The sequence below is a fragment of the Micromonospora sp. NPDC047730 genome (genome assembly GCF_043204765.1).
In the GTDB taxonomy this organism is placed as follows: domain Bacteria; phylum Actinomycetota; class Actinomycetes; order Mycobacteriales; family Micromonosporaceae; genus Micromonospora.
Genome location: NZ_JBIDCU010000001.1, coordinates 958424 through 1069094, shown reverse-complemented (window position 1 = coordinate 1069094; position 110671 = coordinate 958424). Strand labels below are relative to the sequence as shown.

Annotated in this window: 108 protein-coding genes and 1 tRNA gene (2 of these 109 cut by a window edge); 44 read left to right on the top strand and 65 right to left on the bottom strand. The window is 73.8% G+C overall.

Annotated features, from left to right (window positions below):
• The 3 genes in view from cbiQ to ACGF5G_RS05275 are tightly spaced (at most 6 nt apart) and all read right to left on the bottom strand, a layout consistent with a single transcriptional unit that may run on beyond the window.
• Positions 1–330: the start of a cobalt ECF transporter T component CbiQ gene (gene cbiQ / locus ACGF5G_RS05285; protein ID WP_393259118.1), read on the bottom strand. 441 nt of this gene lie to the left of the window's left edge; only the first 330 of its 771 coding nucleotides appear in the window; the start codon lies at positions 328–330; the stop codon falls past the left edge of the window.
• 6 nt (positions 331–336) lie between these two features.
• Positions 337–744 carry a PDGLE domain-containing protein gene (locus ACGF5G_RS05280; protein ID WP_393259117.1) on the bottom strand — a complete coding sequence of 136 codons (408 nt, stop codon included), beginning with the start codon at positions 742–744 and terminating at the stop codon, positions 337–339.
• Positions 741–1457, bottom strand: a complete 717-nt coding sequence (locus ACGF5G_RS05275; protein ID WP_393259115.1) for an energy-coupling factor ABC transporter permease — start codon at positions 1455–1457, stop codon at positions 741–743. Before ACGF5G_RS05275 ends, ACGF5G_RS05280 begins: the two co-directional genes overlap by 4 nt.
• A 213-nt stretch (positions 1458–1670) precedes the next feature.
• Here ACGF5G_RS05275 and bcp point away from each other — a divergent pair, with 213 nt between their 5' ends.
• The 3 genes from bcp to ACGF5G_RS05260 all read left to right on the top strand — a co-directional run bounded on the left by bcp (position 1671) and on the right by ACGF5G_RS05260 (position 2964).
• Complete coding sequence (gene bcp, locus ACGF5G_RS05270) at positions 1671–2147, top strand: thioredoxin-dependent thiol peroxidase (RefSeq protein WP_350676747.1); 477 nt, start codon at positions 1671–1673, stop codon at positions 2145–2147.
• A 100-nt stretch (positions 2148–2247) separates the two neighbouring features.
• Positions 2248–2330, top strand: a tRNA-Leu gene (locus ACGF5G_RS05265).
• Between the two features lie 94 nt (positions 2331–2424).
• Positions 2425–2964 (top strand): GNAT family N-acetyltransferase, encoded by a 540-nt coding sequence (locus ACGF5G_RS05260; protein WP_393259113.1) that lies wholly within the window; start codon positions 2425–2427, stop codon positions 2962–2964.
• A gap of 43 nt (positions 2965–3007) precedes the next feature.
• Here ACGF5G_RS05260 and ACGF5G_RS05255 read toward each other — a convergent pair whose 3' ends face one another.
• Entirely contained in the window at positions 3008–3841 is an 834-nt protein-coding gene (locus tag ACGF5G_RS05255; protein WP_393259111.1) for a class I SAM-dependent methyltransferase, read from the bottom strand.
• A 267-nt stretch (positions 3842–4108) separates the two neighbouring features.
• On the opposite strand from ACGF5G_RS05255, the gene ACGF5G_RS05250 reads away from it, so the two are divergent.
• Positions 4109–5056, top strand: a complete 948-nt coding sequence (locus ACGF5G_RS05250; protein ID WP_393259236.1) for an LCP family protein — start codon at positions 4109–4111, stop codon at positions 5054–5056.
• A gap of 60 nt (positions 5057–5116) precedes the next feature.
• On the opposite strand, the gene ACGF5G_RS05245 is transcribed toward ACGF5G_RS05250, so the two are convergent.
• From ACGF5G_RS05245 to ACGF5G_RS05220, 6 genes are all read right to left on the bottom strand, one after another.
• A complete protein-coding gene (locus ACGF5G_RS05245) occupies positions 5117–6580 on the bottom strand; it encodes a sugar transferase (protein ID WP_393259234.1) in 1464 nt (487 codons plus the stop codon).
• Positions 6581–6758: 178 nt separating this feature from the next.
• Entirely contained in the window at positions 6759–8006 is a 1248-nt protein-coding gene (locus tag ACGF5G_RS05240; protein ID WP_393259109.1) for an endo-1,4-beta-xylanase, read from the bottom strand.
• The gene (locus ACGF5G_RS05235; RefSeq protein ID WP_393259107.1) at positions 8003–9178 is read right to left on the bottom strand and encodes a polysaccharide pyruvyl transferase family protein; all 1176 of its coding nucleotides are present in this window, start codon (positions 9176–9178) and stop codon (positions 8003–8005) included. The genes ACGF5G_RS05240 and ACGF5G_RS05235 overlap by 4 nt, the downstream gene beginning before the upstream one ends.
• Positions 9168–10589, bottom strand: coding sequence for a lipopolysaccharide biosynthesis protein (locus ACGF5G_RS05230; protein WP_393259105.1), 1422 nt, complete (start codon positions 10587–10589; stop codon positions 9168–9170). Before ACGF5G_RS05230 ends, ACGF5G_RS05235 begins: the two co-directional genes overlap by 11 nt.
• Entirely contained in the window at positions 10570–11457 is an 888-nt protein-coding gene (locus ACGF5G_RS05225) for a glycosyltransferase family 2 protein (protein WP_393259104.1), read from the bottom strand. Before ACGF5G_RS05225 ends, ACGF5G_RS05230 begins: the two co-directional genes overlap by 20 nt.
• Positions 11454–12875, bottom strand: a complete 1422-nt coding sequence (locus tag ACGF5G_RS05220) for a hypothetical protein (protein ID WP_393259102.1) — start codon at positions 12873–12875, stop codon at positions 11454–11456. The genes ACGF5G_RS05225 and ACGF5G_RS05220 overlap by 4 nt, the downstream gene beginning before the upstream one ends.
• Positions 12876–13289: 414 nt before the next feature.
• On the opposite strand from ACGF5G_RS05220, the gene ACGF5G_RS05215 reads away from it, so the two are divergent.
• Positions 13290–14108, top strand: a complete 819-nt coding sequence (locus tag ACGF5G_RS05215) for a glycosyltransferase (protein WP_393259101.1) — start codon at positions 13290–13292, stop codon at positions 14106–14108.
• A 59-nt stretch (positions 14109–14167) separates the two neighbouring features.
• Here ACGF5G_RS05215 and ACGF5G_RS05210 read toward each other — a convergent pair whose 3' ends face one another.
• Positions 14168–16129 carry a trypsin-like peptidase domain-containing protein gene (locus ACGF5G_RS05210; protein ID WP_393259100.1) on the bottom strand — a complete coding sequence of 654 codons (1962 nt, stop codon included), beginning with the start codon at positions 16127–16129 and terminating at the stop codon, positions 14168–14170.
• Positions 16130–16326: 197 nt separating this feature from the next.
• Here ACGF5G_RS05210 and ACGF5G_RS05205 point away from each other — a divergent pair, with 197 nt between their 5' ends.
• The 6 genes from ACGF5G_RS05205 (at position 16327) to hutH (ending at position 24272) form a co-directional block, all read left to right on the top strand.
• Entirely contained in the window at positions 16327–17178 is an 852-nt protein-coding gene (locus tag ACGF5G_RS05205) for a MurR/RpiR family transcriptional regulator (RefSeq protein WP_393259099.1), read from the top strand.
• Between the two features lie 13 nt (positions 17179–17191).
• Positions 17192–18841 (top strand): urocanate hydratase, encoded by a 1650-nt coding sequence (hutU, locus tag ACGF5G_RS05200; RefSeq protein ID WP_393259098.1) that lies wholly within the window; start codon positions 17192–17194, stop codon positions 18839–18841.
• Positions 18842–18852: 11 nt separating this feature from the next.
• On the top strand, positions 18853–20073 hold the full coding sequence (locus tag ACGF5G_RS05195; RefSeq protein ID WP_393259097.1) for an allantoate amidohydrolase: 1221 nt from the start codon (positions 18853–18855) through the stop codon (positions 20071–20073).
• A gap of 106 nt (positions 20074–20179) precedes the next feature.
• Entirely contained in the window at positions 20180–21538 is a 1359-nt protein-coding gene (locus ACGF5G_RS05190; protein WP_393259095.1) for a formimidoylglutamate deiminase, read from the top strand.
• A complete protein-coding gene (gene hutI, locus ACGF5G_RS05185; protein ID WP_393259093.1) occupies positions 21535–22737 on the top strand; it encodes an imidazolonepropionase in 1203 nt (400 codons plus the stop codon). The genes ACGF5G_RS05190 and hutI overlap by 4 nt, the downstream gene beginning before the upstream one ends.
• Complete coding sequence (gene hutH / locus ACGF5G_RS05180) at positions 22734–24272, top strand: histidine ammonia-lyase (RefSeq protein WP_393259092.1); 1539 nt, start codon at positions 22734–22736, stop codon at positions 24270–24272. Before hutI ends, hutH begins: the two co-directional genes overlap by 4 nt.
• A gap of 47 nt (positions 24273–24319) precedes the next feature.
• Here hutH and rdgB read toward each other — a convergent pair whose 3' ends face one another.
• The 10 genes from rdgB to ACGF5G_RS05130 all read right to left on the bottom strand — a co-directional run bounded on the left by rdgB (position 24320) and on the right by ACGF5G_RS05130 (position 32139).
• Positions 24320–24940 carry an RdgB/HAM1 family non-canonical purine NTP pyrophosphatase gene (gene rdgB, locus ACGF5G_RS05175; RefSeq protein ID WP_393259091.1) on the bottom strand — a complete coding sequence of 207 codons (621 nt, stop codon included), beginning with the start codon at positions 24938–24940 and terminating at the stop codon, positions 24320–24322.
• 108 nt (positions 24941–25048) lie between these two features.
• Positions 25049–25777: a ribonuclease PH gene (gene rph, locus ACGF5G_RS05170; RefSeq protein WP_357698474.1), complete on the bottom strand. Its 729-nt coding sequence runs from the start codon at positions 25775–25777 to the stop codon at positions 25049–25051.
• A 72-nt stretch (positions 25778–25849) separates the two neighbouring features.
• On the bottom strand, positions 25850–26626 hold the full coding sequence (locus tag ACGF5G_RS05165; protein WP_393259089.1) for a hypothetical protein: 777 nt from the start codon (positions 26624–26626) through the stop codon (positions 25850–25852).
• A gap of 57 nt (positions 26627–26683) precedes the next feature.
• On the bottom strand, positions 26684–27430 hold the full coding sequence (locus tag ACGF5G_RS05160; RefSeq protein WP_393259087.1) for an MBL fold metallo-hydrolase: 747 nt from the start codon (positions 27428–27430) through the stop codon (positions 26684–26686).
• Positions 27431–27722: 292 nt separating this feature from the next.
• Entirely contained in the window at positions 27723–28688 is a 966-nt protein-coding gene (locus ACGF5G_RS05155; protein WP_357698468.1) for a pyridoxal-phosphate dependent enzyme, read from the bottom strand.
• 10 nt (positions 28689–28698) lie between these two features.
• Entirely contained in the window at positions 28699–29034 is a 336-nt protein-coding gene (locus ACGF5G_RS05150; RefSeq protein ID WP_393259086.1) for a MoaD family protein, read from the bottom strand.
• A 73-nt stretch (positions 29035–29107) separates the two neighbouring features.
• The gene (locus tag ACGF5G_RS05145) at positions 29108–29596 is read right to left on the bottom strand and encodes a M67 family metallopeptidase (RefSeq protein ID WP_350676806.1); all 489 of its coding nucleotides are present in this window, start codon (positions 29594–29596) and stop codon (positions 29108–29110) included.
• Between the two features lie 53 nt (positions 29597–29649).
• Positions 29650–30144 (bottom strand): DUF2017 domain-containing protein, encoded by a 495-nt coding sequence (locus ACGF5G_RS05140; protein WP_393259232.1) that lies wholly within the window; start codon positions 30142–30144, stop codon positions 29650–29652.
• A gap of 2 nt (positions 30145–30146) precedes the next feature.
• Positions 30147–30437, bottom strand: a complete 291-nt coding sequence (gene clpS / locus ACGF5G_RS05135) for an ATP-dependent Clp protease adapter ClpS (RefSeq protein ID WP_350702872.1) — start codon at positions 30435–30437, stop codon at positions 30147–30149.
• Positions 30438–30585: 148 nt separating this feature from the next.
• Positions 30586–32139: a hypothetical protein gene (locus ACGF5G_RS05130; RefSeq protein ID WP_393259084.1), complete on the bottom strand. Its 1554-nt coding sequence runs from the start codon at positions 32137–32139 to the stop codon at positions 30586–30588.
• 205 nt (positions 32140–32344) lie between these two features.
• On the opposite strand from ACGF5G_RS05130, the gene ACGF5G_RS05125 reads away from it, so the two are divergent.
• The 4 genes from ACGF5G_RS05125 (at position 32345) to ACGF5G_RS05110 (ending at position 38213) form a co-directional block, all read left to right on the top strand.
• Positions 32345–35020, top strand: coding sequence for a LuxR C-terminal-related transcriptional regulator (locus ACGF5G_RS05125; RefSeq protein WP_393259082.1), 2676 nt, complete (start codon positions 32345–32347; stop codon positions 35018–35020).
• Positions 35021–35036: 16 nt separating this feature from the next.
• Complete coding sequence (locus ACGF5G_RS05120; RefSeq protein WP_393259081.1) at positions 35037–36323, top strand: nicotinate phosphoribosyltransferase; 1287 nt, start codon at positions 35037–35039, stop codon at positions 36321–36323.
• Between the two features lie 13 nt (positions 36324–36336).
• Positions 36337–36918: an isochorismatase family protein gene (locus ACGF5G_RS05115; RefSeq protein ID WP_393259079.1), complete on the top strand. Its 582-nt coding sequence runs from the start codon at positions 36337–36339 to the stop codon at positions 36916–36918.
• A gap of 65 nt (positions 36919–36983) precedes the next feature.
• Entirely contained in the window at positions 36984–38213 is a 1230-nt protein-coding gene (locus tag ACGF5G_RS05110; RefSeq protein ID WP_393259077.1) for an MFS transporter, read from the top strand.
• A gap of 554 nt (positions 38214–38767) precedes the next feature.
• Here the strand turns inward: ACGF5G_RS05110 and ctaD are convergent.
• The 5 genes from ctaD to ACGF5G_RS05085 all read right to left on the bottom strand — a co-directional run bounded on the left by ctaD (position 38768) and on the right by ACGF5G_RS05085 (position 44204).
• Entirely contained in the window at positions 38768–40525 is a 1758-nt protein-coding gene (ctaD, locus tag ACGF5G_RS05105) for a cytochrome c oxidase subunit I (protein ID WP_393259076.1), read from the bottom strand.
• 153 nt (positions 40526–40678) lie between these two features.
• Positions 40679–41785: an FAD-dependent monooxygenase gene (locus ACGF5G_RS05100; protein WP_393259075.1), complete on the bottom strand. Its 1107-nt coding sequence runs from the start codon at positions 41783–41785 to the stop codon at positions 40679–40681.
• A 317-nt stretch (positions 41786–42102) separates the two neighbouring features.
• The gene (locus tag ACGF5G_RS05095; protein ID WP_393259073.1) at positions 42103–43065 is read right to left on the bottom strand and encodes an N-acetylmuramoyl-L-alanine amidase; all 963 of its coding nucleotides are present in this window, start codon (positions 43063–43065) and stop codon (positions 42103–42105) included.
• Positions 43065–43229: a hypothetical protein gene (locus ACGF5G_RS05090; RefSeq protein WP_357459210.1), complete on the bottom strand. Its 165-nt coding sequence runs from the start codon at positions 43227–43229 to the stop codon at positions 43065–43067. The genes ACGF5G_RS05095 and ACGF5G_RS05090 overlap by 1 nt, the downstream gene beginning before the upstream one ends.
• Positions 43230–43415: 186 nt before the next feature.
• Entirely contained in the window at positions 43416–44204 is a 789-nt protein-coding gene (locus ACGF5G_RS05085) for an aldo/keto reductase (RefSeq protein WP_393259071.1), read from the bottom strand.
• A gap of 96 nt (positions 44205–44300) precedes the next feature.
• Here ACGF5G_RS05085 and ACGF5G_RS05080 point away from each other — a divergent pair, with 96 nt between their 5' ends.
• The gene (locus ACGF5G_RS05080; protein WP_393259069.1) at positions 44301–45350 is read left to right on the top strand and encodes a DNA polymerase ligase N-terminal domain-containing protein; all 1050 of its coding nucleotides are present in this window, start codon (positions 44301–44303) and stop codon (positions 45348–45350) included.
• Between the two features lie 75 nt (positions 45351–45425).
• Positions 45426–46628, top strand: a complete 1203-nt coding sequence (locus ACGF5G_RS05075) for a threonine synthase (RefSeq protein WP_393259067.1) — start codon at positions 45426–45428, stop codon at positions 46626–46628.
• Positions 46629–46693: 65 nt separating this feature from the next.
• Here the strand turns inward: ACGF5G_RS05075 and ACGF5G_RS05070 are convergent, their stop codons facing one another.
• From ACGF5G_RS05070 to ACGF5G_RS05060, 3 genes are all read right to left on the bottom strand, one after another.
• Positions 46694–48490, bottom strand: coding sequence for a glycoside hydrolase family 15 protein (locus tag ACGF5G_RS05070; RefSeq protein WP_393259066.1), 1797 nt, complete (start codon positions 48488–48490; stop codon positions 46694–46696).
• Between the two features lie 165 nt (positions 48491–48655).
• Positions 48656–49060, bottom strand: a complete 405-nt coding sequence (locus ACGF5G_RS05065) for a cupin domain-containing protein (protein WP_387038605.1) — start codon at positions 49058–49060, stop codon at positions 48656–48658.
• A 286-nt stretch (positions 49061–49346) separates the two neighbouring features.
• Positions 49347–49799 (bottom strand): septum formation initiator, encoded by a 453-nt coding sequence (locus tag ACGF5G_RS05060; protein WP_393259065.1) that lies wholly within the window; start codon positions 49797–49799, stop codon positions 49347–49349.
• A gap of 103 nt (positions 49800–49902) precedes the next feature.
• On the opposite strand from ACGF5G_RS05060, the gene ACGF5G_RS05055 reads away from it, so the two are divergent.
• From ACGF5G_RS05055 to ACGF5G_RS05040, 4 genes are all read left to right on the top strand, one after another.
• The gene (locus ACGF5G_RS05055) at positions 49903–50595 is read left to right on the top strand and encodes a response regulator transcription factor (protein ID WP_350676845.1); all 693 of its coding nucleotides are present in this window, start codon (positions 49903–49905) and stop codon (positions 50593–50595) included.
• Entirely contained in the window at positions 50592–51866 is a 1275-nt protein-coding gene (locus ACGF5G_RS05050) for an ATP-binding protein (protein ID WP_393259063.1), read from the top strand. The genes ACGF5G_RS05055 and ACGF5G_RS05050 overlap by 4 nt, the downstream gene beginning before the upstream one ends.
• 188 nt (positions 51867–52054) lie before the next feature.
• The gene (locus ACGF5G_RS05045; protein ID WP_393259061.1) at positions 52055–52531 is read left to right on the top strand and encodes a PepSY domain-containing protein; all 477 of its coding nucleotides are present in this window, start codon (positions 52055–52057) and stop codon (positions 52529–52531) included.
• A gap of 102 nt (positions 52532–52633) precedes the next feature.
• The gene (locus tag ACGF5G_RS05040) at positions 52634–53737 is read left to right on the top strand and encodes a hypothetical protein (protein ID WP_393259230.1); all 1104 of its coding nucleotides are present in this window, start codon (positions 52634–52636) and stop codon (positions 53735–53737) included.
• 48 nt (positions 53738–53785) lie between these two features.
• Here ACGF5G_RS05040 and ACGF5G_RS05035 read toward each other — a convergent pair whose 3' ends face one another.
• Together ACGF5G_RS05035 and ACGF5G_RS05030 are read right to left on the bottom strand one after the other, a co-directional pair.
• A complete protein-coding gene (locus tag ACGF5G_RS05035; RefSeq protein WP_393259059.1) occupies positions 53786–54067 on the bottom strand; it encodes an adhesin in 282 nt (93 codons plus the stop codon).
• 180 nt (positions 54068–54247) lie between these two features.
• The gene (locus tag ACGF5G_RS05030) at positions 54248–55321 is read right to left on the bottom strand and encodes an NAD(P)-binding domain-containing protein (RefSeq protein WP_393259057.1); all 1074 of its coding nucleotides are present in this window, start codon (positions 55319–55321) and stop codon (positions 54248–54250) included.
• A gap of 167 nt (positions 55322–55488) precedes the next feature.
• Between ACGF5G_RS05030 and ACGF5G_RS05025 the strand changes: the two genes are divergently transcribed.
• Positions 55489–55920 (top strand): hypothetical protein, encoded by a 432-nt coding sequence (locus ACGF5G_RS05025; protein WP_393259055.1) that lies wholly within the window; start codon positions 55489–55491, stop codon positions 55918–55920.
• A gap of 62 nt (positions 55921–55982) precedes the next feature.
• Positions 55983–57566 (top strand): D-alanyl-D-alanine carboxypeptidase/D-alanyl-D-alanine-endopeptidase, encoded by a 1584-nt coding sequence (gene dacB, locus ACGF5G_RS05020; RefSeq protein WP_393259054.1) that lies wholly within the window; start codon positions 55983–55985, stop codon positions 57564–57566.
• A gap of 64 nt (positions 57567–57630) precedes the next feature.
• Here dacB and ACGF5G_RS05015 read toward each other — a convergent pair whose 3' ends face one another.
• From ACGF5G_RS05015 to ACGF5G_RS04990, 6 genes are all read right to left on the bottom strand, one after another.
• Positions 57631–57957: a hypothetical protein gene (locus tag ACGF5G_RS05015; RefSeq protein ID WP_393259053.1), complete on the bottom strand. Its 327-nt coding sequence runs from the start codon at positions 57955–57957 to the stop codon at positions 57631–57633.
• A gap of 89 nt (positions 57958–58046) precedes the next feature.
• The gene (locus ACGF5G_RS05010; RefSeq protein ID WP_393259051.1) at positions 58047–59033 is read right to left on the bottom strand and encodes a hypothetical protein; all 987 of its coding nucleotides are present in this window, start codon (positions 59031–59033) and stop codon (positions 58047–58049) included.
• A gap of 72 nt (positions 59034–59105) precedes the next feature.
• Positions 59106–59450, bottom strand: a complete 345-nt coding sequence (locus ACGF5G_RS05005; RefSeq protein WP_393259050.1) for a DUF1330 domain-containing protein — start codon at positions 59448–59450, stop codon at positions 59106–59108.
• Between the two features lie 119 nt (positions 59451–59569).
• Positions 59570–59698 carry a nitroreductase/quinone reductase family protein gene (locus tag ACGF5G_RS05000; protein ID WP_393259228.1) on the bottom strand — a complete coding sequence of 43 codons (129 nt, stop codon included), beginning with the start codon at positions 59696–59698 and terminating at the stop codon, positions 59570–59572.
• Positions 59695–60144, bottom strand: a complete 450-nt coding sequence (locus ACGF5G_RS04995) for a pyridoxamine 5'-phosphate oxidase family protein (protein ID WP_350676872.1) — start codon at positions 60142–60144, stop codon at positions 59695–59697. The genes ACGF5G_RS05000 and ACGF5G_RS04995 overlap by 4 nt, the downstream gene beginning before the upstream one ends.
• Before the next feature lie 46 nt (positions 60145–60190).
• The gene (locus ACGF5G_RS04990) at positions 60191–60784 is read right to left on the bottom strand and encodes a pentapeptide repeat-containing protein (protein ID WP_393259049.1); all 594 of its coding nucleotides are present in this window, start codon (positions 60782–60784) and stop codon (positions 60191–60193) included.
• A gap of 79 nt (positions 60785–60863) precedes the next feature.
• Here ACGF5G_RS04990 and ACGF5G_RS04985 point away from each other — a divergent pair, with 79 nt between their 5' ends.
• Both ACGF5G_RS04985 and ACGF5G_RS04980 read left to right on the top strand, forming a co-directional pair.
• Positions 60864–62096, top strand: coding sequence for a serine hydrolase domain-containing protein (locus ACGF5G_RS04985; RefSeq protein WP_393259048.1), 1233 nt, complete (start codon positions 60864–60866; stop codon positions 62094–62096).
• A gap of 138 nt (positions 62097–62234) precedes the next feature.
• Positions 62235–62876 carry an NAD(P)-dependent oxidoreductase gene (locus ACGF5G_RS04980; protein ID WP_393259047.1) on the top strand — a complete coding sequence of 214 codons (642 nt, stop codon included), beginning with the start codon at positions 62235–62237 and terminating at the stop codon, positions 62874–62876.
• A 72-nt stretch (positions 62877–62948) separates the two neighbouring features.
• Here the strand turns inward: ACGF5G_RS04980 and ACGF5G_RS04975 are convergent, their stop codons facing one another.
• The gene (locus ACGF5G_RS04975) at positions 62949–63590 is read right to left on the bottom strand and encodes a DUF6642 family protein (RefSeq protein ID WP_357698404.1); all 642 of its coding nucleotides are present in this window, start codon (positions 63588–63590) and stop codon (positions 62949–62951) included.
• A gap of 304 nt (positions 63591–63894) precedes the next feature.
• Here ACGF5G_RS04975 and ACGF5G_RS04970 point away from each other — a divergent pair, with 304 nt between their 5' ends.
• Entirely contained in the window at positions 63895–64710 is an 816-nt protein-coding gene (locus ACGF5G_RS04970) for a D-Ala-D-Ala carboxypeptidase family metallohydrolase (protein ID WP_393259046.1), read from the top strand.
• 181 nt (positions 64711–64891) lie between these two features.
• On the opposite strand, the gene ACGF5G_RS04965 is transcribed toward ACGF5G_RS04970, so the two are convergent.
• Positions 64892–66316, bottom strand: a complete 1425-nt coding sequence (locus ACGF5G_RS04965) for an ATP-binding protein (protein ID WP_393259045.1) — start codon at positions 66314–66316, stop codon at positions 64892–64894.
• 258 nt (positions 66317–66574) lie between these two features.
• On the opposite strand from ACGF5G_RS04965, the gene ACGF5G_RS04960 reads away from it, so the two are divergent.
• The 3 genes from ACGF5G_RS04960 to ACGF5G_RS04950 all read left to right on the top strand — a co-directional run bounded on the left by ACGF5G_RS04960 (position 66575) and on the right by ACGF5G_RS04950 (position 68936).
• Positions 66575–66787 carry a hypothetical protein gene (locus ACGF5G_RS04960; protein WP_393259044.1) on the top strand — a complete coding sequence of 71 codons (213 nt, stop codon included), beginning with the start codon at positions 66575–66577 and terminating at the stop codon, positions 66785–66787.
• A gap of 61 nt (positions 66788–66848) precedes the next feature.
• Positions 66849–67400 carry an SOUL family heme-binding protein gene (locus tag ACGF5G_RS04955; protein ID WP_393259043.1) on the top strand — a complete coding sequence of 184 codons (552 nt, stop codon included), beginning with the start codon at positions 66849–66851 and terminating at the stop codon, positions 67398–67400.
• 114 nt (positions 67401–67514) lie between these two features.
• Entirely contained in the window at positions 67515–68936 is a 1422-nt protein-coding gene (locus tag ACGF5G_RS04950) for an amino acid permease (RefSeq protein ID WP_393259042.1), read from the top strand.
• Here the strand turns inward: ACGF5G_RS04950 and ACGF5G_RS04945 are convergent.
• From ACGF5G_RS04945 to ACGF5G_RS04925, 5 genes are read right to left on the bottom strand one after another with little or no spacing between them, the layout of a single operon-like run.
• Entirely contained in the window at positions 68903–69619 is a 717-nt protein-coding gene (locus ACGF5G_RS04945) for a 4Fe-4S single cluster domain-containing protein (RefSeq protein ID WP_393259041.1), read from the bottom strand. The genes ACGF5G_RS04950 and ACGF5G_RS04945 overlap by 34 nt on opposite strands.
• Positions 69612–70622, bottom strand: a complete 1011-nt coding sequence (locus ACGF5G_RS04940; protein ID WP_393259040.1) for a ComEA family DNA-binding protein — start codon at positions 70620–70622, stop codon at positions 69612–69614. The genes ACGF5G_RS04945 and ACGF5G_RS04940 overlap by 8 nt, the downstream gene beginning before the upstream one ends.
• A complete protein-coding gene (locus ACGF5G_RS04935; protein ID WP_393259039.1) occupies positions 70606–70818 on the bottom strand; it encodes a DUF2997 domain-containing protein in 213 nt (70 codons plus the stop codon). The genes ACGF5G_RS04940 and ACGF5G_RS04935 overlap by 17 nt, the downstream gene beginning before the upstream one ends.
• The gene (locus ACGF5G_RS04930) at positions 70818–71270 is read right to left on the bottom strand and encodes a hypothetical protein (protein ID WP_393259038.1); all 453 of its coding nucleotides are present in this window, start codon (positions 71268–71270) and stop codon (positions 70818–70820) included. Before ACGF5G_RS04930 ends, ACGF5G_RS04935 begins: the two co-directional genes overlap by 1 nt.
• Positions 71271–71301: 31 nt before the next feature.
• Positions 71302–72957 carry an AAA family ATPase gene (locus ACGF5G_RS04925; RefSeq protein ID WP_393259037.1) on the bottom strand — a complete coding sequence of 552 codons (1656 nt, stop codon included), beginning with the start codon at positions 72955–72957 and terminating at the stop codon, positions 71302–71304.
• Between the two features lie 166 nt (positions 72958–73123).
• Between ACGF5G_RS04925 and ACGF5G_RS04920 the strand changes: the two genes are divergently transcribed.
• Both ACGF5G_RS04920 and ACGF5G_RS04915 read left to right on the top strand, forming a co-directional pair.
• Entirely contained in the window at positions 73124–73585 is a 462-nt protein-coding gene (locus ACGF5G_RS04920) for a hypothetical protein (RefSeq protein WP_393259035.1), read from the top strand.
• A gap of 146 nt (positions 73586–73731) precedes the next feature.
• Positions 73732–74271 carry a DUF1697 domain-containing protein gene (locus ACGF5G_RS04915; protein ID WP_393259033.1) on the top strand — a complete coding sequence of 180 codons (540 nt, stop codon included), beginning with the start codon at positions 73732–73734 and terminating at the stop codon, positions 74269–74271.
• Positions 74272–74341: 70 nt separating this feature from the next.
• Here the strand turns inward: ACGF5G_RS04915 and ACGF5G_RS04910 are convergent, their stop codons facing one another.
• Together ACGF5G_RS04910 and ACGF5G_RS04905 are read right to left on the bottom strand one after the other, a co-directional pair.
• Positions 74342–75331, bottom strand: coding sequence for an MBL fold metallo-hydrolase (locus ACGF5G_RS04910; protein ID WP_393259031.1), 990 nt, complete (start codon positions 75329–75331; stop codon positions 74342–74344).
• Positions 75332–75484: 153 nt separating this feature from the next.
• Positions 75485–76393 (bottom strand): serine hydrolase, encoded by a 909-nt coding sequence (locus tag ACGF5G_RS04905; RefSeq protein ID WP_393259029.1) that lies wholly within the window; start codon positions 76391–76393, stop codon positions 75485–75487.
• A 52-nt stretch (positions 76394–76445) separates the two neighbouring features.
• On the opposite strand from ACGF5G_RS04905, the gene ACGF5G_RS04900 reads away from it, so the two are divergent.
• Positions 76446–77402, top strand: a complete 957-nt coding sequence (locus ACGF5G_RS04900) for a LysR family transcriptional regulator (protein ID WP_393259028.1) — start codon at positions 76446–76448, stop codon at positions 77400–77402.
• 114 nt (positions 77403–77516) lie between these two features.
• Complete coding sequence (locus tag ACGF5G_RS04895; protein ID WP_393259025.1) at positions 77517–78368, top strand: aldo/keto reductase; 852 nt, start codon at positions 77517–77519, stop codon at positions 78366–78368.
• Between the two features lie 125 nt (positions 78369–78493).
• Here ACGF5G_RS04895 and ACGF5G_RS04890 read toward each other — a convergent pair whose 3' ends face one another.
• Complete coding sequence (locus ACGF5G_RS04890; RefSeq protein ID WP_393259024.1) at positions 78494–79021, bottom strand: nuclear transport factor 2 family protein; 528 nt, start codon at positions 79019–79021, stop codon at positions 78494–78496.
• Between the two features lie 130 nt (positions 79022–79151).
• On the opposite strand from ACGF5G_RS04890, the gene ACGF5G_RS04885 reads away from it, so the two are divergent.
• A complete protein-coding gene (locus ACGF5G_RS04885; protein ID WP_393259022.1) occupies positions 79152–80180 on the top strand; it encodes a DUF5937 family protein in 1029 nt (342 codons plus the stop codon).
• Between the two features lie 202 nt (positions 80181–80382).
• On the opposite strand, the gene ACGF5G_RS04880 is transcribed toward ACGF5G_RS04885, so the two are convergent.
• Together ACGF5G_RS04880 and ACGF5G_RS04875 are read right to left on the bottom strand one after the other, a co-directional pair.
• Positions 80383–80763, bottom strand: coding sequence for a hypothetical protein (locus tag ACGF5G_RS04880; protein WP_393259021.1), 381 nt, complete (start codon positions 80761–80763; stop codon positions 80383–80385).
• Between the two features lie 614 nt (positions 80764–81377).
• The gene (locus tag ACGF5G_RS04875; protein WP_393259019.1) at positions 81378–81878 is read right to left on the bottom strand and encodes a GNAT family N-acetyltransferase; all 501 of its coding nucleotides are present in this window, start codon (positions 81876–81878) and stop codon (positions 81378–81380) included.
• Between the two features lie 219 nt (positions 81879–82097).
• On the opposite strand from ACGF5G_RS04875, the gene ACGF5G_RS04870 reads away from it, so the two are divergent.
• Genes ACGF5G_RS04870 through ACGF5G_RS04860 form a run of 3 tightly spaced genes read left to right on the top strand, consistent with a single transcriptional unit; the run spans position 82098 to position 84536 of the window.
• On the top strand, positions 82098–82643 hold the full coding sequence (locus tag ACGF5G_RS04870; RefSeq protein WP_393259227.1) for an NADPH-dependent FMN reductase: 546 nt from the start codon (positions 82098–82100) through the stop codon (positions 82641–82643).
• Between the two features lie 25 nt (positions 82644–82668).
• On the top strand, positions 82669–83682 hold the full coding sequence (locus tag ACGF5G_RS04865) for an ATP-binding cassette domain-containing protein (RefSeq protein ID WP_393259018.1): 1014 nt from the start codon (positions 82669–82671) through the stop codon (positions 83680–83682).
• The gene (locus ACGF5G_RS04860; protein ID WP_393259016.1) at positions 83679–84536 is read left to right on the top strand and encodes an ABC transporter permease; all 858 of its coding nucleotides are present in this window, start codon (positions 83679–83681) and stop codon (positions 84534–84536) included. Before ACGF5G_RS04865 ends, ACGF5G_RS04860 begins: the two co-directional genes overlap by 4 nt.
• Positions 84537–84597: 61 nt before the next feature.
• Here ACGF5G_RS04860 and ACGF5G_RS04855 read toward each other — a convergent pair whose 3' ends face one another.
• From ACGF5G_RS04855 to ACGF5G_RS04845, 3 genes are all read right to left on the bottom strand, one after another.
• The gene (locus ACGF5G_RS04855) at positions 84598–85911 is read right to left on the bottom strand and encodes a hypothetical protein (protein ID WP_393259014.1); all 1314 of its coding nucleotides are present in this window, start codon (positions 85909–85911) and stop codon (positions 84598–84600) included.
• Positions 85908–86432 (bottom strand): SigE family RNA polymerase sigma factor, encoded by a 525-nt coding sequence (locus ACGF5G_RS04850; RefSeq protein WP_393259013.1) that lies wholly within the window; start codon positions 86430–86432, stop codon positions 85908–85910. The genes ACGF5G_RS04855 and ACGF5G_RS04850 overlap by 4 nt, the downstream gene beginning before the upstream one ends.
• Positions 86433–86524: 92 nt before the next feature.
• The gene (locus ACGF5G_RS04845; RefSeq protein ID WP_393259011.1) at positions 86525–89878 is read right to left on the bottom strand and encodes an ATP-binding protein; all 3354 of its coding nucleotides are present in this window, start codon (positions 89876–89878) and stop codon (positions 86525–86527) included.
• A 286-nt stretch (positions 89879–90164) separates the two neighbouring features.
• Between ACGF5G_RS04845 and ACGF5G_RS04840 the strand changes: the two genes are divergently transcribed.
• Entirely contained in the window at positions 90165–90893 is a 729-nt protein-coding gene (locus ACGF5G_RS04840; RefSeq protein WP_393259010.1) for a DUF981 domain-containing protein, read from the top strand.
• A 64-nt stretch (positions 90894–90957) separates the two neighbouring features.
• On the opposite strand, the gene ACGF5G_RS04835 is transcribed toward ACGF5G_RS04840, so the two are convergent.
• The 3 genes from ACGF5G_RS04835 to ACGF5G_RS04825 all read right to left on the bottom strand — a co-directional run bounded on the left by ACGF5G_RS04835 (position 90958) and on the right by ACGF5G_RS04825 (position 92319).
• Complete coding sequence (locus ACGF5G_RS04835) at positions 90958–91275, bottom strand: hypothetical protein (protein WP_393259009.1); 318 nt, start codon at positions 91273–91275, stop codon at positions 90958–90960.
• A 79-nt stretch (positions 91276–91354) separates the two neighbouring features.
• Positions 91355–91615, bottom strand: a complete 261-nt coding sequence (locus ACGF5G_RS04830) for a hypothetical protein (protein ID WP_357703133.1) — start codon at positions 91613–91615, stop codon at positions 91355–91357.
• 17 nt (positions 91616–91632) lie between these two features.
• Positions 91633–92319 carry a hypothetical protein gene (locus ACGF5G_RS04825; protein ID WP_393259008.1) on the bottom strand — a complete coding sequence of 229 codons (687 nt, stop codon included), beginning with the start codon at positions 92317–92319 and terminating at the stop codon, positions 91633–91635.
• Between the two features lie 324 nt (positions 92320–92643).
• On the opposite strand from ACGF5G_RS04825, the gene ACGF5G_RS04820 reads away from it, so the two are divergent.
• Both ACGF5G_RS04820 and ACGF5G_RS04815 read left to right on the top strand, forming a co-directional pair.
• On the top strand, positions 92644–92865 hold the full coding sequence (locus tag ACGF5G_RS04820) for a hypothetical protein (RefSeq protein ID WP_393259006.1): 222 nt from the start codon (positions 92644–92646) through the stop codon (positions 92863–92865).
• Positions 92866–92898: 33 nt separating this feature from the next.
• On the top strand, positions 92899–93219 hold the full coding sequence (locus ACGF5G_RS04815) for a GYD domain-containing protein (protein WP_393259005.1): 321 nt from the start codon (positions 92899–92901) through the stop codon (positions 93217–93219).
• A gap of 21 nt (positions 93220–93240) precedes the next feature.
• Here the strand turns inward: ACGF5G_RS04815 and ACGF5G_RS04810 are convergent, their stop codons facing one another.
• The gene (locus tag ACGF5G_RS04810; protein WP_393259004.1) at positions 93241–93879 is read right to left on the bottom strand and encodes a TetR family transcriptional regulator; all 639 of its coding nucleotides are present in this window, start codon (positions 93877–93879) and stop codon (positions 93241–93243) included.
• 81 nt (positions 93880–93960) lie between these two features.
• Here ACGF5G_RS04810 and ACGF5G_RS04805 point away from each other — a divergent pair, with 81 nt between their 5' ends.
• Entirely contained in the window at positions 93961–94896 is a 936-nt protein-coding gene (locus ACGF5G_RS04805; RefSeq protein ID WP_393259003.1) for an oxidoreductase, read from the top strand.
• 123 nt (positions 94897–95019) lie between these two features.
• On the opposite strand, the gene ACGF5G_RS04800 is transcribed toward ACGF5G_RS04805, so the two are convergent.
• Positions 95020–95946, bottom strand: a complete 927-nt coding sequence (locus tag ACGF5G_RS04800) for an S-4TM family putative pore-forming effector (protein ID WP_393259002.1) — start codon at positions 95944–95946, stop codon at positions 95020–95022.
• Positions 95947–96198: 252 nt separating this feature from the next.
• Between ACGF5G_RS04800 and ACGF5G_RS04795 the strand changes: the two genes are divergently transcribed.
• The gene (locus ACGF5G_RS04795) at positions 96199–98721 is read left to right on the top strand and encodes a hypothetical protein (RefSeq protein ID WP_393259001.1); all 2523 of its coding nucleotides are present in this window, start codon (positions 96199–96201) and stop codon (positions 98719–98721) included.
• A gap of 25 nt (positions 98722–98746) precedes the next feature.
• Here ACGF5G_RS04795 and ACGF5G_RS04790 read toward each other — a convergent pair whose 3' ends face one another.
• Both ACGF5G_RS04790 and ACGF5G_RS04785 read right to left on the bottom strand, forming a co-directional pair.
• Entirely contained in the window at positions 98747–99256 is a 510-nt protein-coding gene (locus ACGF5G_RS04790) for a peptidase inhibitor family I36 protein (protein WP_393259000.1), read from the bottom strand.
• Between the two features lie 270 nt (positions 99257–99526).
• Positions 99527–100888, bottom strand: coding sequence for an AAA domain-containing protein (locus ACGF5G_RS04785; protein WP_393258999.1), 1362 nt, complete (start codon positions 100886–100888; stop codon positions 99527–99529).
• A 182-nt stretch (positions 100889–101070) separates the two neighbouring features.
• On the opposite strand from ACGF5G_RS04785, the gene ACGF5G_RS04780 reads away from it, so the two are divergent.
• Positions 101071–104364, top strand: a complete 3294-nt coding sequence (locus ACGF5G_RS04780; protein WP_393258998.1) for an NACHT domain-containing protein — start codon at positions 101071–101073, stop codon at positions 104362–104364.
• A gap of 57 nt (positions 104365–104421) precedes the next feature.
• Here the strand turns inward: ACGF5G_RS04780 and ACGF5G_RS04775 are convergent, their stop codons facing one another.
• Positions 104422–104664: a hypothetical protein gene (locus tag ACGF5G_RS04775; RefSeq protein WP_393258997.1), complete on the bottom strand. Its 243-nt coding sequence runs from the start codon at positions 104662–104664 to the stop codon at positions 104422–104424.
• A gap of 141 nt (positions 104665–104805) precedes the next feature.
• Here ACGF5G_RS04775 and ACGF5G_RS04770 point away from each other — a divergent pair, with 141 nt between their 5' ends.
• Complete coding sequence (locus ACGF5G_RS04770) at positions 104806–105261, top strand: hypothetical protein (RefSeq protein WP_393258995.1); 456 nt, start codon at positions 104806–104808, stop codon at positions 105259–105261.
• Between the two features lie 84 nt (positions 105262–105345).
• On the opposite strand, the gene ACGF5G_RS04765 is transcribed toward ACGF5G_RS04770, so the two are convergent.
• The 5 genes from ACGF5G_RS04765 to ACGF5G_RS04745 form a co-directional block, all read right to left on the bottom strand.
• The gene (locus ACGF5G_RS04765) at positions 105346–106854 is read right to left on the bottom strand and encodes a hypothetical protein (RefSeq protein ID WP_393258994.1); all 1509 of its coding nucleotides are present in this window, start codon (positions 106852–106854) and stop codon (positions 105346–105348) included.
• 267 nt (positions 106855–107121) lie between these two features.
• Positions 107122–107955: a peptidase gene (locus tag ACGF5G_RS04760; protein ID WP_393258993.1), complete on the bottom strand. Its 834-nt coding sequence runs from the start codon at positions 107953–107955 to the stop codon at positions 107122–107124.
• Positions 107952–109262: a VWA domain-containing protein gene (locus ACGF5G_RS04755; RefSeq protein ID WP_393259226.1), complete on the bottom strand. Its 1311-nt coding sequence runs from the start codon at positions 109260–109262 to the stop codon at positions 107952–107954. The genes ACGF5G_RS04760 and ACGF5G_RS04755 overlap by 4 nt, the downstream gene beginning before the upstream one ends.
• 154 nt (positions 109263–109416) lie before the next feature.
• Positions 109417–109689: a DivIVA domain-containing protein gene (locus ACGF5G_RS04750; protein ID WP_393258992.1), complete on the bottom strand. Its 273-nt coding sequence runs from the start codon at positions 109687–109689 to the stop codon at positions 109417–109419.
• Positions 109689–110671: the 3' portion of an FAD-binding oxidoreductase gene (locus ACGF5G_RS04745; protein ID WP_393258991.1), read on the bottom strand. It continues 88 nt past the right edge of the window; the window shows 983 of its 1071 coding nt (coding positions 89–1071); its start codon lies off the right edge, out of view; its stop codon occupies positions 109689–109691. Before ACGF5G_RS04745 ends, ACGF5G_RS04750 begins: the two co-directional genes overlap by 1 nt.

The window sequence follows — 110671 nt, the reverse complement described above, 5'->3', positions numbered from 1 at the left end:
CCAGGCCCCGAGCAGTCCGTCGGACGACAGGCTGAGGCCGAGCACGTCGACGCGCTCGCCGGCGCCGAGGAACGGCAGGGCGACGGCGAAGAGCACGAACGGCAGCTCGATCAATGACCGGCCGAGCAGCCAGCCCGGGCCGACCCGGGCCAGCGCGGCGACCACCGCGACCAGCAGGGCGTACCCACCGAAGGCCCAGAACGCCTCGCGCGGGGTGGCCACCACGGCGAGGGTGAAGACCACCATCGCCGCGATCTTGACCTCGGGCGGGAGCCGGTGCACCGGCGAGGTGCCCTCCCGGTACAGCACGTGCGCATGCCCGGCGCCCATCCCCGGCTAGCCCCGGCCCGTCGCGCCGGTGCTGGCGCGCTCGCCGTCGACCGCCTCGCGGTCGGCCGCCTGGCCGTCTCGCGGGCCTCGGCGGCGGACCAGCCAGAAGGCCCCGCCGGCCACGGCGAAGGTGAGCAGCACGCCGAGGACGCCGGACAGGCCGGTGGAGAGGAAGTCGTTGTCGATCCCCGCGATGCCGTAGTCGGCCAGCGGGCCGCCGATCTCGTGCTCCTTCTCCTGCTGCGCCGGGCAACTGCCGCCGGTGATGTTGTCGTCGGCGTCGAACGTGCAGCCCTCGCGCAGCGACGAGTCCAGCCCGTCGGGGTGCGACGAGGCGAAGTTGCTCACCACCCCGGCGAGCAGCAGGGCCACCAGCAGCCCGCCGACGAGGAACCCCCAGGAACGCTTCCTCACCGGACACCTCCGACGGCCGGGACGGTGGGCGCGGACGCGGGCCGCAGCCCGCGCAGCGCGTAGACGAGGTCGGGCCGGACCTTGGCGACGGTGACCACCGTGGTCGCGGTGATCAGGCCCTCGCCGATGCCGATCAGCAGGTGGGCGCCGGCCATCGTGCCGGCCAGGCCGCCCAGGTTGCCGCCCAGGTCGGTGGTGCCGCCGAGCCAGTACTGGAACACGAAGCCCATCGACGCGACCACCACGCTGACCAGGGCGGAGACGAAGGCGGTCACGCCGAGGCCGGTCGGGGTGCGGGGCAGCACCCGCAGCAGCAGCGCGATCAGCAGGTACGCGGCGGCGGTGCCGATCACCGCCATGTTGGTGATGTTGAGCCCGAGCATCGCGACGCCCCCGTCACCGAAGACGAGCGCCTGCACGACGAGCACCACGGCCACGCAGAGCGCGCCGACCCACGGGCCGACCAGCATCGCGGCGAGCGCGCCGCCGAGCAGGTGGCCGCTGACGCCGGCGGTGAAGATCGGGAAGTTGAGCATCTGCACGGCGAAGATGAAGGCCGCGACGAGACCCGCCATCGGCGCCAGCCGGTCGTCCAGGTCGCGCCGGCCGCGCAGGACGCCGAGGGTCATCGCGGCCACCGCGACGGCCGCGAAGACCGCGGCGACGGGACCGTCGATGATCCCGTTCGAGATGTGCATCGCCAGCGTTTCCACACGACCTCCCACGCGTCGGCGGTCCGTCCGCGCCCCGCGGGGGTCAGCGTATTTCCCGTACATCGCTGTTGCCAATATCTGGCAACAGCGCATGGCATCGATCACCGTCCGCCGCACGGACGCCGGGCCGGCGCGCACCGGACGCCGGGCCGGTGCCGATGCCGGCGCGTCGCCCGGGGCCGGCAGGCCGGCGCCGGCGGTAGGGTCGTGGCCATGACCGCGCCCGACCGCCTCTCCCCCGGTGACCCCGCGCCCGACTTCCGCCTGCCCACCGACACCGGCGAGACGCTCTCGCTGGCCGACCTGCGCGGCCGCAAGGTCGTGCTGTACGCCTACCCGGCGGCCATGACGCCCGGCTGCACCAAGCAGGCCTGCGACTTCCGCGACTCGCTCGCCTCGCTCCAGGCGGCCGGCTACGAGGTCGTCGGCATCTCGCCGGACAAACCGGAGAAGCTGGCGAAGTTCCGCGAGCGCGACGCCATCACCTTCCCGCTGGTCGCCGACACCGACAAGTCGGTGCTGACCGCGTACGGCGCGTACGGCGAGAAGCAGTCGTACGGCCGGACGGTGACCGGCGTGATCCGCTCGACCTTCGTGATCGACGCCGACGGGAAGATCGAGCGCGCGCTCTACAACGTCAAGGCGACGGGCCACGTCGCCAAGCTGCGCCGCGACCTCGGGCTCGACTGAGGCCGGCCGCCCTCGACCGGTCGCGGGACCCGTCTCGCCGCCCGGCCGGCGAGACGGGCTCGGCACCGTCGTGACCCGACGCTCTAGACTCAGCGGGTCGGCGGGAGTGGCGTAACGGCAGCCGCGGTAGGTTTAGGTCCTATTGTCCGAAAGGACGTGGGGGTTCGAATCCCCCCTCCCGCACCTTCGGGGTCCACCCTGCCCGTGCCACCGGCTGCGCTGTCGGACGCGTCACGATCGCGGGTCGGCGCGGACCCCGCGCGGTCAGGATTGGCCGGTGACCCTGCGCTTCGTCCTCGACCCCGAACTGACCCCCGAGTTGCGCGAGGCGATCGTCGCGCTCTGGGTCGACGTCACCAACGCCGGCGGGGCGGTCGGCTTCGTGCCGCCGGTCACCGCCGCCGACGTCCGGCGCACCGCGGACCCGACGTTCACCGGCATCGCCGAGGGCCCGGACCGCCTCCTGCTCGGGTACGCGGGCGACCGCCTCGTCGCGGCGCTGATCTTCTGCGACAACCGGTTCAACCTGAAGGCGCACTGGTGCGTACTGAAGCGGGTGATGGTCCACCCGGACACCCAGGGCCACGGGTACGGCCTGACGCTGATGCGCGAGGCCGAGCGCCTCGGCCGCGAGCTGGGCCGGGAGGCGCTGCACGTGACGGTCCGGGACGGGCTGGGGCTGGACCGCTTCTACCGGCGGCTCGGTTACCGGGAGGTCGGGCGCCTGCCCGGCGCTCTGCGGGTCGCGCCCGGCGACGACCGCGACGAGATCCTCATGTGGCTCGACCTGACCGCCCCGCACGCGCCCGCGCGCTGACCGACCGCCCCGCGCGCCGAGCCGACGGCTCAGCCGCGCCCGGTCACCATGCCACGCCGATGCCGTCCCCCGGGTACCAGTGGTTGGCCGGGGTCTCCCGGTAGGCGAGGAACTTCCGGCCGGTGCGCTCGGCGTGCTCGGCGAGGACGTTGGTGGCGGTCACGTTGTCGGTGAGCAGGACCGCGCCCGGCGCGAGCTTGCCCTCGACCGCCTCGAACTCGCGCTTCTCGTGGGCCCGGCTGTGGTCGCTGTCGTGCAGGAAGAGGTCGACCGGCCGGTCCAGCGCGGCGATGGAGGCGATGGAGTCGCCGATCACCAGGTCGACCACCTCGGACCAGGGCGCGGTCCGGGCGAGGTAGCCGGCCTCGGGGTTGATGTCCAGCGAGGTGACCCGGCCGGGGTGCCCGTCGGCGGCGTTGCGCAGCAGCGCGGCGGCCAGGACGCAACTGCCGAGCCCCTTGTCGACGCCGGTCTCCACGACGTGCTGCGGTCGTGTGGCGCGGACGATCGCGTACCAGCCGATCCGGCGGGCATAGCGGACGTGCCGGTCGGCGAGGCCCCGGCGGGCCGCGCCGGCGGTGGCGGACTCGATGTGCCGGCGCAGCACGTCGTCCGACTCGATCTCGCCGAAGTACGCGCGGACCTGCTTGACGGGCACGTCGCAGACCACGCTGACGAACCAGGCGAGGTGGTGCCGGCTCAGCTTGGTCAGGTCGTACGTGTAGTTGTGGTGCTCCCGGGAGGTGACCAGCCACCGGGCCGACGTGCGCAGCACCTTGGCGTCGTGGCGGGCGACCCGGGCCAGGCGCTTGGGGAAGGCGGCGACGGGGGCGAAGGGAGTGCGGGCGATGGCTCGCCGGAGCTTCGTTGCGTCCACGAGAGGGTTCTACCAGGCGAAGGGAAACAGATGTGAGAAAAGTTTCCCCGCAACCGGGCCGCGCGGGCCGGAACCTCAGGCGAAACGGGACGAGCGGCGCGTCACCGCCGACCGGACGAGGGTACGCGGGCGCACCGCCGGGTCAGTAGCATCGCCGCCATGCCAACTCCGCAGCAGTCCGTCGAGCCGGAGCCGACGACCGACACCCCCGCGCCCGGGGAACAGGGGACGATCGCCCGGCCCCGTCGCCGCTGGCGGCGGATCGTCCTGGTCAGCATCCTGGTGGTGGCGTTGCTCGGGGTGGGCGGCGTGGTGGCCGGTGGGCTCTATCTGCGCTCGGTGGAGTCGGACATCGAACGGGTCGACGCCTTCACCGACGTGCCGGAGGAGAGCCGACCGCAGCCGGCGACCGCGGGCGCGATGAACATCCTGATCCTGGGCAGCGACACCCGTGACCCGGAGAGCACGTCGGGCTCGCGCACCGACACCATCATCCTGGCCCACCTGCCGAAGGACCGGTCGAGCGCCCAGCTCATCTCGATCCCCCGGGACACCTGGGTGGCGGTGCCACGGTCCAGGGACGGCAACCACGGCGGCCGGGACGCCAAGGTCAACGCCGCCTACGCGTGGGGCGGCGTGCCGCTGATGGTGCAGACCGTGGAGAAGTTCACCGGGGTTCGCATCGACCACGTGGCGATGGTCGACTTCGCCGGGTTCAAGGAGATCATCGACGCGCTGGGCGGCATCGAGATCGACTCGGAGAAGTCCTTCACCTCCATCCACCCGCCGTTCCGGACCTTCCCTCAGGGCCCCCAGAAGATGGACGGGGAGGCGGCGCTCGACTACGCCCGCCAGCGCAAGCAGTTCGCGGACGGGGACTTCGCCCGGATCCGCCACCAGCAGCAGGTGATCAAGGCGATCCTGGACAAGGTCTCGTCGGGCGGCATCCTGACCAATCCCGGGAAGCTGAACTCGTTCCTCCAGGCGACGTCGGACTCGGTCGCGGTGGACAAGAACCTGTCCCTGCTGGACATGGCGACGGAGATGCGGGGCCTGCGCAGCGGCAACCTCTTCTTCCTCACCAGCCCGACGAAGGGCACCGGGCGGGTCGGCAGCGAGAGCGTCGTCTTCGCCGACACCGACCGGGCGCGGTCGTTCTACGACTCCGTACGCCGGGATGCGGTCAAGGAGATCCTCAGCCGCGGCAGGACGTAGGCGCCGTACCCGGACGGGCGGTGCGCCGGTCGGCACCGCCCGTCCGGTCCGGGGCAGGGATCAGTACGCGCCCCGCCGGGCGAGCACCACGCTGACCGTGCGCCACAGGATGCCCAGGTCGTAGACGAGCGACCAGTTGTCCACGTAGTGCAGGTCGAGCCGGACCGCGTCGTCCCAGGTCAGGTCGGAGCGGCCGGAGATCTGCCAGAGCCCGGTGATGCCGGGACGCACGAGCAGGCGGCGCCGGACGTCGCCGCGGTAGTCGTCGTCCTCGGTGGGCAGCGGGCGCGGGCCGACCAGCGACATCTGCCCCATCAGCACGTTGATCAGCTGGGGCAGCTCGTCCAGCGAGAGCGCGCGCAGATGCCGGCCGATCGGCGTGACCCGGGGGTCGTCCTTGATCTTGAACAGCAGGCCGTCGCTCTCGTTCCGGTCCCGCAACGCCTCCAGCCGCTGCTCGGCGTCGGTGTACATGGTGCGGAACTTCCAGACCTTGAACGCCCGCCCCTGGTGGCCGATCCGGGTCTGCCGGAACATGACCGGCCCACGGTCCGTCAGCTTGATGGCCAGCGCGATACCGGCCAGCAGCGGGCTCAGCAGCACCAGCCCGACCAGTGCGGTGACCCGGTCGAGCACGCTCTTGACCAGCAGCGAGAGGCCGGAGATGGTCGGCTCCTCGACGTTGAGCAGGGGCAGGCCCTCGATCGGACGGACGTGGATGCGCGGACCGGTGACGTCGGTGACCTGCGGCACCACCACGAGGTCCAAGCCCGTCCCCTCCAGTTGCCAGGCCAGCTTGCGCAGCTCGTACGACTCCAGGCTGGCCGGGCCGCAGACGGCGATGGTGTCGGCGCCGAGCTGCTGGACCAGGGGCACCAGGTCCCAGCCGACGTAGACCGGCACCGGCGCGGTGACCCGCTCCCCCGGCCTGGGGTGGTGCGGCAGGTGGATGGCGATCGGACGCAGGCCGGCCCCCGGGTTCCGGGTCACCACCTCGTGCACGGCCAGCGCGTCGGAGAGCCGCCCGACGAGCAGCACCTTCTGCGACGCCCGCTGGCTGACCCGGCGGATCCGACGGAGCACGACCCGGGCGACGAACCGCGTCACCAGGGTGTAGAACAGCAGCGCCAGGATGATGGCCGCGACCGTCGCGCGGGACAGGTCCTTCTTGAAGCCGAGCGCCAGGAACGACACGGTGGCGGCCATCGCGACGTTGGCCCGCACCACCCGCTTGAGCTCCTCCGTGCCGCGCCCGAGGGCACGCCGGTCGTACGCGCCAGCGCCGACGAGAATCGTCATCCACATCAGGGGCACCACGACGTTGGCCACCAGGGCGAAGGCGCTGACCGTCCCGCCGAGCACCCGCTGGTCCCAGAAGCCGGCGTCGGCCTCGTCGAGCAGGGCCACCACGCTCCGGCTGGCCGCCAGGGCGGCGACGAAGTCGATGACCACGAGGCAGGCCAGGTAGCGCCGACGCCATCGCGCCCGCGGGGCGACCGGCCGGCCGAAGACCGACCGCGGCATGCCGTTGGACGGGGGTGTGATCACCCCGAGATCGGGATCGAACCTCGGCAACTGTTGCGACGCGACAGCCGAGAGGAACTGAGTCTGCCCGGACACGGCCTTCCTTTCACCTGTGCTACTCGTCGTCACCGGAGGACGGATAGCGGGTCCCGAGAGATGCCCGCGCCGTCGCCGGTGTTCAGCCGGGGCTCGGCGTGACCCCGCGGGTCGGTCGTCGACGCAACTCGTCCAGCAGCGCGGCGTGCGCCGGCTTGGGAGCCAGGCTGCTGTCGAAGAGGCAGGCCGCCCCGTAACCGCGGTGGTAGCCCGGGATCCAGCTACGTGCGTCCGTGAAGCCCCAGACGGTGAACGACACGCAGGCGGGCAGGCCGAGGCAGGCCTGGAGCACCTGCCGGTAGAGCGTGGCCTGCCGCGCCAACCTCTCGGGCGTGGCCGGCAGCGGGACCCGCACGTCCAGTTCGGTGATGGCCACCGAGACGCCCAGTTGCGCGAACCGGCCCAGGTTCCCGGTGAGGTCCCGGGGCGGCTGGTCCCACCGCAGGTGGCTCTGGAAGCCGACGCCGTCCACCGGGACACCGGCCCGGCGCAGGTCCCGGACGAGCCTCCACAGCGCGTCGGCCTTCCGGGTCCGGCCCTCCACGCCGTAGTCGTTGATGAACAGCCGCGCGCCCGGGTCGGCCGCGTGGGCCCAACGGAAGGCGTCGGCGACATAGCCCGGGCCGAGCTTGCGCAGCCAGAGGGTGTCGCGCAGCGTCCCGTCCTCGTCCAGCACCTCGTTGACCACGTCCCAGGCCCAGACACGTCCCCGGTACCGGGAGACCACCGTGGTCACGTGCTCCTGGAGCACGGCACGGACGCGTTCCGCCGGCCAGTCCGGGGAGACCCACTTCGGCACGTCGCTGTGCCACACCAGGGTGTGGCCGTACACCTCCTGGCCGTGCTGCTGCGCGAAGTCGACGATCTGGTCGGCGCCGGTCCAGGCGTACACCCCGGGCAGCGGTTCGAGGTTCCGCCACTTCATGGCGTTCTCGGCCGTCATCGCGTTGAACTCGCTGCCGAGGAGGGCGCGGTAGGCAGGATCCAGGCTCAGCCCCCGGCCGTCCACGGCCGATCCGATCCGCACCCCCGGCGGCATCAGGTCGCGCAGGGTCTCCCGCCCCGGCGTGGCGGAAGCCGACAACGCGGGAGCCGGCCCGGCGTGGCCGCCCGCGGGCGGAGACTCGGGGGTGGACCGGACCAGCGCCATGCCGGCGGCGAGCAACGCCGCGACGACCAGCGCGACCGACACCAGCAGCGCCGGCGGACTGAGCCGACCGAAGCGGGCGCGCGGGGTGGCGTGCCACGCGGCGGCGCCGCTCCCGGCCGGGCCGGAGGCTTGCGGCAGCGACGGCGCGTCACTGTCCCGGCTGGGCAAGTCGACGATCACCGCGCCGGCTGGCCCGGTCCGTCCCGCAGCGCCCACGGCGCCCGGGTGAAGTTCCACCGGGCACGCTCGGCGAACTCCTCGCGCGGCAGCCGTGGCACCGCCTCGTCGGTGAGCAGGCCGGCGAGCGCCCGGGTCACCTCCGCCGGGTCCTCCGGGACCCGGCCGAGTCGCGAAGACTCCGGCTGGCCGATTTCGGCGAGGAAGTCGTCGCACTTCTTCTGGTACGGCACCAGCGCGAACGGGACACCCGCCAGATACGCGAAGATCGCGCCGTGCAGCCGCATGTGCAGGCCGATGTCGCAGCGCTTCATCTCGTCCCAGCACGCTCGCACGCCGTCGCGCGCGGTCACCACGCGGATGTCGCAGAGCCCGTCCAGGGAGGCCCGGAGACGGTCGCTGACCCGTTCGTCGCCGTGCACGGGGTGGGTGTTGAACACGAAGACGGTGACGTCCACCGGCTCCTTCAGGACCAGACGGCGGACGCCCTCGATCAGGGCCTCCTCCCGTTGCCGCATCTGTGGGGCCGCCGCCTCGTGGTCGACGCCGAGCAGGGTCACGCCGAGCCGGGCCCGCCCCCCGCCGGGCCGGGGCCGACGCTCCGGGACCGGTTCGCCGAGCGCCTCGGGGAGCAGCCCGGCGAGGTCGCCGGCGCGGACGAGCACCCCGGGATAGCCGGCACGTTCCAGGATCTCGGCGGAGGCGAGGTCGCGTACGCCGATGAAGTCGATCCGCCGGAGCACCTCGACGAGCCGCCGCTCGGCCGCCGGGGAGAGGAACGGGCCGACGGAGACGCCGACGGCGGCCATGGGGTGCCCGGATGCCCGGGAGAAGAGCGAGAAGAGCTTCTTCTCGCTCACCGGGCCCATGTCGCGGAAGACCGAGCCGCCGCCGAAGACGAGCATCGAGGAGCGGCCCAGCAACGCCGCCTTGTTCAGCACCCAGCCGACCCGGTCGGGCACGCTGCGCGAACGGTACCAGCGGGGATTCATGCCGGTGCTCTCCACCGGAAGGTCGACGATGGGCGGCGCGGCGAAGACGGGTTCCTGGGCACCCCAGTAGGTACGGGCGGCCCAGTCCATGACGACGCAGAAGGCGTTGTCCCCGACGTTCTCCATGCCGTAGTAGCCCACCACCAGTGGGCGGCGGGCGGCGGGACTCGGTTCAGGATGCACGCGGGGTCTCCCTCGTCAGGCGCCGACGCAGATCGTGCCACGACGGCAGGGGCGCGTCCCCGACCACCCGCCTGCGCACCGCGGTCCAGAACAGCGTGCACAGGATGACCTCGGCGACGACGGTGGCCACGGCGGTGCCCCTGACGCCCCACAGCGGGGTGGCCACCGCCAGGGCCACGAGGAACACCAGGGCTCCCACGCCCTGGTACGCCACCTTCCGGCGCAGCAGGCCGCCGCTGGTGAGCAGCGAGGCGACGGCCGCGCCCGCGAAGCGGAACGGGATGGCCAGCGCCAGCAGGGCCATGACGGTGGCGGATTCGCGGTATTCGGGGCCGAGCAGGAAGGGGAGCACCGGGAGACCGCCCAGCGCGACCAGCGCCGCCAGGACGGTGCCGAGCGCCAGCATCCCGAGACCGCCCCAACGGTACGCGATCAGGACGGCGTCGCGGTCGGTACCGGACCACCGGTGCAACCGTGCCAGGAAGTACTGCTGGTAGACGACCCGGGGGACGAGGTAGACGGCGGTCAGCACGGACATCGGGACGGCCAGGACGGCCGCCGCCGACGGGCTGAGGAACTCGGCGGCAACCACCGTGCCCAGGTACATGCCGAGCAGATAGAAGAGGTTGCCCAGCACGAACGGCGTGGCGGCACCCGTCACCCGCGCCGCCCCGACCCGGGACGGGGATCCCGGCGGCAGGTCACGGGGATGGCCTTCGAGGGGCGCCTCACCCCGGAGGAAGGGCAGCATCACCGGCACGCAGGCAAGCACGGTCAGGACCGCCACGACGGCGTAGCCGGCCGCCGCCGCCAGCACGGACGCCCCGAACGCCCACACGGCGAGCACCACGAGCACCCGGGCCAGGTGCGGCGCGACCTGGAGCGCGGAGAGGCCCTGGTAGTCGCCGCGCAGCTGCTGCACCGTGCCGACCAGTGCCAGTGCGGCCTGCGCGACGACGACGGTCGCCAACAGCGCCCGTACGCCGGCTGCCACCGGGTCGGACCACTCGACGAGGCTCCAGGCCAGGATGCCGGCGACGGTCAGGCCGCTGCCGGCCGCCGCAACCCGCAGCGACGGGCCCACCCACCGACGCGCCCGCTCGCCCTCCCGGCCGAACCGTTGCAGCCACAGCTCGGGTACGCCGAAGACCGCCAGCGGCGCGGTCAGCGACACCACCGCCAGTGCGGCGGTGAAGGTGCCGAACGCCTCCTGGGGAAGGCTGCGGGCGAGGAGGATCTGCGTCCCGAACGCGGCCAGGGTGACTCCGACCTGGCTCAGGCCCAACATGCCGAGGTGCACCAGGACCGTGGCGACCCGCCCTCTGGCCGCCCTCGGCCGGGCCGCGCCGCCGTTACCGGCATCCCGGCCGGCACCGTTGCCGGTGTCGAGATCAGCGACCGAGGGTGACAAGCCACTTACCCGTCTCGCTCAGGGTCCGCAGTGCCTTGATGGCCGTGGCCACCCCCGGCCACCTCGAGGGCCGGTACATGTCGATCAGCCGGAACCAGAAGACCAGCCCACCGAGCCGGCCCCGGGTGACGTTCCCGTCGTGTCGTTGGAACAGCACGATCGGGTGGGCCAGATGGCACGGGTGGACGCCGGCGCGCAGGGCACGCAGCATCAACTCCACGTCCTCGAAGAGGCGGAAACTCTCGTCGTACCCCCCGAGCCGGTCGAGCAGCGTGCGGTCGATCGTGGTGCCGGAGTGCTTGAAGGGCAGGCGCGGGCGGGTCAGCACCCCGAGCAGCATGCGCCGCGCCGAGGCGTACTCGGGCAGCCGGATGATGGTGGAGGCCCCCCGGCGGATCTCCGTGTAGTCGGCGTACACCCACGATCCACCGGTGGTGGTCAGCAGGTGGTGCAGCCGGGCGAGCGCGTCAACGGTGAGTTCGTCGTCGGAGTCCAGCACGGTGACGTAGCTGCCCATGGCGGACCGCAGGCCCCGGTTGCGCGCCTCGGCGATGCCGGTCGGCGGTTGGGCGAGCACCCGCACCCGACGGTCCGCCGAGAGATGCGCATCCGCCATCACCTGAGCGACCGGTACCCGCGACCCGTCGTCGACGATGACCACCTCGAAGTCCTCGAAGGTGTTCGCCAGGACGCTGCGCACCGCGTTGACGAGCAGGACGGGACGGTCGCGCACCACGATGCAGACCGAGAAGGTCGGCCGGACGACCGGCATCGTGGGCGCGTCGCTGGCGGCGCTCGCGGTCGGGCCGGAGGACCCGTCGGCCTGCGCGGGCAGGCCGTGCAGCGACGCGGGGAACGACGAGTTCACGGTGTCGACCTGCTCTCCACGGACGGGGCCTCACCCGGGTTCTTCCCGTCGACGGCGAGGACCACCATCTGGCCGAAGAAGAAGAGCCAGAGGAAGTACGGGTAGGCCAGTGGCTTCTGCGTGAGACCGAAGACGACGAGGGTCACGAAGAGCAGCGCCAGGGCGACCCGACCCGACCGGTCGATCCGTCCCCTCACGGTCCGGTAGAGGCCCACGATGACGGCGCCGGTCACGACGACGCCGACGATCCCCCAGATGACCAGCACCCGGAGCAGGTCGTTGTGCATGTCCCAGGGCTCGTAGCCGAACCCGAAGAGCCAGACGTCCACCGGGGAACGACCGAGGATCTCCGCCACGTCGTTCCAGATGGCGCCCCGACCGTGCATGAAGGTGTCGGACCGCACGTCCAGCGACCCCACCTCGGTGAGGGTGACCTCGGCCCGCCTCCAGATGGCGCCGCCCCAGAGCACCCCGACGACCGTGCCGACGACCGCCAGCGCGCCGCCGACCGCCACCGCCGCCCGGCGGTTCGTTCCGCCGGAGCGCCGCGCCGCCACCATCCCGAAGAGCCGCCGCGTCTCGAACGCGGCCACGATCAGGCCCAGGCAGAGGATCGTGAAGCGGTGCAGGGAGACCACGCCCGTGGCGACGAAGAGACCGATCAGCGCGTACCGGACGAGAGTGGGCACCCGCAGCCGGTCGCCCAGGGCATAGACCAGGAACACCGAGAACATCAGCAGCCGGCCCAGCGACATCGGGTGGTAGTAGCCACCGGAGGCCCGCCCGATCTTCTCCCAGTTGGCCAGCTCGAAGTAGAACGAGTACGGGAACAACCCGGCGACCTGGAGCCACGCCAGCAGACAGTGCACGACCGCGCCGGCCACCACCGCCCCGGCGACGAGGCCGAGCACGCGCACCGGGAACCAGTCGCGGCGCATCAGCATCAGCCCGAGCAGGGCGATCGGGGCGAAACCCACGACGAGCCGCATCGCCTCCGCCGGGATGGCGCTGGTCGCCTCCTGCGGCGGACCGTAGATCGAGTAGCGACGGACGTCGAACAGGTTCAACAGGTCCTCGCGGGCCGGGACGGCGAGGTAGCTGACCGCGGAGAGCACGAGCAGCAGCGTCAGCCCACCCGCCACAAGGAGGATGGATCGGGGCGGCAGCCGCCGGGCGCCGATCGCCACGACACCGAGCGCGACGACCATGCACGCCGCACCGAGCGCGGTGAGCAGCACCCCCAGGTCGAATCCGCCGCCGGCGTCCTTCTCACCGATGTCGAGCAGCGGCTTCACCGCGACCAGCACCAGCGCGGCGGTGGCCAGGAAGCGCGCCACCTGCTCGTGACGGGCCGGTGGCGCGGCCCGGTGCCCTCGCCGGAGGGGCGGTCGCCGCTCCGGTGTGGTCAAGGTCTCCATCGCGGGTGCGTCTCTCCCATCAGTGTCCGCCGCGGCAGCAGCCGACAACGCGGGCAGGTCGGCCGGCCGACGGCCCCCACTGCCATTTCCTCGCCGATCCACGGGTCGGCTGTCGTGCCTGTGGCGACCGGCGGGTTGCGGAATGTCCACAGGCGCTGCCCGGCCCCGCCCCAGAAACATGAGGACGATACCAGCGGCGCAGGCCACGCCGGTGTCCGGTTTCCGCACGACAGGAACGACCGGAGCGGGTGTTGCGGCAGGACGTGCGGTCCGGCAAGCTGTACCGCCGTACCCGGGCCCGGTCCGAGGCGGGGTGCTGCGTGAGGTGAACCGTCCGGTCGGCCGCGGTGGGAGACACGATCCCGACCACCGCGCGGAAGTGTGGAACTGGTGTGACTGCCCCGTGAACTACCGATGATCAGCGTGGTGATGGCCGCGCACAACGAGGCCCGCGTCATCGGTGACTGCCTCGACGCGCTGCTCGCCGACGCCGCCCCCGGCGAGCTCGACATCGTGGTGGTCGCCAACGGCTGCACCGACGACACCGCCCGGATCGCCGCCGCCCGGCCCGGCGTCCGGGTCATCGAGGTGGCGCAGGCCGGCAAGTCCAACGCCCTGAACGTGGGCGACGCGGCAGCCCGCGGCTTTCCCAGGGTCTACCTGGACGCGGACGTGGTGTTGAGCCGCGGCGCGCTGCGCGCGATGGCCGCGGCGCTCGGGGCCGAGGGTGGGCCGCTGGCCGTGATGCCTCGCCGGCACATGGTGACGACGGGCCGGTCCCTGGCGGTTCGGGCCTACTACACGATCAACACCCGACTGCCGATCTTCGCGGACGCGCTCTTCGGCCGTGGCGCGATGGGCATCTCCGCGGCAGGGCGGGAACGGTTCGACCGTTTCCCGGAGCAGATCGCCGACGACCTCTTCCTGGACTCGATGTTCTCGTCGGACGAGAAGCAGGAGGTGGCCGACGCCACGTCCTACGTGCAGGCCCCTCGACGCACCCGGGACCTGGTCCGGACCTTGGCGCGGGTGCGTGCGGGCAACACCATGCTGCGGGCCAGCCACGCCGGTATTCGCGCCTCGGCGCCGTCCTCCTGGTTGCGGGACGTGGTCCTGCCCCGACCGTGGCTCGCGCCGACGGCGGCGGTGTACGTGGCCATCACCGTGGCGGCCGCGCTCAAGGCCCGCCGTCACCCGCGCGACGCCTGGGGACGGGACCACTCCACCCGTTGACCGCCCGGCGGCACGCCGAGCAGGGCACCGCCGGGCCCGTCACCTGCCGGCGCCGACCTTCAGTAGCTTCTGCGGCGCCGCCGCATCAGCAGCACCACGGCGACGACGAGCCCGACCACCAGGGCGACCCCCGCGCCGGCGAACAGCGCGACCGGCAGCCGCGAGGACTCCGTCGAATCCCCTTCCAGCCTGGCCCGGTCCATGGCGTTCTGCCGGTAGGCCTGGGCGAGCAGGTTGGTGGGCGACGCCGTCGCCACGGTGTCGAACAGGCTGATGGCCTCCGCGTTCCGGCCGGCGAAGAAGGCGTCGAGACCGTCACGGTACGTCCGGTCCGATTCGGCCAGACCGGCCTGGACGCCACCCTCGCCGAGCAGCCCGGCGACCACCGACACCGGCACGAGGGCACGGTTGGCCCCGCCGTTGGCGGCCCGGTCGTTGTCCACCACGCCGACGACCCGACCGCTGGTGTCGATGGCGATCCCGCCGTGCGAGTAGATGCCGACATCGCCGTTGACCCGCGCGACGGTCACCGCACCCTGGTTCGCCGTGCCGGACACCTGCACCGGCTTCGCGTTCAGGGTGTAGGTGGCGGCGCGGAAGTCGGCGTCGGTCGTGCCGTAGCCGATCACGAGCAGCGACGTGCCGGAGGCGAGCGCAGCCTCCGCGTTCAACTCGACCGTGGCGAGGTTCGTCTGGGCAAGCTTCACCAACGCCAGGTTGCCGTTGTCGGCGGGGAGGACACGCACCACCTCGACCGGCACGGCCGGGCTGGCGGTCAGGTCACCGCGCGCGACGTTGAACTGCCCGAACACCTGGTTGGTGGGTGCCGAGCCGGGCTCGCTGCCGGTGAAGCTCGTGGTGGCCATCTTCGTCCGGACGTACTGGTCGAGGGCCGACGAGCTGAGCTTCTTCTGCTCGATGAGGATCCGGCCCAGGGTGTAGAGGGCCCGCTCGCGGGCGGCCTCGGCCTCCGGCCGTACGCACTGGCCGTTGGTGAGCACGTGGCCGTCCGCGTTGACCACGAACCCGCTGCACCGCCGCTTGAAGGTGATCGGGGTGGCGCTGAGCGGGACGTTGGACTTCGTCTCCCGCAGCACGCCGGTGAAGACCGCCTCGATGAAGACCACGGAGGGCGCGGCGATGGCCAGCGCACGCTCCTCGGGGCTGTACGGAGCCGCCTGCGCCCACGGCTTGAGGCCCGGGTTCACCGGGGCCGCGCTGGGGAACGCGGAGGGTGCCACGGTCGGCGTCGCCGTGGGTTCGGCGGGCTCACCCGGGGCGAGCACCCAGACGGCGGCGCCGACGCCCAGGGCGACCACCAGGACGAGGGCGGCGAGACCCACCCACAGACCGGTCCGGCCCTTGGACGGCTTCGAGGGCTTGATCCGGGGCGCCGACGGCGCGAACGGGTCGTACGCCGGGGCGGCGCTTGTCTGGGCGGCCGGCGACAGGGGCGCGGCCGGCTGTGTGGGCGTCATGGTGGTCGGCGCGTCCCAGGACGGCGCGGGCGTGGCGGAGACCGGGTGCGGCGCCGATGCCTCGGGCTGGGTGGGCATCGGTCCGGCCTGCGCCGCCCACGGCGTGTGTGGCGGCGCCGACGTGGGCACCGGCCCGCCCGAGACCGGATACGGGGGCGCGGAAGCGGCCTGGGGCGGGGCGGACACCTGCTGGGGCGGCGCGGACACGGGTGGCGTCGCCGCCGGCCCCGCCGCCACCGGCTGGTACTCGACGCCGAGCGCGCGCAGGAGCTTCTCCGCGCCCGGACCGGCCTCCGCCGGGTACGCGACCCAGGGAGAGGGCGCGGAGAAGTCGGCGTACGTGTAGGCCTGGCCGTCCGGCGCCTGGGCGAGCGCGTCCGCCATCGCCGAGTATGCCTCCCGCCAGCGCGGATCGTTCGCCACGATCGCGTCCAGCACGGCCACTGTCACGAACCGGCCCTGCGCGTCGATGGCCGCCCATGCCTTCCCGACCGGGCAGGTGCCCAGGATGTGGGTGAACCTGTACGGGCCATCCGGCTGCATGCCAACTCCTCCGCTCAACCGCCCTGCGGATCCTACAGAGGGCACGCTCACGCGGCCGTCGGCCGGTCGGCGGACGGGCCGCGGCCCACACCGGTCGGCCCCGGCTCCGGGTGCCCGGGTCGGCGACCGGTTTGTCCAGGTTGGAGGCGGCGACGTGGGTGTTGCTTTGTGAAAGTTTTCATGCATAGAGTCAGCGTGTGAATGACGGAGCTGTCGCGGAACCCACCGAGCAGGTGCTGGACCTGTTCCAGGGGGTCCGGCTCACACCGACCCAGCGCCGGATCGCGCACTGCCTGGTGCAGCACGCGCCGACGGCGGCGTACCTGTCGGCGGCCGAGGTGGCCGAGCTGGCGGGGGTCAGCCAGCCGTCGGTGACCCGCTTCGCGGTGGCGCTCGGCCACGACGGCTACCCCGCGCTGCGCCGCCGGCTCCGCGAGCTGACCGCCGGCACGCCGGGCGGCCCCGCCGACGCGGGCAACGAACTCCAGCAGGCCGTACGCGCCGAGATCGGCAACCTCGACCGGCTCGCCGGGCAGCTCGCCGACCGGGACCGGCTCGCCGAGACCGGGAGGCTGCTGGCCGCCAGCCGCCCCCTGCCGGTGCTCGGCCTGCGGGCCGCCGCGCCGCTGGCCGCGTACTTCGCCTACTTCGCGGCCAAGGTGCACCCCGACGTGCGGGTGCTCGACGACGGCGGCAGCCTGCTCACCGACCGCCTCGAACAGGCCGCCGCGGCCGGGGCGGGCGCCCTGCTCGCCTTCGTGCTCCCCCGCTACCCCCGGGAGACCATGGACGCGCTGCGCGAGGCGCGCGCCGCCGGCCTGCGTGTGGTGGCCATCACCGACTCGCCGGTCAGCCCGGCCACCGAGCACGCCGACGTGGTGCTGCCCGCCGCGGTCGGCGCTCAGCTCGTCTTCGACCTGCACACCGCCCCGATGACCCTGGCCATGGTGCTGCTCCAGGCCATCTGTGACGCCGACCCCGCCGACACCCAACGCCGGCTGGAGGCCTTCGAGGCGTCCGCCGCCCGCCGCCAGTTGTTCCTCGGCTGAGAGGAGACCCGAGATGTCCCAGCCCGTCCGCGCCGCGCGCGGCACCGAACGCACCGCCCGTGGTTGGCCGCAGGAGGCCGCACTGCGGATGCTGATGAACAACCTCGACCCGGAGGTGGCCGAGCGCCCCGAGGACCTGGTGGTCTACGGCGGCACCGGGAAGGCCGCGCGGGACTGGCCGTCGTACCACGCGCTGGTGCGCACCCTGACCGACCTGCGCGACGACGAGACCATGCTGGTGCAGTCCGGCCGGCCGGTGGGCGTCATGCGCACCCACGAGTGGGCGCCCCGGGTGCTGCTGGCCAACTCCAACCTGGTGGGCGACTGGGCCACCTGGCCGGAGTTCCGCCGCCTGGAGCAGCTCGGCCTGACCATGTACGGGCAGATGACCGCCGGCTCGTGGATCTACATCGGCACCCAGGGCATCCTCCAGGGCACCTACGAGACGTTCGCCGCCGTCGCCGCCAAGAGGTTCGGCGGCACCCTGGCGGGCACGCTGACGCTGACCGCCGGATGCGGCGGGATGGGCGGGGCGCAGCCCCTCGCGGTCACCATGAACGGGGGCGCCTGCCTGATCGTCGACGTGGACCGGAGCCGGCTGGACCGGCGGGTGCACGACCGCTACCTCGACGAGGTCGCCGACTCCCTCGACGACGCCGTCGAGCGGGCGCTCGCCGCGAGGCGGGACCGCCGCGCGCTGAGCGTCGGCGTGGTCGGCAACGCGGCCACGGTCTTCCCGGAGCTGCTGCGCCGGGGTGTCGCCATCGACATCGTCACCGACCAGACCAGCGCGCACGACCCCCTGTCGTACCTGCCCGAGGGGGTGGAGCTGGCCGACGCCCGGGACTACGCGGCGGCGAAGCCGGCCGAGTTCACCGACCGGGCGCGGGCGTCGATGGCGAAGCACGTCGAGGCGATGGTCGGGTTCCTCGACGCCGGGGCGGAGGTCTTCGACTACGGCAACTCGATCCGGGGCGAGGCGAAGCTCGGCGGGTTCGAGCGGGCCTTCGACTTCCCCGGCTTCGTGCCCGCGTACATCCGGCCGCTGTTCTGCGAGGGCAAGGGCCCGTTCCGGTGGGCGGCGCTCTCCGGCGACCCGGCCGACATCGCCGCGACCGACCGGGCCATCCTCGAGCTGTTCCCCGAGAACGAGTCGCTGGCCCGGTGGATCCGGATGGCCGGCGAGCGGGTCGCGTTCCAGGGTCTGCCGGCGCGGATCTGCTGGCTCGGCTACGGCGAGCGCGACAAGGCCGGCGTGCGGTTCAACGAGATGGTCGCCTCCGGTGAGCTGAGCGCGCCCGTGGTGATCGGCCGGGACCACCTGGACTGCGGCAGCGTGGCCAGCCCCTACCGGGAGACCGAGGCGATGGCCGACGGCTCCGACGCGATCGCCGACTGGCCGCTGCTCAACGCGCTGGTCAACACCGCCAGCGGGGCGTCCTGGGTGTCGATCCACCACGGGGGCGGGGTCGGCATCGGGCGGTCGATCCACGCCGGGCAGGTCTGCGTCGCCGACGGCACCGCCCTGGCCGGGCAGAAGATCGAGCGGGTGCTCACCAACGACCCGGCGATGGGCGTGATCCGGCACGTCGACGCCGGCTACGACGCCGCCCGCGAGGTCGCCGCGCGCACCGGCGTCCGCACCCCCATGGCCGAGGCGTGAGGCGGGGCACCTTGTTAACGGATTTGGTAGAGGAAGGGTCCCTTCCTTACAGGTTCCGGGCGCTGTGGGACGAGATCGCGCCGATCGGGCGGGACGACCGCAGCGGCGGCTACCTGCGGTACGCGCTGACCGAGCCGGAGCTGCGGCTGCGGGAGTGGTTCCGCGACCAGGCCGGCCAACGCGGCATGCCGGTCACCGAGGACGGCAACGGCAACCTGTTCGCCTGGTGGGGTGAGCCGGCGGCCGGCGGCGCGGTGCTGACCGGCAGCCACTTCGACTCGGTGCCGCACGGCGGGGCGTACGACGGGCCGCTCGGCATCGTCAGCGCGTTCCTCGCCGTGGACGAGCTGCGCGCGGCCGGTGTCGCGCCGGCCCGCCCGCTGGTGGTCGGCGCGTTCGTCGAGGAGGAGGGGGCGCGGTTCGGCGTACCGTGCCTCGGGTCGCGGCTGCTCACCGGGGAGATCGCGGTGGACCGCGCGGCCGGGTTGCGCGACGCCGCCGGGGTGAGCTTCGCCGAGGCGCTGGGCGAGCGGCCGGCGGGCGCCCAGCCGGAGCTGGTCGGCAGCTTCGCCGCCTTCGTGGAGCTGCACGTCGAGCAGGGCCGCGCGCTGGTCGAGGGCGACGCGCCCGTCGCGGTCGCCAGCGCGATCTGGCCGCACGGCCGTTGGCGCTTCGAGTTCAGCGGCGAGGGCAACCACGCGGGTACGACCCGGATGGTCGACCGCCGCGACCCCATGCTGACGTACGCCTTCACGGTGCTGGCGGCGAACAAGGAGGCCCGGCTGCGCGGCGCCCACGCCACCGTCGGCCGGGTGTCGGTGGAGCCGAACGCGACCAACGCGATCCCGTCGAAGGTGACCGGGTGGCTGGACGCCCGCGCCGCCGAGCCGGACACGCTGACCGGGCTGGTCGACGCGGTGCACGCCAAGGCCGCCGAGCGGGCCCGCCGGGACGGTACGGAGGTGGCGCTGACCGAGGAGTCGGCCACCCCGCTGGTCGCCTTCGACGGCGGCCTGGCCGGCCGGCTCGCGGCCCTGCTCGACGCGCCGGTGCTGCCGACCGGGGCGGGCCACGACGCCGGGGTGCTCGCCGCGCACGTGCCCACGGCGATGCTCTTCGTGCGCAACCCGACCGGGGTCTCGCACTCCCCGGCGGAGTCGGCCACCGACGCCGACTGCGCCGCCGGGGTGACCGCCCTGGCCCGGGTGCTGGAGGAGCTGACATGCCGCTGAACATCCTGCCGGCGGCGGTGCGGCCCCGCCGGGACGCGCGATGGACGGCCGGGACGCCGGGGCTGGTGGTCTCATGGACGGGGCAGCTCGACAGGGGGCGAACGAGATGACCGCGACCCGCTGGCTGGCCGAGTACGCCTGGCTGCCCGACCACGCCGAACCGACCGCCGACGTGCTGATCGAGACGGCCGACGGGCGGATCACGGGCGTCACGCCGTTGACTGCCGGGAGCGACCCACCCGTCGGCGTGGAGGTGCTCGGCGACGCCGAGCGGCTGCCCGGGCTGACCCTGCCCGGGCTCGCGAACGCGCACTCGCACGCCTTCCACCGGGCGCTGCGCGGGCGTACCCACGGCGGGCGCGGCGACTTCTGGACCTGGCGCGACCGGATGTACGCGGTCGCCGCCCGCCTGGACCCGGACTCGTACCTGGCCCTGGCCCGGGCGGTCTACGCCGAGATGGCGCTGGCCGGCATCACCTGCGTGGGCGAGTTCCACTACCTGCACCACAACCCGGACGGCACCCCGTACGCCGACCCGAACGCGATGGGCGGGGCGCTGGTCGAGGCCGCCGCGCACGCCGGGATCCGGATCACCCTGCTGGACACCTGCTACCTCACCGCCACCGTCGACGGGCAGCCGCTCACCGGGCCGCAGCGGAGGTTCGGCGACGGCGACGCGCTGCGCTGGGCGGAGCGGGTCGCCGCGTTCACGCCCACCGGCGACCACGCCCGGGTGGGCGCCGCGATCCACTCGGTGCGCGCCGTGCCGGCCGGGCAGCTCGCCACCGTGGCCGGGTGGGCGGACCGGCGGGGCGCGCCCCTGCACGTGCACCTGTCCGAGCAGCCCGCCGAGAACGACGCCTGCCGGGCCGTGCACGGCCGCACCCCGACCCGGCTGCTCGCCGACCACGGGGCGCTCGGCCCGCACACCACGGCCGTGCACGCCACCCACCTGACCAGCGGCGACCTCACGCTGCTCGGCGACGCCGGCACCGGCGTCTGCCTCTGCCCGACCACGGAGCGGGACCTGGCCGACGGGATCGGCCCGGCCCGGCGGATGGCCGACGTCGGGCTGCCGCTCAGCCTGGGCAGCGACAGCCACGCCGTGGTCGACCTCTTCGAGGAGGCCCGCGCGGTGGAACTGGACGAGCGGCTGCGTACCCGCCAGCGTGGCCACTTCAGCCCCGCCGAGCTGCGCGACGCGGCCACCGTGGGCGGTCATGCCGCGCTGGGCTGGCGCGACGCCGGGCGGATCGCCGTGGGAGCCCGCGCCGACCTGGTGACGGTACGGCTGGACAGCCCGCGCACGGCCGGCGTACCGCCGGTGGGGGCCTGGTTCGCGGCGGGCGCCGCGGACGTCGCGCAGGTCGTGGTGGACGGCCGGGTGGTGGTACGCGACGGCCGCCACCTGACGGTCGACGTGCCGGCCGAGCTGGCCGCGGTCATCGAGGAGGTGACGTCTTGAGCAGTCTGCTGGTCGACGACATCGGCGAGCTGGTGACCAACGACGGCGGCGGCGAGGGCGGCCCGCTGGGCATCCGCCGCGACGTCGCCCTTTTGGTCGAGGAGGGGCGGGTGGCCTGGATCGGGCCGGCCCGCGACGCGCCGGCCGCCGACCGGCGCGTCGACGCCGGGGGCGCCGCGGTGCTCCCCGGCTTCGTGGACAGCCACGCCCACCTGGTCTTCGCCGGTGACCGGGCCGCCGAGTTCGCGGCCCGGATGGCCGGGCAGCCGTACACCGGCGGCGGCATCCGGACCACGGTCGGCGCCACCCGGGCCGCCTCCGACGACGAACTGCGGGCCACCGTGCGCCGGCTGCGCGACGAGGCGATGCGGCAGGGCACCACCACCATCGAGATCAAGAGCGGGTACGGGCTCACCGTCGCCGACGAGGCCCGCTCCCTGGCAATCGCCGCCGAGGTCAGCGAGGAGACCACCTTCCTCGGCGCCCACGTGGTCCCCGCCGAGTACGCCGACCGTCCCGACGACTACGTGGGCCTGGTCTGCGGGCCGATGCTGGCCGCCGCCGCCCCGCACGCGCGCTGGATCGACGTGTTCTGCGAGCGGGGCGCCTTCGACGCCGACCACACCCGGGCGATCCTGACCTGCGGCCAGGCCGTCGGGCTGGGTGTACGGGTGCACGCCAACCAGCTCGGCCCGGGGCCGGGCGTCCAGCTCGGCGTCGAGCTGGGCGCGGCGAGCGTCGACCACTGCACCCACCTGACCGACGCCGACGTCGACGCGCTGGCCTCCAGCCGGGTCGACTGCATGTGCGCCGAGGGCGGGCACACCGCCACCGTGGCGACCCTGCTGCCGGGCGCCGAGTTCTCCACCCGCTCGCCGTACCCGGACGCCCGCCGGCTGCTCGACGCCGGCGTCACCGTGGCGCTGGCGACCGACTGCAACCCCGGCTCGTCGTACACCTCGTCGATGCCGTTCTGCGTGGCGCTCGCCGTACGCGAGATGCGGATGACCCCGGCGGAGGCCGTCTGGGCCGCGACCGCCGGCGGCGCGCGAGCGCTGCGCCGCGACGACGTCGGGGTGCTCAGGCCCGGGGCCCGGGCCGACCTGATGATCCTCGACGCCCCGTCCCACCTGCACCTGGCCTACCGGCCCGGTGTGCCACTGATCCGCCAGGTCCTGCACAACGGAGTGCCGCAATGACGTCTGTTTCCATTCTGCCCACCGGGATCTCCCCCGCCGACGTGCTCGCCGTGGCGCGCGGCACCGCCAAGGTCGTGCTCGACCCGGCCGCCGTGGACGCGATGACCGCCAGCCGGTCCATCGTGGACGGCATCGAGGCCGCCGGCCGGCCGGTCTACGGCGTCTCCACCGGCTTCGGGGCCCTCGCCAACACGTTCGTCGCGCCAGAACGGCGGGCCGAACTGCAGCACGCGCTGATCCGCTCGCACGCCGCCGGGGTGGGCGCGCCGATGCCGCGCGAGGTGGTGCGGGCGATGATGCTGCTGCGGGTCCGCTCGCTGGCGCTCGGCCGCTCCGGGGTCCGGCCGCTGGTCGCCGAGGCGCTGGTCGACCTGCTCAACCACGACGTGACGCCGTGGGTGCCGGAGCACGGCTCGCTGGGCGCCTCCGGCGACCTGGCGCCGCTGGCGCACTGCGCGCTGGTGCTGCTCGGCGAGGGCTGGGTGCTGGGCCCCGCCGGCGAGCGGATCCCCGCCGCCGACGCGCTGCGCCGGGCCGGTCTGCAGCCGGTCGAGCTGGCCGCCAAGGAGGGGCTGGCGCTGATCAACGGCACCGACGGCATGCTCGGCATGCTGCTGCTGGCGATCCACGACGCCGCGCACCTGTTCACCATGGCCGACGTCACCGCCGCCCTCGCGATCGAGGCGATGCTCGGCTCGGAGCGGCCGTTCCTGCCGGAGTTGCACGCCATCCGGCCGCACCCCGGGCAGTCGGCCTCGGCGGCGAACATCCACCGGCTGCTCCAGGACTCCCGGGTGATGGACTCGCACCGCGACGACCTGGCCCACGCCGTGCAGGACGCGTACTCGATGCGCTGCGCCCCCCAGGTGGCCGGGGCGGCCCGGGACACGCTGGACTTCGTCCGCACGGTGGCCGACCGGGAACTGGTCTCGGTGGTCGACAATCCGGTGGTGCTGCCGGACGGCCGCGTCGAGTCGACCGGCAACTTCCACGGCGCGCCCCTCGGCTTCGGCGCGGACTTCCTGGCCATCGCCGCCGCCGAGGTCGGCGCGATCGCCGAGCGTCGGGTCGACCGGCTGCTCGACGTCACCCGGTCCCGGGAGCTGCCGGCGTTCCTCTCCCCCGACGCCGGGGTCAACTCCGGGCTGATGATCGCCCAGTACACGGCGGCCGGGATCGTCGCGGAGAACCGTCGGCTCGCCGCGCCCGCCTCGGTGGACTCGCTGCCCACCAGCGGCATGCAGGAGGACCACGTCTCGATGGGCTGGGCGGCGGCCAAGAAGCTGCGCACCGTGCTGGACAACCTGACCAGCCTGCTCGCGGTCGAGCTGCTCGCCGCCGTACGCGGTCTCCAGCTGCGCGCCCCGCTCGACCCGTCGCCGGCCGGTCGGGCGGCCGTCGCGGCCCTCGGCGGGATCGCCGGGGAGCCGGGGCCGGACGTGTTCCTCGCCCCGCTGATGGAGGCCGCCCGGGCCGTGGTGGCCGGGCCCGAGCTGCGCGCCGCCATCGAGCGCGAGACCGGCCCCCTCGCCTGAACCGGGGAACGGACGGACGGGCGGGCCGGTGGCCCGCCCGTCGGCGTTCAGGCGGTGGCCGGGGGCAGCACCTTCGCCACCAGCTTGGCCAGCTCGCGCAGCGCCTTGCCGCGGTGGCTGACCGCGTCCTTCTCCTGCGGCGTCAGCTCGGCGTTGGTCCGCTCCTGCCCGTCGCCGAGGAAGATCGGGTCGTAGCCGAAGCCGCCGTCGCCCCGCGGCGAGCGCAGCAGCCGACCGGTCTGCCGGCCGTCGACCAGGTGCTCCTTGCCGCCGGGCAGCACCAGCGCCACCGTGCAGACGAAGGAGGCCCCCCGGTGCTCGTCGCCGAGGTCCGCGATCTGGTCCAGCACCAGCTGGAGGTTGGCCTGGTCATCGCCGTGCCGGCCGGCCCAGCGGGCGCTGAACACCCCCGGCATGCCGTTCAACGCGTCGACGGCGAGGCCGGAGTCGTCGGCGATCGTCGGCATGCCGGTGCGCCGGCAGCCCTCCCGCGCCTTGATCAGGGCGTTCTCGCCGAAGGTGAGGCCGGTCTCCGGCAGCTCCGGATATGCCTCGACGTCGTCCAGGCCGACCAGGGCGACGCGGTGCGCGCCGAGCGCGCCGTCGAGGATGCGCTGCAGCTCGATGAGCTTCTTGCGGTTACGGGTGGCGAGCAGCACCTTGTTCATGAGACCTCACCTCTGTTCGCGACTGCGGGGCTCGCAAGCTCACTCCTCGCGCTCACCGGACCTCACCTCTGTTCGCGACTGCGGGGCTCGCAAGCTCACTCCTCGCGCTCACGACCCGAGAGCCTTCCGCTGGGCTTCGGCCAGTTCCACGCAGCCGGCGACGGCCAGGTCGAGCAGGGCGTCGAGCTGCTCGCGGGCGAACACGCCCGCCTCCCCGGTGCCCTGCACCTCGACGAACTCCCCGGCACCGGTGCAGACCACGTTCATGTCGACCTCGGCGGTCACGTCCTCGGCGTAGTTGAGGTCCAGCCGAGGCTCGCCGGCGATGACCCCGACGCTGACGGCCGCCACCGAGCGGTGCATCACCTTCTCCGGCTTGCCGGCCAGCGCCTTGCGCCCCGCCAGCCAGGTCACCGCGTCGTGCAGCGCCACGTACGCGCCGGTGATCGCCGCGGTCCGGGTGCCGCCGTCGGCCTGGAGCACGTCGCAGTCGAGCACGATGGAGTTCTCGCCGAGCGCCTTCAGGTCGATCGACGCCCGCAGGCTCCGGCCGATCAGCCGGGAGATCTCGTGCGTACGCCCGCCGACGCGCCCCTTCACGCTCTCCCGGTCGGAGCGGGTGTTGGTGGCGCGGGGCAGCATCGCGTACTCGGCGGTGACCCAGCCGAGCCCGGAGCCCTTGCGCCAGCGGGGCACCCCCTCGGTCACGCTGGCGGTGCAGAGCACCCGGGTGTCGCCGAACTCCACGAGCACCGAGCCCTCCGGATGGGTGCTCCAGCCCCGGGTCAGCGTCACAGGTCGGAGTTCGTCGGGTCGCCGCCCGTCAGGTCGTGCCATGCCTGCACCCTATGCGGTGCGATGGCCGGCCCGTTGCGGGGTGCCCGGTGCCCGCCGTGAGCGCGTCCCTCCTCAGTCGCACTCACGGATGCGGACGTTGAGCACGAGCGGCCGGTCCCAGCCGACCGGCACCTTGTCCAGCCCGGTCGTCGTCGCCGTCGCCCGGCACGCCTTCACCCGCCACGTCCAGGTGCAGGTGGGGCCGCCGTACTGGAAGCCGTTCGCCACGCAGCGCGTCACGTCCTCGATCTTCGCGTCCTGCGCGCCGGCCGCGACGAGCCACTCGTGCACCCGTTCGCCGAGGTCCACCGGGCACCGCCCCTGCGGGCAGGTGAACCGGTACACCTGCAGCGTCGCGTCGTCGCCCTCGACGAGCCCGTCGGAGGTGAAGCTGTGCGGCCGACCCCAGTCCGCGAAGATCGCCCGCCGCTCGGCCATGTCCTGCCGGGGCGCCCACCAGCCCACGTACCCCGCGATGCCGCCGCCGGCGCAGAGGCCCATCGCGAGCAGCCCGGCGAGCACCACGAAGAACACCCGCAGCCCGGTGGAGCGGCGCGGCGGCGCCGGGGCGGGCGCGGCCGGCGGGAAGGTGGTCGCCGCCGGGTATGCGACGGGCTGACCGGCCGGCGGGTACGGTCCGGCGGCGAACGGCGCGGGCCCGGGAACCGGACCGGCGGCGGGCGACGGCGCGCCTTGCGGGAACGGGCCGGGCGGGTACGGCGCGCCTTGCGGGAACGGCGCTCCTTGCGGGTGCGGCGGGCCGGGCGGGTACGGCGCGCCAGGCGGACCCGTCGGAGGGGTCGGCGGGTGGGGCTGCCAGCCGGCCGGCTGGACGGGGGAGTTGCTCACCGGCGAGATCCTAGGCGGACGGTCCCGTTTCCGAGGCCCCCGGTACGCCGGCGCGGCTCAGACGTCGTACGTCGCGCCGGCGCGGACCACCTCGACCGGCCCTGCGTACGCCGCCCCGGCCGCCTCCACGGTCATCGCCTCGCTGCCCCAGGCGGCCACGAGGTGGGTCAGCAGCAGCCGGCCGACGCCCGCCTTGGTCGCCGCCTCGCCGGCCTCCCGGCCGGTCAGGTGCAGGTCCGGCGGGTTGTCCACGCCGTCGAGGTAGCTCGCCTCGCAGAGGAAGACGTCGGCGTCCTGGGCGAGCCGGAGCAGCGCGTCGCAGGGCGCGGTGTCCGAGGAGTAGCAGAGCACCCGGCCGCCGTGCTCCAGCCGGACGCCGTACGTCTCGACGGGGTGGTTGACCCGGTCGACGGTGACGCTGAACGGGCCGATGGGGAAGGTGCCGGGCTGGAGGGCGTAGAACTGGTAGACGTCCTCGACCGTGCTGTCCTCCTGCCCGTACGCGGCCGCCAGCCGGTCGGGCGCGCCGGACGGCGCGTAGACCGGCAGCGGCGGGTAGGGGCCGTCCGGGGCGTAGCGGCGGACCACCACGTAGGACGCGGCGTCGAGGATGTGGTCGCAGTGCAGGTGGGTCAGCAGGATGGCGTCGGGGGCGTGCAGCCCGGCGTAGCGCTGGAGGTTGGACAGCGACCCGGAGCCGAAGTCGACCAGGAGTCGGAAGCCGTCCGCCTCGACCAGGTAGGCAGAGCAGGGGGACTCGGGGCCGGGAAAACTGCCGGCACAGCCCAGCACGGTCAGGCGCATCGAGTGGTCTCGCTGTCACGCTGCGTAGCGATCGCGCCGACGGTCGCTCTCTCGATGATCTTTACCGACGCGTGCGCCACGCTGCGCAGCCTACGCCGGCACGCGGGGCGGCAAGAATCATCCACAGGAAGTTGTCACCAACGTGACACCCGCCCCGGGCCCGCCGCGCCACCCGCGACCGATGCGTGACGAGCCGAGACCCGACGGTAGCGCTGAGTGAGCAGGGCGCCCACCGCGGCCGGCAGCCGCCCGCAGGGCCACCGCGCCTGACGGTGACCCTGCGGCGACGTCCTCAGGCCCAGAGCTGACCCTCCAGCGCCGCCTCGGCGTCGGCGAGGGTGCCGCCGTACGCGCCGGTGGAGAGGTATTTCCAGCCGCCGTCGGCGACCACGAACGCCACGTCGGCGCGGCGGCCGTCGCGGACCGCCTCGTGCGCCACCGCCAGGGCGGCGTGCAGGATCGCGCCGGTGGAGAAGCCCGCGAAGACACCCTCGACCTCCACCAGCTGCCGGGTCCGCAGCACGGCGTCCCGCGTGCCGACGGAGAAGCGCCGGGACAGCACGGTGGCGTCGTAGAGCTCCGGGACGTACCCCTCGTCGATGTTGCGCAGCCCGTAGACCAGCTCGCCGTACCGTGGCTCGGCCGCGACGACCTGGATCCCGTCGACCTTCTCGCGCAGGTAGCGCCCGGTGCCCATCAGCGTCCCGGTGGTGCCGAGGCCGGCCACGAAGTGCGTGATGGTGGGCAGGTCGTGCAGCAGCTCGGGGCCGGTGGTCTCGTAGTGCGCCCGGGCGTTCGCCTCGTTGCCGTACTGGAAGAGCATCACCCAGTCGGGGTGCTCGGCCGCGATCTGCTTCGCCGTGGCCACCGCCTGGTTCGAGCCGCCCGCGGCCGGCGAGAAGATGATCTCCGCGCCGTACATCCGGAGCAGCTGCACCCGCTCGGTCGAGACGTTCTCCGGCATCACGCAGACCAGCCGGTAGCCGCGCAGCTTCGCCACCATGGCCAGCGAGATGCCGGTGTTGCCGCTGGTCGGTTCGAGGATGGTGTCGCCCGGGCGGAGCCGGCCGGCCTCCTCGGCCGCACGGACCATGAACAGGGCCGCCCGGTCCTTGATGCTGCCGGTCGGGTTGCGGTCCTCGAGCTTGGCCCAGAGCCGCACCGGCGGCGCCCCCGCGGGCACCGTCGGAGAGAGCCGGGGCAGGCCCACCAGGGGCGTGCCCCCACAGGCGTCGAGGAGGCTGTCGTACCGCGTCATCGCGGCCGCCTCAGCCGCCGGCGACGGACGCGCGGTGGCCGGCGATCGCCGCGGCGGCGGCGAAGCCGAACGCGCCGCCGGCGACGGCCGGCAGGATGGTCACGCTGTCGCCGTCGTTGAGCTTGGCGTCGAGCGCGCCGAGGAAGCGGACGTCCTCGTCGTTGACGTAGACGTTGACGAAGCGGTGCAGCGCCCCGGTGTCGGTGACCAGCCGGGCCCGGAGGCCGGCGTGCCGGGAGTCCAGGTCGGCGAGCAGGTCGCCGAGCGTGTCGCCGGCGCCCTCGACGACCTTCGCGCCGCCGGTGTAGCTGCGCAGGATGGTGGGGATGCGAACCTCGATGGCCATGATGTCGTGCTCCTCGGTGATGATCGGGTGTGCCGGAAGGTGACGGGACGTGGACGGGTGGTGCGGCGCTGGGTCAGCGGCCGGAACACTCGTAGTCGACCGTCGCCGGGCTCTGCCCGAACATGTAGGACTGCACGGCGTGCGGGTCCACCCCCGCGTCGAGGATGCGCACCGGCTCCTCGGTCACCACGCCGTCGACGATCCGGAACGAGCGGATCTCCTCCGTGTCGGGCTCCCGGGTGGAGACCAGCAGGTAGTGCGCGCCCGGCTCGCCGGCGAAGGAGATGTCCGTCCGGGACGGATAGGCCTCCGTGGCGGTGTGCGAGTGGTAGATGACGACGGGCTCCTCGTCCCGGTCGTCCATCTCGCGCCACACCCGCAACTGCTCCATCGAGTCGAACTCGTAGAACGTCATGGAGCGGGCGGCGTTGTCCATCGGGATGTGCCGGGTGGGGGTGTCGCTGCCGGCGGGACCGGCGACCACGCCGCACGCCTCGTCGGGGTGGTCCCGACGCGCGTGGGCGACGATCGCGTCGACGATCGACCGGTCGATGCTCAGCACGTGCTCCAGCCTAACGCGTACGGGGCACCAGCTTAAGGTGGTGCCGGTCACCCCTAGTCGATCAAGGCGTTGAGCAGGGACTCCTGGAGATACCCGAGGTATGCGTAGACCGACAGTTGGAACACCCGGCTGGAGGTCGGATCCTCGGCGACGGCGTCGTCGAGCTCCTCGCCGAGATCCGTGCCGTCCTTGATCTCCAGCCGCACGCCCATCGCCAACCGGGCGTCGTTGAGCGCCCGCAGCCACGCCTCGGCCGCCTCCGCGTCGAGGCGCACCTCGCCGCCGGCGGAGTCGGGCAGCGCGGCGAGGATCGCGCCGGCCTGGTCGATCTTGCCGGTCTTGAGGTCGCCCTCGGTGTAGCGGCGGAACTCGGCGGTGCCGGACGGGTCCTCCGGGTAGACGTCGGGGAAGAGCCGGCCGACCACCGGGTCGGAGTGGTCGAAGCCGTCGGTGAGCAGGCCGACCACCTCGGAGGCGACCTTGCGCAGCACCCGGACCTCGTCGACGGCGAAGGTGGCGACGTAGCAGTCGCCCTGGCGACGGAACATGCTCACGACCGGTCCACCGTCGCCCACAGCCCGTACGCGTGCAGCTGCGACGCGTCGTGCTCCATCCGCTCCCGGGCACCGCTGGAGACGACGGCGCGCCCCTTGTGGTGCACGTCGAGCATGAGCTGCTCGGCCCTCTCCCGGCTGTAGCCGAAGAGCTTCTGGAACACCCAGGTCACGTAGGTCATGAGGTTGACCGGGTCGTCCCACACGATCGTCACCCACGGCCGGTCGGACGCCGGCACCTCATCGGTGTCCGGCGTCTCGACCGGTGCAACCTGCGGAGCCGCCATGCCCCCCATCGTGCCACCGGATCCGGCGAACCGAGGAACCGGAACGCCGGCCCGTCGTGGAACACCGCGTCCGGCCTGGCCGGGCGCGTCGGAGGCAGCCCGCGGCGGCCCCGGCGCGGGGCCGGCGGCGCGGACGACGCGGTCGCCGTCAGGCGAGCAGGATGCCGTGGTCGACAGCATCGGAGAGCACCCCGTCCAGCGAGAGGCGGACCACCTCGATCCGCCGGGACACCTCCCGGGACAGCTCCAGCTCGATCTCGCGCAGTGCGCGCTGTGCCCAGGCGCGGGCGGCGTTGGGATCGTGGTTGCCGGGGCTGCGCCAGTGCTGCCAGCAGGCGCCCGAGAGGGCCACCGCGACGGGCGGGAGCACCTCCTCGCGCTCGGCGCCCGGGCAGCTCGCCAGCGCGTCGGTGGCGCCGGCACCGGTCAGCCCGGCCACGCCGCCGGTGCTGGTCACCAGCAGCACGCGGTCCAGCTCGTGGCCGGCCCGGTGGTCGGCCAGCCCCCAGCGCACCGCGAAGAAGAGGCGCCGGCGCACGCCCGCGGACAGCGGCGCGCCGAGGACACGGCCGGCAGCCTCCTCGACGAGCCGGCGGACCGCGTGGTCGCACTGGGCGGTGGCCAGCAGCGACAGCGCCTCCATCTCCCGGTCGAGCAGCTGCGGCAGGCCGGCGCAGCCGACGCCGAAGACGATCTCCTGCACCACGCGCAGGTGGGCGTTGGCCAACTCCAGGGCGAGGTGCTGGCGGATGCGCCGGGCCCAGGAGCGGGCCTGGCCGTCGAGCCGCTCGGACCAGTCGCCCGGGTCGGCGGCCACCGGCACCCGGCCCTGTGCCCCGGGCAGCACCGGCGGGTCGGCGCTGGCCCGCCGCAGCCCCTCGTCGGCGGCCCAGCCCACCAGGGCCCGGCGCAGGTCCGCCCCGTCGCCGTCGGCGACCGCGAACCAGCGGGCGCGGGCGAGCCCCGGAACGGCGGCGAGCAGGGCTGCCCGGTGCGCCTCGACGGTGACCGCGACCGGGTCCACCGGGGCCGGCGCGGAAGCCGACCCGACCGGCGCGACGGACGCCCCCGTGCCCTCCGTCGCCGCCGGGACCTCGGGCACCGGCGCCCAGCCGGCCGCGCCCGGGGTGACCGCGAAGAAGACCTCCACGCGGGCACGGGCCACCTCGGCGAGCAGGTTCAGCTCGACGGCGGTGAAGGCCTGGTCGGCGGCGGTGACGAAGAGCACCGCCCCGGCCCGGCCCGCGGCGTCGAACAGCAGCCGGGTGCCGGCCGCCCCGAGGGCGCCCGTGTCCGGCGTGTCGACGAGGCTGAAGTGCCGCAGCAGCGGCTCGGGCACGCTCAGCTCGACGCGGCGCGGCGGACGGGCCAGCGCCGGGCCGGCGGCCAGCAGGTCGGCGCCGTACGCGTGCGGCTGGCGGTAGCCGGGCACGTAGGCGGCCCGGGTCGGCACCCGGGAGTGCCGGACCACCAGCCAGCTCCCGGCCGGCACGGCCAGCATTCCGGGATCCAGCCGGAGCACGCCGGCGAGCACCTCGGGCCGACCCGCGCCGGCCGGGCCGACGGCGACGACGGCCAGCGGTTCCTCCGGCCCCGGCTCGGTCACCCCGAGCCTGGTGGGCAGGGGACCACGGTGGGGCAGCTTCGCGGCGCCGGCCGTGTCGTCGGGCACGTCGACCGCGGGGAGAGGACCGGGCTTCATTCGAGGGCGGCCTCCCGTGGCAGGCGACCGGCGGTGGCAGGCCGCGTGGAATCGTCCGGGTCACACCCCCCGGATGTCGAAAAGACTACGGGCGACCAGGGCCCCTGCCCGAACACCTCGGATACTTAGGAGTAATCACGAGATTACTCAACTTCGCTGCGTGACGCTGCGAGCGCGGACGGATTTCGATGGATATGCTGCCTCGATGAGTCGGTGGAGTTTCGTCGGCAGGAGGGATGAGCTCAGCCGCCTGCTGTCGGCGGTGACCGGCGCGGAGGGGCGGGGCCTCTTCTTCAGCGGGAGCGCCGGCATCGGCAAGAGCCGCCTGCTGCGCGAGGGGGTGGCGGCGCTGCCCCGCGACGGGTACGCGGTGTGGTGGATCGCGGCCAGCGCCACCACCGCCGCGCTGCCGTTCGGCGGGCTGGTCCAGGTGCTCCCCGCCGAGCAGCCGCAGGGCCTGTCCCCCGCCGGCATCCTGCGCTGGGCGGTGGACGTGCTGCAACAGCAGGCGGCCGGCCGCCGGATCGTCCTCGCGATCGACGACGCGCACCTGCTCGACCCGCCCTCGGCCGCGCTGGTGCACCTGGTCGCCCGCGCGGAGAACGCCACGGTCATCGGCACGCTGCGCGACAGCGAGCAGCTCCCGCTGCCCATCCGTGCGCTGTGGACCGACGACCTCGTTGACCACGTCGAGCTGAACCCGCTGGCACCGGCCGAGACCACCCGGCTGCTCTCCGAGATCCTCGACGGCCCGGTCGACGCCACCTCCGCCGACCGGCTGGGCCGGCTCTCGGCGGGCAACCCGCTGCTGCTGCGCGAGCTGGTGTTCGCCGCCGACCGCGGGGAGCTGACCCGCACGTACGGGATCTGGAAGTGGACCGGCCGGCTGGAGCTGGCGCCCAACCTGACCGACCTGATCGACACCCGGATCGGGCAGCTCACCCCGGGCGTACGCGCGGTGGTCGAGCTGGTCGCCTTCGGCGAGCCGCTCGGCCTGCACCTGCTCAACCAGGCCGTGGACCCGGCAGACGTGGAGTACGCCGAGGAGCGCGGGCTGATCGTCGTCATGCGCGACGACCGGCGCGCCAACGTGCGGCTGGCGCACCCGCTCTACGGCGAGGTGATGCGCCGCCGCTGCCCGGTCAGCCGGACCCGCCGCCTGGAGGCCCGCCTCGCCGAGCTGCTGGAGCAGATCGGCAAGCGGCGCCGCGACGACCTGCTCCGGGTGGCGGTCTGGCGGCTCGACTCCGGCACCGCCCAGGACCCGACCCTGCTGCTCGACGCGGCCGGGCAGGCGTTCGCCCGCTACGACGTACCGCTGGCGACCCGGCTGGCCCGCGCGGCGCTCGACGCCGGCGGCGGGTTCGACGCCGCGGAGCTGCTGGCCACCATCCTGATGTTCGCCGACCGGCCGGAGGAGGCGATCGCGGTCCTCGACGCGGTCTCCGCCGAGATCCGCGGCGACCGGCGGCTCAGCCGCTGGCTGACCGTGCGGGGCATGGTCAGCTACTGGGGCCTGAGCCGGGAGTCCACGGTGGAGGAGATCGCGGCCCGCGGCTCGACGCTGGAGGACTCCGCCGACCAGGCCCGGGTGCTGGCCTTCGAGGGCATCATGCGGCTGCACCGGCTGGACACCGGCCTCGCGCTGCGGCTCGGGCAGACGGTGCTGGACCGGCCGGCCGCCAGCGTCTCCGCCCGGGAGCTGGCCCGCAGCACCATCGCCTACCTCCAGGCGGCGCAGGGGCAGCTGCACCGCAGCGCCGCCGCGATCGACCAGGTGCAGGCCGAGGCGGGCCGCTGGCGGGCCGACATGCCGTACCTGCAACTGGCCCTGGAGCTGGCCCGCGGCACCCGGCTGGCGCTCGCCGGCGACCTGCCCGGCATCGACGCGATCGTGGCCGACGAGTTCGCCGACCTGGCCGGCGCCGGGGACTTCCGGCTCGGCACCGGCTACCTGGCCATCCTCCAGGCGTACGCGGCCCGGCTGCGCGGCCAGAGCGACGCGGCGCTGCGGACCAGCCTCGAGGCGTGCGCGGTGCTCGCGACCAGCCGGGTCTACGCCGGGCTGGCCCAGGCCGAACGGGCCCAGGCGGCGGCCCTGCGCGGCGACGCCGCGCAGGCGGCCGAGGCGATGGCGGAGGCCGACCGCACCCACGCCCCGGGCATGGTCGTGCTGTATCCGTGGCTGGAGCAGGCGCGCGGCGCGGTGCTCGCCGCCGGCGGCGACGTGCCCGGCGCCGCCAAGCACCTCGTCCAGCTTGCCGACCGGCTCCGGGCGGACGGCTTCGCCGGCCACGAGGTGCACGTGCTGCACGATCTGGTCCGGCTGGACCGGGCGACCGCCCCGATCGGCCCGACCTGTTCCGACGGCAGCCGGCGCACGGTCGCGCAGCGGCTGGCGGAGCTCTCCGAACGGGTCGACGGGCTGCTGCCGCCGCTGCTGGCCCGGCACGCCCGGGCCGCCGCGGCGGGCTCCGCCGACGACCTGCTGGCGGTGGCCGACGGCTTCGAGGCGCTGGACCTGGCCGTCTACGCGGCGGAGGCGTCCGCCGCCGCCCTGGACCGGCTGCGCCGACAGCGGTCCCCGGCGGCGGGCGCGGCCCGGGAGCGCCTGGCCGCGCTGCTCGGCCGCTGCGACCTGATCCGCACGCCGGCGTTGCAGGCCGGGGCGCCCGCGCTGAGCGAGCGCGAGTGGCAGGTGGCCCGGCTCGCGGCGGACGGGGTGACCAGCCGGGTCATCGCGGAGCGGCTCTATCTCTCCGCCCGCACCGTGGAGAACCACCTGCAACGGATCTACAGCAAGCTCGGCGTGACCGGCCGGGCCGAGCTGCGGGCCGCGCTGCGGGCGATCCCGGGCCACGAGGGCGGCCTGCCGGAGTGAACTCTAGGCTGGGGCGGTGAGCACCCTTCGCCCCGCGCTGCTGACCGACCACTACGAGCTGACGATGGTCAGTGCCGCCCTGCGGGACGGCACCGCCGACCGCCGCTGCGTCTTCGAGGTGTTCAACCGCCGGCTGCCCGCCGGCCGCCGCTACGGGGTGGTCGCCGGCACCGGCCGGCTGGTCGAGATGATCCGCGACTTCCGCTTCGACGCCGACGAGATCGACTTCCTGCGCCGCACCGGGGTGGTCGACGAGCGGGCCGCCGACTGGCTGCGCGGCTACCGCTTCACCGGCGACGTCGACGGCTACGCCGAGGGCGAGCTGTGCTTCCCCGGCTCGCCGATCCTCACCGTCACCGGCGGCTTCGCCGAGTGCGTCGTGCTGGAGACGCTGGTCCTCTCGGTGCTGAACTACGACAGCGCCGTGGCGGCGGCCGCCGCGCGGATGGTCACCGCGGCCCGCGGCCGGACGCTGATCGAGATGGGCTCCCGGCGGGCGCACGAGGAGGCGGCCGTGGCCGCGGCGCGGGCCGCGTACCTGGCCGGGTTCCGGTTCACCTCCAACCTCGCCGCCGGGCAGCGGTACGGCATCCCGACCGCCGGCACCGCCGCGCACGCGTTCACCCTGCTGCACGACGACGAGCGGGCCGCGTTCGCCTCGCAGGTCGCCACGTTCGGCAAGGAGACCACGCTGCTGGTCGACACGTACGACATCAGTGAGGGCATCCGCAACGCGATCGCGGTGGCCGGGCCCGACCTGCGGGCCGTCCGGATCGACTCGGGCGACCTCGCCGTCATCGCCCAGCAGTCCCGCGAACTGCTCGACTCGCTCGGCGCCACCGAGACCAAGATCATCGTCTCCGGCGACCTCGACGAGTACGCCATCGCCGCGCTCGCCGCCGAGCCCGTCGACATGTACGGCGCGGGCACCGCCGTCGTCACCGGCTCCGGCGCGCCCACCGCCGGGCTCGTCTACAAGCTGGTCGAGGTCGACGGCCGCGCGGTGGTCAAGCGCTCCGAGCGCAAGGGCACCATCGGCGGCCGGAAGGTGGCCGTACGCCGGCACAAGCCGACCGGCACCGCCACCGAGGAGATCATCGTGCCGCAGGGCGTGCCCGACCGGCAGCCCAACGACCGGCTGCTCCAGCGGCCGTTCCTGGTCGGGGGCGAGCCGGTGGACCTGCCGACCCTGGACGAGTCACGGGAGCACCTGCGGCAGTGCCTCATCTCCATCCCCTGGGAGGGGCTGAAGCTCTCCGGCGGTGACCCCGCCATCCCCGTCACGGTCGTACCGGCCGACTGAAAGGAGCCCTCCGGTGGGCAACGCGCTGATCATCGTGGACGTGCAGAACGACTTCTGCGAGGGCGGCTCGCTGGCCGTGGGCGGCGGGGCCGGCGTGGCGGCCGGCATCACCCGACTGCTCGCGGCCGAGCCGGACCGCTGGGACCGCGTGGTGGCGACGAAGGACTACCACGTCGACCCGGGCGCGCACTTCGGCGACCCGCCGGACTTCGTCGACTCCTGGCCCCGGCACTGCGTGGTGGGCACGCCCGGCTCCGAGTTCCACCCCGAACTGGCGACCGACCGGATCGAGGCGATCTTCCACAAGGGCGAGCACGCGGCGGCGTACTCGGGCTTCGATGGGCACGCCGACGACGGCGAGTGCCTGGCCGACTGGCTGCGCCGGCACGGGGTGGACACGGTCGAGCTGGTCGGCATCGCCACCGACCACTGCGTCCGGGCCACCGCCCTGGACGCCGCCCGGGAGGGCTTCGCCACCACCGTGCTGCTGGACCTGACCGCCGCCGTCGCCCCGGAGACCACCGACGTGGCACTGCGGGCGATGGAGGGCGCCGGGGTCACCCTGCGCGGGCGGCCTGTGATCAGGGCCGCATGAGGCGGTAAATCGTTGGCGGGTGTCGTACCCCGGGCCGAGGATGTCCGGCGGAGGTACGCACCGACATGAACCTGAAGCCTTACCGGGAGGCGCTCGCCCTGCCCGGTCTCCGGTCGTTGCTGCTGGTGTCGGTGCTCGCCCGCGTCCCGCTCACCGCGACCGGGGTGACCCTGACGTTCTACGTCGTGCTCGACCTCGGGCGCGGCTACGGGGCGGCCGGGCTCGTCGGCGCGGCCATCACCGTGGGCGCCGCCATCGGCGGCCCGCTGCTCGGCCGGCTGGTCGACCGGCGCGGCCTGCGGCCGGTGCTCGTGCTGACCGGGATCGCCGAGGCGCTCTTCTGGTCCACCGCCCCGATGCTGCCCTACCCGCTGCTGCTGCCGGCCGCCTTCCTGGCCGGCTCGCTGGCCCTGCCGATCTTCTCGGTCGTCCGGCAGTCCATCGCCGCGATGGTGCCGCCGGAGCGGCGCCGCCCCGCGTACGCGCTGGACTCGATGTCGGTGGAGCTGTCGTTCATGGTCGGTCCGGCGCTGGCCGTGGCGGCGGTCACCGCGATCTCCGCCCGGACGACCCTCTACCTGGTCGGTGCCGGGATCGTCGCCTCCGGCATCGCGTTCTGGCTGCTGAACCCGCCCGTCCGGGGCGGCGGTGAGCCGACCGGGCCGCAGCCGAGGGTGCCCCGTCGGGCGTGGCTCACCCCGCGGCTGCTCGCCGTGCTGGCGATCAGCGCCGCCGGCACGCTGGTGCTCGGCGGCACCGACGTGGCCGTGGTCGCCGTGCTCCGGGAGAGCGGCGACGTCGGGTGGACGGGCGCCGTACTCGCCGTGTGGGCGGTCGCCTCGCTGGTGGGCGGCTTCGCGTACGGAGCCGTCAGCCGCTCCTTCCCGCCCCTGGCCCTGATGGCCGCGCTCAGCCTCTGCACCATCCCGGTCGGGCTGGGCGGGGCGCACTGGTGGCTGCTCTGCCTGGCGCTGATCCCCGCCGGGGCGCTCTGCGCGCCGACCCTCGCGGCCACCGCCGACGCGGTGAGCCGGCTCGTTCCCGCGTCCGTCCGCGGCGAGGCGATGGGCCTGCACGGCTCGGCGGTCACCGTCGGCATCGCGGTGGGCGCCCCGCTCGCCGGCGCCGTCATCGACGCCTCCGCCCCGGCCTGGGGCTTCGCGGTCACCGGCGCGATCGGCGCGCTGGTGGCGCTGGCCGTGCTCCCGATCGAGCTGCGCCGCCGCCGCGCCACCACCCCGGCCACCCCCGAACCCGAACCCGAGCCCGACCTGACCCCACTCCCCGCCACCTGACCCCGCCCTTGCCGCCCTCCCGCCCCTCGCCCGCGTCCCTCGCCCCTCGCCCCTCGCCCGCGTCCCTCGCCCGGCGATCTTGCACTTTCGGCCCTCGATATATGGCCTTTGTGCACTTTCGCCCGGGCAGCAAGTGCAAGATCGCGCTGCGGTTGGCTGTGGGCTGGGGATCCTGGCGTGGGGCGGCGTGGGCGGTGTGGGCGGGCGGCGTGGGTGGGCGGCGTGGGCGGCTCGGGTTTGTCTACGGGCCGTTGGGCGGGATGCCCGTCGGCGCGCCAGCGCCGGACTCGGCGTCGACGCACCTGACGTCCATCCGGCCGGTGCCGCCTCGATCTCGTCGGTGGATCGGTGCGGCCTGCCGGCGGTACGGCCCGCCTGTCCCGTCCCGCCGTCGGGCGGCGCTGCGAGCCGTCGGGCGGCGCTGCGAGCCGTACCGCTGTCCGGTCGGCTGTCCGCGCCCCTGTCGGAGGGCGACCGGGCGACGTCACCTCCGACAACGGCGACGGGCGCCGCCCCTTGTGAGGGCGGCGCCCGTCGTACGTGGTACGTGAGCGTCAGCGGCGGTCGACGTCGGAGGCGACGTCCTCCTGGTAGCTCGCGCCGCCGTCGGACTCGCTGGTCAGCGGCTTGGCGCCGCCCTCCGGCGGGCCGGCCAGCGTCTGCCCGGCGGCCAGCTCGGGGAACTTGAGGTCGAACGCGGGCCGCTCGGAGCGGATCCGCGGCATCCGGTCGAAGTTCCGCAGCGGAGGCGGCGAGGTGGTCGCCCACTCCAGCGAGTTGCCGTGGCCCCACGGGTCGTCGACCTCGACGACCGGCCCGGCCTTGTACGACTTCCAGCAGTTCCAGATGAACGGCAGCGTCGAGATACCGGTGAGGAACGCGCCGATCGTGGAGACCGTGTTCAGGAAGGTGAAACCGTCCTCGGGCAGGTAGTCGGCGTACCGACGCGGCATGCCCTCGTTGCCCAGCCAGTGCTGCACCAGGAACGTGGTGTGGAAGCCGATCATGGTCAGCCAGAAGTGCACCTTGCCCAGCCGCTCGTCGAGCATCCGGCCGAACATCTTCGGGAACCAGAAGTAGATGCCGGCGAAGACGGCGAACACGATCGTGCCGAAGAGCACGTAGTGGAAGTGCGCCACCACGAAGTACGAGTCGTGCAGGTGGAAGTCGAGCGGCGGGCTGGCGAGCAGCACACCGGTGAGACCACCGAAGAGGAAGGTCACCAGGAAGCCGAGCGAGAAGAGCATCGGCGTCTCGAAGCTGACCTGGCCCCGCCACATGGTGCCGATCCAGTTGAAGAACTTCATACCGGTCGGCACGGCGATCAGGTAGCTCAGGAAGCTGAAGAAGGGCAGCAGCACCTGGCCGGTGGCGAACATGTGGTGCGCCCAGACGCTCATCGACAGGCCGGCGATGGCGATGGTCGCGGCGACCAGGCCCTTGTAGCCGAAGATCGGCTTACGGGAGAAGACCGGGATGACCTCGCTGACGATGCCGAAGAACGGCAGCGCGATGATGTACACCTCGGGGTGGCCGAAGAACCAGAAGAGGTGCTGGTAGAGCATCGGCCCGCCGGTCGCGGGGTCGTAGACGTGGGCGCCCATGATGCGGTCCGCGGCCAGCGCCAGGAGCGCGGCGGCCAGCAGCGGGAAGACCAGGATCACCAGGAGGCTGGTGACCAGCATGTTCCAGGTGAAGATCGGCATCCGGAACATGGTCATGCCCGGCGCGCGCAGGGTCAGGATCGTGGTGATCAGGTTGACCGCGCCGAGGATCGAACCCAGACCGGAGATGACCAGGCCGATCACCCACAGGTTGGCGCCGACGCCCGGGGAGTGCTCGACGCCGCTCAGCGGCGCGTAGGCGGTCCAGCCGAAGTCGGCGGCGCCACCCGGGGTGATGAAGCCGACCATCGTCATCGAGCCGCCGAAGAGGAACAGCCAGTAGGCGAAGCTGTTCAGCCGGGGGAACGACACGTCCGGCGCGCCGATCTGCAGCGGCACCACGTAGTTCGCGAAGGCGAACACGATCGGCGTCGCGAAGAACAGCAGCATGATGGTGCCATGCATGGTGAAGAGCTGGTTGTACTGCTCGGGCGACAGGAACTGCAGCCCGGGTCGGGCCAGCTCGGCCCGCATGATCAGGGCCATCAGGCCGCCGATCATGAAGAACACGAACGCGGTGACCATGTACATGATCCCGATCTGCTTCGCGTCCGTGGTCCGCAGCAGCCGCGCGATGGCCGACCCCTTGACCGGCGCTCGGACCGGCCAGGGCCGGGTCACGACCGGCTTGGGTGCGACGGTGGTCACGAGTGGCCTCCGGTTCTGGGTTGTCCCGCTCGGCACGCGCTGGTTATCTGCGGGCCGTCATCCGCAAGGAGGATAGTCCCCGGCAGGTGGCTGCGCCGCGTGGGGTGGTCGGGTAACCTGCGCCACCTGCTCTGGTGGGCGGCTCGCCGCGACCTACAGCGGGCCGAGCAGCAGTCGGTAGTGCTCGCCGAAGATCCGACCGCCGCGCCCGCGCAGCAGCGGGTCGCGCAGCGCCGGCGGCACGTCCCGGGTCCGGTTGCGGTCGCGGGTCCGGTCCCGCACCCATCGCGTACGGGGGCGACGACGACTCTCGTACGCGGCCAGCGCGGCCTCGACGCCGCCGGCCGCGCGGAGCGACTCGGCGAGCACGACGGCGTCCTCCAGTGCCATCGCCGCGCCCTGGGACAGCGTCGGGGCGGTGGCGTGCGCGGCGTCGCCGACGAGCAGCACCCGCCCCCGGGACCAGCGTCCCAGCTCCACCTCCTCGGTGACCCCGACGTGCACCCGGTCCAGCGCCTCCAGCACCTCCGGCACCGGCCCGCCGTAGTCGCCGAACAGCTCGCGCAGCCGGGCCACCGGGTCGGCCGGCGGGACCGTGCCGGCCTCGTCGGCGTAGCAGTGCAGCCGCCCGGCGCCGAGCGGCACGGCCAGGAAGCCGGCGCGCTGGCCGAGCAGGGCGGTCCACTCCGCGAGCCGGGGGCCGCCGCGCACCACGCTGCGGTAGACGACCTGGCCGGCGGGCTGGGGCGGACCGCCGAGCGCGGCGAGGGCACGGACGGTGGAGCGCAGCCCGTCGGCGCCGATCACCAGGTCGTACTCGGTGGCGGTGCCGTCGACGAAGGTGACGCCGACCGACCGCGGCAGCAGGTCGAGGGTGCGCACCTCGGCGCCGTGCCGGACGGCGCCGCCGGCCCCGGTGAGCAGCACCCGGTGCAGTTCCGACCGGGGCAGGGCCCGGCACTCGCCGACGCCGGCCCAGAGCGCGTCGAGGTCCACCTCGCACAGCGGCGCCCCGGCCGCGTCGAGGAACCGCTGGCGGTGGATGACCTGCCCGAGCGGGCGGACCGGCCCGTCGAGGTCCAGCCGGCGCAGCGCCCGGGCGGCGTTGCCGGGCAGGTAGAGCCCGGTCTCGGCGTTCTCGCCCGGGGGCAGCTTCTCGGTGACGTCGGGCCGGAGGCCCACCATCCGCAGCGCCCGGGCCACGGACAGGCCGGCGATGCCCGCACCGACGACGAGGATGCGCAGGGGGAAGCCACCCATGGTGGTGTACGCCTCCGGAGGGGTGCGGAACGCGTTGGAGGCAAGACACTACTCGGCGCAATCGGCACACACCAGAGTCAATCGTCCCACTCCGAAACATTCCTCGGCGGGCGCATCACGTTGCACAGAGGATCACCTGCCCACCGCGCGGCCGGTCGTGACAAACCCCACCAATCTCCCCAATACCCCGGGCCGTTACGCAGCGGTTTCAGAGATGTGGACGGGTCGCGGAGAAACGACGAACCGACTGGGCGGCTGCCGAACGTAGGGCGGCTCCGGGTCACCGGAGCCGCCCTACGCGACGTACCGTCGAACGGTCAGACCCGGGTGAGTCGGACGGCGTCGGCGATGACCAGACCGCTGGCGGAGCTCCACCGGCTGACGGCGACCCGGTTGGCGTCGCCGGCCGGCAGCGTGAAGGTGCCGAGCGTGCGCCACTGCCCGCCGGTCGCCCGCTGGTCGACGATGATCGTCCGGTTGCCGGTGGTGGTGGCGACGATGTACGGCGTCGCGGCGTTGTAGCCCGCGTTGGCCGGCCACCAGGCGTCGACCCGGTAGTTCGCGGTTGCCGGGACGTTGAACTTGTACCAGGCGGCGTCGCTGGCGGCGACCGGGTCCGCGAAGCGGTAGTCGGCCCCGTAGCGCTGCGTCGAGTACGTCGAGGTGCCCCAGTTGCCGCTGGCCGTGAACCGGCCTGCGGTGGAGTTGTCCACGGTGGAGCTCCAGGCGGTGGTCCCCGCCATCTTCGCGGCGACGTCGGAACGCATCTTGTTCAGGTCGATGAACGACGGGTCGATCTTGCCGGTGGTGCTCGTCTCCCGGTGCCCGCGCGCGTAGCTGGCGTCCCGGCCCATCCGCTTGAGCACGGCCGCGGTGGCGGCGATCGACGCGTTGTACTGCGCCGCCGTCATCTCCTGGCTCACCCCGTTGTAGTCGATCTCCCAGCCGATCATCAGGGTGTTGCCGTCGCCGGCCGGGATCGGCCCGCTGCCGCCGCTGACGCCCGCGTGGTTGCAGCGGCCGGCGGAGATGACGTGGAAGACGCCGTGGTAGTCGACCAGGGCCTGGCAGAGCGGGCCGGGCAGGTCGGAGCGGCCGTTGATGCAGACGTTGAGCGCCGGGTGCGGGTTGGTGGCGCTGGAGGTCGCGGCGGTGTGGTGCCAGAGCACGCCGATGGGGTTGAAGTCACCCGGGCGCATCCGGTTGAGCCAGTCGCCCTCGACGACGACCTGGACGCCCGCCCCCCGCAGGACGTCCACCAGCCAGGGAATGGTGGCCATCAGGACTCCCCGAACAGGTCGGCGAGGCACTCGGCCTTCGGCGCGGCGATCGGCGCGGCGCTGGCCGCGGCGGGCTTGGCGGCGACGACCACCGCGGTGGCCGCCAGGGCCGACATGCCCAGGAGCCTGCGGCGGCGCAGGCGGGCGGGTCGTGGCGCGTTCATGGGGGCTCCTTCAGCGAGGGCGGAGGGGTTCCGACTGACCGATGAACTGGTGACGCGCACGCTATATCGTCACGAGCATCTATGTCGATACCCTTCATCGCCCCTATTCAGGCTGAAGGAATTTGGCAACGCCGACCGCTGTCCGGGCCCCGCCGACCCCCCGACCAAGGGTCACCGAAGGGGTTGTCAGGGGTTGCCGAGGGCGTCGATGTCGCGCATCTCCTCGGCGGTGAGCGAGAAGTGGAAGATGTCGGCGTTGGCGCGGATCCGGTCCGGGGTCACCGACTTGGGGATGACCACGATCTCGTGGTCGACGTGCCAGCGGAGCACCACCTGGGCCGGGGAGACGTCGTGCGCGGCGGCGATCCGGGTCAGCACCGGGTCGGCGAGGTCACTGGTCTTGAACGGGCTGTAACCCTCCAGCACCACGCCCCGGTCCCGGTGCTCCCGGTGCCGCTGCCGGTCGTACAGCGACGGGCTCCACCGGATCTGGTTGACCGCCGGGTTCTCCTCCGTCGCCTGGATCAGCTCGTCGATCTCGGCGGTGCTGTAGTTGCTCACCCCCACCGCCCGCGCGAGCCCCTCGTCCCGGGCGGCGAGCAGCTCCCGCCACATCGGGATGCTGTCGCCCGGGTTCGCCGGCGGCCAGTGCACCAGCCACAGGTCGACGCAGTCGGTGCCGAGCGCGGTCAGGCTCGCCTCGAGGGTCTCCCGCTCCCGGCCGACCCGGTCCGGCGGCAGCTTCGTGGTGACGAAGACGTCCTCGCGGCGCAGCCCGCTCTCCTGCACCGCCCGGCCGACCTCGTCCTCGTTGCCGTACATGGTGGCGGTGTCGACGTGCCGGTAGCCGGCGTCCAGCGCAGCGAGCACGGCGTCGTACCCGGCCTGGCCGGTGGCCTGCCACGTGCCGAAGCCGAGCAGAGGCATCCGCACCTCGCCCGGGAGCGGAACCGTCGGCTGCTCCTGGTGGTCCATGCCGACGGGTCTACCCGTGCTGACCCCCGACATGCTCCGCCGATCCGGACAACCGGGCGCCCAGCGGGCCGGCGCGGTTTGCCGGAGAATGCGGGGGTGGCTGACCGGCTGGAGGAGTACCGGCGCAAACGGGACGCGGCGCGCACCCCGGAGCCGGTGCCGAAGCGGCCCCCACGGCGGAAGAAGCCGGCCGAGGGGACGGCCCGGTTCGTCATCCAGCAGCACCACGCCCGCAGCCTGCACTGGGACCTGCGGCTGGAGCACGAGGGCGTACTGGCCTCCTGGGCGGTGCCGCGCGGGCTGCCCCGCGACACGGGCCGCAACCACCTCGCCGTGCACACCGAGGACCACCCGATGGAATACCTGGACTTCCACGGCGAGATCCCGGCGGGCGAGTACGGCGGCGGCCGGATGACCGTCCACGACCGGGGCACGTACCGCTGCGAGAAGTGGCGCGACGACGAGGTCGTCGTGGTGCTCGACGGGGAACGCACCGCCGGGCGGTACGTGCTCTTCGCCACCGGCGGCAAGGGTGGCCGGGACTGGATGGTGCGGCGCACCGACCCGCCGCCGGAGGGCTGGACGAGCATGCCGGAGCTGGTCCGCCCCATGCGTCCCACGCCGGCGGCGAAGCTGCCGAGGGACCAGGCGGAGTGGGGCTACGAGCTGCGCTGGGACGGGGTGCGCGCGGTCGCGTACGTCTCCGGGGGACGCCTGCGGCTGCTCTCGGAGGACGACGACGACATCTCGGGGACGTACCCCTGGCTGCGCGAGATGGCCGAGGAACTGGCCCCGGCGGAGGCCGTGCTGGACGGCGTCCTGGTCCGCATCGACACCGCCGGGAGGGTACGCCCCGCCCGTGGCGGGCGCCGGACCCCGGACGCGCAGTACCTGATCTTCGACCTGCTCTGGCTGGAGGGCGTGACCAGCACCGACCTGCCGTACGCGCAGCGCCGGGAGCTGCTCGACGGTCTGGCGCTCGCCGGCCCGCACTGGCAAACTCCGCCCTGGTTCCCCGGTGCCGGCCCCGAGGCGCTGCGGACCGGGCGGGAGCAGGGGCTGCCCGGGGTGGTGGCGAAGCGGCTGGACTCGACCTACGAGCCCGGCCGCCGCAGCCGGCGCTGGCTGAGCATCGACGCGGGCTGAGGAACGGGGCGGCCGGAAGCCGGGACACGAGCGGGACCACGATCCGCGACACGAGCCGAGACGGCGAGGAGCAGCGTGTACCTGACCCACCTGGAGTGCCCGCGCTGCGGGCGGGAGCACGACGCCGGCAAGCTGGTCAACCTCTGCGACTGCGGCTCGCCGCTGCTGGCCCGCTACGACCTGGCCGCGGTGGCGAAGGTGCTCACCCCGGAGCGGTTTCCGCTGCGCCCGGCCGACCTGTGGCGCTACCGGGAGCTGCTGCCGGTGGCCGACCCGCGGCACACGACCACGCTGGGCGAGGGCTGGACGCCGCTGCTGCGTACCCCGGCCTACGGCGCGGAGATCGGCATCCCGGACCTGCTGGTCAAGGACGAGGGGCTGACTCCGACCGGCTCGTTCAAGGCGCGCGGCGCGGCGGTGGGCGTCAGCCGGGCCCGGGAGCTGGGCGTGGAGCGGATCGCCATGCCGACCAACGGCAACGCGGGCGCGGCCTGGGCGACGTACGCCGCGCGGGCCGGGCTGGGCGCGACGATCGTCATGCCGCTGTCCGCGCCGGCCGTCTGCCGGCGGGAGTGCGTGGCCGCCGGGGCCGACCTGCGCCTGGTCGACGGGCTGATCGGCGACGCCGGCCGGCACGTCGCGCGGCTGGTCGCGGACTCCGGCGGCGCGGTCTTCGACGCCGGCACGCTGCGCGAGCCGTACCGGCTCGAGGGCAAGAAGACGATGGGGTACGAGATCGTCGAACAGCTCGGCTGGCAGGTGCCGGACGTGATCGTCTATCCCGCCGGGGGCGGGGTCGGCCTGATCGGCATCCACAAGGCGCTGCACGAGCTGCGCGAGCTGGGCTGGATCGAGGACAGGCTGCCCCGCCTGGTCGCGGTGCAGTCGACCGGCTGCGCCCCGATCGTCCGGGCCTTCGCCGCCGGGGAGGAGCGGGCGCGGCCCTGGGCCGACGCGCACACCGTGGCGTTCGGCATCACCGTGCCCGCCCCGCTCGGCGACGAGCTGATCCTCGACGCGCTGCGGGCCAGCGCCGGCACCGCGGTCGCGGTCGACGACGCCGAGATCCTGGCCGACCTGCGGGACTTCGCGGCGCGGGAGGGGCTGTTGCTCTGCCCGGAGGGGGCCGCCTGCCTGACCGCCGTGCGGCACCTGCGTGCCGGCGGCTGGATCCGGGCCGGCGAGCGGGTGGTGGTGCTCAACACCGGGTCCGGGCTGAAGGACCCGGAGACCGTGGACGTCACCGACGTGCCGGTGCTGCCGGTGCTGCCGGCCTGACGGTGTTAGGAAGGGCCCCTTCCTCTACACATTGCGATAGGAGGGGGCCCTTCCTTACACCGTCGTCAGTCGGTGGTGGGGTCGGTGAGGCGCCAGGCGGCGCTGACCAGGCCGATGTGCGACAGTGCCTGCGGGGTGTTGCCGAGCTGCGCGCCCGTCCGCGGGTCGATCTGCTCGCTGAACAGGCCGACGTCGTTGGCGTGCCCGAGCAGCCGCTCGAAGAGCGCCTCGGCGCGCCCTCGCTCGCCGGCCATCACCAGGCACTCCACCAGCCAGAACGAGCAGAGCACGAAGCCGGCCGGGTCGGTGCCCCAGCGCCGCAGGAGACCGTCGCCGGCGCCCAGCTCGCGTTCGACCGCCTCGATGGTGGCGCGCATCCGTGGGTCGGTCGCCGGCAGGAAGTGCACCAACGGCAGCAGCAGCGCGGAGGCGTCCAGCTCGGGCGAGCCGAACGCCCCCGTGTACGCGCCGACCCGCTCGTCCCAGCCCTCGCGCAGCACGGCGGCCCGGATCTCGTCGCGGGTGCTCGCCCAGCGCCGCGGGTCGGCCCGGCCGCCGAGCCGGGGCGCGAGCCGCACCGCCCGGTCGATCGCCACCCAGCACAGCACCTTCGACGACAGGTAGTGCCGGTCGGCGTCCCGGGTCTCCCAGATCCCCCGGTCGGGCAGGTGCCAGGTGGCCGCCACCTGCTCGGTCAGGCCGAGCACCATCTCGCGCAGTTCCTCGTCGAACGTCTCGCCCAGGTGGTCCCGCATCCGCCAGACCGCCGAGATCACCTCGCCCGGCACGTCGAGCTGGCGCTGCCGCCAGGCGTCGTTGCCGACCCGGACCGGCAGGCTGTCGGCGTAGCCGCGCAGGTGGTGGCACTCGTACTCGGAGATGTCCCGCTCCCCCTCCAGCCCGAAGAGCACCGGCACGGGAGCGGGGCCGATCCGGCCGATCGACCGGGCCGCCCAGGCGAAGAGGCGGGACGCCTCCGACGGGCACGCGGCCACCCAGAGGGCACGCATGGTCATCGCGAAGTCGCGCAGCCACGAGTAGCGATAGTCGTAGTTGCGGTCGCCGCCGATCCGTTCCGGCAGCGACGTGGTCAGGGCCGCGGCGACCGCGCCGCTGCGGGCGTACGTGAGGCCGGTGAGCACGGTCGCGCTGTGCCGGACCTGGCCCGGGTAGCGGCCGTCGTAGTGGTGCGCCTCCCGGTACGCCTGCCACGCCCGCACCGTCTCGGCGAGCGCGGTCACCGGGTCCAGCCGGACCGGCGCCGCCCCGTACGCCCGCCCGTACGCCACGTCGAAGCCGACCACCTGCCCGGCGGCGATCTCGAAGTCCTGCCGGACGCGGTCCCGCTCGACGGTCAGCGGGACCCCGCCGGCGCGCAGGCTCAGCACCACCGGGCCGGCCGCGGCGAGCACCCCGCCGTCGGACCGCTCGTGCAGGTAGGGGGTGAGCAGGCCGTACTCCGGGCGGGGGCGGAAGTCCAGCGACATCCGCACCCGCCCGGTCAGTCCCTCGACCACCCGCAGCAGCACCGCCGGCGAGTTCATCCCCAGCTCGTGGCCCCGGGCGCCGAGTTCGGCGGCGAGCGCGTCGGTGACCGCCACGCTGCCCTCCGGGGTGTGGTGCACGGTGCGCAGCACCAGCGTGTCGGCGAGGTACGTCCGCTCCGTGCGGTGCCCGGGCAGCCCGGCCGCGACGGGCGCCAGCCGCCAGTGGCCGGCCGCCGGGTCGAGCAGCCGGCCGAAGACCGACGGGGCGTCGAACCGGTCCGGGCACCACCAGTCGATCGATCCGTCCCGGCCGACCAGTGCGCCCGAGCGGCAGTCGGAGAGGAATCCGTAGTCGGAGATCGCCGGCTGGTCCATCCGCTGCGGGTACCCCGTTCGGCCCGCCTCAGGCAGCCCCGCCGGGGGCACCGATCGGGCCGACCGGGAGGACGGCAGCGCGGGCGGGCGGTCAGGCGGCGGCAGCGCCGGCAAGCGGTCAGGCGGTCAGGCGGTCAGGCGGGCGGCACCGCCCGGTTGACGGGGTCAGGAGGTGGGCGGCTCGTCCTCGCCGGCCTCCTCCGCCGCGTCGGCCTCCTCCTTCGTCCGGTGCACCGCCTGGTCGGCGTGCTCCGGCGGGCCGTAGACGGTGTAGAGCACCAGCGGGTTGGGGCCGGTGTTGACGAAGTTGTGCTTCGTACCGGCCGGCACCACCACCAGGTCGCCCTGGACGACCTCGCGCTTCTCCCCCGCCACCCGGGCCTCGCCGGTGCCGCTGACGAAGGTGAGAATCTGGTCGATGTCCTCGTGGACCTCCTCGCCGATCTCACCACCCGGCGGGATCGTCATGATCACCAGCTGGGTGTGCTCACCGGTCCACAGCACCCGCCGGAAATCCGGGCTCTTCTCGGCGACGGTCGCGATCGTGTAATGCTCCATGCCGACGCACATACCCGCTCGGGCGCGACGCCACGCCGAGACGTGCAGATGGTGGAATTCCCCACTGATCCCAGGTTTGGCGCCCCCGTGGGCGGGGATCGAGACAGGGACGGGCGCACGGCGCCGGTCGAGCCAGGTCCCCGCTGACGTACCGCCGTACGGCTGCGGTGGTGGGAGACGGCCAGAGCGCGGCGACGTTCCGATCCCGAGGGATCCGAGCGGCGCCGCGCGCTCATGTCCCGCGCCAGGGCGGCGGAACGCCCGTCGTCGCGCGCGCTCCTCGATGGCCGTCGCGCGCTCAGTCGTCGTCGGCGGCCGCCACGGGCTCCCGGCCGACGCAGCGCACCTTCAGCTCGAACTCGCCGGCCGGGCCGGCGAACGCGACCTCCACGTCGTCGTCCGGCCCCCGGTCGACGTCGGAGACGCGGTAACCCTGCGCCGGCGCCCAGGAGACCAGCCGCACCCCGTCCGGCCCGCACTCGGCCACGGCCGTGCCGCCCGCCGTGACGAAGGCCCGGCGCTCGCCGTGCGGAGCGGAGCCGGTCGGTGCCGGGGACGACGGCCCCACGCCGGTGGCGGTCGGCTCGGGCGAGGCCAGCGCGCGCTCGACCTCCTCCTGGCTCAGCACGACGCCGCCCGGGGTGCCGGCGATGCTCTCCCCCACCCACCGGATCGCGGCCACCCCGATCAGGGTGGCGACGGCGGCGGTGGCCAGCCAACCGGCGACAGCGAGGAACGAACGGCGGCGCATCCACCGAGTGTCCCCGATCCCGGGTTGGGCCGGGCCCTGGCCAAGGCTAAGGGACGGTTAAGGACCCGGGTCGGCGCGTCCGGCGGCGGCTACCCTGCCCCCTGTGGCCCGCCTGCTGCTCATCGAGGACGACCTGACGATCCGTACGCCGCTGCTGCGGGCGCTGCGCGAACGGGGGCACGCGGTGGCCGCCGCCTCGACGGCGATGGCCGGCCTGCGCGACGCGCTGGACGACCGGCCCGACCTCGTCGTGCTGGACCTGGGCCTGCCCGACCTGGACGGCCGGGAGCTGCTGCGGATGCTGCGCGCCGTCAGCGTCGTGCCGGTGATCGTGGCCACCGCCCGCGACGACGAGACCGAGATCGTCCGGGTGCTCGACGCCGGAGCCGACGACTACGTGGTGAAGCCCTTCACGGCGGCGCAGCTCGACGCGCGGATCCGGGCGGTGCTCCGGCGCGGGGCGGGGTCCGTCCCCGAGGACCCGGCGCTGGTGGTCGGCGGGCTGCGGGTGGACCCGAGGTCGCGGCAGGTCACCCTGGACGGCGAGCCCGTCGAGCTGACGCCGCGCGAGTTCGACCTGCTGCACCACCTCGCCGGCCGGCCGGGCCAGGTGGTCACCAAGCGGGAGCTGCTCGCCGAGGTGTGGCAGATCCCGTACGGCGGCGCCGACAAGACCGTGGACGTGCACCTGTCCTGGCTGCGCCGCAAGCTCGGGGAGAGCGCCCAGGCGCCCCGTTACCTGCACACGGTGCGGGGCGTCGGGGTGCGGCTCGAAGCGCCCGGGAGCGCCGGATGAGGGCGCGGCTGGCCCTGCTGGTCGCCGCCGTCAGCGTGCTCACCCTGGTCGCCTTCCTGGTGCCGCTGGCGCTGCTGGTGCGGACCGTCGCCGAGGACCGGGCCACGGTGCGGGCCACGGCCGACGCGCAGAGCCTCGTCACCGTCGTCGGCACCGCCGACACCGCGACGATCCGGTTGACGGTGGAGCAACTGGCCGCGGAGTCCGACCGGCCGGTCAGCGTCTTCCTGCCCGACGGCACCGTGCTCGGCACCCCGGCCCCGCGGACGCCCGCGGTGGCGCTGGCGGCGCGGGGGCAGAGCCTCACCGCGGAGTCGGGGCGGGGGCGCGAGGTGGTGATCGCGGTGCAGGGCCGCCCCGACGGCACCGGGGTGATCCGCACGGTGGTCCCGCCCGAGGAGCTGACCGCCGGGGTGACCCGCTCCTGGCTGGTCCTGGCCCTGCTCGGCGTGTTGCTGGTGCTGATCGGGCTGGCCGTCGCCGACCGGCTGGCCCGCACCCTGGTCCGGCCGATCGGTGAGCTCTCCGCGGTGTCGCACCGGCTGGCGAACGCCGAACTGGACGCGCGCGTCACGCCCGCCGGGCCGCCGGAGCTGCGTGAGGTGGCCGGTGCCCTCAACCACCTCGCCGGTCGGATCCAGGTGCTGCTGGCGCAGGAGCGGGAGGAGGTCGCCGACCTGTCACACCGCCTGCGCACCCCGCTGACCGCGCTGCGGCTGGAGGCCGAGTCGCTGCGCGACCCGGAGGACGCGGCCCGGGTGACCGCGGCGGTGGACGGGCTGGAGCGGGCGGTCACCGGCCTGATCCGGCAGGCCCGCTGGCGGGCGCCGACAGCCGGGGCGGCCAGCGCGGACGCGGCCACGGTGGTGGCCGAACGGGTCGCGTTCTGGTCGGTGCTGGCCGAGGACACGGGGCGCGCGGTCACGCTGGACCTGGTGCCGGGACCGCTGCCGGTGGGCGTACCCGCCGACGAGTTGGCGGCGGCCGTGGACGCCCTGCTCGGCAACGTCTTCGCGCACACCCCGGACGGCACGGCGTTCGCCGTCCGGCTGACGGCCCGGGCGGGCCGGGCCGTGCTGACCGTGGCGGACGAGGGGCCGGGCATCGCGCCCGACACCGTCGACCGGGGCGCCAGCACCGCCGGTTCCACGGGACTCGGCCTGGACATCGCCCGGCGCGCCGCCGAGGCCACCGGCGGCCGCCTCACCCTGCACACCGCGCCCTCCGGCGGCGCCGTGGTACGCCTCGAACTCGGCCCGCCGACGCCCTGACCGGGCAGCTCGCGCCGCGCCGGGCGGGGCGGTCGGGGTCCCGGCGACCGGACGCGGCGACCGGGCAGAGCGGCCGAGCGCGGCAACCGAGCGCGGCGACCTTAACCCGGGCTTAGCGTTCGGGCAGCGTGCCGCTATCCGGCCGGGCGCGATCCTCGTGGTCAGGAACCGAGGAAAGGCGAACCGAGATGAAGCGCAACCCCCTGATCCTGGCGTCGGTCGGCGGCATGGCCGTGCTCGCCGTAGCCGGCGCGACCCTCGGCGTCGCGGCCGTCGACAGCGGTCCCGCCCAGGCGACCACCCTGGCCGCCGCCACGACCGCTCCGACCCCGGACGACAGCGCGACCAGCGCCCCGGCGACCGGCGGCACCTCGGCGGCCCCCGGCACGCCGTCGGGCAGCGGAGCCCCGGCGACCGGCGGGGACGCCGTCAGCGAGCAGCGGGCCCGCGAGATCGCGCTCGCCCGGGCGGGCGGCGGCCAGGTCGTCGAGATCGAGGCCGAGCAGGAGCACGGACGTCCCGTGTGGAGCGTGGAGATCGTCTCCGGGCAGACGGAGCACGAGATCGACGTCGACCGGGAGAACGGCACCGTGGTCAAGGCCGAGCAGGAGCCCGTCGACGACGACCACGACGACGACGATGACGACGACAAGGACGACGACTGACCCTGGTGCCGCCGCCTCCCGCGTCAGGGGGGCGGCGGCGCGTCGGTCGGGTCGCGTCCGATCGACCCTGTGACCGACACCGATGTCTGGCTACATTGGGGTATGGTGCCCGCCCACGGAGGCCGGGCGGCGGAACCGGTCTACCGCCCCATCCTCGCCACTCGGCGGGGCGAGCTGGAGGCGCTCGGTCATCTCGACGACGTCGTCACTTCCCTGCTCGCCCCGGTTCTCCAGGTGTCCATCCTGGACTCGTACACACTGGACGTTCTCGGTCGGCTGCCCACCGGGCTGCTCCCGGCCGTCGACGTCACCGGTCTGCCCGACACTCCGGAGACCGAGCTGGCCCGCTGGGGCGTACCGCTGGTGCCGGTGATCGGGCTCGCGGACAGCGACCGGCGCCTGGTGGCGCACGGCGCGGCGGCGCGGGGCCACGCCCACCGGGCGGTGGTCCGGCTGCGGGTCGGCCAGGACCGGGCCGGCCCGGACGCGACCACGGCGGCGGCGGAGCGCGTCTGGCGCCTCACGCGCCTCGTCCCCGAGCAGTGCGACCTGCTCCTCGACGCCGGGGACGTGTGCTGCGCGGCCGACGTTCGGCTCGCCGAGCCGCGGCTGCGCCGGCTGCTGGAGTGGGCCCGCCGGCACGCCTGGCGGTCGGTGAGCGTGGCGGCCGGCGGGATGCCGCCCACGGTGTCCCGCCTCCCCACCGACGAGCCGGTACGCCTCGACCGCTGGGACTGGCGGCTCTGGCAGCGGCTGGCGGACCTCGGCGTCGGGTACGGCGACTACGGCGTCGGCTCGGCGGTGCCCGGCGCCGACCAGCCGGGCGACCGGCTGCCCACCGTGCGCTACACCACCGACGACGCCTGGTGGGTGTACCGCTGGTCGCGGCGGGGTGGGCGGGGCGACGACCGGTTCGCGGACCTGTGCCGCGCGCTGGTCTCGGCGCCGCACTGGCCCGCCGCCGGGGCCGACTTCTCCTGGGGCGACCACGAGATCGTCCGGCGCGCCCGGCGGGGCGCCGGTGCGGGCTCGGCCAACAACTGGGCGGCGTGGAGCACGTCGCACCACCTGGCGCACGTGCTGGCGACGCTGGTGCGCCCCGGGCGGGAGGCCCGGCCGGGGCCGTGGCGTTCCGGTCAGCCGGCCGCCGAGCGGGGTCGGCCCGCCCGGCCGCACCGGGGCGGGGAGACCCGCCGGGCCGGCTGACCCGCTACCTCAGCGCCGGCGACCCGCACCGGCACCGGCACCGGCACGTCACTGTTTTTCGGTGAACCCGAACTGCACGATGCCCTCGTCGTCGACGGAGGCATCGACGGAGGCGTCGCCGAGCAGCTCGGCGGCGTCGGAGTCCAGGAAGATCCGGGCGCCCTGGTTGTCGACCACATGGTCGCCCTTGACCGGTTCGGCGACCAGCTCGACGGTGAGCGAGCCCGCCTGGGTGTCGGCGGCGATCCGCACCCCGCCGTCCTCGGCGACGTCCTGCTGATTGGCGAGGTCTCGAATCACCATCACGGCGTTGTCGGTCATGGTGAGCATGGCGAAACTCCTCGTGGATTCTCGGATACGCGGTGCGGACCGGGATTCGGCCCGCGCACGAGCGCACGTGGGAGGCGATGGAAGGGCGACACGCACATCGCCGTCGCAGGTCGGGGCAGGTGAGAGCCCCTCCACGGCCTACGTTGCCCCCTGCCGGGGGATCCGTCAAATAGAGCGGGATCAGTGCCGGGCGCCGGCCGGGGCGAGCAGTGCCCGGATCTCGCGTGCCGCCGCGCGGCCGGCCCGGTTGGCGCCGACGGTGCTCGCCGACGGTCCGTACCCGATCAGGTGGATCCGCTCGTCGGCGACCACCCGGGTGCCGTCCATCGTGATACCGCCGCCCGGCGCGCGCAGCCGCAGCGGCGCGAGGTGGTCCAGCGCGGCCCGGAAGCCGGTGCACCAGAGGATCACGTCCGCGGGCACGAACCTGCCGTCGTCCCAGGCCACGCCGTCGGGCGTGATCCGGTCGAAGACGGGTAACCGGTCCAGCACGCCGCGCTCGCGCAGCCGGCGCAGCTCGGGCGTGAGCGGCAGCCCGGTCACCCCGACCACGCTGGCCGGCGGGCGGCCGGCGCGGACCGCCGCGTCGACCAGGGCCACCGCCGCCCGCCCCCGTTCGGGGGTGAACTCCTCGTCGCGGAAGTCGGGCGGGCGCCGGGTCACCCAGGTGGTGCCGGCCGCGACGGCGGAGACCTCGGCGAGCAGTTGGACGGCGGACGTCCCGCCGCCGACCACCACGACCCGCCGGCCGGCGAACTCCGCCGGACCCCGGTAGTCGGCCGTGTGCAGCTGGCGGCCCCGGAAGCCCGACCGGCCCGGGTAGTGCGGCCAGAACGGCCGGGTCCAGGTGCCGGTCGCGTTGACCAGGGCCCGGGTGGACCAGGCAGCCCCGTCGGTCAGCACGTCCAGCCGGCCGTCGGGCCGGTCGCGCACCTCGCGGACCCGCACCGGACGCCGTACCGGCAGGGCGAACTCGCGCTCGTACGCGGCGAAGTAGGCGCTCACCACCTCGGCCGCCGGCCGGTCGGGATCCGCCACGGGGAACGGCAGGCCGGGCAGGTCGTGGAAGCCGTGCACCCGGTCGAGCCGCAGCGTCGGCCAGCGGTGTCGCCACGCCCCGCCGGGCCCGACGTCCCCGTCGAGGATCACGAAGCCGCCACCGGGGGCGAAACCGACGCGGCGCAGGTGGTAGCCGGCGGAGAGGCCGGCCTGGCCGGCCCCGATCACCAGCACGTCGACGGAGCGCTCGTCCATGTCGGGTACAACAACGCACGCCCGGTCCTACTGCCCGCCGGGTGGCGTCTCGCCGCTCACACGGCGCGCCGCACCGCCGGCATCGTGGCGTTCCGGTTCGGGTAGGAACCGGGCCGCCTCGCCCGGAGTCTGATCGGCGTACGGGCCGGGCTCGGGCGGGAGGCGGAATGGGTGGACGGCGGGGTTGGCGGGCGCTGCTGCCGGCGGCGGCGCTGGGCGTGCTGCTGAGCGGCTGCACGGGCGTCGGGGTGGCCGAGGCGCCGACCGAGGGCACGGCGTCGTACGAGGCGTGGGGGCTCAACGAGGCGTCGAGCGACCTGAGCGGCGAGGACCGGACGGTGGTGCTCAACGGCGACCTGGAGCACGACAGCAAGGCGTTCTTCAGCGTCGACGGGCGGTGGCGGGCCGACGGGTTCGTGCTGGACGACGCCTCGGCCGAGAAGGTGCGCGCCCTGGCCGGCCGGCTCCCCGACCGGACCGGCGACCCCGAGTGCCGGCGGCTGGTGCTGGTGGCGGAGGGGCTGGTCGACCGGGCGGTCGCCGTCCTCACCCCGGAGGCGTCCGGCGGGCCGGTCACCGCCGCGCCACTCGACGGCTGAACGGTAATTTTCCTTCGGTTGGCGGTCTTCTCTGGCGAATACCTCCGTGGCAGCATCAGCGCATGCATCGTCGTCTCTTCCCCCGGACGCTCGCGCTGGCGGCGCTGGTGGCCGCCGCCGCCACGGCCGGCGCCCCGACCGCCACCGCCGAGTCGCCGACCCCCGCGGCGACCCGCCTGAACGCCACCATCGACGCGATCCTCGCCGACTCCCGGCTGGCCGGGGCGCAGGCATCGGTGGTCGTGAAGGACGCGGCCACCGGCGAGACCGTCTACCACCGCAACGGCGACCGCCGCCTGGTGCCCGCCTCCAACACGAAGCTGCTGACCTCTGCCGCGGCGCTGGAACTGCTCGGGCCCGGGCACCGCTTCGCCACCGAGGCGCGCACCACCGGCACCCGGCGCGCGGGCCTGGTCTCCGGCGACCTCTACCTGCGTGGCGGCGGCGACCCGACCATGCTCGCCGCCGACTACGACGCGCTGGCCGCGCAGGTCGCCGCCAAGGGCATCCGGGTCGTCACCGGCAACCTGGTCGCCGACGACACCCGCTACGACAGCACCCGCCTCGGCCCCGACTGGACCTGGGACGACGAGCCCTACTACTACGCGGCGCAGGTCTCCGCCCTGACCGTGGCTCCCGACACCGACTACGACGCGGGCACCGTCATCGTGCAGGCCGCACCCGGGGCGAGCGCCGGCACCCGCCCGGTCGTCACCACGACCCCGGCCACCGGGTACCTGAAGATCGACAACCGGGCCCAGACGGTCGCCGACGGGGAGACGTCGATCTCCTTCGAGCGGGCGCACGGCGGCAACACGGTCGTGGTCACCGGGCAGATCGCGCTCGGCGACGCGCCGGAGAGCGACTGGGTGACCGTCTGGGAGCCGACCGGCTACGCCGCCGACGTCTTCCGCTCCGCGCTGCGCAAGCACGGCGTTCGGGTGCTCGGCCGCACCGTGCTGGGCCAGGCCACCCCGGAGGAGGCGGCCGAGGTGGGGCGGCACGAGTCGATGCCGCTGGCCCAGTTGATGGTGCCGTTCCTCAAGCTGTCCAACAACGGGCACGCCGAGGTGCTGACCAAGGAGATCGGCCGGATGCTCTCCGGCACCGGCACCTGGACGGCCGGGCTGACGGCGATCAGCGAGTACGTCGCCGACGCGGGGATGGACACCGGCACGCTGCGCCAGCGGGACGGCTCGGGGCTCTCCCGCCGCAACCTGATCCCCGCCGACGAGTTCGTGGACCTGCTCACCGCCGTCCGGGCCGAGCCCTGGTTCGACACGTGGTACGCCGCCCTGCCGGTCGCCGGCGACGCGGACCGCTTCGTCGGCGGAACGCTGCGCAGCCGGATGCGCGGCACCCCGGCGGCGGGCAACGTGCACGCCAAGACCGGCAGCCTGACGGGCGTCTCCGGCCTCTCCGGCTACGTCACCGACGCCGACGGGCGGGTGCTCGCGTTCTCCATCCTGCTCAACAACTACCTGGCCTCGTCCGTGAAGGGGCTGGAGGACCAGATCGCGATCGCGCTCGCCTCGTACACCGAGAAGGGCGCCGCCGCGGCGCGGGTCGCGCCCCCGACGGCACCCGACGCTCCCCGGGTCCCCGAGGGCCGGGAGTGCTCCTGGGTGAAACCCGTCGCCTGCTGACGGGCCGGCGGGGCCGGGCCCGCCGACGGGCCGGCGGGGCCGGGTGCGAGGGTCCCGCCGGCGCTCAGGCGCCCGGGCGCTGCGGCGGCTCGGCGGTCGGGTCGCCGCGCGCGATCAGCGCGGCGATGTCGGCGGGGCGCAGGCCGCGCTGCGCCAGCACCCGGACGCCCCAGCGGTGCAGCCGGCACGGGTGCGGGCTGGCGTCGTTGCGGCAGACCGTCCCGCCGGACCAGCTTCGGGGCGCGTGCACCACCACCGCCCGGACGGCGAACTGCGCGTCCTCGGCGGTGACGTACGGCGGCAGCGGGATCTCCCGGAGCACCTCCCCGGACGGCTCCCCGGCGCCGCGTGGGGCGGGCGGACGGACGGTGCGGGCGATGGTGCTGCTCATCGGTCGAGCCTCCACAGAGGATTGTCGGACGTGGACAGCAGAAAGTTACGACACGGCGAACGCAGCGCGACGGACAAACTGTCCCGGAGTCAGCGACCGCAGCCCCGGCACGGGCGCCGGGTACGCAGGTGGTGCCCGACCGCCGCGACCCCCAGCCCCCACCCCCACAGCCAGTACGCCGGCTCCGCGACCCAGAAGAACGCGAGCGGGTAACGACCGTCCCCCGGGTCGAACGTGCCGGTGACCGTCTCGACGGTGAGCTGGGCGAGTCCCACCCCGAAGTAGCAGACCAGGCCGACGGAGAACAGCGCGGCCGGGACGAGGAGCAGCAGCCGGGGGATCCGCCGGCCGGCGAGCAGCGGCACCCAGCCCGGCCAGACCACGCCCCAGGAGTGGGCCAGGGCCAGCGGCAGCAGCACGCCCGCGAGCAGGAAGCCGACCTCGAAGGCGACCATCGACGCGCCCGCGCTGAGCGGCACGTCCTCGAAGCCGACCCACACCTGGGCGGCCAGGCGCAGCAGGCAGCCCGCCACCGCCGACCAGGCCGCCACCCGGGCCCAGGTCGGCACCGTCGTCGCCGCCTCGCGCGCCGGGCCCGTGCGCCCGCACCGGCGGCAGTCGCCCCGGAGCCGACGCCGGTGTTGCAGGACCGCCGCGTGCAGCAGCGCGGCCCCGGCGAGGCAGGCGAGGCGGCTGAGCAGGGCACCCGGGTGGAACGCCGCACCCGGATCGAGGATCAGCAGCCCGACCACGTCCAGCAGCAGCAACGCGCAGGAGAGCAGCACCGCCGCGCAGACCACCCAGCCGGCGACGGCCAGCGCCGGCCGCCAGGAGCGGGCGGCGGCGAGGCCCGCGCCGACCAGCCCGGCGGCGGCACAGAGCGCCACCGCCCACCAGCCGGTGAAGACCACGAGGTCCGTGTCGAGCGGCGGGAAGGCCGGCGACCCGACGAGGGCCCAGCGCACCCGCACCGCGCCGTAGAGCAGGGCCCAGGCGATCACGGCGTACGGCAGGACCGGGCGGCGCGGGCGGGCGGCGGCGGGTGACGGGGCCGGTGACGGCAGCATCGTGGTCATGCCGCCAGGCTGCCGTCGTACGCGGCGCGGCGGTTCCCCGGCGGGGGTGGACCGGCTCCCCCGCCCGGGGGATCAGCGGGCGGCGCGCTCCCGCAGCCGGGCGGCCGTGCGGCGGGCGTCGTAGTCGGGGGCGACCCCGTCGACGATCAGCGTCGCGCCCGGGATGTGCCGGGTGCGCAGCGGAACGATCTCCTGGTAGGCCGGCGAGTCGTACCAGGCCCGGGCGCGCTCCAGGTCGGGGAACTCCACGATGACCACGGTGCCGGGCCAGTCGCCCTCCTTGACCTCCACCTCGGCGCCGTGCACCCGGAACCGGCCGCCGAACGGGTCCAGCGTGCCCTGGATCCGCTCGATGTAGGTCAGGACGTCCTCGTTGATCTGCGGTGCGTGCAGGTGGGCGAGCGCGAACGCGGGCATGGGTCCCTCCCCGTGGGCCGGTCCGCCCGGCCGGATCGCCGGTGCGGTACGCCGAGTCTCGCGCCAGCGCCCGCCCGGCATCGATTACCCACGGGGTAAAGGCGGCCCGCCGCCCCTGCTCAGACGCGGTCGAGCACGACGACCGGGATGTCCCGGCCGGTCCTCGCCTGACACTCGTCGTACGACGGCCAGACGGCGGCCATCGTGGACCACGTCCGCGGCCCCGGTGGGCGTCGCGCGGAACTCAGTGCCGTCGGCGGCGGTGCAGCCCGCGGCCGGGGTGCCAGCTCTCGATGACCAGGTGGTCCGGCGGATCCCCCACCCGGGTCAGGACCACCTCGGTCAGCTCGATCCGGAACCGGTGCGAGCCGTCGTCGCCGGGCGGCTCCTCGTGCGCCCGGCCGGCGATCTTCGCGTCGCCGTCCCAGGACCGCGGATCGTCCTCGGGAGCGTCCTCCGTCGGGCAGTGCAGCGCCACCCGTGGGTCGCGGCGCAGGTCGAGGGCCTTGAGCGCGCCGGCCATGCTGCCCAGCCGCAGGTGCTCGGGGCCGAAGTCGAACTCCGTGCCGCTGATCCGGGGCGAGCCGTCCCGGCGCAGCGTCGCCATCGTGCCGTGCTTGCGTACCGCGAAGCGGGCACGCACCCGCTCGGCGAACTCGGGTTCCTCGCGCAGGAGGTCGGACCACCATGTCATGGGGCCCAGCGTGGCAGCCAATCCGGACAACCCGTGGCGGCTTTCCTCAGCGGATCTCGAACCCGAGCGCCTGCGCGATCACCACGGTCTGCTCCGGGTCGACGATCGCGCCGGCCCGCTCCACGACGGTGGGGTCGAGCGCGGTCAGGTCGCTGCCGCGCAGGTCGGCGCCGGACAGCCGGGAGCTGTGCAGTTGCGCGGCGGAGAGGTCCACGCCGGTGACGGTGGCGCCGGTCAGGTTGGCCCCGGTGAGGTCGGCCTCCCGCATCCGGACGTCGGTGATCCGCACGCCGCGCAGGTCGGCGCCGGGCAGCGCGACGAACGACCAGTCGCCGCCGGAGACCGTCAACGGCCGCAGGTCGCACTGCGCGAACGTGCTGCCCACCAGCTTGCAGCCGGTGAACTCGGCCTCGAAGAAGTTGCACCGTTGGAAGGTGCAGCGGGTGAAGGCCGAGTCGGTGTGCCGGGAGGCGTTGAACCGCACGTTGCCGAAGGTGCACCCGTCGAAGACCGCGCCCTGGCTGACCGCCTCGGTCAGGTCGACGTGGAAGAACGAGCAGCCGACGAAGTGCCGGTCCACCAGTTCCTCGCCGTACCAGTCCTCGTCGCGGAAGGTCGCGTCCTCGGTCAGCTCGGGCATCGGGCCAGGCTACCGACGTCGTACGACATGTGGCGGCCGACTCTTCCGGTGCGGGGTACCGGCTAGTAGGTTCGGCGGCGTGAGTGTGGCACGCAGCATCGACCCGGACCAGATCGGCTTCGACCCGGCGCGCCTGGCGCGGATCGACGCGCACTTCGGCAGGTACGTCGACGACGGCAAGCTCGCCGGCTGGCAGGTGGTGGTCACCCGGCGCGGCGAGATCGCCCACTCGTCGACGTACGGGCTGCGCGACGTCGAGGCGGGGGCGCCCGTCGAGGCGGACACGCTCTGGCGGATCTACTCGATGACCAAGCCGGTCACCTCGGTCGCCGCGATGATGCTCTGGGAGGAGGGCCGCTTCGAGCTGACCGACGAGATCAGCCGCTGGCTGCCCGAGTTCGCCGACCTGCGGGTCTACAGCAAGGGCTCGGCCCTCAAGCCGTACACGGTGCCGGCGGTCGAGCCGATCCGGGTCTGGCACCTGCTCACCCACACCGCCGGCCTGACGTACGGCTTCATGCAGACCTCGGTGGTCGACGGCCTCTACCGGGCCGCCGGCTACGACATCTACCCGCCGGCGGACGTCGACCTGGCCACCGCCTGCCAGGCGTTCGGCGAGCTGCCGCTGCTGTTCCAGCCCGGCACCGCCTGGGGCTACTCCGTCGCCACCGACGTGCTGGGCCGGCTGGTCGAGGTGGTCTCCGGGCAGAGCCTGGACGCCTTCTTCGCCGACCGGATCTTCCGCCCGTTGGGCATGACCGACACCCACTGGTGGGCCGACGGTGACGCCGCCGACCGGCTCGCCGCGCTCTACGCGCCCGACCCGCGCACCGGCCGCGCGTTCCGCTACGACAAGCTGGGCGCCCTGGCGTACGAGAAGCCGCTGCTCCTCTCCGGCGGCGGCGGCCTGATCTCCTCCGCCGCCGACTACCACCGGTTCACCCAGATGCTGCTGCGCGGCGGCGAGCTGGACGGGGCGCGCCTGCTGGCGCCGCGCACGGTGCGCTTCATGGCCCGCAACCACCTGCCCGGCGGGCAGGACCTGGGGACCCTCTCCACCGGCGGCTTCGCCGAGACCACCTTCGACGGGATCGGCTTCGGGCTGGGTTTCGCGGTGGTGGAGGACCCGATCCCGAGCCGGGTGCCGAGCAGCGTGGGCGAGTACTACTGGGGCGGGGTGGCGAGCACGGCGTTCTGGGTCGACCCCGCCGAGGAGGTCACCGCGCTGCTCTTCACCCAGCTCATGCCGTCGAGCACCTACCCGCTGCGGCCGCAGCTGCGCCAGCTCGTCTACTCCGCCCTGGTCGACTGAGCCGGCCGGGCACGGTCGGATCGCCGGTTACCGCACCGGCCGGGCCACCCGCTCCATAACCTGGGAGGCGGACGGCAACCCGGCGGGCGGGCAGGCAGACGGTCACCGCCCCGGCCGGACGGGGGGCGGGAGGCGGTCATGAGCAACATCGTCGTGTTCGGGGCGGGCGGCACCGCGGGCTCGCGGATCACCGCCGAGGCGGTCGGCCGGGGGCACCGGGTCACCGCCGCGGTGCGCCGCCCGGAGGCCACCTCGTACCTGCCGCCGTCGGTCAAGCTGGTCACCGGCGACGCCACCAGCGGACGGAGCGTGCGGGAGCTGGCGCCCGACACCGACGCGATGGTGGTGGCGATCGGCGGCGGGGAGCGCGGCCTCTGGCTCAACGCGGCCCGGACCCTGGTCGGCACGCTGCGGGACCTGCCGGCCGCGCCCCGGATCATCCACGTGGGCGGCGGGTCCACGCTGCTCACCCCGAAGGGCACCCGCTACCTCGACGAGCCGGACTTCCCCGACGAGTACCGCGACGCCGCGCTGGGCCAGGCCGACGCCCTGGAGTTCTACCGCTCGTCGGCCGACGGGGTGACCTGGACGTACGTCTCCCCGCCGCCGCTGGAGTTCCATCCGGGCGAGCGCACCGGGCACTACCGCACGGGCGGCGACCATCCGGTCACCGACGACGAGGGCCGCTCGGTGCTCAGCTACGAGGACCTGGCGGTGGCGATCGTCGACGAGATCGAGGCCCCTCGCCACACGAACGAGCGGTTCACCGCCGCGTACTGACGGCGGTTCCGCCCGCCGGGGGTCGACCCGGGTTCGTCGCGATGCCTGCCACCACCCGTTTCTACCAGCCGGTCAGCGCGGGCGGGGCGCGGCGCGGCCGGCGGCGGGCTGGGCGGGGACCCGGGGGCGGACCGAGGGTCGCCAGGCGCGGCCGTTGGCGTAGATGATCCGGAAACCGAGGTACGACGCGAGGGGCGCCCAGTGCGCCGAGCCCATCCGCAGCTCGGCGGCGTTGTGCCGCTGCCCGTTGGCCAGCACGTCGAGCAGTACGGTTTCGAAGGCAGCCGATTCCACCCAGTCCACTTCCCGGGTGAAACCGCAGATCAGCGCCGCTCCCGTGGCGGCCAGGAAGTCCCGCAGCGCGGCGTCGGAGGCGCGCAGCACGGAACAGCTGCCGAAATAGAGCCGCCGGCCCTCGCAACGACCGGCCATCAGCTCGGCGACGTCGGCGAGTTCGACGGATTCCCAGTCGGTGAGGCAGAGCCGGCTCGGTTCGCCGTGCATCGCGAAGAAGCCCACCCGGTGGTCGGCGTACTGCTTGAGCAACCAACGGTCGACGAAATAGAAGAGTTCGTCGCGGGTCGCCGCGTCCTTGTGGATGAAGCGGATCTTCCCGAGCCGTTCGAGCAGTTCGAGGGTGGGCAGGACGGAGCCGCGCTCGTTGAGGTCCCGGTGCCACTGGCCCTCGACGCAGAAGACGCCACCGCGCGCCACGCCGCCACCTCCCCCGTTCCCGCCGGCGCTGACGTTACCGCGTCGAACCGCCCGCAGAACATCACCCTCGGTGTCGCCTGGTGCGACGCCGCGTGCCGTTCGCGGTTCTCTGCGGCCGGTTCGCAGCGATTGGGCGTTTCGCAAATGGGCCTGATGCCCGGGCAGGACCCAGGAACAGCCAATCGTGAGGACAATTCTTGTTAATTGCCACCAAAGGGCCGCCCAGGTGCCAGGGTGGAAACGCGGGACGCCCCGGTCGAGTCCCGAAGGCCACCCCAATCGCACTCCTATCGGGAGGACTTCTGTGCGCGTTAACACCCTGAAGCGGGCGCTTGTCGCATTCGCCCTGGCGGTGCCGGGAGCCGCGATCGCCACGGTGGTCGCCGCGCCGGCGGCCCACGCCGACGCCTGCTACACGTGGAACCGCAACCTCTACCAGGGGCGCTCCGGCGAGGACGTCCGCCAGCTACAGATCCGGGTCGCCGGCTGGGCCGGCAACCGGGACATCGTCGAACTCGACGGCCGCTTCGGGCCGAAGACCGCCGCCGCGGTCCGGCGGTTCCAGTCCGCGTACGGGCTGCGGGTCGACGGCGTCGCCGGGCCGCAGACGTACGCGAAGATCTACGAGCTGCAGGACAACGACTGCACTCCGCGGCACTTCAGCTTCGCGGAGATGGACGACGGCTGCGGCCGCGGCGGGTGGACCGGCGGCCCGCTGTCAGCCGCCCAGACCCGGCAGAACGCCCTGCAGACGATGTGGAAGCTGGAGGCGCTGCGGCGCAGCCTCGGCGACAAGCCGCTCTACGTGAGCAGCGGCTTCCGCAGCCGCGCCTGCAACGACCAGGTCGGTGGGGCGTCGGACAGCCAGCACCTCTACGGCAACGCCGCCGACGTGGTCTCCCGCACGAGTTCGCTGTGCGAGGTGGCCCGGGACGCCCGCAACCGGGGCTTCAGCGGGATCTACGGGCCGGGCTACCCGGACCACGACGACCACGTGCACGTGGACTCGCGGCGGGAGAACGACAGCGATCGCACGCCCAACACCACCAGCTGGTCCGCGCCGGACTGCGGGATCGGCGCCGCCAACACCCGAGCCGGCCAGGGGCCGACGGATCGGTAGGACGGTCACGGCGACGCCGGCCCGGAGCGCGGGTGGGCAATCCCCGCACCCCGGCCGGCGTCGTCCCGCCCCGGGTCGCCGCGGGCGGGCGTACCTCCGCTCAGCACGGCAGGCCTCCCGCGCTCCGGCAACGGGGCGGCTGACCCGCCTTGCCGCATCCTCGGCAACGGTTACGGAAGGTTCAATCCCGATAGGCGGCGAGCAGGTCTTCCGGCGACAACGACCGCACTCCCTCGACGGTCGTCCCGCTGCGGGACACCGCGACCAGCGGCACCTGCTCGTCGGCCCCGGGCAGCCGGGACCGGTGCAGCAGCAGGCGATTCAGGTCGTGCACGTCGAAGGGACGATTCTCCAGCCACTTCACCGATCCGACGACGGTGATCCGCTTTGCGATCGGCTCACGATCGGCGCCGACCAGGTCGATCTCCGGATCGTTCGTCCGCGTCCAGTAGCCGCCCACCACCGCGGTGCCCTCGGGCAGGTAGCCGTCGGGCAGCCGTCGCAGCGCCTCCCGCACGATTGGTTCGATCGCCCGCCCCCGCCAGGACGTCCAGGACGAGGTGATCCTGGCCAGGGTGAGATCGCCACGGCCGCGCTCGATCTCCGGCAGATGGGGGCCCAGGAAGGACAGCCAGAACCGCAGGTACGGATCGGCGACCGCGTACCTGGTCTCTCGGGACGGCTTCGTCGACAGCGGAAGGGACGCGTCGACGATCCGTTTGTCGGTCAGCAGACGGAGGGCCCTGCTCAGGGATGCCTGGGGGAGGTCGCCGGCCGCTCGGGCGATCGACGAGAAGGTCCGCTCCCCGGAGCCGATCGCCCGCAACACCACGCCGGCCTGCGTCGGTGCGGGAAACTCCGCCGCCAACGCCCGCTCTCCGCTGACGAGCAGCGCGGAGGTCGGATCGATCACCGCGGCTGCGAGATAGTCGCGCAACGATGCGCCGGCGGGCCATTCGTCGAGGATCAGGGGTAACCCGCCGGAGACCAGAAAGGCGTCGAACGCCTCAGCGGCCGACAGACCGACCATGGCCTGGACGTCAGTCGGGCTGAGCGGCAGAATGACCATCTCGGTGGCCCGCTGGTGAAACGGTCGGCCGTAGTCGTTCAGCGCCTCCATCATCGCCAGATCCGAGCCGATGCAGATCAGCAGCACCGGTCGACGGGACAGCTCCCGGTCGAAGACCTTCTGCAGGGTCCCCTCGAAGCCGGGGTCGGTGGCGATCAGGTAGGGCATCTCGTCCAGGACGACCACGCTGGGTCGGTCCGTCGGCAGCGCGGCCGCAAGCAGGGTGAGTGCTGCGTCCCAGGTCCGTGGTTGCTGCGCGGCGAAGAGGGATGCGTCGGGCAGTGTGGAGCCCACCACCGCCTCGCCGAACAAGGCGAGGTCAGCGGCCGCCGTGGGCTGCGCCGATGCCGTGAAGAACAGGTGCGGCACGCCCGCCCGCTCGACGAACTCCTCGACAAGCCGCGACTTGCCGACCCGTCGCCGGCCGCGCATCAGCAGAGCGCGTCCCGGGCGGCCGGCACGCCCACCGTCGCTCACCCGGCCCAGCATCCGGCTCAGCTGAGCCAGTTCCCGGTCACGCCCGACGAATCCGTCCATGCAACCATCCTTGATAGTTCCAAGGGTGAAACCCTCACGGATGAGTGTATCCGCCGGGAGTGGGTCGCGGCTCAGACCAGGCCGGCGTGGCGCTGCTCTGGGGCGGCTTCCCGGCGCTCGGGGCGGGCGCCGGGTGGCTGCTCACCGCGGGCGCGGGGTGGCTCCGACCTGGTTCCCGACCGGCTGCGCGCCGCCTTCCGCGCGCACGGCTGGCCGTGGGCGAAGGCCGACCCGCACCGGGACGCGTACCGGCGGTGGGTGCCGGGGCTGCCCGGCCTGCCGGTCGGCGCGGACGCGCTGCTGCGGGCCCGGCAGAAGGCGCTCGACGACGACCGGGGCGGCGAGGCCCGGGAGCTGCGCGGCGAACTGGCCCGCTCCGGGGCGGTGGTCCGGGGACGAGCGCAAACGGCAGCACTGGCGGCTGACCCGATCGGCCGTGCGTCCCTGGCCGGAGGACGCGACTTCTCCTGAGCCGGAGGGCGACGGACGGTAGCGTTGCGATAGACGGGGCCCTGGGCACGGGGAGCGCGCGATGACCGAGCAGCAGCCGTACCGGGTGGTGACCCGGCACCCCGGCTTCGAGCTGCGCCGCTATCCGCCGTTCCTGGTCGCCGAGGTGCAGGTCGAGGGAACGTTCGAGCAGGCCGCCCGGGACGGCTTCCGGCCGCTGGCCGCGTACGTCGGGGGTGCCAACCGGCCCCGCGCCGCGAGCGGGACCGCGGCGCGGGAGGCGGGCCCGGAGACGATCGCGATGACCGCGCCGTACCTCCAGGAGGAGGCCGACCGGCCCGGCTGCTGGCTGCTGCGGTTGGTGTTGCCGGCGGCCTGTGCCCCCGACACGCTGCCCGAGCCGACGGACCCCCGCGTCCGCACCCGGCAGGTCCCCGCGCAGCTCGCCGCCGCCGTCCGGTTCCGGGGCCGGTGGACGGCGCGGGCGTTCGACCGGCGGGCGACCGCGCTCGGCCGGGCGGTCACCGCGGCCGGGCTGCGCCCCACCGACGCGGTCCGGTACGCGCGCTTCGACCCGCCGTGGAAGCCCTGGTTCCTGCGCCGCAACGAGGTGGTGCTGCCGGTCGCCGAGTGAGCCCGTGCCGCACCCCGGCACGGGGGTCCTCGTTGGAGATTTACCCGCGTCGTTCGCGGGTACCGGCAGGGGCGCACGGGTGACCGCCCGGGCGGGTTCGGAAGGGGGACGAGGATGACCTCCGCGGGAAACGCTGCGGGCGGCGGCGGCACGGGCATCTTCCGCCGCAAGCCGGTCGAGGAGATCGCCGACGAGCGCGGCGGCGGGCTGGCCCGATCGCTCGGCCTCTGGCAGCTCACCGCCATCGGGGTGGGCGGCATCATCGGCGCCGGCATCTTCGCCCTGGCCGGAGCGGTGGCACGCGAGACCGCCGGCCCGGCAGTGCTGCTCTCGTTCCTGATCGCCGGGCTCGCCAGCGCGGCCGCCGCCCTGTCGTACGCGGAGTTCGCGGGCATGATCCCGAAGGCCGGCTCGGCCTACACCTACGGGTACGCGGTGCTCGGCGAGGCGGTGGGCTGGTTCATCGGCTGGGACCTGCTGCTGGAGTACACGGCGATCGTGGCCGTGGTGGCCATCGGCATCTCCGGCTACTTCTCGTTCCTCGTCACCGAACTGGGGGCGGAACTGCCGGCCTGGATGCTGGGCGCCCCGGGCACCGGCGACGGGCACGTGGTGGACTTCTTCGCGGTGATCCTCTGCCTGTTCATCGCGTTCCTGCTGAACCTCGGCATCTCCTCCGCCGCCCGCTTCGAGACGTTCGTCGTCGGGTTGAAGGTCACCGTGGTGCTGCTGGTCATCGTGGTCGGCTTCTTCCACGTCCACACCGCGAACTACTCGCCGTTCTTCCCGTTCGGGGTGAGCGGGGCGTTCACCGGCGCCGCCACGGTCTTCTTCGCGGTCTTCGGCTACGACGCGATGAGCACCGCCGCCGAGGAGTCCAAGGACGCCCGCCGGCACATGCCCAAGGCGATCCTCTACTCGCTGGCCATCTCGATGGTCCTCTACGTGCTGGCCACCCTGGTGCTGACGGGCATGCAGAACTACCGCGACATCGACCCGGAGAGCGGCTTCTCCTCCGCGTTCGCCTCCGTCGGCCTGTCGGGCCTGGCCAGCGTGATCGCCGTCGGCGCGATCATCGGCATCCTGACCGTGATGTTCACCTTCATGCTCGGCGTCACCCGGGTGTGGTTCTCGATGAGCCGGGACGGCCTGCTGCCGGGCTGGTTCGCCAAGGTGCACCCGGTCCGCCGGGTGCCGAGCCGGGTCACCTGGATCGTCGGCGTCGGCTCGGCCCTGATCGCGGGCTTCCTGCCGATCCGGGAGGCCGCCGAGCTGACCAACATCGGCATCCTGCTGGCCTTCGTGGTGGTCTGCGTCTCGGTGATCGTGCTGCGCTACCGCCGTCCCGACGCGCCGCGCACGTTCCGGCTGCCGGGCATGCCGGTGGTGCCGGCGGTCGGCGCGCTCTTCTCCCTCTGGCTGATCACCTTCCTCGCCCCGGTGACGTGGCTGCGCTTCGCGGTCTGGTTCGTGCTCGGCGCGCTGATCTACGCCTTCTACGGCTACCGCCGCTCGAAGCTCGCCCGGCGGGGCTGAGGACGGGCCACCGACGCCAGCAGTTCGTCGAGGGCGTCGGCTTCCGCCCAGCCGTTCACGGCGATCCCGCCGGCGGCGTCGACGGTGACCTCGACGCGGTCCGGGCTGCGCGACACCGCGTCGAGCAGGTCGGGGAAGCGGTCGCCGAGCAGCACGAACTCCTGGTTGGTGGAGCCCACCCAGGGTCGCCGGGTGTCGAGCCGGTCGGCCAGGAACGGCCCGGCGACGAGGAGGTCGGTCGTCGCGAGCAGCGCCGCGACGTCGTCCCGGCCGGCGTCGACGGCCCGGTCCAGCTGTGCTCTGGTGTAGCCGGTGAAGGTCATCACCGAGCGCCCGGCGGCGCGTACGCCGGCGGCGACGGTCGCCAGCGGGGCCGCCTGGTCGAAGGGCTCGCCGCCCAGCAGCGTCAGCCCCTCGGTGCCGGCGTCGAGCACCCGCCGCACCAGGTCGGCCGGGGCCACCCGCTCGCCGCCCCGGAAGCTCCACAGGTGCGGGTTGAAGCAGCCGGGGCAGCGGATGGCGCAGCCCTGCACCCAGACGGCGGTGCGCTCGCCCGGCCCCTCGGCCCGGGTGGCGTTGAGGAACCGGGCCACGGCGACGGTCTCCGCCCCGCCCGCCGCGCGGGGCGCCGGGCCGAGCGCCGCCCCGGATGCCGGACCGAGCGCCGGGGAACTCTCAGACATCGAGGACCCGGCCGAGCGGCGGTTGCTGCCCCGGCGCCGGGCCGGCGAGCGGGGCGCAGACCAGGACGTCCCGCAGGCGCGCGTACTCGTGGGGGGCCAGGTTGGCGGCGGCGGCGAACTCGGCCAGGCTGCCGAACCCGCCCCGCCGGTCCCGCTCGGCCAGCACCTGCCGCACGCGGTGCGGGTCGAAGCCCGGCAGCGCGGCGAGGTCGTCGTGGCCGGCGGCGTTGACGTCCACCGGCCCGCCGGACGGCCGGCCCGCGACCGGTTGGCCGGGCCGGGAGACGGGAGCCGCGACCGGCCCGGTCCCGTAGTAGTCGACGGGCTGGTGCGGCACCATCGTCGGGTCGGCCGGCGGCGGCGACCCCGCTGGCACGGGCGGGTAGGTCGACGCGGAAGGCGGGTACGCCGGCGCCGGCGGATACCCGGGCGATCCCGGCGGAAAGGCCGGCGACGCGGGCGGGTACGCCGACGACGCGGGCGCGTGGACCGGCGACCCGGGCGGGTACCCGGTGGCGGGCGTGAACGCACCGGCGGGGGTCGACCCGGGGGGCGGGGCCAGCGGGCCGGGCGGGTACGGGCCGCCGGGCCACGACGCCGCCGGCTGCGGGGCGTACCAGGGGCGGTAGCCGGCCCGCCAGCGCAGCCACGCCGAGTTGATCAGCAGGGCGTGCAGGATGCCGGCCGCCGTGACGGCCAGGAGCGTGCCAGCGGTGAAGTCGCTGAGGGCGCTCTCCTGGTCGGACTCGCCGAAGACGACGAAGACGGTCCAGCCCACCACGGTGTAGACGATGCCGGGGATCCACCACGCCGCGCGCCGGGCACGGAGCCCCACGTAGATGAACCCGAGGCCGCCGAGACAGCTGCACCCGAACAGCGGCAGCAGCAGCCACCAGCTGTGCAGCACCCGCCACCTCAGGCTCCCCACCGGGCCGGCCAGGCCCGGGGCGGTCGGGTGCGGGGCGGTCGGGTGCGGCCAGCCCGGGCTAGGCGCGCTCGACATCGCGTTGCTCCTGCCGTGCGGTCACGGCGGCGCGGGCGTGGTCCGCCGTGTACGCGCTGCTCACCGTCCGCGCCGCCAGCAGGTCCTCCAGCACGGCGACGTAGTCGAGACAGCGGTCGCCGAGCACGTCCCGGGTCTCGGCGCTCACCACGCCCTCACTGGAGACGGTGACCACGATCCGCGGCTGCCCACCCATCAGGACCTGCCCTCCACGGCGAACACCAGGCGGACGCTCGCGTCCTCGGTGACCTGCTCGGACTCCAGGCGCAGGCCGGCGACGGGGGCCTGCTCGCGCAGCCGGGCCAGCACGGCCCGCTGGACCTGCCGCCCGTAGGCGGCGTCGATGGCCCGCACCGCCTCGACCGCCCGCTGCTCGTCGACCTCGCCGGTGAAGTGCGCCGCCCAGACGCCGTCCTCGCCGCGCCGGAAGCTCGCCCGCACGCCGGCCCACTCCGCGGTGATCGCGTCCCCGTCGGTGCCGACCACCGCATCCGTGTCGCGCAGCGCCGCGGCGAGCAGCGTCTCGTCCCGCATCCGGGTCTGCACCTGGCAGACGACGCGGCCCTCCCGGTCCCGGCCCGCGGTGGCGCCGTGGGTCGCGGCGACGGCGGCGACGGCCAGCGGCAGGAGTATCAGTGAGACGCTCATCGGGCACCTCTCCTTCCAGTCGGGGCACACACTAGAACTCGACCGCTCGTCCGCCCTGCCCCCGCTGCGGGGGTGGGCCGGGGCGGGAGCCGCGCGGGCCACCGGGACGGCCGCCGAGGTCCCAGTCCTCGGCCGCGGTGGCGGCGACGGCACGGGTGTCGGCCCAGGAGCGTACGGAGTCGATCCGTTCCGCCTGCGTGACGCTGAGCGGCACCATGCTGACCAGCGCCCGGACCAGGTCGTCGCGGCGCAGCGGACGCCGCTCGGCGAACGCGTCGAAGAGCCCGCCGACGACGGCCTGCTCGATCTCGGCCCCCGAGTAGCCCTCGCTGAGCCCGGCCAGCTCGCCGAGCAGGGCGTCGTCGAGGGCCAGGCCGCCGGCGACGGCCGGGTTGCGCAGCCGCCGGGCCAGGTGGACCCGCCAGATCGACGCCCGCTCCGCGCGGGTCGGCAGGTCGACGAAGAAGATCTCGTCGAAGCGGCCCTTGCGGAGCAGTTCCGGGGGCAGCCCCTCGAAGTCGTTGGCGGTCGCGATGACGAAGACGGGCCGCGTCTTCTCCTGCATCCAGGTCAGGAAGGAGCCGAAGACCCGGGCGGAGGTGCCGGAGTCGCCGGCGCCACCGGCGAAGCCCTTCTCGATCTCGTCCACCCACAGCACGCACGGCGCGGTCGCCTCGGCCGTCCGGATGGCGGTGCGCATGTTCTGTTCGCTCGACCCGACGAGCCCGGCGAAGACCCGGCCGACGTCCAACCGCAGCAGCGGCAGTCCCCAGGCCGCGGCGATCGCCTTCGCGGTCAGCGACTTGCCGCAGCCGGGCACTCCGGTGATCAGGACGCCCCGGGGCGCGGGCAGCCCGTACGCCGCCGCCTCGGCCAGCCAGGAACCGTCCCGCCGGGCCAGCCACCGCTTCAGGTTCTCCAGCCCGCCGACGTCGGCGAGGTCGACGGTGACGTCGACGAACTCCAGCAGCCCCGACTTGCGTACGGTCTGCCGCTTCTCCTCGTGCACCACGGCGAGGTCGCCGTCGTCGAGCACCCCGTCGTTGACCATGGCGCGGGCGAACGCGTTCTCCGCCTCGTGCAGGGTGAGCCCGAGCGCGGCCTTGGCGAACCGTTCCCGGCCGAGGTCGTCCAGGCTCATCCGGATCCGGCCGCTGGCCGAGTTGGCGGCGATCATCCCGTCGAGCACCCGCCGGATCTCCGCCTCGGTGGGCAGTGGGAAGTCGACGATGGTCACGTCCTTCTCCAGCTCCACCGGGATGTGCAGCACCGGCGAGACGAGGACGAGGGTGCGCGGCACCGGCCCGGACTTGAAGGCCGCCGCCAGGTCCCGCAGCCGGCGGACCACCCCGGGGCCGCCCCGTTGGTCGCCGCCGCCGTGCGCGGGGTGCAGGTCCTTGAAGATCAGCACGCTCGGGTGGTCGACCCGCAGCGCCGCGTCGAGCGCGTCCTCGGGGTCGGTCGTGCCCTTGCGGGCGACGCCGTCGGGCTGCACGAGCCCGGTCGTCTGCGACCAGGTCCACACCGCGCGGGGCGTGCGGACCGCCATGGCGTCCTGGGCGACCGCGCAGACCTCGGCGACAACGCGCTGTTCCTCGAACGACTCGACGTAGAGGATCGGGAAGCGGGCCTTGAGCAGCTGCGACAGCGCGACGCGGAACGGCAGCACCGTCGACCCCTCCCCCACGCCGGCCCATCCGAGCAGCGCAGACTCTAACAGCCGGGCGATCGGCGAACGGCCGGCGAACGGGCAGCGACGCGCTCCTGCGTCCCGGCGTCACCGCCGGCCGCAGGACCTTCGACCGCGCCAGCGGTTCGCCCGGCCGGTTGCCGCGATCCGTACGATGCGGCCCATGCCAGATTGGTACCGGCCCTACGGAAGTGACCGGGACGATCTTCATACCCTGCGCTACGTCGTAGCCAGCGGGATGTCCGTGGCCGGCCTCTTCCCTCTCTGCGGCCTCACGGGCGGCGTGTCCGCGGCCGGAGCGACCGTCATCGTCCTCTTCGTGCTGATGTGGGAGATCACGCTGTGGCGGGTAACGCTGGTCGGCGTCCTCGTCAGCGACCACGGCATCAAGATTCGCAGGGTGCACCGTACGCACGTCATTCCCTGGTCACAGGTGACCCGCGCCTGGGCCGGCCAGGCCGCCGACTACGACGCCTGGCAGATCTGGGTCTCGACGCGCGAACCCGAGCGGGACATCGAGACCCCGATCTGGCGCCGAGGCTCGCGCGCACGACACCGCAACCGAATCGTTCTCCCACCCGAGGAGTTCGCCGCGGCCCTGGCCGCCCTCGATCCACACCGCTGATCGCCCCGTCCCACCGGCATGTTCCACCCAGTCGGTGGGACCCGCTCGGAGCAGATCCAGAACTGAGCCGACGCCGACCCGGCGCGCGGGCCGGCTGTCGGGCCGCCGGCCCCTAGGCTGGCCCGTACCGAGGTCGAGGAGGTCGGATGGACAGGTGGGTGGCGCTGTTGCGCGGGGTCAACGTCGGCGGTGCGAAGGTCGGCATGGCCGACCTGCGCCGGCTGGTCGCCGGCCTCGGGCACGACGACGTGAAGACCTACCTCCAGAGCGGGAACGTGGTCTTCGGCAGCACCGTGCGCGACGCCGACGCGCTCGCGCGGGGCATCGAGCGGGCGATCGCCGACGAGCTGGGGCTGACCGTGCCGGTGCTGGTGCGCGGCGGCCGGGAGCTGGCGGCGGTGGCCGGCGGCAACCCGTACGCCGACGGGGAGGACGACCCGACGCGGCTGCTGGTCGCCTTCCTCGCGACCGCGCCCGAGAAGTCCACCGTGGACGCGCTGACCGTGCCCGGCGGCGAGAACGTCGCGTTCACGGTCACCGGGCGCGAGGTCTACCTGCACTACCCCGACGGCGGCTACGGCCGGTCGAAGTTCACGAACAACTACCTGGAGAAGAAGCTCGGCGTGGTGGCGACCACCCGCAACTGGCGGTCGGTGCGCGCCCTCGCCGAGCTGGCGACGCCCTGAGCCGGACGAGCATGGTCGGGGCGCGCCGCCCCCTGTCAGCGGCGCGCCCCGAGCGTATGCCGGCGACCGGTCAGAAGTGGTACGCGGTGTGGTACTCGGGCACGACCACCCGGCTGCGCGGGGAGACCCGCCGCACCGCCGCGACGAGCCCGTCGAGCCGCTCCCGGTCCTTCGGCGACACGGGCACCGGGTTGCGCAGCTCCGTCTCGAAGTTGTCGAAGTGCACCGGCACCACGACCTTCGGCCGGTCCAGCGCGTCGAGCAGCCGCTCGGCGTAGTCGGCGGTGGCGGTGCTGCTCGGCAGCGCCACCATGGCCACGTCGGGGGCGAGGCCGGTCAGGTTCCGCGCGACGAAGTCGCTCGCACCCATGAAGAACACCGACGGTCCGTCGGCCACCCGCACCTGGTACGCCAGCGTGTCCCCCTCCGGCAGGTCCGCGATGGTGGCCGGCCGCGCCGGCTGGCTGACCCGTACGCCGGGGAACGCCATCGAGTACGACGCGTTGCGGCTGTGCAGGGAGCCGACCACCTCCACGGTGTACGCGCCGAAGTCCAGCACCTCCCCGCCCCGGACCGGGCTGAGCTTCCCCGACGGCAGCCCGTACGCCAGCCCGAGGTGGTAGGCGGTCAGCGTGCCGACGACCCGGGCGCCGGTGCGGCCGACGATGTGCGGCACGTCCATGTAGTGGTCCCAGTGGGTGTGCGTGACGAGCACCGTCTCGGCCCGGTCCACGAGGGAGTCCACCACGTCGGTGCGGACCTCCAGCGGCGCGGCCGCGTCGAAGGCGCCCTTGAACAGCCCGGTGTCGATACGGCTGAGGAAGGGGTCGACCAGGACGGTGCGGTCGCCGATGTCGATGCGCCAGGCCGTCGTACCCCACCAGCGGAAGCTGACCGGGCCACGGCGGCGGCCGGCCGGGGCGGCGGCGACCGGGGCGGTGGCCGGCGGCGCGGCCTGCGCCGGGCCGGCCAGGGCGGTGCCGGCGAGCCCGCCGGCGGAGACCAGCGCGGTGCTGGCGGCGGCGTCGCGGAGGAAGCGGCGGCGGTCGAGGTTGGGCATGCGGAGTTCTCCCCGTCGTGGTGCTGATCGGTCGGTGCCGAGCCAATCAGCACGCCCCCCGCCCGGTCCAAGATCCACGGCCGGAACGGTCGATACCCGCCGGCATATCGGGCCAGCTCAGCGGGGCCCGGCGCGGCTCGCCCCGGCCGGAGATCAGGGGGCGCGCAGCGCCTCGACGGCGGTCCGGGCCGCCTCGCCCATCGCCAGGTCGACGTCGATGCGGCGGGTGGCGAGGTGGGCGGCGCGGGCGAAGACGGCGATCGCATACCGGCCGCCGTCGGGGTACTCGGCCACGCCGGCCTCCAGGTGCAGCCCCGGCAGGCTGCCGGTCTTGCCGGCCACCCGCACCCCGGACGGGAAGCCGGCGGCCAGCCGGGTCCAGAAGAGCTGCCGGGCCATCCAGCCCCGGACCATCGCGCAGGCCCCGGGTGCGCCGGCCTCGTCCCGCCAGACCAGGCCGAGCAGCCGGGTGATCTCGCGAGCCGTGCTCGACGTGGTGTGCGCGGGGTCGAACACCCGCATCGCGCGGACCCGCTCGGCGGGCAGGGTGGGGAAGATCCGGGCGAAGTCCGCCTCGGTGCGCGCGCCGACGTCGGCGAGCATCATCTCCACCAGATGCCGGGGGCCGCCGACGATCCGGGTGCGCGGCAGCCCCAGCTCGGCGGCGAGCATCGGCAGCACGTCCGCGCCGACCCGGCGCAGCAGCAGGTCGGCGGCGGTGTTGTCGCTGACCGACATGGCGAAGTAGGCCAGGTCCCGCAGCGACACCTCGGCGTCGTCGGCGCAGCCGGCGATCCCCCACCCGCCGAGCCGGTCGGCGGCGGTGACCAGCACCCGCTCCTGCGGGTCGAGCTGGCCGGCGACGACCTGCCGCGCGAACTCCAACGCCAGCAGGATCTTGAAGATCGAGGCGATCACCACCTGCTCGTCGGCCCGGACCGCCACCTCCCGCCGGCCGCCGGGCTGCCCCGCGCCGTCGTCGGCCGCGTCGAGGTCGACCGCGTGCAGGCAGCCGGTGACCCCGACCCGTTCGAAGATCTCCGCGATCCGCTCCGTCACCACGCTACGCACCGTAGCCGCCGCCCGCGTCGGGGCGCTGGCGTAGGGTCCGGCCGTGGACCTGCTCCGGCACCTGCGGCACTTCGTGGTGGTCGCCCGCGAGCTGCACTTCGGCCGGGCCGCCGAGTTGCTCGGCATGGCCCAGCCGCCGCTGAGCCAGTCGGTGCAGCGCCTGGAGCGGGAGCTGGCGGTGGAGCTGTTCGACCGGTCCCGCCGCCAGGTGCGCCTGACCACCGCCGGCCAGCTGCTGCTCGGCGAGGCCGAGGACCTGCTCGCCGGGGAGAGCCGGCTGCGCAACCTGATGCGCCAGGTGCGCGAGGGGGTGTCCGGGGTGCTCCGGGCGGGGGTGCCCCCGGAGACGCCCGCGGTGACCCTGCGCGAGCTGCTCGACCGGCTGGCCGACCGGGCGCCCGGGCTCGACGTGGACCTGCACGAGCTGACCAGCGGCGAGCAGGAGCGGATGCTGGCCGAGGGGCGGCTGGACGTCGGCCTGCTCCACCACCCCGTCACCGACGAGGGGCTGCGCCTCGGCGCCGCCGTCGACGTACCGCTGGGGGTGCTGCTGCCGCGGGCGTCGCCGCTGGCCCGGGGCCGGGAGGTGGAGCTGGCGGCGCTGGCCGGCCTGGACCTGGTCACCGCGCCCCGGGCCACCGCGCCCGGCTGGCACGACCACCTGCTCGACGTCTGCCGCCGGCACGGCTTCGCGCCGGCGCGGGTCCGCCCGGCGCGGAACCCCGAGTTCCTGTTCGGGCTGGTGCTGGCCGGGGGCGGGGTCGCCGTCGAGCCCGCGGCGACGGCCCGCCGGGAACCCCGGATCGCCTGGCGGCCGATCGCCGGGTCGCCGCTGGTCAAGCGCACCTCGGCGGCCTGGCCGCGCCGGTCCGCGCACCCGGCCGCGCCGATGTTCGGGCAGCTCGCGGCGGAGGTGCTGGCCGACGGGTCCGCGCCCCCGGCGCCGCCGCCCGGGCCGGCGCCCCGGCCCTGGCCGGTGCTCTTCGACGAGCCGACCTGAGGCCGGGATCGCCGGTTGGAACACCTCGGATCGGGGGTACGCCAGGGGATGGCCCGCCGGGCGTGGAAGCGGTTCCGCGCACCCGGCTTCGTGACGACCGGCGAAGGAGCCCCGATGGCGAACGCGGTCCCCATCCTCTCCCTGAACGACGGCAACACCATCCCGCAGTTCGGCTTCGGGGTGTTCCAGATCGATCCGAAGGACACCGTCGCCGCGGTCCGCAGGGCCCTGGAGGTCGGCTACCGGCACATCGACACCGCCGAGATGTACGGCAACGAGGCGGAGGTGGGCCAGGCGATCCGCGAGTCGGGGCTGGGCCGCGACGAAGTCTTCGTGACCAGCAAGTTGAGCAACGCCTTCCACCGGCCCGACGACGCCCGCAAGGCGTTCGAGTCGACGCTGGCCGCGCTGAAGATGGACCACATCGACCTGTTCCTGATCCACTGGCCGCTGCCCACCCTCTACGACGGCGACTTCGTCTCGACGTGGAGGACGCTGAAGGAGTTCCAGCTCGACGGCCGGGCCCGCTCGATCGGGGTGTCGAACTTCCAGGTGCCGCACCTGGAGCGGCTGGCCGCCGAGGCGGACGTGGTGCCGGCGGTCAACCAGGTCGAGGTCCACCCGTACTTCGGCAACGAGGAGGTGCGGGAGTACGGCCACCGGCACAACATCCTCACCGAGGCGTGGTCGCCGATCGCGCAGGGCAAGGTGCTGGGCGACCCGACGATCGTCGACGTCGCCGAGCAGGTCGGCCGGACCCCGGCCCAGGTGGTGCTGCGCTGGCACGTGCAGCGCGGCGACATCGTCTTCCCCAAGTCCACCACCCCGGAGCGGATCGAGGAGAACATCCGGATCTTCGACTTCGAGCTGGACGACGCGGCGATGGAGCAGATCACCGGGCTGGACCGGGGCGAGGCCGGCCGGCAGGGCGGGCATCCGGACACCTTCGACTACCTACCCGCGTAACGCGACACGACGGAACGGCGCGGGTGGAAGGGGGCCGGACGGTGCACGCTGCTGCTGGTCCGGGGCAACTTCGTGGCGGGCGCGGCAGTGACCGCGCCCGCCCCTCCCCCCGATCGCCCCCCGGGTCAGATCCGGCCCACCGAGTCCTGGTTCTGCACCACCAGCCACCGGCCGTGCTCGTAGGCGAAGCTGACCCCGATCAGCAGCGACACCCGGGTGCCGGTCGCGGGCACCGCGTAGACGGAGTCGAACAGCACGAACCCGGTGCGACAGCCCACCACGGTCCGCTTCGCCACGCTGAACGACTGGGTCCAGGAGTCGTCGGCGAAGAAACCGCGCAGCCAGTCCACGGTGGCCTGCTTGCCGTCGAGGATTTCCCCGTCGGAGGCGAAGACCGAGGTGACATCGGGGTGCAGCAGGGCCGCGAAGCCGTCCAGGTCGCGCCGCGCGGTGGTGTCCACGTACGCCTGGACGGCGCGGTCGAAGGCGCGCTCGCAGCCGTGGGCGGTGGCGTCGCCGCTTCCGGCCGTCGCGGCGTCGGGGGCGGCCGACACGGCCGCGGGGGCCGCGGCGAGCAGGCCGGCGGCGAGCCCGACCAGGGCGAGCGTGCGGCCGAGCCGGCCGGCGGTACGGACGGGGGCGGGTGGGCGCATCGCATGCTCCTCGGCGAAGAGTGGGTCGGTCGGGTGGCAGCAAACCCCGCTCACGGCGCACCCGGCCACTGATTCGAGCCCGGTCGAATGCTCGACACCGCACCGACCACGCCGCCGGTAGGATCCCCCCGTGCTGGTCGCGCATCTGGACTGCCCGACTCTCGCCCAGCTCCGCCTGGCGACCTCGCCGGCGGCGGAGGTGACGTCCTGGCTGCAGGCCGCGCTGTCGCCGTTCGGGCACCCGGTGCACGGCGACCCCGGCCCCGCCGCGCGGGCCACGCTCCGGCACCCCGACGTGGCCCTGGTCGCACAGCTGGTCACGCCGCCCGGCCGGGGCGGCTACACACCGGACCTGCTCACCCCGAAGCCGCCGCTGAGCCCGCCCGACGCCGTGTTCGACGAGCAGTTGGCGGCGGCCGAGGCGACGTCAGCCGACGAGGTGGCCGTGCAGGTGCACGAACGGTTCCCGGCCGGCCGGCTGCCGGTGTGCGTCCGCGCGGCGGTCGAGGACGGCACCCTGGCCCGGCGGATCGCCGACGGGCTCCGACACTTCTGGCGGGCCGCGCTGGCCGACCAGTGGCCGGCGCTGCGGGCCACGCTGGAGGCGGAGTTGGCCCTGCAGGCCACCACGATGGCGACCACCGGGGTGGGCAGCGTGCTGAACAGCCTGCACCCGAGGGTGGCCTGGACCGGCCGGGCACTGACCATCGACAGCTCGTACCGGATCACCACGGCGCTCGCCGAGGCGGAGCTGGTGCTCGCGCCGTCGGTGCTGGCCTGGCCGCACATCTCGACGCAGCTCTGCGACGCCGGCAACGCGGTGCTGGTCTACCCGCTCGGCGCCAGGCGGGCCGACCAGCGCCGGGGCGGGCTCGGTGAGCTGGTCGGCGCGAGCCGGGCCGCGATCCTGGCGGACCTGGACGTGCCCCGCTCCACCCGGCAGCTCAGCGAGCGGCACCGGCTGGCCCCGGCCACCGTCTCCTACCACCTGGGGGTGCTGCTGCGGTCCGGTCTGGTGCTCCGGAGCCGGGACCGGCACAGCGTGCTCTACCGGCGCTCGGCTGGCGGGGAGGAGCTGGTGGGCTGCCAGCCGGAACCGACACGCTCGGCGAGCCGGCGGAAGACCGCCTGCGTGGGCGAGCCGGGCTCGGGGACGTAGACGACGAGCCGCTGCCCGGTTGAGCTGCGGCGATGAACGACCGTCGAACGGTGGCGGACGCCCCTGCAACGTCCCTGGATGAGACGACGAATGAGACGGCGCGAGCCGTCCAACTAGCTGTCGGACGCTTAGAGCCTCAGCGTCCGACTACGCAATCGCCGTGCCCGGCGCGCCAGCTGGGCGCGCCGGGCTTCCACGGCCGTCAACGGTGTGAAAACTTGACCTTGCGCGTGGGGATCTCGCCGTAGGTCCGGAACACGTTGTGCTCGCCCGTCTTGATCATCTTCCAGTCGATCCAGAACGTCGCGCCGTCGCTGGTCCGGTAGGCATACACGTGGACAGGCTCAGTGCTGCCGCTGCGAAGCGCCATGCTCCAACATTTGCCCGGCGCTACCAGGTAACTGGAAAACCCGCCACGAGAGGGGAACTGCAGGTACGACCAGTAGCTTGCCTTGTTGCAGAGTCCGGTCCGGTTGGTGCTCGCTGCCACTGCCGTAGTCGAGGTTGTGGCCAACCCTGCCAGGACCAGGGCGCCGACCAGGACCGGTCGCCACGCCTTGCGCATGCGTGTCAATGCTGTCATCTGGGCTCCTAGGATGTCGTAGTGGGAGCTTGTAGTGGGACGTTGCCGTGGATCGGTTGCGCCTGACACGCGCGAAACATGTGTGTCGATGGAGACACGGATGCATCCGGTGGTGGGGTTCACGGAGCTCTGTATCGCCGGTCTCCGCGCTGTCGTCCTGTCGGAGCGGGCCCGAGGAGGCCACCGGCGTGCTCTGGCTGGCCGCGAAGAACCACCTGGACGCCCTGCTCACCGGCCGGCACGGCGGCCACGCGCCCGGCAGCCGGGTCCCACCCTGACCGACGGCCGGCCGCGGCCGCGTGTCGTTCTGTGCTGCCAACGGTGCGAGCACCCTGTGCACGCCAAGGTGTCTGCGGGTGGTCTGCGGTTCTTCGCGCATGACCCGCAGCGCGGTCCGGACTGTCTGGTGACGCGGGAGACGGTGGAGCACCATCTGCTGAAGTTGGGGTTGGCCGCCGCGGTGCGGTCGGCGGGGTGGCGTGCCGAGTTGGAGGCGACCCAGCCGGGCGCGCAGTGGCGCGCCTTCACGGGTCGCCACCCTGCCCGCTCGATGCGCGTTCAGCAAACTGAACACGCCGGCGTTACTCATGGAGCGGTTCTTACCAACGCCCCGACTACGCGCTCAGGTCGAGGCGCCAGTCGTTGGAGCGCATCAGGTGCCCGGGCGGGAACTCGAACTCGGTCTCGCCGAGCAGCGTGAAACCCGCCTTGCGGCAGACCGCGTTGGACGGGGCGTTGTCGACAGACGGGTACGCGTGCGCGAAGCGGTGCGTCCTCCGGGCACGGGCCACCGCCGCCGCCGCGCGCACCGCCGCCGTCGCGAGCCCCCGGCCCTGGTGCCCCGGCAGGATCGCCCAGCCCAGCTCATAGACCCGCTGGTCGCGCCACTCCCGCTCCCAGTAGCCGACGCTGCCCACCCTGGCCCCGTCGGGCAGCACCACCGCATACATGCAGCCCTGACCGGTGTCGCCGAAGCGCACGTAGCGCCCGTGCCGGGCGAGCACCTGCTCGTCGGTCTCCGGGCCGCCGGTGTGCGCCCGTATCTCCGGCGCGTTGAGCTGCCGCAACAGGTCGAGGTCGCCCTCGCTCCACGGCTCGATGCGCACGTCGGTCATCGCGTCCCCCTCTTCTCCGCCGGTGCAGTCAAGCAGCCACCACCGACGATCAGCGTCCCACCCGGCCCCGAGTGGGTCGGGCCGGCAGGCCCGCCGCCACCCGGGCACCGGACCTGGCGGCGTCGCGGGGCCGCTAGATCTGATCTCGCGGACCGCCGGCCACCGTCTCGCGCCTGACGGGTGGGACCGGAACGGCCGGGAGGAGGAACCGTGGAGCCGATGCGACTCGCCGTGATCATCGGCAGCACCCGGGAGGGGCGGGTGGGCGACCGGATCGCCCGCTGGTTCGTCGACCGGGCGGAGGCGCACGACGGACTGGCGGTCACCGTGGTCGACCTCGCCCACTACGACTTCCCCGCCGGCTACCCGGCGGAGCCGACCCCGGCGATGCGCGCGTTCGCCGAGCAGGTCGGCCGGGCGGAGGCGTTCGTCGTGGTCACCCCGGAGTACAACCACAGCTTCCCCGCCTCGTTGAAACAGGCGATCGACTACGCGTACGACGAGTGGCAGGCGAAGCCGGTCGGTTTCGTGTCGTACGGCTGCGGTTCCGTCGGCCTGCACGCCGTCGACCAGCTCCGGACGGTCTTCACCGCCCTGCACGCCGTCACGATGCGCGACGTCGTCGGCGTGGACCTGCTCTGCGGCGAACCGACCCCGCTGGCCACCGACCAGCTACGCCGGGCCGCCCGCGTACTGCTCGACCAGCTCTGCTGGTGGGGCCTGGCCCTGCGCGACGGCCGCGCCGCTCGCCCGTACGTCTCCTGACAGTTCGCGAAGGAAGGTAGGGATCATGAATAGACGCAGCACCGGGCTGGCCGTCGAGGCCGAGGGGCTGACCCGCTCGTTCGGGGACACCCGGGCGCTGGACGGCCTGGACCTCGCGGTGCCCGCCGGCACCGTCTACGGGGTGCTCGGCCCGAACGGCGCCGGCAAGACCACGGCGGTACGGGTGCTGGCCACGCTGCTGCGCCCAGACGGTGGGCGGGCGCGGGTGTTCGGCCACGACGTCGTCCACGAGGCCGACGCCGTCCGGGCCCGGGTCAGCCTCACCGGCCAGTACGCCTCGGTGGACGAGGACCTGACCGGGTTGGAGAACCTGATCCTGCTCGGTCGGCTGCTCGGGCACGGCAAGCCGGCCGCGCGGCAGCGGGCGGACGGGCTGCTCGCCGCGTTCGGGCTGACCGAGGCGGCCGACCGGCAGGTCAAGAAGTACTCCGGCGGCATGCGGCGGCGCATCGACATCGCCGCGAGCATCCTCAACACCCCGGACCTGCTGTTCCTCGACGAGCCGACGACGGGGCTGGACCCGCGCAGCCGCAACCAGGTGTGGGAGATCGTCCGGGCCGTGGTGGCGCACGGCACCACGGTCCTGCTGACCACGCAGTACCTGGACGAGGCCGACCAGTTGGCCGGCCGGATCGCGGTGGTGGACCACGGCCGGGTGATCGCGGAGGGCACCCCGGGCGAGCTGAAGTCCTCGGTCGGTTCCGGCACCGTCCACCTGCGACTGCGTGACGCGCACCAGCGGCCCGAGGCGGAGCGGCTGCTGCACGCGGTGCTCGGCGTGCCGGTGCAGCTCGAGCCCGACCCGGTGGCGCTGACCGCCCGGGTCGGCGGCGAGGGCGGCGACCTCGACGCCAGCGAGCAGGCCGCCCGGGTCCTCGGCGACCTGGCCCGCGCCGGCATCGTCGTCGACAACTTCTCCCTCGGCCAGCCGAGCCTGGACGAGGTCTTCCTGGCCCTGACCGACCACGCCGCGGTCGGCGCCGACGAGCGGGACGAGCAGCTGGAGGCAGCCCGATGAGCAGCAACGCCACCACCACGGCCGGGCCGGCCCCGTCGGTCTACGTACCGTCGGCGGAGGCGCTGGCGACCGTTCTCGCGCCCGGCGCCCGGCCGTCCCGCCCGAGCCCGCTGTCGGCGTCGCTGACGTTCGGCTGGCGGGCCATGTTGAAGATCAAGCACGTGCCGGAGCAGCTGTTCGACGTGACGGCGTTCCCGATCATCATGGTGCTGATGTTCACGTACCTGTTCGGCGGCGCCCTCGCCGACAGCCCACGGGACTACCTGCAGTTCTTCCTGCCCGGCATCATGGTGACCAGCGTCGTGATGATCACCATGTACACCGGGGTGGGCCTGAACACCGACATCGAGAAGGGCGTCTTCGACCGGTTCCGGACGCTGCCGGTGTGGCGACCCGCCGCGCTGGTCGGCATGATCTTCGGCGACGTGCTGCGGTACGTGCTGGCCGCCGTGGTCATCCTCGGCGTCGGCCTGGTGCTGGGCTTCCGCCCCGACGGCGGGCTGCTGGGCGTGCTGGGCGGCATCGGCCTGCTGGTGGTCTTCTCGTTCGCGTTCTCCTGGGTCTGGACGTTCTTCGGCCTGGTGCTGCGCAGCGAGAAGTCGGTGATGGGGGTCAGCATGATGGTGCTGTTCCCGCTGACCTTCCTGAGCAACGTCTTCGTCGAGCCGGCCACCATGCCCGGCTGGTTGCAGGCGTTCGTGAAGGTCAACCCGGTCACCCAGCTCGTGGCCTCGGTGCGGGCGACGATGTCGGGGGCGTCGGACGCGTCGAGCACGATGTGGACGTTGGTGTGGAGCGCCGGGTTCGTGGTGGTCTTCGGCACCCTCACCATGTACCGCTACAACCGCCGCTGACCCGGCCGACGACGGGCACCGCCACGGAGGTGGGGGTGCCCGTCGTCGATCCGGTGGCCGCCTAGGAGTCGATCCGGACGGTGGCCGTGCCGCCGGCGGTGGCGACGCGTACCTGGGTGGCGTCGGCGGGTAGCAGCGCCGCACCACGCCCGGCGTCCTGCCACCGCCCGGCGCCGACCCGGTAGCTCAGCGCCGCGCCCTCGGCGACGACGAGGACGCCCTGCCCGTCCGGCAGCCGCAGCCGCACCGGCAGCGGCGCCTTCCAGTCGATGAACCCGCTGGCCGCCGGCTCGAACGGCGCGTCGCCGCGGGCGAGCAGGGCGATCGCGCGGGCAGGATCGTCGTCGAACTGGATGGTCTGGAGCAGCAACCGCCGACCGTCGGGGGTCGCACCGTGGACGACCAGCAGCGGAGCATCACCAGAGCGGTGGGCGCCGCCGCGATCCTCATAGGCGGCGAGCGCCTCCCGCCGCTGGAAGGCCTTGGCGATCGCGGCGGGGTCGCCGCCCCACACCTGTTCCGCCCCGGGCAACGTGTGGGTGACCCACCTCGGCTGTGGGCTGTCCTTTTCCTTGTCGGGGAAGAGGATCTCGTCAATGTTAGTGACCTCGACGGCGGTCGCCGTGCTGAACGGCACCCCGACCAGGGCGAAGGTCACCCTGTCGCGCTGCGACGGCACCGACAGCACGGCGGCCCCGTCCCGGAACGCCACCCGCTGGAAGGTGCGCTCGACGCGGCCGTCCGGGGCGTACCGGAACGTCGGTGAGAACTCCACCGGGTACCCGGCGTCGAGCACGACCAGCACGTCACGCCGCGGCCCGAGCAGCACGGCCGCCGAATTGCCGGCCATGCTGTCGTTCATGCCGCCCAACGCCATGACCCGCGGGCCGCTGGCGGTGGGCTCGACGAACGCGGCATAGCCGATCAGGCGGTCGTTGCCCGGCTCGGACACCATCCGGGTGACGGTGGCCCGCTGCGCGACGTAGGCGGCGGGCCCGGCCGGGGTGTCACCCGCCCAGACCACGTGCGGCTCGCTCCCGGCGTCGAACTCCTTGTCGCTCGTACGCTGCCGCCACGCCTCCCGGACCTGCCGCAGGTACTCCTCGTCGCCGGCCAGATCGCCGCGGGTGGGTCCGTCGAACAGCGGCGAGGCGACCTCGACCGCAACCTTGCCGGCCCTGTCGTCGGCGAGGTGGATCGCACCGCCGACGGGTACCGCCACCACGGCCGCGCACACCGCGGCCAGGACGGCCCGACGTCGCAGCAGTCGGCGACGCCCACCCCGTCGCACGTCGTCGAGCAGGGTCGGCGGGGCGACGAGGTCGTCGGTCACCCGGCGCAGGACGCCCTGCACCTCGCTCTCTTCGATGGTCATCGCGCACCCCTGGTGTCGGTCGGGACGGACAGGACGAGACTCGATCCGGCCAGCGCCTCCCGGAGGCGGGCCAGGCCCCGGGAGGCGTGGCTCTTCACCGCGCCCTCGGAGCAGCGCAGCGTCGCGGCGACGTCGGCGACCGACAGGTCCTCCAGGTAGCGGAGCACCACGGCGGCGCGCTGCCGGGGCGGCAGGGTACGCAGCGCCGCGACGACCGCCTGACGGAGCGCGATGTCGTCGGCGTGGTCCCGGGCGACCCCGTCGTTGTCACCCAGTGCCTGCTCCGGCCGCCGGCCCCGCCGCCGCCACCGGTTGATCGACCGGTTGACCAGGGCCCGCCGGGCGTACGCCTCCGGGAAGGCACACACCCGGCGCCAACGCACGTACATCTGCTCCAGCACCTCCTGGAGCAGGTCCTCCGCCGCGTGCCGGTCGCCGGTCAGCAGGTATGCCACCCGCAACAGCGCCACCGACCGGGTACGGACGAAGTCGTCGAACTCCGTGCCATGCGGATCTCGCATCTGGCCCTCCTGGTCTCTCAGTCACCAAGACACCGCGGAAGGCCGCGCGGTTTACCGGCTTCTGATGTCGACGATCGACGGGTGCCCGAGGGCTAGAGCCGCCAGGGGGGCGGCTCGGGCGGGAGGTAGCGGCAGGTGCCGCCGGTGGAGACGGTGTCGCGCAGGTGGGCGGCGAGCGCCGGGTGCCGGTCGTCGAGCTTGCGCAACACGTCGCGGATGCGGGCGGTCACCGTCTTGCGGGCGCGTTCCGCCTCGTCGCCGAGGCGGCGGCTGCGGCCCGCCAGCCCGGCGGCGGCGCGCAGCTCGGCGAGCAGGGCCGCCCGCTCGGCGTCGAGGGCGGCCACCTTCGCCTCGTCGTCGCGCCCGGCGGCGCGGTCGATCTCGGCGTCCAGCCGCTCCAGATGGCGCCGGTAACGGGCCTTCGCCTCGTCGTCGAGGACCGGGTCGCCGCCCATCCGGCGGGCGGCGACGAGCTCCGGCCCGGCGGCCGGGTCGAGCAGCTCGACCGCCGGCACGTCGACACCGGGCCGGGCCAGCAGCAGGTGCAGGTCGTGCAGGCCCTTGGCGTCGGGCAGGTGCACGACCGTGCCGGCGTAGGCGAGCTGCCAGACCGGGCCGTCGCGGCGGAATTCGTACGCCTCGACCGGCGGCTGCCCGACGACGGGCCCGGCGGACGGAGCCCGCCCCTGCGGCCCGGGGACCGCCGGCACGGACGCGACAGCCGGCACGGGCGCGCCGACCCGGTGCTGCCGTCCATCCGCGACGGCCGGGTGCTGCCGTGCCGCCGGGAGGTCCACCGGCCCAAGCGCACTGGCCGACCGGGCGGCCACCTGGTGCATGCCGAGCGCGGCGGCGTCCCGGGCGGCGGCGGCGCGCAGCGCGGTGGCGGCGGCCGCGTCGCCGGGGCGGTCGCGCCCGGTCAGCGCGTCCGCCAGCGCGGCGCGGGCCAGCACCGACCAGGGCCGGGCCCCCATCCGGTCGGCGGCGTCGCGGGCCGCGGCGAGCCCGGCCACCGCGTCGTCCCAGCGTTGTTCCGCCGCGTCGACGGCGGCGAGCCAGTGGTCGACCGGGCCGCTGACGTCGCAGCCGAACAACGCCGTCATCCACTGCCCACGGTGCGGCCGCAGCGCCTCCCGGGCCTCGGCGCAGCGCCCGGGGTCGCGGGTGGCGGCGGCGACCTGGGCGCGCAGCCGCAGCCACAGCGGCGCCACCATCCGGCTGTACGTCGTGCCGTCGGCCTCGATCCCGGCGGTCAGCCGCAGCGCCGTCGCGCCGTCGCCGCGCTCGGCCGCGGTGATGGCCCGAACGACCTGTAGGTAGGGGTGGTCGCCGGGGTCCAGCCCGTCGAGCAGGGCGTCGGCCTCGTCGTGCCGGCCCTGGAGCAGCAGCCACGACCAGCGCACGTGGTGGCCCATGAAGGCGGACTCGGAGTGGTCCCACTCGGACAGCTCGTCCAGCTCGGCGAGCAGCTCGCCGGCGCGGGTGAAGTCGCCCCGGAACCCGGCGATGATGCCGTCGTCGATGGTCGCGCCGATCCGGTGCCGGGCGTCGCCCTCGCGGGCTCCGGTGACGAACGTGGTGAGTTCGTCGTGGTATCGCGGATCGCCGAGTTCCAGCAGCGCCACCCAGCGCAGCGAGGTCGCCCAGAGCTGGGTCTCCCGGTCGCCGCTCCGGCGTGCCACCTCGCGGATCTCGGCGGTGATCGCGGCCCGGTCGGCGGCCGTGCCCAGGCCCCAGGTGGTGTCGTGCCGGGCCCACAGGCTGAAGGTGAGTGCCTCGTCGTCCCGGCCGCGCCGGGCGAGCGACTCGGTGGCGGTGATCAGGTCGGTGACGAGTGTGCCGGCCGCGAGGGTGGCCGCCGGCTCGCCGATCAGCCGCCGGTACGCCTCCCGCAGCAGGCCGTCCGCGTCGACGGTGGGCGCGGAACCGGACTGGTGGCGGTGCCGGTGGACGGTGAGGGCGACGCGGGCCAGCACCACCGGGTCGTCGACCGTCAGCGCCAGCGTGGCGGCCTCGGCGACGAGGTGTCGGGCCTCGACGCTGTCGCCGCAGTGGTGCAGCAGCTGGCCCAGCTCGACCATGATCTTCACCCGCCGGGTCGGGTCGTCGGCGACCTCCAGCGCCCGGCGGAAGTGGACGATCGACTCGTCCACGGCCAGCCGGCCGCTCGCGTCCCGGGCGGCGGCCACCAGCAGCTCGGTCGCGCGGGCCGGTTCGAGCGCGTCGCCGGCGAGGTGGGCGTGGCGGGCCAGGTCGGCCGGGATCAGCCGCTCGGCGAGCGCCGCCGACCCGTCGACGGCCCGCACGACGGCGGCGTGCCGGGCCCGCCGGTCGTCCTCGGTGAGCCCGTCGTAGAGGGTCTCCCGGACCAGGTCGTGGGCGAAGGCGAAGCGACCGCCGTTGCGGGCCAGCACGAGCCGGGCGGTCACCGCGCGGTCGAGGAGGCGGTCGACCTGCGCCGCCGGGGCGCCGGCGGTGGCGGCGAGGACCTGGCGGTGGAACTCGCGGCCCAGCACGGCGGCGACGGTGAGCAGGTCGGCCACCGGCGCGGGCAGTTGGGCGAGCCGGCGCCGCACCGCCTCCCGTACGCCGGGCGCGATCGTGCTCACCTGGCCGTCGGCGCGCCACAGCCGGGCGGTCTGCTCCACGAAGAACGGGTTGCCGCCGGTGCGCCGGTACACCTCGTCGACGAGGTCGGCATCCGGCTCGCGGCCGGCCGTGCGGGCCATCAGCGCGCCCACCTCGTCGCGGGACAGGCCGGTGAGGGTGATGCTGGTCGCCTTCGCCACCAGCGGCATCAGCAGCGGGCGCAGCGGGTGGTCGGCGGCCTCCACCTCGGCGTCACGGTAGGTGCCGACCAGCAGCAGCCGTTCGAACCAGGTGTGCTGGGCGGCGAACTGGAGCAGCCGCATCGAGGCCGGGTCGGCCCAGTGCAGGTCGTCGAGGACGACCACGACCGGCCGGCGCTGGGAGACCGCGACCAGCGCGGTGGTCACCGCGTCGTAGAGGTCGAACTCCTCCCGGTCGCCCTGGTCGTCCCCGCTGCCGTCGGCCGGCCCGCCGATCGCCTCGCGGATCGTCTCGCGGATGGCCCGGTCGGCCGCCGCGCCGGTCGTCTCGCCGAGCAGGGCGGCCAGGCCCGGCTCGGCGGCCTCCCGCGCCACCGCCCAGTCGTCGGGCGAGCGGCGCAGCCCGCGCAGCACCTGCACCCACGGCCAGTAGCCGGGCGCGCTGTCGGAATCCCAGCAGGCGGCACCGACCACCAGGGCGCCGTGCTGGCGGGCCTCCCTCGCGGCGGCGGTGACCAGGGTCGTCTTGCCGATGCCGGGCTCGCCGGCGACCAGGACGAGGCCGCCGTGGCTGGCGGCCGCCCGGTCGACCTCGGCGCGCAGCAGGCCCGCGGGGTGCGCCCGCCCGATGACAACCTCGCCGAACCGCGGCTCCATGACGCCCCGACCGTAGCGGAACCGTCGGACATCCCGCCGCCACCGACCCGGCGAGCGGATCGTCTGGCGGCGGGCTTCGTCGGCCCGCGCCCGGTCAGCGGGCGTCGGTACCACGTGGGAGCAGCCGGCGCAGGCCACCCGACCCCGCTCGGCGTACCAGCGGCAGGCCCTCCGGCGGGTCCGGCGTGGCGTTTCCGTCGCGTGATGGTGGGAACTCGCCGTGCCGCCCGCTTTGTCGTGCGGTCGTGTCGACCTGCGTCGAGAGCGGCGAACGGAGGGAGACGCCATGTTCGAGACATTCGCCCAGGAGGACTTGAAGATCGACTGGGCGCAGATGCCCACCTACAACACGATCATGGCGCTCGCCGCGGGCGTCGGCCTGCTGCTGGTCGTGGCCCTCGGTTGGCAGATGATGAAGGACAGACCGCTCGCCACCGAAGGGTGGGCGATCGCCTTCGCGATCCTGGGTACGATCCTCACCGTCACGGGCCTGCACATGACGCTGACCTGGCCGCTGGCACCCGGGGGTTTCGCCTTCGACAACATCATCTTCGGCGAGCCGTCCCTGGGCTTCGGGGTGCTGATGCTCGGCGCGGCAATCATCCTGTGGCGGCGGGGTGAGATCTTCGCCGAGGCGTCGCTGGAGAACGGCGGCATCCGGACGGAGCAGGCGCGGCGACTGCTGTGGCCGATCTCGATCTTCGTGTTCGCGCTCGGCCTGGCCTGTTTCGGCATCGCGGCAGCCGGCTGGACGTACACGCTCTTCGCGGCACCGCCGCAGGAGCCGATCTCGGGGGAGTTCGCGGAGTACCCGGAGGTCGAGGCCGCCTTCATCTCCGGCCTGTACGTCCTGGTGGGGATCGGCTCGGTTCTCGCCCCGTTCGCCCTGCTCAAGCTGAACCGCGTGCTGCTGGGCATCATCGGCGTGGTGTGGGCGATCGCCGGCGCCATCTTCACTCTGTTCGGGGCGTTGAACTACTTCACCCACATCGGGCTGATCGTCAACACAATGTGAGACCACACCGTCATCACGACGCGGCGGACGACGACCCCGACGGCGACGTCGCCCACGGCGGCGGTCAGCGGGCGTCGGTGACCACGTGGGAGCAGGCTGCGCAGGCCGCGCGGCCCTGCTCGGCGTACCACCGGCAGGTCCGTCGGATCGCGCAGCGCGGCAGGTCGGCCTCGGCCGGGCCGGCGGTGTCGCTGTACGAGGCGGCGACCCGTTCGCCGAGACCGCAGTGCTCGCCGGTCCAGAAGCCGCACTTCGCGGTGACGCATGGGCCGGCGAGCCGGTAGCGGGACTCGACCGGCGTGTCCGCGTCGGTCTGGGCGAGGGCGACCTCGGCCGGGAGCGGCGGCGTGACGTAGGCGACCCGGCCCGCCGGAGTGATCATGCCGAGGAACACCGTGGCGTTGGCCGCGGGAGTGCTCGGGCACATCCCTCCGGCGGGTCCGGCCGGTGGACGGGGTCCGTCACTTCTGCATCCAGAAGCCGAGGTCGTTGATCTTCTGGCCGAGCTCCTCGGCGAACGGGCCGTCGATCAGCCACAGCCCGTACCACTCGGGCCGGAGCTTGATGTTGGCGTGCCCGACGGCGAGCGGGTTGGTCAGCTTGCTGCCGGCCACGGACAGCGCGTTGAGGCCCGCCTTCTGGATCTCGCCAGCGATGAGGCTCTGCTGTTCGGTGGTCAGCTCGACGCCGTCGACGACGAACCGGAATTCGCTTCGTGCCATGTCCTTACCTCCACAGATCAGTACGATTCGGTCCGCAGCCCGTGCCGCAGACTCGCCCTGGTGAATGCCGCCCAGCCGGAGCGGGAGGCGGGGTCGGCCGCGAGCCCGGCCCGGCTCGCGTGTGCCCGCCAGCTGGTCGCGTCGGCGGCGCGCAGCCCCCACAGCTCCCGGCAGGCGGTGACGGCGAACGCGACCTGCTCGGCCGAGCCGGTCCAGCCGGCGGGGCCGTCGGTCACCCGTAACGCGCCGCCGGCCTCGACGCGGACCGACGGGAAGTGGTGGTGCAGGCTGGCGAGGGTGGCCAGGTGGGCGGCGTCCACCCGCCGGGCGGCGAAGGCGTCCCGCGTCTCGTCGTCGCGGCTGATCCGGATCGTGCACAGCGTGAACGCGTCGCCGTCCGCGCTCACCGTGCCCTCGACCTCCACCGGCGTGCTCCAGCTCCGGGGCGAATTGGCCGACCAGAAGGCCAGCCAGGCGTCGAGGCGTTCGTGGAAGTCGGCCTGGAAGCGGGCCGGCCCGCCGGCCAGCCGTGCCGTGGCGACCCGGTCCCGGGCCACGAGGGGTTGGGTGGGTCGCGCCGGGGATGCGCCCCCGGCGGGTGGTGCGGCGTGCGCGGCGCTCGCCCCGATGACGGTGACCGCCGAGGCCGCGGCGGCACCGAGCAGGATCCGCCGCCGGGACGGTGAGGTGATGGGATTTGTCATGGCCCGCCTTTCATGGACGGCCTTTGCCCGTCACGCTATCGACCGACATTGATCAGATGAATCGCCGCTCTATCGGTAGGCCGACATGAATTCCGGTGATCGACGGCGGCGTGGATACGGGTCTTGTGCTGCCGGTCGGCTTTGTGTCCGGACCGCGTCGGATGCCCGCTTCTCGCTCCCTGTCGAGCTGCCCCGTCGGTGGGACCACCGACCCCGCCGCCGAACGCCCGCGCCCCCGCCGCGCCACCCCGACCGCCCGCCGCCCCGTCGCCAGCCGACAGCGTGGCAAGGACTAGCCACCGGTGGACCGGGTACGCGCGGCGCATGGGTAGTCACAAGGACAACAAGCATGATCCCGGCGGCGAGTCGGCGCGCGGCCGGCAACATCCCGGCAGCGGCGCGCGCGGCCACCAGGGCTCGTCCACCGAGCACTCGCCGAAGGCCCGCCACCTGCGCACCGCCAGCGGATCGGCCGGCACGGAACGCGATCAGGGCCGGGCCAAGGTCGAGGGCGCCGAGCGGATCCAGCGACAGGGCACGCGCTGAGGCCCGGCGATGGGTGTGGGGAGGTGATGGCGCGTGGGCAAGTTCCTGTTGAAGTCGACCTACACGTTCGACGGGATCAAGGGGCTCACCGCCGACGGCGGCAGCAAACGTGTCGAGGTCGTCCGAAAGATGGTCGAGGGTGCCGGCGGGCGGATGGAGTCGATGTACTTCGGGTTCGGCGCGGACGACACCTACGTGGTGTGCGATCTGCCCGACCACAAGACCGCCGCCGCGCTGGCCATCGACATCCGGGCGGCGGGCGGGGTGGACACGCGTGTCACCCCGATCCTGACCGCCGAAGAGATCGACGAGGCGACCCGCGAGCGAATCGAATACCAGCCCCCGGGCCGCTGACCGAGGTGGACCCGCCGGCTCCTATGACGACGCGGGTGCGCCGGCGGCTCGCCGTTCGACGGCGTCCAGCGCCGGCGCCATGACGGCGAAGGCCCGGTCGGTGAGGTCGGCGGGGTCTTCGGCGCCGTCGTTGTCGCTCCAGCGTTGCAGCACGGTGTCGAACGCGCTCAGCGCCATGCCGGCGGCGAGCTGCGGGTACAGGTCGGTGCCCGGGTCGAGCCCCAGGCGGCTCTCCAGCACCGCCGCCAGGTCGTCGCGCCACTGCGCCTGGCGTTCCAGGAAGCGTGCGAGCAGCGCGGGAGTACGCAGGATCAGCTGGACCACGCGCAGCGCCCTGTCCGGGTGGTCGGCGCACGCGGCGATCGGCACCCAGACGGCGTGCCGCAGCGCGACGGACGGTCGCTCGGCAGCGGGACGGGCCGCCAGCTCCGCGCCGATGTCGGAGCCCATCCCGGTCAGGAACTGGACGACGACATCCTCCTTCGACGCGAAGTAGCGGAAGAAGGTGCGCCGGGACACGCCGGCGGTCGCCGCGATCTCGTCGATGGTGACCACGTCGAACCCCTTCAGCGCCAGCAGCTGAAGCGCCGCTTCGGTCAGCTCGTCCGCGACGAGCTGACGCTTGCGCTGCGCCATGGTCACTTCCGGGTGTTTGCTCACCCGCCAATGATAGGCGATGACACTGGCGGCACCCTGGCTCTCTATTGACACTGAGTGCCATATGCGGCGATGCTGTGCCGCATGATGCGGAATCGCTGGACCGCCGAGCGGATGCCGGACCAGACCGGCCGGATTTTCGTCGTCACCGGGGCCAACAGCGGCCTCGGCCTGGCCACCACCCGGGCGCTCGCCCGCCGGGGCGGACACGTCATCCTCGCGGTACGCGACGAGGAGAAGGGCCGCCGGGCGGTCACGCAGATCGCCGCCGAGCACCCCGACGCGAGCCTCGACGTACGCCGCCTCGACCTGGTCGACCTCGACTCGGTCCGCGCCTTCGCCGACCAGCTGCGCGCCGACCATCCGCGCCTGGACGTGCTCGTCAACAACGCCGGCGTGATGGCGCCACCCCGGTCGCTGAGCGCCCAGGGCCACGAGCTGCAGTTCGCCTGCAACCACCTCGGCCACTTCGCGCTCACCGGGTTGCTGCTCGACCTGCTGACCGCCGGACGCGACCCCCGCGTGGTCACGGTGAGTTCGATCAACCACCGGCAGGGGCGGCTCCGGTTCGACGACCTCACCGGCGAGCACGGCTACTCGCCCATGGCCTTCTACAACCAGTCCAAGCTCGCCAACGCCGTCTTCGGGTGGGAACTGCACCACAGGCTGACCGCCGCGGGCAGCCCGGTCCGCAGCGTGCTCGCCCACCCGGGCTACACCGCCACCAACCTCCAGACGAGCGCGCCGGTCGGCCCGTGGCGGGTCGTGCTCGGCCGCCTCGGCAACCCGTTGTTGGCCCAGGCCCCGGCCGTGGGCGCGTTGCCACAGTTGTACGCGGCGACCGACCCGACCGTGCGGGGCGGCCAGTTCATCGGGCCGGACGGCCTTGCCGAACTGCGCGGCGGACCGACGCAGGTGCGGTTGTCCCCCGCGGCGACCGACGCCGAGACCGGTCGCCGCCTGTGGGACCTGTCCGAACAGGCGACCGGCGTCCGGTTCAACCTCCCCACCACCGCCTAGCGCCGGACCCACCGCCCCGCAGCCATCCCCGCCCAGCGTCCCGACCCGATCGCCGACGCGGCCGGCGGGTGCGCCCCTCGTCGGGCGGGTCCGCCGGCCGGCGACCGGGTTGGCGCGGACGGGTCATTCCGGTCGCGGGACCGGGCCGCGGGCATTCAGCAGCTCGGCGAGGCCGGCCATGGCGGCCTGGAAGTCGGCGCGGTCGCTCGGGTGGTACCGCCGGAAGAACCAGTCGGGCACCCGGGCCTGCACCTGCCTGGTCTGGAAGATGAGGTCCTGGACCTGCCGGGCGAGGACCAGCGACTCGCGGCTCGCCGTGGCGGTGTCGCCGCGGGGGACGGCCGTGACGATGTGACGCTGCACGATGGACAGCGCGCGGTCGCGCTCGGCCGCGATGTCCCGTTGCCCGCGGTAGATCTCCAGACCGAGGAACAGGGCGCCCAGCGACGGGACGAACCACCGCGTCAGCAGATCGGAGACCGTCAGCCCGGTCACCGCCGCGAACACGACGCCGGCAGCCGTCCACGCGCTGACGCCGGCAAGCACGGCGTACGCGTAGCGGCGGCGCAGCCGGGCGCCCCAGCCGAGGTTCTGCTGCTGGCAGGCCAGCACGTCGTACGGGTGGGGCAGGGGCGGGATCTCGTAGTAGTCGCGGAGGTACTTCTCGTCGCCCCGGAAGGCCCGCTCCAACCGGCTCACCTCCTCCGCGCCGAGCTCGTCGCCCGCGGCCACGGCGTTCCAGGGCAGACCGAAGAGGCGTACGTCGAACATCTCCTGAAGGACGGCGGCGCGCCGGATCTGGCCGCGCGACCAGGAGGCGAGACCGACCGCGTTCACCAGCGCCCAGAGCGCGCCCACCGCGGTGACGGCGGCGCCCGACACGCCGGTGAAGGCCACCGCCGCCCCCGCCACCCCGAGGGCGACCGAGAGCCCCATCCGCAGGTTGTCGAGCCGCTGGGCGCGGGCGTGGCAGACCGACATCGCCCGCAGGAGGGCCATCATCTCGGGCTGGATCTGGCGCTTGAGCAGGGAATCGTTGCTCTCCGTCATCGCGGCCTCCCAGTCGGGTGACCGATTCTATATCCAGCGGTCTAGATGTGACCGACCGTGCGGGATGCGAGGCTGAAGGCGATCTAGCGGTTACCTTTGGGTAAGTACATGGCGGAGCGCCGAGTGTCGCCCCGTTCGCCCGAAAGTTGAGGTAACTTTGCCTCCGCGCTCACCAGCGCATTGCCCTTCGGACGATCCACCCCGCTCGTCCCACCCCCTCTTTCACTCCTCGTGGAAGGTCCAACGACGGACATGGGCGACGGTCTCGACGACCTCGGAAGCTACGCGCCGGATACGACAGTCGCGGCTGGGCTGCGGGACTGGGCCAGCCACCTGGGCGGCACCGTGCACCGCCCCCGCCGGCCCCGCCACGCCCGCGGATACACGCCAGCGCTGCTGTTCACGATCATCCTGAAGCTGCCCGGCGGCCCGGGGCGCTTCACCGGACGGAAGCTACTGGTCAAGGTGCTGCCGGCCGCCGGCGCCGCCCGGCGGGAACCCGGGCGGCACGAACGCGCGGTGAGGTCCTCCCCCGGCTTCGCCCAGCGTCACCTCGTTCGCCAGCCCTATCCCCCGCACCCACTGGCCGACGGGCGCTACCTGATGTTCCAGGAGGTCGCCAACGGCGCGGACGACATGGTGACGCTGCACGACCTCGACGACGAGGAGATCGTCCCCGTCATCCGCACCGTGTGCGACCGCGTCCTCAACGACTGGAACAGCGGTGGGCAGCAGACCGCGGACGCCAGGGTCGCCGAGTACGTCCAGCGGGAACTCGCCGCTCTCGACGCGCTGGACGGCATCCACGACGCGATCCGTGACCTCGACCTCCCCGGCCCGGAGACGCGCTGGCTGACGCTCAACGACGGCGAGCTGGTGCTGCCCCATCCACTCCAGACGCTCGAGACCGGCTCGCCGTTCGGCACCGCCGAGATGGACTACCTGTACGGCAACGCCCACGGGGACCTGCACGGCGGCAACATCCTCGTGCCGAGGGACGCGGAGAAACGGCTCGCGCCCGGCGCCTTCCGCCTCGTGGACCTCGACACGTTCGAGGACGCCGCGCCGCTGACCCGGGACCCGGTCACCCTGGTGCTGACCACGGTGCTGCGGCACGTCGCGGACCTGCCATCCGACCAGGCGGAGGCCCTGACCCGCCACCTCGTCTTCCCGACCACCCGGCGTCCGCTACGGCTGCCCCCGATGCTCGCCGAGTTGGTGCAGGCCGGGCACGAGGTGGGCGACGCGTTCGCCCGGACGGACAACTGGGTCTCCGAGTGGCGCGCCCAGTACCTGCTCTCCCTGTTGTGCCAGGCGCTGACGTGCTGCACCTACGACGACGTCCCGCGGGCGGCCCGGCGGTGGTGTTTCATGCTGGCGGCGTGGGCGTTGGAGGCGCACCGGCGCGAGTTCCGTCCGCTCATCGAGCCGCCCCTGGCACGTACCCCGTCGACGACGGCCGACCGGAACGAGCCGGCGCCGATCCTGGCGCTGGACAACGGCCACCGGTCCCGCTACGAGCCGCCGGGACCACGCCCGGGCCAGCCCAACAGCCGCGGCCCAGTGGCCCGTACGCAGGTGGACGTGGCGTGGCCGCCGCCGCACGCGACGCTCTCCGGGGCGCCGCCGACCGGGGACGGGCCGGTCGGCTGGCACGGCGCCGGCCCCGCCCCGGTGCCCCGACTCGGTACGGACCCGGCCCTGCCGCTGCGGCCCGACGGCGGCGGCAACCGGCCGGCGTTCCACTCCCGACCGGTCGGCGACAACGCGTCCGCGCCGCATACGCGCCCGCCCTCCACCGGACCCCGGCTGTTCCGCAGCAGGCCGGCGCCGCGCCACCTCGTCACGCCCGCCGGCCGGCGGGTGCCCCGTACCCGCCCCGCCCCGCGCGGGGAGCGCGTCCCGGCCGCCCCGGCGCGCCCGGCCGTCCGGGTGCCGGCGCGGGTCGGCGTCCTGCTCGGGGTGGCGGTCGCGCTCGGCGTGGTCCTCGTACCGACCCTCACCGCGAACCCACCGTCGGTCTTCGGCCGCCGGGAGTCGCCCCACCCACCGCCGCCGGAGGACCCCCCGACGTCGCCCGCCGGGACGGCGAACGCCGGCGCTCGGCGGCCGTTGAACGACCTCGCACAGTCGGTCGCGGGGCTGGTGGAGCCGCCCGGCGAAGGGTCGTACACCTTCGTCTGCCTGCGGGCCTGGTCGCCGAAGGACCTGGCGCCCGGCACCGACGACCCGCGCACCTACCGCGACGAGCAGTTGTGGTGGAACTCCCGCCTGGCCGGCCGCCGGATCGTCACCCCGGTCATCGACGGGCGGCGGTCGACGGACCCGTCGGTGGTGCGCTACGGCGAGGGCGACCTGACCGAGGTGCCCCCGCGACCGTCGGCCGACCCGGCCGACCTGCGCGAGCAGTTCGCGCAGCAGTTGGGCGCCCTGCCCCCGGAGCAGCGCGACGCCGCCGGCACGCTCCAGGTGGTCGCGAGGCTGAACCGCTACCACCAGCTCGGCGCGGCGGAGCGGTCGGCGCTGCTGCACCACCTCGCCGACACGCCGGGCATCGAGGCACGGGGCGCCTACCCGGACCGCGCCGGCCGGCCGGGCCTGGCGTTCAGCGCCGACGACCGGCACGGCCGCCGGGAGACGCTGCTGTTCGACCCCGGGAGCGGCGAGCTGCTCAGCCACGAGACGACCCGGGTGGCCGACGACGCCGTCCTGGGCCATCAGCTCTTCCTGAGGCGCGGTCGCACCGACACGGTCTCCGGCCCGAGCTGCCGCTGAGCCCGGCGGCACGTGGCGGGGTACGTCAACCGCAGCGGCGCTCGACGTAGTTGGCCCAGTTCCGGTAGGGGTACGCGTCGCTGCGGACGCGGTTCGCCGCGCCGACGTCGAACAGGCGGGTGCCGTAGTAGTAGAACGAGACGGACCCGCTGCCGAGGTTGTAGTGGGCCGACTCGACGCGGTACTGCCACTGCCAGGTGAAGAGACTCTGCCGGCCGCAGTCGGAGAGGCGGCCCCGGGGGTAGCCGTAGTTGGGCCATTCGTAGAAGCAGAACCAGCCCAGGGGGCAGTCGGCCATGCCATACGTTCCCACCGGGGCGCGGAGGGTGACGACGAGCGCACCCCCGCCGTAGCTGATCTCGTTGTCGTTGATCGGGGTGCCGCCGGGATGGGCGGACAGGTATCGCCGCAGTTCCTCGCGGGCGGCGGCCCGGTCGCGTACGGCAGCCCACGCCGGTGCCGGCGTCGTCACCACCAACAGGACGCAGGCGAGCACCGCCGCGAGTGCGGCGCGGAAACAGAGTGCACTGACCATTCGACACCTCGCGATGTGGGGCGCGCAGGAGACGAGCGAAGGTCCGCCGGTCAGGTGGGCCGGCAGGCCGCAGGTCGGGCTGTGGCGGCGGGTGGCGCCATGGTCAGGATAGGAAGCGCCAGGCGCTGATCACCATCAATGTTTTGACAGAGATTGCGCACCATGTTGACAACGGCCATTTTGAAAGTTATCGCCCGTCGGCACCTTGCGGCCCGCACGTTCCCTCCCGTATCCGGGGCTCCGGGCCGGCCTCGGATCGTCTGGTCCTCGTCACCGGGCGGCGCGGCTCCCCGACCCGCTGCGGGCGCCCGCCAGGGTCGCCACGCCGGCCAGGAGCGTCAGGATCGTCTGGTTCGCCTCCCAGCCGTCCGGGAACTTCACCGGCACGTCGAGGTGCACGATCTCGGTGGACGGATGGGCGTCCAGCAGTTCGCCGATCCCGGCGCGCGCCACGACGATGCACGCGTGCCGGTGCCGGGACGTCAGCACGCAGAGTCGCCCCGACTCCAGGTGGAACGCCGTCGCGTCCCGCCGCCCCGACAGCGGGTGCAGCACGATCGTCACGTCGTACTCCCGGCCCTGGAGGCGGTTGGCGGTGTCGACGGTGATGCCGGCTCCGGCCTCGCCGAGGTGCGCGCGGATGGCCGCGACCTGGTCGCGGTGGGCGGCCCCGACGGCGATCCGGTCCGCCGTGACCGGCGCGCCGGTCGGCGCGTGCTCGGAGACGGCGACCGCGCCGCGCCGCAACACGCGCAGCGCCAGCGCCGCACAGGCCGAGGCGGCCTCCGCATCGGTACGCAGCGTGTGCCGGGCCGGCAGCTCGTGCAGCGCCCAGCCGGTGGACGCCGCCAGGTCCACCACCCCGTCCAGCGCGTCCCCCGGCCCCGCCTCGGTGAAGGACAGGGCCCGGTCGGGCGCGGACGTGCCGGCGCGGAACCCGGTGAACGGGTAGAACGCCGCCGCCACCACCGGGGCCGCCGAGGCGGGCAGCCGCCACGACACCGGCAGCCGGTGCACCGGCAGCTCCGGGTTGTGCCGCAGCAGCACCGCCACCGCCGACTGCATCGGATCCCAGGTCAGCCCCGTCCAGCGCGCCGTCTCCACCGTCGAGAACGGGTCGAGCTGACCGGGATCGCCGACGAACAGCGCCCGCTCGAACCTGCCGGCCACGCGCAGCAGGGCGTCCGAGCGCATCTGGTACGCCTCGTCCACGATCGCCCACGGCCAGGAGCCCTCCGCGACCGTGGCCCACTTGGCGGCCGTACCGATGATGACGGCCGGGCCGCCGAGGTCGGCGACCTTCGCGGCGACCCGGACCGTCTCGTGGCCGCGCACCCGCTCGGACGGCTTGTAGTCGGCGGCGGAGAGCCGGCCGATGCGCAGCTCGGGCGCCTTGCGGGCCAGACGGTCGATGAGGTCGTCGACCTGCTCGTTGGTCTGCGCGACGATGATCAGCGGCTCGCCGGCGGCGGCCAGCTCGACGGCCGCGCGCACCACCAGGGTCGACTTGCCGGCCCCGGGCGGGGAATCGACCACGACGCCCCGGTGCTCGCCGGAGCGCAGGTCGGCCAGCACGGCCGTGATGACCCGCTCCGCCTCGACCGCGGGCGGCATCTCCAACCCGGCACGCATCGTCTGCACCTCCCCCAACGAGGTCAACGGGACCTTACGCCAGACGACCGACGGCGGGCGAGGACCGGGGCCGAGGGGGCCGGCGCGGGAATGCCGGAACCGGGCACTGGCCTGCCGCGACGGCACTAGCGTTGGCGTGGAGTGGAGGCCGGCACCGCCGTCCGTAGCCGACCATGTCGATCATGGGGGTGTCCATGCACGGGCCGAAACGTGGTCCGGTCTGGGCGGCCCAGCTGTGGTTGCGCCAGCGGCGGCGTCGGTGGCGCACCCGACGGGAACGCCAGGCGGAACGGCACCGCCGCCGGCGTACGGACGAACGCGGCGACCACCGGATGAGCTGGCGGCACCACCGCGGGCTGCGGTGGGCGATCATCGCCATCGCCGGGGTGTTCCTGGCGTGGACCGCCCTCTCCCTGGTCCTGATGATCCTCGACACCGAGCCCGGCTTCCTCCGGGTGTCGGCGTGGTGCGCGGGCGAACCGCCGAGGTCGTACTACTGCGGCCAGGTGGAGGGCTTCGTCAAGCCCCCCATGGTCGCGGCGCTGGGCCTGGCGCTCTTCCTCTTCTGGCGGTACGTGCCGGTCCGTCGCTGGTACCGGCGCAACGTCCTGCGCAACAGCCGCATGCTGCTGCCCACCGCCGAACGGGACCTCGACCCGAGCAACGTCGTCGGCCGCGACGAGCTGTGTGAACTGATGATGCAGCGGCTCCGCGACGAGACGACCCGGCGCCCGCTGCTGCTGGTGGGCGGCATCGGCACCGGCAAGACGGCCACCCTGGCACGCCTCGCGGAGATGCTGATGGCCACCGACGTCGTGCCGATCGGGATCGACCTGCGGGCGGTCACCGATCCGGAGAAGCTGAACTTCCACCAGCTCGCCCTCGAACAGTTCCAGCGCACCATCGACACCCGGCTGCACGCCGCCGGCGAGGCGGACCGGATGTGGCGGCGGCTCTGGCTGGACAACCGGATCGTGGTGCTCGCCGACGGCCTGGAGGAGGTCCTCGCCGACGCCGCCCAGCCCGCCGACCGGGACAGCGTGCTCCGGGAGGCCGTCCGGGGCGCCGTCCGCGAACGCCTCCCCCTGGTGGTCGCGTCGCGGCCCGACGACCCGCTGCGCGGCCTGGACGCGCTGCTGCTGCAACTGGAACCGCTCTCCCAGGGTGCCGCCCTCGAGTACGTGCGGGCCCACAGCCGCCGTTCGGACGCCGGGCACCGGTGGGACCGCATCACCGCGCTGGTCAAGGCCGCCGACGTCGCCGACTCACCGTTCTACCTGCGGGTCATCGGGCAGCTCCACGAGGTCGACCGCCTCGACCGGGTCGAGCCGGCGGGCCCCGGCAGGTCGGCACTGCGCTGGAGCCTGCTGGAGGAGTGGTGTGACGCCACCGTCGCCGGCGACCTGTACGAGGACTACGGCATGCCGCAGACGGAACGCTCCGACGCGATCGAGGTGCTCTCCGCCCTCGCCTGCATCGGGTTGCGCAACAACCGGCTGTCGGTGCGTACGACGGAACTCACCGGCGGCGACGCCGCGACCGACGCCGGCCGGCGGTGGATCCTGACCGAGCTGAGAGCCCGGCTGCACAAGCTCAGCGCCGACAACCCGCAGGACATCGGGCTCGCCGAGACCACCGGGGACGCGCTGAACATCGTGGTGAAGCGGCAGGACGGGGTGCGTTTCCAGCACGGGGTGATCCAGGCGTACCTCGGCTCGCGCTTCCTCACCGCCGCCATGCGCGACGACGGCTTCCTCGCGCATGCCTTCACCCGCAACCACGGCCCGGGGCGGGAACTGCTGTCCGCCCTCACCCTGCACACCCGCAGCGCGGGCGCGTTCGAACGACTGGACGGGCGGCGCAGCAACCACTTCCGGCGAGCCGACCTGACCCGTCTCGCCGACACCGCCAGGCGGACCGTCGGCCTGCCCACCAGCGGCCGGGACGAAAAGGCCACCCGGCACCGGTCGATCGCGCTCGTGCGCCGGCTCCGCGACGAGGCCGCCGCGACGCGCAACCGCACCCGGGCGCTGGAGATGTTCGCGGTCGCCCTGGAGATGGACGCCGCCACCGGGCACCCCGCGCACCGGCAACTGGCCGACGCCATCCGCCACGCCTGGCCCCGCTACCAGGGGGACGGGTCCGTCACCGACCGCCCCCTCGAAGACGCCAAGATCGCCCTCGTGCACCGGTACGGCGACGCCGCCCGGCAACTCGCGGACCGGCCACCCGAGCCCACCGGACTCCGGTCGCGGCAGCCCACGCCGCAGTACCGGCAGCTGTTCCAGATGATGGCCGACGAAACGTCCTACCTCCCCCGGCTCGCCGCGGCCCGCGAGATCGCCAGCGGCGGCAACGCGGCCGTCCGCGCGCTGCGCGACCTGCTCCACGAGCCGCCGCAGGCGGCCGACCCCACGGGCCGGGAGCGCCTGGAGGAGCTGCGGACCTGGATCGCGCCGTCGCTGTTCCTCTACGCCGACGGCGCGCACGCCCCCGGCGAACCCCACTGGCAGCACGCCGCCCGGGAGGCCCTGCGCCGCTGGGTGCACCGCCTGGCCACCGACGCCTCCGACGGGGCCCGCGTCTACGAGCTCACCCTCGCCCAGGGGTTCCGGCTCGCCGCCAACTGCCGCACGTACCCGGCGCACCGCAGCCTGCTCATCGAGGAGGCCGAGAAGGCGCTGCGGCACTCCCGGTTCTGGTACTCCCACCTGGTGCTCATCCAGGCGCTCACCCTGCTGGCCCTGCCCCGCGACCCCGGCGAGACACTGCACGAACGGGGCCACGGCTCGGACCCGCGCGGGCTGGTCGCCTTCTGGACCTCGATCGCGGGCGGCGGGCACCGCGCCCCGCAGCCCGGCAGCGGCACGGCCCACCCGCTCGTCCTCGAGGTCGCGGACCTCTGCGTCGAGGCGCTCATCGACCGCCACCCCGAGCGCCACTGCTGGGTGGACGAGCGGGAGATCGTCGGCCGGGTGGGGGCGGTCAGCCCACAGCCGGGCATCCGCCGACTCCAGGACTCCTGGCTGCCGCCGTCGCACGGCTGGGCCGTCCTGGAACCGCGGGCCCAACGGCTGCTGGCCGACGTGATGCTGCTGCTCAACCTCGCCGACCGGGGCCGGGACAACGACGAGCGGGCGCGCCGGCTCAGCCGGGCCAGCCGCGCCGACCTGCCCCCGTGCCTCACCATCGACCGCACCGCCATGCGGGTCACCCTCAGCCGCCGCCAGGCCCACGACGTCCAGCCGGGCTCCACCTGCATCGACGACTGCCCGTTCCGGCTGTGCCCGCTGCCGCCGAAGGGCGACGAGCTGCCGTACCAGATGGACGAGGCGTTCTGCGCCCACCAGATCGACCTCGTCGGGCGCTGGTTCCGCTCGCCGGGGCGGGCGGACTGGCAGGCGGTCAACCGGGACGACCTGCGGACCTTCTGGCACGAGATGTCCGAGCGGATGGCCCCCGCCTGGCGGAAGTGACCAGACGCGCGGCAGGCGCGGGTGGCAATGAACGCCGAGGCGTCATGAGCCGCTTACTCAAGCCCGCGAGCGGAGGCCAACCTGGCTCGCCTTGCGCGCCTCAATCTCTTCCATCGTGGTGGCCTGGTACCGGCGTCGCCCGGGACGCGGCTCGGTCACTGCCAACAGCGCCTCGAACGGAGCCGCATGCTCCGCGCAGCGGTCGGTTTCCGCAGTCCGGCCCTCCGACACGACCTCGTACGTCTTGGCCTCACGCTGCCTGTCCTGACAAACGTCACACACAGTGATGGTGACTTTCACAACCGTTCCTGTTCATGCCGCCGATGCTGCACCGCAGCCTACTGACAGCGGTTGACGTGTCGACCACCCGGATGTTCACTCTTCCCGCAGGTTGTTGATCAGCTGGCGCGCCCAGCCAGGAAGAAAGTCGAACGAATCGGGATGCCCGCTAGCAAGATCCAGAATGAGCAAGAGGTCCTGCGATGGTTCGAGGAGGGGCGAAGCTACCAGTGGATGGTGGAGGAGTACCGCCGCAAGTACGGCATCGAGACCGTACCCTCGCTCTGGGGAAACTTCCGCCGACGGCGAGGGCTCCAGCGGCGGACGACCCGCGACGACGACCTGATCCCGTGGCTTCTCAAGGACGAGCACCGGTGGCTCTTCCCGATCCGGATGTTGCGCACCGAAGCGCGCCGCCGCGCCGGCAAGCAGCTGCGCGAGGAGGACAGAGTCAAGCTGGACGCCTGGCTCAAGCGGCTCGCGAGGGAGAACATCGTTCTGCACTACGACCCGGACACCGATGAGGGCTGGTTCTACGTCCCCCGGCGACCAGGCATCGACACGGACCTCATCCGGGTGCCCGAGCGCAAGACGACGACCCGCCCCGCAGCGGACTGAGGGCCGCCGGGCCGCCACGCCTACTCTGCCGCGCGAGTTGCAGGGCGTATACGGCCGATCACTCACCCGACCCCGCGTACGGCATCAGGCATACGACAGGGCGAGCCGACGGTGTTCGGGGTCGTCGGTGCGCTTGGCCAGTGCCCGCAGCTCCGCCGAGGCGGTGGCGGAGTTACGCGCGCACCAGGCGCGCATGAGGACGGCGGCGGTTTCTGCCGGGCTGCTGGTGGCGGTGGCCACGACGACCTCCGCGACCTCCTCCAGCAACTGGTCGAGGGTTGGCACGGCCACGCCCTGTTCGCGCAGGTGCCCGGCGAGCAGACCGACGCCCAGGGCGGTCAACCCGACGACGTCGCCGTCCTTCTCGACCGCGCCGAGCCTGGCGAGCTGGTCGATCAGACGGTCGGTGTCGTTGTCGGCGAGCTGACGCCAGCCCCGCTCCTGCTCCTCGGTGCCGGGCTCGAACCCCAGCTCGTCGCAGGCCACCTGGTAGGCGAGCTGGCGCAGCTCGTCGACCGGCATCGGCTTTCGCGCGAAGAGCAACGCCATCATCACGGCGAACACAGCATCGTCGAACCGCCACCGCAGGACCGACTCCGCCCACCCGCTGCCGCAGACCGCCTTGCCGAGCTCGAACAGCCCGTCGAAGGCCCGCCGGGCCAGCGCGAGTGGGTCGGCCAGCGTCTTCGCCGCGCTCTTGACCGGCACCAGCTGGCCCTTCACCACACGTACGACGCGGGTTGCCCGGGCCCAGGCGACCAGCACGGCGAGCCCGTACAGCTCGTCGCTGCTGCGGGTCTTGAACATCCGGTCGCCGATCACAGGGTCGACGACGTCGCCGGTGTCGAGCAACACGACCAGTTCCCGCGCGTCGGACAGCCGCAGTCTGCCCGTCGTGGTCAGCGTCCGCCCGTCCCCGAGCCACCGCACCAGCTCCTCCAGCCGGCGTACGGTCACCGACCCGGCGGCCAACTCGCGGAGCGTGTCGTCGTCGGGCACGGCCACCAGCGGTAGCGGCGGGTGCCGGTCAGAGTCCTCGGCGTGCAGGTGGTTGGCCATTACACGGTTCAGCACCGCCTGGTTGACGGCGATGCGGCCCGCGTGCAGGTCGGCGATGAACCGCTCGGCGGCCACCTGGTCCGTCGGGTCGACGCCCTCGGCGAGCATTCGCATGGTCCAGAATTTCGCGAGCCCGTACCGGCTCTGGTCCGCCATCGCGTCCTCGAACGGAGCGGCGATCTTGTCCAGGAGGCCGTGCAGCAGGTGCCGGTCGGCGCAGCGCCGGTCGGCGAGATCCTGCTCGAAGAGGAAGTCGACGAGGGCAACCATGCTCGGCACGACCTCGGCCCACTCGTCAGGTGGCAACGTCACCCTGCGGGGAAACCAGTCGAGCAGCGTCTCCTCCAGGTCCTCGGGCTGCCACCGCCCGAGAAGCCCGTCACCGGCCGACCATCGGTGCTCGAGCAGTTCCTCGATGACGAACAGGTCGATCGGCCGGCGGCGCTTGCGGGCCCACCGGTCGAGCTTGCGCAGCAGCCGCTCCCGCGCCGGATAGAAGACGTCGGGGGGTGCCGAGGTGTAGACCATCCGCATGACGGCAGACCCTACCGGCGCCGCCCGCCCCGCCGGCACGATCATCAGCCAGCCGTGGACCTTGACGCGGTTCCCGGCGCGGGTGGGTCGAGTTGGCGGATGCGGTCGCGCAGCGCGTGGGTGAGGCGGTGCGGCAGGGCGTCGAACTCATCGACCCGGCAGCCGAGGCAGGCATGACCCGTTCAGATGACCATCGAGGCTCCGCACGCCTTCTGATCGTCCGAGGCGGGTCATGCCCGCACTGCCGTCATCGTTGATCTCGTATGGTCAGCCGACGCGCCGGCGGGGCCGGGTCAGGGCGAAACCGACCACACCCGCGACGGCGGCCAGGATGCCGCCCCCGATGGTCCAGTACCAGCGGGACGACAGGCTCGGCCACCGAACCCAGTCGAACCAGCCGTCCTCCTCCTCACCGGCCGCCGCCGGGTCCGGCGTACTGGCGGTCGGATCGTCGACGAGCACCTTGCCCGGGTTCACCGCCGGGACCAGGGGCTCCTTCAGCTCGCCGCCCTCCGGCTTGGTGTCGCCGTCGGACTCCACCCCGACCAGCAGGCTCACCTCGATCGGCAGGCCCAACTCCTGCTCCGGCAACTCGGTGCCGGACAGCCGGACGTAGTAGGTGCCCGGCAGCGGATCCCCCGACCACGGCTCGGCCCACGAACGCACCTGGCGTAGCTCGCAGTCGAGTTCGATGCTGGCGGCGCTCTTCGACGCCACCGGCGTCTGCGCCCCTGCGACACAGGCCTGCCGGCGGCGCAGCCCGTCGAAGACCTCGACCGTCCAGGTGGAGTCGCCGTGTCGGCTCGCCGCAGCAGGCAGCGACACGGTGGCCGCCACGTGATGCGTATCCCCCGCCGCAGCCGTGAACGACCAGTACAGGTAGTCGCCCACGGAGGCACCGACCCGTACCGGCTGGCCGGGACTGATCCCGGCGGCGGTGAGGAACGAGGTGCCGGCCTTGTTGATGGTGGCGGCCCCCGGTGACGGGGTGGGCGTCTCCGCGCTGGCGGCGGCCGGCAGCGCGATGGCGACACCGGTGATGGCAAGCACCACCGCCGCCCGGCGGGCCGAGATCAGGGCCGGAGCCTTCCGCATCGTCATCGGGTCCTCCAGACCGCTACCCACCAACGGGTCAGCCAACCAACGATCAACCCGCTGAGCAGACCCGCGAGGGTCAGTACACCCAACAGCGCCCAGCCCCGGCCGAGACCTGGACTATTGGGGGCTGGCGACGCGTCGACCAAGTCGATGGTCAGTTCGAGCGGCATGCCCGGAGCCTGACCGGCACCAGCCTTGGCGGAGAAGGAGTTGCTGACCACCAGGCAGACGACGGTGGGCTCGGGAGCCTTGTCGGTCGAGTTCGTGAAGATGCCGCCCTTGTCGTCGTCCTCACTCTCCTCGTCGTCGTCCGCCGCCGCCGCCGACCAGCGCAGGCCGGTCGACAGCACATCGGTACGACCACTGCCAGCGTCGTTGCCTCGGACCAGTTCCCGCCCGTCGGTGGCGGTGGCCCGCAGCAGTACGCCATAGTCCCGGTTCAACGGCCGGTCCAGGCCGATGCTCACCGAGGCCCGCAGCTCCTGCCCTGGCTGGACCGGAATCCGGTACCACCGGTGCTCCTCGAACCGCTCCCGGTCGGTGTAGACACCGGGGGTGAGCACGGGCGCCTCGGCACAGACGTCGGTGCCGGTCACCTTCGCCGGCGTCTTGGCGTGGGTGTCCTTGGCCCGTTCCACGATCTGCTTGATCCGCCGGGTCAGGTCGTCCTTGCTCTGCGCCGAGGTGTAGGTCCCGCCGGTGGCCGAGGCGATGCAGACGAGCTGCTTACGTACCTTCTCGTCAGGGATGAGGCCGAGCGTGTCGACCACCAGGTGGGTGCCCTGGGCGGCCAGTTCCCGGGCCACCTCGCAGGGGTCCGGCGGCGCGCAGGTGTCCTCGCCGTCGGTAATGAGCACGATACGTCGGGTGGTCTCGCCGGTGCCGAGGTCCTTGGCCGCCTCGCGCAGGGCCAACCCGACCGGGGTGAAGCCGGTCGGGCGCAGCGTGGCGATGGCGTTCTTGGCCTTCACCCGGTCGACCGGGCCAACCGGTACGAGCTGCTGGGTGTCCTGGCAGCCGACTTTCTTGTCGTCGCCACCGTAGGTGGCGCCGAGGACACGGATGCCGAGATCCGTCGTCTCGGGCAGCGCGTCCACGACGTCGTTGAACGCCTCCTGCGCAACCTCGATACGGGCTCGGCCGTCGATGTCCTTGGCGCGCATGGAACCACTCACGTCCAGCACGAGCTCCACCTTGGGCGGTTCGACCGGTGCGGTCTCGGGCTCGGCGGCGTGAGCGGGAGGCACGCCCAGTGCCGGGAAGGCGACCAGCAGTCCTATCAGGACCGCTGGGAGCCGTCGTTTGATCATCACGGCGCCGATCCTAATGATCTTCACGCTCATGACCCGACCGGGCGGCGTCGCCGTCCTCCACTGAGGACCGGCCAACCTCATCGACGGCCGACACACTGCTCCGATGGTCGTCACGAAGCCGAGGCGGCCGTAAAGCCCGGACGGCGACCGTTCACCGGGCGGCCTGCCGTGCCCGGGAGCGCTCCTCGGCGTGCTGGCCCTGCCAGGTGCGGAGCGCCTCCTTGATGCGATGGTTCTCCGCCCGGGTGAGGTCGAGCTGACGGGTGCGGTCGCGCAGCTCGTGCGCGAGGCGGTGCAGCAGGGCGTCGACCTCGTCGACCCGGTAGCCGCGCCGGCAGAGCGACGTGCGCGGCAGCGCGACGCCGAGGATCCGGTCCGGCGTCAGCGGGCCGGGCTGGGCGTGCCGGCTACGGTAGACGGCCATCACGGCACCATCGCCGACGGCAGGTGGATGCGGTCGGCGGGCACCCCGACGGCGAGCAGCCGCAGCCGCGCGCCGGCGAGCATCGGCGGCGGGCCGCAGACGTACACGTCGTGGTCGGGACGATGGTGGTCGAGGGCGATGGTGAGGGCGTCGCCCTGCTCGGCCGGCTCGGCGCAGGGGTCGTGGCTGAAGGCGGGCACGACGGTCAGCCAGTCGTGGGCATGCTCAAGTTTGTCGAGGGCGATCGCGTCGTAGAGGTCCGCGAAGCTGCGGACGCCGACGACCAGGGTGACCCGCCGACCGTCCGGCGCGGCGGCGACCTGCTCGACCAGGGCGCGCAGCGGCGCCAGGCCGGTGCCACCGGCGACGAGCAGCAGATCTCTCCGCAGGGGCAGGTCCAGGCAGAGGCCGGTGTCGCGCGGCGGGCCGAGCCAGAGCTGTTCGCCGGGGCGTACGTCGTGGACGAGGCTGTGGGAGACGGTGCCGGCGGCGAGGGCGCGGACGTGCAGCTCGACGGTGCCGTCGGGGCGCGGGGCGTTGGCCGGGGAGAGCCAGCGCCAGCGGCCGGGCCGGCGCGGCGTGCAGGCCGGGACCGCCTGGCCGGGCCGGTGGGGCAGGCGACGCCAGGGGCGTACGGTCAGGATCGCGACGGTGTCGCACGGCCGGTCGCGGTCGATCACCTCGGCGGGCCACCACGCCGGCCCGTCGCCGGCGCGGGCGGCGGCGTCGCGCACGGCCTCGGCGGCGCGGCGGCCGGCGCGCTCCCACTCTGCGGCGAGCGGCGGCGTCCACAGTGGGCGGGCCTGCCGGGCGACGGCGGCGAGCAGCGCTTCGCCGATGGCGGCCTCGTGCGGCAGCAGGCCGTGCCGGCGGTACGCGCGGCCGAGCACCGTCAGCAGCGCCGCCCGCCCGGCAGGGTCGTCGCCGCTGCTGGTCAGGCGGCCGAGCGCGGCGAAGAGCAGCGGCGCGTCCCGTTCGGGGA

Excerpts from the sequence above, each read along its gene's own strand:
- bcp (WP_350676747.1), top strand. The coding sequence starts at position 1,671 with ATGACCGCGCCCGACCGCCTCTCCCCCGGTGACCCCGCGCCCGACTTC.
- ACGF5G_RS05245 (WP_393259234.1), bottom strand. The coding sequence starts at position 6,580 with ATGCCGCGGTCGGTCTTCGGCCGGCCGGTCGCCCCGCGGGCGCGATGG.
- ACGF5G_RS05220 (WP_393259102.1), bottom strand. The coding sequence starts at position 12,875 with ATGGAGACCTTGACCACACCGGAGCGGCGACCGCCCCTCCGGCGAGGG.
- ACGF5G_RS05215 (WP_393259101.1), top strand. The coding sequence starts at position 13,290 with ATGATCAGCGTGGTGATGGCCGCGCACAACGAGGCCCGCGTCATCGGT.
- ACGF5G_RS05210 (WP_393259100.1), bottom strand. The coding sequence starts at position 16,129 with ATGCAGCCGGATGGCCCGTACAGGTTCACCCACATCCTGGGCACCTGC.
- hutU (WP_393259098.1), top strand. The coding sequence starts at position 17,192 with ATGTCCCAGCCCGTCCGCGCCGCGCGCGGCACCGAACGCACCGCCCGT.
- ACGF5G_RS05190 (WP_393259095.1), top strand. The coding sequence starts at position 20,180 with ATGACCGCGACCCGCTGGCTGGCCGAGTACGCCTGGCTGCCCGACCAC.
- hutH (WP_393259092.1), top strand. The coding sequence starts at position 22,734 with ATGACGTCTGTTTCCATTCTGCCCACCGGGATCTCCCCCGCCGACGTG.
- rdgB (WP_393259091.1), bottom strand. The coding sequence starts at position 24,940 with ATGAACAAGGTGCTGCTCGCCACCCGTAACCGCAAGAAGCTCATCGAG.
- rph (WP_357698474.1), bottom strand. The coding sequence starts at position 25,777 with ATGGCACGACCTGACGGGCGGCGACCCGACGAACTCCGACCTGTGACG.
- ACGF5G_RS05160 (WP_393259087.1), bottom strand. The coding sequence starts at position 27,430 with ATGCGCCTGACCGTGCTGGGCTGTGCCGGCAGTTTTCCCGGCCCCGAG.
- ACGF5G_RS05155 (WP_357698468.1), bottom strand. The coding sequence starts at position 28,688 with ATGACGCGGTACGACAGCCTCCTCGACGCCTGTGGGGGCACGCCCCTG.
- ACGF5G_RS05150 (WP_393259086.1), bottom strand. The coding sequence starts at position 29,034 with ATGGCCATCGAGGTTCGCATCCCCACCATCCTGCGCAGCTACACCGGC.
- ACGF5G_RS05140 (WP_393259232.1), bottom strand. The coding sequence starts at position 30,144 with ATGTTCCGTCGCCAGGGCGACTGCTACGTCGCCACCTTCGCCGTCGAC.
- clpS (WP_350702872.1), bottom strand. The coding sequence starts at position 30,437 with ATGGCGGCTCCGCAGGTTGCACCGGTCGAGACGCCGGACACCGATGAG.
- ACGF5G_RS05130 (WP_393259084.1), bottom strand. The coding sequence starts at position 32,139 with ATGAAGCCCGGTCCTCTCCCCGCGGTCGACGTGCCCGACGACACGGCC.
- ACGF5G_RS05125 (WP_393259082.1), top strand. The coding sequence starts at position 32,345 with ATGAGTCGGTGGAGTTTCGTCGGCAGGAGGGATGAGCTCAGCCGCCTG.
- ACGF5G_RS05110 (WP_393259077.1), top strand. The coding sequence starts at position 36,984 with ATGAACCTGAAGCCTTACCGGGAGGCGCTCGCCCTGCCCGGTCTCCGG.
- ACGF5G_RS05100 (WP_393259075.1), bottom strand. The coding sequence starts at position 41,785 with ATGGGTGGCTTCCCCCTGCGCATCCTCGTCGTCGGTGCGGGCATCGCC.
- ACGF5G_RS05095 (WP_393259073.1), bottom strand. The coding sequence starts at position 43,065 with ATGGCCACCATTCCCTGGCTGGTGGACGTCCTGCGGGGGGCGGGCGTC.
- ACGF5G_RS05090 (WP_357459210.1), bottom strand. The coding sequence starts at position 43,229 with ATGAACGCGCCACGACCCGCCCGCCTGCGCCGCCGCAGGCTCCTGGGC.
- ACGF5G_RS05085 (WP_393259071.1), bottom strand. The coding sequence starts at position 44,204 with ATGGACCACCAGGAGCAGCCGACGGTTCCGCTCCCGGGCGAGGTGCGG.
- ACGF5G_RS05070 (WP_393259066.1), bottom strand. The coding sequence starts at position 48,490 with ATGGACCAGCCGGCGATCTCCGACTACGGATTCCTCTCCGACTGCCGC.
- ACGF5G_RS05065 (WP_387038605.1), bottom strand. The coding sequence starts at position 49,060 with ATGTGCGTCGGCATGGAGCATTACACGATCGCGACCGTCGCCGAGAAG.
- ACGF5G_RS05060 (WP_393259065.1), bottom strand. The coding sequence starts at position 49,799 with ATGCGCCGCCGTTCGTTCCTCGCTGTCGCCGGTTGGCTGGCCACCGCC.
- ACGF5G_RS05050 (WP_393259063.1), top strand. The coding sequence starts at position 50,592 with ATGAGGGCGCGGCTGGCCCTGCTGGTCGCCGCCGTCAGCGTGCTCACC.
- ACGF5G_RS05045 (WP_393259061.1), top strand. The coding sequence starts at position 52,055 with ATGAAGCGCAACCCCCTGATCCTGGCGTCGGTCGGCGGCATGGCCGTG.
- ACGF5G_RS05040 (WP_393259230.1), top strand. The coding sequence starts at position 52,634 with ATGGTGCCCGCCCACGGAGGCCGGGCGGCGGAACCGGTCTACCGCCCC.
- ACGF5G_RS05035 (WP_393259059.1), bottom strand. The coding sequence starts at position 54,067 with ATGCTCACCATGACCGACAACGCCGTGATGGTGATTCGAGACCTCGCC.
- ACGF5G_RS05030 (WP_393259057.1), bottom strand. The coding sequence starts at position 55,321 with ATGGACGAGCGCTCCGTCGACGTGCTGGTGATCGGGGCCGGCCAGGCC.
- ACGF5G_RS05025 (WP_393259055.1), top strand. The coding sequence starts at position 55,489 with ATGGGTGGACGGCGGGGTTGGCGGGCGCTGCTGCCGGCGGCGGCGCTG.
- dacB (WP_393259054.1), top strand. The coding sequence starts at position 55,983 with ATGCATCGTCGTCTCTTCCCCCGGACGCTCGCGCTGGCGGCGCTGGTG.
- ACGF5G_RS05015 (WP_393259053.1), bottom strand. The coding sequence starts at position 57,957 with ATGAGCAGCACCATCGCCCGCACCGTCCGTCCGCCCGCCCCACGCGGC.
- ACGF5G_RS05010 (WP_393259051.1), bottom strand. The coding sequence starts at position 59,033 with ATGACCACGATGCTGCCGTCACCGGCCCCGTCACCCGCCGCCGCCCGC.
- ACGF5G_RS05005 (WP_393259050.1), bottom strand. The coding sequence starts at position 59,450 with ATGCCCGCGTTCGCGCTCGCCCACCTGCACGCACCGCAGATCAACGAG.
- ACGF5G_RS04995 (WP_350676872.1), bottom strand. The coding sequence starts at position 60,144 with ATGACATGGTGGTCCGACCTCCTGCGCGAGGAACCCGAGTTCGCCGAG.
- ACGF5G_RS04990 (WP_393259049.1), bottom strand. The coding sequence starts at position 60,784 with ATGCCCGAGCTGACCGAGGACGCGACCTTCCGCGACGAGGACTGGTAC.
- ACGF5G_RS04980 (WP_393259047.1), top strand. The coding sequence starts at position 62,235 with ATGAGCAACATCGTCGTGTTCGGGGCGGGCGGCACCGCGGGCTCGCGG.
- ACGF5G_RS04965 (WP_393259045.1), bottom strand. The coding sequence starts at position 66,316 with ATGGACGGATTCGTCGGGCGTGACCGGGAACTGGCTCAGCTGAGCCGG.
- ACGF5G_RS04955 (WP_393259043.1), top strand. The coding sequence starts at position 66,849 with ATGACCGAGCAGCAGCCGTACCGGGTGGTGACCCGGCACCCCGGCTTC.
- ACGF5G_RS04950 (WP_393259042.1), top strand. The coding sequence starts at position 67,515 with ATGACCTCCGCGGGAAACGCTGCGGGCGGCGGCGGCACGGGCATCTTC.
- ACGF5G_RS04945 (WP_393259041.1), bottom strand. The coding sequence starts at position 69,619 with ATGTCTGAGAGTTCCCCGGCGCTCGGTCCGGCATCCGGGGCGGCGCTC.
- ACGF5G_RS04940 (WP_393259040.1), bottom strand. The coding sequence starts at position 70,622 with ATGTCGAGCGCGCCTAGCCCGGGCTGGCCGCACCCGACCGCCCCGCAC.
- ACGF5G_RS04935 (WP_393259039.1), bottom strand. The coding sequence starts at position 70,818 with ATGGGTGGGCAGCCGCGGATCGTGGTCACCGTCTCCAGTGAGGGCGTG.
- ACGF5G_RS04930 (WP_393259038.1), bottom strand. The coding sequence starts at position 71,270 with ATGAGCGTCTCACTGATACTCCTGCCGCTGGCCGTCGCCGCCGTCGCC.
- ACGF5G_RS04920 (WP_393259035.1), top strand. The coding sequence starts at position 73,124 with ATGCCAGATTGGTACCGGCCCTACGGAAGTGACCGGGACGATCTTCAT.
- ACGF5G_RS04915 (WP_393259033.1), top strand. The coding sequence starts at position 73,732 with ATGGACAGGTGGGTGGCGCTGTTGCGCGGGGTCAACGTCGGCGGTGCG.
- ACGF5G_RS04910 (WP_393259031.1), bottom strand. The coding sequence starts at position 75,331 with ATGCCCAACCTCGACCGCCGCCGCTTCCTCCGCGACGCCGCCGCCAGC.
- ACGF5G_RS04895 (WP_393259025.1), top strand. The coding sequence starts at position 77,517 with ATGGCGAACGCGGTCCCCATCCTCTCCCTGAACGACGGCAACACCATC.
- ACGF5G_RS04890 (WP_393259024.1), bottom strand. The coding sequence starts at position 79,021 with ATGCGCCCACCCGCCCCCGTCCGTACCGCCGGCCGGCTCGGCCGCACG.
- ACGF5G_RS04880 (WP_393259021.1), bottom strand. The coding sequence starts at position 80,763 with ATGACAGCATTGACACGCATGCGCAAGGCGTGGCGACCGGTCCTGGTC.
- ACGF5G_RS04875 (WP_393259019.1), bottom strand. The coding sequence starts at position 81,878 with ATGACCGACGTGCGCATCGAGCCGTGGAGCGAGGGCGACCTCGACCTG.
- ACGF5G_RS04870 (WP_393259227.1), top strand. The coding sequence starts at position 82,098 with ATGCGACTCGCCGTGATCATCGGCAGCACCCGGGAGGGGCGGGTGGGC.
- ACGF5G_RS04865 (WP_393259018.1), top strand. The coding sequence starts at position 82,669 with ATGAATAGACGCAGCACCGGGCTGGCCGTCGAGGCCGAGGGGCTGACC.
- ACGF5G_RS04860 (WP_393259016.1), top strand. The coding sequence starts at position 83,679 with ATGAGCAGCAACGCCACCACCACGGCCGGGCCGGCCCCGTCGGTCTAC.
- ACGF5G_RS04855 (WP_393259014.1), bottom strand. The coding sequence starts at position 85,911 with ATGACCATCGAAGAGAGCGAGGTGCAGGGCGTCCTGCGCCGGGTGACC.
- ACGF5G_RS04850 (WP_393259013.1), bottom strand. The coding sequence starts at position 86,432 with ATGCGAGATCCGCATGGCACGGAGTTCGACGACTTCGTCCGTACCCGG.
- ACGF5G_RS04845 (WP_393259011.1), bottom strand. The coding sequence starts at position 89,878 with ATGGAGCCGCGGTTCGGCGAGGTTGTCATCGGGCGGGCGCACCCCGCG.
- ACGF5G_RS04840 (WP_393259010.1), top strand. The coding sequence starts at position 90,165 with ATGTTCGAGACATTCGCCCAGGAGGACTTGAAGATCGACTGGGCGCAG.
- ACGF5G_RS04835 (WP_393259009.1), bottom strand. The coding sequence starts at position 91,275 with ATGATCACTCCGGCGGGCCGGGTCGCCTACGTCACGCCGCCGCTCCCG.
- ACGF5G_RS04830 (WP_357703133.1), bottom strand. The coding sequence starts at position 91,615 with ATGGCACGAAGCGAATTCCGGTTCGTCGTCGACGGCGTCGAGCTGACC.
- ACGF5G_RS04825 (WP_393259008.1), bottom strand. The coding sequence starts at position 92,319 with ATGACAAATCCCATCACCTCACCGTCCCGGCGGCGGATCCTGCTCGGT.
- ACGF5G_RS04820 (WP_393259006.1), top strand. The coding sequence starts at position 92,644 with ATGGGTAGTCACAAGGACAACAAGCATGATCCCGGCGGCGAGTCGGCG.
- ACGF5G_RS04805 (WP_393259003.1), top strand. The coding sequence starts at position 93,961 with ATGATGCGGAATCGCTGGACCGCCGAGCGGATGCCGGACCAGACCGGC.
- ACGF5G_RS04800 (WP_393259002.1), bottom strand. The coding sequence starts at position 95,946 with ATGACGGAGAGCAACGATTCCCTGCTCAAGCGCCAGATCCAGCCCGAG.
- ACGF5G_RS04795 (WP_393259001.1), top strand. The coding sequence starts at position 96,199 with ATGGGCGACGGTCTCGACGACCTCGGAAGCTACGCGCCGGATACGACA.
- ACGF5G_RS04790 (WP_393259000.1), bottom strand. The coding sequence starts at position 99,256 with ATGGTCAGTGCACTCTGTTTCCGCGCCGCACTCGCGGCGGTGCTCGCC.
- ACGF5G_RS04785 (WP_393258999.1), bottom strand. The coding sequence starts at position 100,888 with ATGCGTGCCGGGTTGGAGATGCCGCCCGCGGTCGAGGCGGAGCGGGTC.
- ACGF5G_RS04780 (WP_393258998.1), top strand. The coding sequence starts at position 101,071 with ATGGGGGTGTCCATGCACGGGCCGAAACGTGGTCCGGTCTGGGCGGCC.
- ACGF5G_RS04770 (WP_393258995.1), top strand. The coding sequence starts at position 104,806 with ATGCCCGCTAGCAAGATCCAGAATGAGCAAGAGGTCCTGCGATGGTTC.
- ACGF5G_RS04765 (WP_393258994.1), bottom strand. The coding sequence starts at position 106,854 with ATGCGGATGGTCTACACCTCGGCACCCCCCGACGTCTTCTATCCGGCG.
- ACGF5G_RS04760 (WP_393258993.1), bottom strand. The coding sequence starts at position 107,955 with ATGACGATGCGGAAGGCTCCGGCCCTGATCTCGGCCCGCCGGGCGGCG.
- ACGF5G_RS04755 (WP_393259226.1), bottom strand. The coding sequence starts at position 109,262 with ATGATCAAACGACGGCTCCCAGCGGTCCTGATAGGACTGCTGGTCGCC.
- ACGF5G_RS04750 (WP_393258992.1), bottom strand. The coding sequence starts at position 109,689 with ATGGCCGTCTACCGTAGCCGGCACGCCCAGCCCGGCCCGCTGACGCCG.